We start from the raw sequence: 109,300 nt of genomic DNA on the forward strand, positions 1-109,300 counted from the left end.
GAGCGTTCGGCTTGCGCCGCCGGCGAAGCCGAACGCAAATGACCAGACGAGCGGTGGAATCTGCAGCTTCCGGTCACGCTCGACCACGCCGACGGCATCGGCGTGGTCTTCGAGCGCTTCAGATGGAAGGAAGTTAGTGAGACGACGTTCAATATCGTGTGAGGAGGTTTTGGTGTGCACAGCTAACACCTCCTCATTCCTTCCGAAAAGAATCCCCGATAAGCCGCCGCTATCGTTCGGTTTTGCGCCTAACTAAAGACGGATGCGAACGCCCTATTTATAATTGCTGATGTATGTCAACGATTTCCACAATATCAGTTTATTTTGCACAATGTGTATTTCAAATCCTATTGGAGATAGCACGCTAGTCATTCACAAGATTTGATTCTGCCCACAAACTTAAGTTATCCTCATAGCGTAGTATGTGTATGGCCGCTCACGGCCGGTCCGCACTGCGGGACCTGTTCGACGAGTCGCCCACACCGCACATCGCCCACCCCCCACGGACCCATCATCGTGACTTCTACGTCGCTACCGATGGGTCGTTTCGGGAGTCAGGCGGTGGGCTGGGCGCTGTCATTGAAACACGCGACGGCACCCGTGTCGCCCGCGTCGCGACCACGGATACGCCGCCTGACAACAACGTCGCCGAGTATCGGGCGCTGCATCTCGGACTCGACGTCCTGGCCGCTCGTGTCCCACGAGACGCCCGCGTCGGTGTGCTCATCGATCACGACGAACTCGCCAGCAACGTCAACAGCGCGATCCTCGCGACGAACCACCCCGACGGGAAGCCACCGCGTCCCGTCTCCATCCCGACTGCGACACGCTATCACTGGCGTGGTATTCAAGCACGACTCAACGGCTTCGGGGAGGTCCGAGCCGCGCGTATCGATAGCGACCAGAACCCCGCCCATCCGCTCGCGAACACACCCGACCGCTACCAGCACGTCAACCGGGAACCCAACCGCTGTGTCCTCCCGGAGAAACCGGAGCCGGCCACGGGCCAGTTCCCGCCACCATCCCGAGCCAACCGCAACGCCGGCGGCGGCCGCGCCTCGGACTAACGAACACACTGGTTCGATTTTTGCGGAACTCTCACTCGAGTCGAACCGCCACCGTTATTTTGTCGTTCCGGTGATGCACATTCGATGAGCCTTCGCGTCGCCGTCGCTGCGCCGTTCATCCAGAACGGGACCCAGCGCCTGCAGGAAAACGAGTTCGTCGTTGCACTCTCGCTCGATCGTGACTGGTTTTCGCCCGACCAGTCCAAACGTCTGCTCGACATCGCGACACAGGAGGGGCTCCTCGAGCGGGTCGACGGCGGCCTCGAGGTCACGTTCGATACCGCCGAGGTGACGGTCCCCGAGGAGTTCGTCCCCGACGAAGACATCCTGCAGGAACGCTCCGCGTTCGAACGCGTCCTCGACACGCTCGTCGCCGAGGGCGTCGAGAAACACGAAGCCGTCGGCGCGATCAACACGCTGCAACAGGAACTCGGATTGACGATCGAGGTCGCCGCCGTCGTCTACGCCCGACGCGAGGGCGTCGATGTCGCCGACCTGCTCCCCGTCGCGCGCTCGACGCTTTTCGATGACGGGCAAGCCGAAGGGCGTTAGTTTCTCGCCGCCCGACCACGCGTATGGTCGAGGAACGGATCACCGACGGCCGCCGGATCGCCGAACTGCTTGCCTCTGAACTCGACGGCCGATCGGACGGGATACTCGAATCGGTTCGCGTCACCAACGCCGACCGCGACGTCGAGCCGACGGTCGAGGGCGAGCGCGCATACGACGTCACGTTTTCCGACGAGCGAATCGCACGGGTGTTCGTCCACGACGACCGGGCCCGCCTCGAGTTCGAGGCCGGACAGGACGTCGCAGCCGAGACAGCCGACGAGTGTGACTTGCGCGTGCGACCGAAAGCAACCGAGCCACCCCGAACGCTCGTCTTCATCGAACACGGCGCGGGCGTCAAACGCGGGACGGACGTGGTACAGGCTGTCTGTCGATCGGTTCAGACGGACTCGAGCGACTCGAGCGAGTAGTCAGCGGCCTCGAACACGGAGTGAGACGCTACAGACCGTTCAGTTCAGCAACGACGTCCGGGACTGCCGTTCCGACAGTCGCCTGCTCGACGTGGGCGGTGGCCCGCGGATCGGGGTCGGGACCGTCCTCGAGGAGCACCTGGACGGCCTCGAGGCCGGCGTTCGTTGCGCCGTGGATGTCCGCCTCGACTTCGTCGCCGACGTAGACGGTCTCGTCGTGGTCGACGTCCAGTTCGCCGACGATCGCGTCGAACGCACGGTGGTCGGGTTTGCCGGCCTCGAGTTCGCCGGTCACGAGCGCGGCGTCGAACGCCCGTTCCCAGCCGAGCGTCGCGAGTTTGTCGCGCTGGGCGCGGACGGGGCCGTTGGTGAGCAGCCCGACGCGGTACTCTCCTTTGAGGTCCTCGAGCATGGCTTCGACGCCGGGTAACGGCTCGAGCGTCTCGGCGATCGTCCGACGGTAGGCGTCGGCGACGGCGGCCGGATCGACATCGGTCTCCCGCCCCTCGAGTAAGTCGGCGAAAATGGGTTCTCGCGTCTCGCGGGTGAGATTGCGCCGGTGGGCCTCGAGATACGCCTCGCGTGTCAGCGTCGGCGCACCGGCGGTGGCGGCTGCCTCCTGGAGAATCGTGGTTCGGTCCCGTGTGGGCACGGCAAGCGTGTAATCGAGGTCGAAGACGACCGCCCGTGGCATATCGTTCACGGGGGGCTCGAGACGGTTGAAGCTATCCCTTTTCGACGGCGTCAAAACCTTCCCGAAAGCCGGCTCAAAAATTGCACGGGTGACGGGTGCCCGTCGGACGGACTTCTGTCAGTCAGGGTCGGTACGACCGAGAGTCGTCTTGCAGTCGCGCCGGGAAAACGTTACAGCAGTCCGTCTCAGTCGTCGCTTGGCTGGGCCGACGGCTCGCTGTCGCGCTCGAGCAGCGGGACGACGGTGGACTCAATCGCGCTCGAGTACTGCATGAGCGTGGTCCCGAGGATGCTCATGAACAGGACGTAGCCGACGGCGAAGGCGTAAATATCGTCCGCGACGCCTTCGGCGAGCCCGATGCCGGCCCCGGCGAGTGCGATACTCGCAATAATCAGCGAGAACTCGCCGCGGGTGACCATCCCAAGTCCAACCCGGAGCGACCGGCGTTCGTCAAGGTCGTAGATCCGGCCGCCGAGATAGCCACTGATCAGTTTCGTCGGAGTCGTCAGCAGAACGGCGGCCGCGATGAGCCACACCACGTCGAGAAACAGGGCCGGATCGGTGATGAGACCAATCCAAAAGAAGAACACGGCCGCAAAGGTATCACGAAGCGGCTCGAGCAGGTTTTCCAGGTCGTGGACGTGATCCGTCGAGGAAAAAGCCATTCCCACGAAGAACGCGGCCACGGCTTCACTGACCCCAAGTGAGAGTGCGGCCCCCGAAACGAGGACTGTAATACCGAGTGCCCGCAGAACGACGAACTCGTTGGAGTCGGTTTCCAGACTGCGCTGGAACCACGCCGTCCCCAAATAGACCAACAGGAGCAACACGATAATGAAGCCGACCGCGATCCCGATCTCTCCCAGCGCCTCGCCAACGTCACCGCCGCCGAGGACGAGCGCCGACGCGATCGCCAGATAAACCGCGATAAACAAATCCTCGTAGACCAGTGTCCCAAGCATCGGATTCGACTCGTCGTTGGCGATCCAACCCAGATCGATCAACGACTTCGTGATGATCGCACTCGAGGAGATGTAGACGATCCCTGCGGTGAGAAAGGCCGGGAGGAACGAGCCGAAGAGAACGTAGCCAAAGACCAGCCCGGCTCCGAAGTTGACCACGAGGTCGATGGTCCCTGCCTTCCCGATCTGCTCTTTGGCCGCGATGAGCCGATCGAGATTGAACTCGAGGCCGAGGAAGAACAACAGGAGGACGATCCCCAGCTCGGCACCGACGTAAATAAAGTCGGTCTCGATGAGCGCGAGCTCGCTGCCGTGTGGGATGGCCGCTGTCCCAAGCAGCGCCGGGAAGTCGATCGTCCCGAGGACGTACTCACCGAGGAGCATACCGATGACGATGTAAAACGGGATCACCGACTGGTTGATTCGGTTCGCGAGCAATCCGGCAAGGGCAACAGCGGCGAAGAGGACGCCGATATCGATCAGTGCGGTCGATTCAGCTGCCACTCTCGGTCACCTCCAGCAACGCTGTCATCGATCGGTCACGCCTCGTCTCCAAGCAGCGCTTCGAACTCGATACAATCGTCGCGTTCGCCGACGACGACGAGTGTATCTCCCGATTTCATGATGGTCTCCGGCGTCGGCGGCGTGATCAGTTCGCCGTCGCGCTGGACGGCGATAATCGAGACGCCGACGCGCTCACGAATGCGTGCGTCGCCGATGCTCTGGCCGGCAATCTCTGCATCATCCGTGACGGCATACCACTCGATGAACGTATTGTCGGCGAGCATCGTCTCCACTCGATCGGTCTGTACCGGCTGGAAGTACGCCCCCTCGAGGATCGTGCCGATTTTCCGGGCGAGTCGATCGGACGCTTCGAACAGCTTCTCGCTGTCGGCGTCCGGGTCCGATTTTAAGTAGACTTCCCGTTTTCCTGTATTGTGCGTCACGATGACGAGTCGTTCCCCGTCCTCGAGTTCGACCTCGAACTTTTTCCCGACGCCGGGGAGGTCGCTCTCATAGATTGTCATAGCTAAAAGACTGGAGGCACGGCTAATAAATGGCATGACACACAGAACCGCTCTGAACTCCGTTCATCCCGGGCATTCACTGGCTGTTGTCCGACCGCTGTACCGATTTCCCGCCGATCACCAGTCGAGGTCGGTGATTGGCGGTCAGTGACGACAGCAGTCCGTATACACACTGCTCGCACTGCCGTCGTGCGATCGGATGTGCAGTGACGTTCAGAGGGATTCTCGTAGCCAGCCGGGTGTCGCTATCTAGACGTGCAGTTTCCGTGGCTCGGTTTCCGTGCCGCACATCGATGACCGTCGACGAGAATCCCTCTCAGTCGGCCAACCCCTCGATCAGAAACGTCGCGGAGGCGAGGTTTGTTGCCAGTGCCGTGTCGTGGACATCACAGATCCGCAACAGCGCGGAGATATCCGGCTCGTGAGGCTGGGCGCGTAGCGGATCCCGGAGGAAGACGATCCCGTCGAGTTTCCCCGCTGCGACCTCCGAGCCGATCATCAGGTCACCGCCGAGTGGTCCCGACTCCTTGCGTTCGATCTCGAGGTCGGTTGCCTCTATCAGGCGTTTGCCGGTCGTTCCAGTTGCGATCAGGTCGTACGCACCCAACTGCGTTTCGTGTGCCTGTGCAAACTCGATGAGGTCCGGCTTCTTTTCGTCGTGGGCGATGAGTGCAACGCGAGTCATATCGGATCGTTGATCCCCGAGACGATAACTATGTGTGATGTACCCACACCTCACTCCCGTGTAAGGGCTGAACCGGCCTCGAGCGGAGTCGAACGTTTTTCGTGGCTGCTCGCCCGACCACTCGCCATGACAGATTCCGAGCCAAGCGCCCACCACGTCGGTATCACCGTCAGCGACCTCGAGGAAACCCTCCCGTTCTATCGGGACGTCCTTGGACTCGAAGTTCTCACCCGATTCAGTGTCGGTGGCGAGGCCTTTTCGGCGGGCGTCGGCGTCGAGGACGCACGCGGCGAGTTCGCCCATCTCGACGCGGACGGCTGTCGAATCGAACTCATCGAGTACGACCCGCAAGCGCGGGGGTCGCCGGCCGCTGGTCTCAACCAGCCCGGGGCGACCCACGTCGGGCTCTCGGTGGACGACCTCGAGGCCTTCTATGACGCCTTACCCGAAGACGTTTCGACGATCAGTGAGCCCCAGACCACCGAAAGCGGCACGTCGATCCTGTTTCTGCGCGATCCGGAGTCGAACCTGATCGAGATACTCGAAACCTGACTGTCGACTGTCCGCACATCTGATCGCACACCAACAGTACAGACGCCAACAGCCTGCCAGTCGGTCGAAAACTCGGTTCAGTCGTTCCGGGAAGGACGGTTAGCGGCCGATCGAAGCGTTGCTTGTACTTTCTCGACGGGGACGTCACAGTTCGAACAGACGTGTTTCTCTGCGGCGATATAGACCGTGCCACACGTCGAGCACTGAAAGAGGTTCCCGGATGCGACCGACGCCTCGGTCGGCTCCTCCTCCTCATCGACGACCGCGTCATCCGTTGTCGTTTCGCCGCCAGTAACCAGCGCCGAACGGAGCCGCTCCCGGATTCGGTCGAACGGCGAGGGAGATTTGCCGTTAGTTCGAGTAGCCATGCAGTAGGCTTCGACTATATTCGCGAAGTAGTTACTGTCTAAAGTATTTGGAGGGGGAGTCAATCGGACCCACGACTGCTCGAGTCGAAGTCGCCGAATTCACTCGTCTTCGGTTGGCTGTGCGCCGAATTCATTTTCGAGTGCTCGAGTATGACACTTGTGTTCACGCGGCTCCCCTCTCGAAAGAGGTGAGACTCTCCACGACAGGTACGCGACCAGTGGTGGTCGGCCGACAGTATAGCAACCTTTTCGACCGTCGGGACGCCACTCGCTCGCATGAACTTCTTCGATCGGCTGCACGACCGCATTCGGACGGTCGACAGCGTCGTCAGCGTCGGCCTCGATCCCGATCCATCGCGCATTCCCGACCATCTTCAGGACCACGACCTCCCGCGGTGGGCGTTTAATCGCCGGATCATCGATGCCACCCACGAACACGCGGCCGTCTACAAACCGAACGCCGCGTTCTACGAGGACCCCGACGGCTGGCGGGCGCTCGAGGAAACGATCGCCTACGCCCACGGCAAGGACGTCCCCGTCTTACTCGACGCGAAACGAGCCGATATCGGGAACACGACCCGCCAGTACGCCGCGATGCTCGAGACCGCCGACGCGATCACCGTCAACCCCTACATGGGCCGGGACTCGCTGCAGCCGTTTCTCGAGGACGAGGAATCGGGCGTCTTCATCCTCTGTCGGACCTCGAATCCCGGCGGTGCGGACCTCCAGGATCTCGAACTCGAGACCGGCGAACCCGTCTACGAGCGGGTCGCGGCGCTGGCGGATCTCTGGAACGACAACGACAACGTCGGCCTCGTCGTCGGTGCGACGAAACCCGAAGAACTCGAGCAGCTCCGCGAGCAGGTGCCCGACTTGCCCTTCCTCGTTCCCGGCGTCGGCGCACAGGGCGGTGATGCCGAAGCCGCAGTCGAATACGGCCTCGCAGACGGTGTCGGGCTGGTCAACTCCTCGCGCGGGATCATCTTCGCGGGCGAGGATCGGAGCGACCAGTTCGCACAGGCCAGCGGCCAGGCCGCAAAGCGCCTGAAGAAACGGCTGAACCAGTACCGAATATAAACGGAATCTGTCTTGCGTCTCAGCCGAACGAGCTGAATCGAATGCTCACGATGAGTGTAAGTAGTGCCGCGCCAACCAGCATTCCGAGGACGACCTTCGTTTCCGCTCTCATATGGATGGACAGGCGTATCCGTATTAGTCGGTTTATTCGGGGCCCGCCCCAACGACGCGACCCGCGATCCGGCCGTCGACGACGCGATCGCAGAGTTCAATCTCGACGGGTTCGGTCGGCGGTCGCTCTTCAAGCAGGTCGAGACCTTCGACGACAGTGATATCCATCGGGCTTGCGTCGTTCGGATGGTCGGCGACGAGTTGGCCGTCGCGTTCCTCGAGCGTGAGCCGAAACCGCTCGCCGATAGCGAGCGACTCGCCCAGCAGATCACGAATGGACGTCACGGTCAGAGCCGATTGATATCCACGTCGTCCGACTGCCGACCCGGGTCCGCCTGCGCGACGCAGTCGGCACACAATCCCCTGTCTTCGTTGTAGTGGGTCGAACACACGAGCGCACCGCAGTTCGGACACTGCTCTTCGGCGGGCTGTAACTCACAGATCTGACAGAGACCGCTGACGCTCATGCTCGTAGTAGGGGCTCGAGTCTCTTGAAACCGGGGCCGGAACTGCGTCGTCGTGGTCTTTGCGTCCGACGGCCGTGCGGGAGGACTCGGTTCCGAAATCGTCACCGCTACTGTGTTCTACGTTCCCAACCCACGGGAAGGCTTTTGACATGTGAGCCACTACCGAGGAGTATGAGCCGTGACCGGGCTCTTCTCAAGCGAGCCCTGGACCGTGGCGAACAGGACGGTGGCAACGTCGAATTCAAGGAGCGACTCTCACGTGACGTCCACCTCGAGGGTGGACGACGGGAAAGTCTGGCCGCACAACTGCGCCACCGACTGCTTTCCGGCGATGGCGAGGCGACGTACGTTGTCGGCGTCACGGACGACGGTGGTCTCGCCGGGATCGATCCGGATACGTTCTCCGAGACGATGGACGTCCTCTCCTTGCTCGCCGAAGAGGCCGACGCCCACATCGACGACGTCCAGACGTGGGGGATCAACGGGGTTTCGGACGCTGCCGAGTCAGAAGCAGACCGGACGTCGGAGTCATCCGGGCGTGGGCTCGTCGGCATCGCGATGATTCAAGAGGGGGGCGTCCTCGAGACGGACGATGAACACGTCGTCGTCGGCACGGCGGGCCACGTCGACCACGGCAAGAGTACGCTCGTCGGCTCGCTCGTGACCGGCACGCCCGACGACGGCGACGGCGCGACGCGCAGCTTCCTCGACGTCCAGCCCCACGAGGTCGAACGCGGACTCTCGGCAGACCTTTCCTATGCCGTCTACGGCTTCGACGATGACGGTCCGATCCGGGTCCGAAACCCGAACCGTAAGGCGGATCGGGCGGCAGTCGTCGAAGAAGCCGATCGACTCGTCTCGTTTGTCGACACCGTCGGCCACGAGCCGTGGCTCCGGACGACTATCCGCGGGCTCGTCGGCCAGAAACTCGACTACGGCCTGCTCGTCGTCGCCGCCGACGACGGGCCGACACGGACGACTCGCGAACACCTCGGTGTCTTACTCGCCACCGACCTTCCGACGATCGTCGCGATCACAAAAACCGACGCAGTCTCCGACGAACGAGTCGAGGAGGTCGAACGCGAGGTCGAGCGACTCCTCCGCGAGGTCGACAAGTCGCCGTTGCGGGTCGCTCGCCACGGCGTCGACGCCGCCGTCGAGGAGGTCAGCGAGCGCGTCGTCCCGATCGTCGAAACGAGCGCGATCACGATGGACGGCCTCGAGACGCTCGATGAACTGTTCGATCGCCTGCCAAAGACTTCTCAGGACACCGGCGAGTTCCGGATGTACGTCGACCGGAGCTACTCGGTCACCGGCGTCGGCGCGGTCGCTTCGGGGACGGTGATGTCCGGCGAGGTCGAAGCTGGCGACGAACTCCTGCTCGGTCCAATGCCCGACGGCCGATTCCAAGAGGTCGAAGTTCGGTCGATCGAGATGCACTACCACCGCGTCGACAAGGCCCAGGCGGGTCGAATCGTCGGGATCGCGCTCAAGGGCGTCAAAGAAACCGCCATCGAACGCGGGATGGTCCTCTTGCCGCGTGATGCGGATCCCGATCCGGTCCGGGAGTTCGAGGCCGAAGTCATGGTGCTCAACCACCCCACCCGTATCGGCGAGGGGTACGAACCCGTCGTCCACCTCGAGACGATCGGTGAGGCTGCGTCCTTCACCCCCGAAAACGGCCGTCTTCTGCCGGGCGATACCGGCGAAACCACGGTCCGGTTCAAGTTCCGTCCGTACCTCGTCGAGGAAGGCCAGAAGTTCGTCTTCCGCGAGGGCCGCAGCAAGGGTGTCGGGACGGTGACCGACGTCCATCCGATCGAGTAGCGCTCGCGAGCCGGCCCGGTCGATTTCTTACAGGTCGAACGACTCGACGAGGAGCTGTTCGTCCGTCTCGCCGTAGACGTACGTCGGGCCGCCGATAACGTCGATCGTTACCTTTGCGGGCGCGAAGAGATCCGACGGAACCTCCGTAAAGTCCCACTCGAGGTCGTCGAAGATTTCCCCGAACGGACGGCCGTGGCCCTCGGCGGCCGTCGACGGCACCGACTCGAAGATATCTGCGTCCTCACGGACCGTCAGGTGTGCCGTGCCGCCGTAGGCGATCGCATCGTTCGTGCGGGCGATTGCAGTCTGCTCGTCGCCAGCGACGGGCGCGACCGGTGCCCGGCCCGTTGCGGACACGATATCCAGCGGATCGTAGCCAAGCTCTGAGAGACGGAACGTCGCGAGTTCGGCCGTGCGAGCCGCGTTCGTAATGGACCCAACGTGGCTCGCGGTCGGGTACGCCAGCAAAAAGACGCTGCTGGTCTCGACTTCTGCAAGTTCGGCGACCTGTTCGGCGGCGGCTTCGGTCGGCTCCTGTTCGGTTTCGACGGCCAGCGCCGTCAGATCGAACGCGTCCGTGTAGCCGACGCGGCGAAATTCCGATTCTTCGGCAACCAATGCCCGTGCAGGGCCGCTGCCGAGTCCCTCGAAATCCTCGGTCGTCAGCTCCCAGCCCGCCTTTTGCGAACAAAGCAGCGAGAGCGCCGGTTGGTCCGTCGAGAGTTCGACGTACGGGATCGGCGCACCGCCGAGTTCGCCGAGGTCGTGACTCGGCGTCGCCATCCCTGCCGTCTGAATCTCCGTCAACAACAGCCCCGCTTCGATCCCGCCGGCGAATTCGAGACCGAAGTCGAGTACTGTCGCCTCGTTTTCGAGATCGTAGCCGCCGATGTTCAACTCCTCGGCGTACTCGAGAGCTTCGTCGACCAACTCGATCGCCATCCGATTGAGACTTTCCATAGCGGAGGATTCACCCTCCGACCTAAAACAGTTTGTCAGTTCGAGTCTGCAGTCGCTGTCGTCTTCGCGTGTCGACTGCGACCGTCAGGCCGCCACGTCGTAGCCCGCGTCTTCGATCGTTCCGCTGATCGCGGTCTCATCAACCGTCGCCTCGTCGTGTTCGATGCACACCTCGCCCACCTCGTGGTCCGCCGTCACCGAGTCGACGCCGTCGAGCGCCTCGAGCGCCTCGGTCACGTTCGCCTCACAGCCGTCACATGCCATCCCGGTTACCTCGAGTGTTGTCTGTTCCATACACAACCGTGTCGACTCGAGGAAAGTGAGTGTTCTGTTCTCAGTGTCTCCCTCGACTGGAGTCTTCTACCAGTGGGATACCGCTCCCATTCTGATCGACAACCAGCTCGTCGTGCTCGTTACTCCCCGTGGCTGGTCGGTGGCCGACCGAGGTGCTCCTCGACGGCGTCGACTTTTTCCGCCGCAGTCGTCGCTTGCGATCGCTTATCATCGATCTTCAATACAGTGCTCACACGGTCGCCGTCGACCGCCTCGTGGGCCGCCTGTGCGGCCGCGAACAGTTCACCGATGTCATCGGTCTCGATCACCGTCCCCATCGGATTCGTCTCGTAGGCGACGTCGTATGCCTCGAGTGCATCGACGGCTTTTGCGACTTCGCCGGACATACTCCCCTCGATTACTGGTGCCACGCTCAGTAGTGCAACGACTGTCATGGCTCGTACTGAGGACGGGACAGCCCCTAAATCCGACCCTTGTTTCCCCGCAACGGGACACCAAACAGCGCGAACAGCGAGGCTCGCGGCGTCGTGACTCGTGGGGCTGAAAAACGAGACGATTACGCTCCCGACGACGTGGACACCCGATCAGTGCGTTCGAGGTGACTGACTCGAGTCCGTCGGTGGGTAGATGATGACGTCGCCGTTCGCGTAGACGTACACCTCGTACTCGAGGGCGGTAAAGGCGACGTGGCCGCCCGTACGTTCGGTACCGTCTGCCTTCGTTCTGAAGAGTCGATCGAGTGCATCCGGGTCGACGCTGTCGTACAGTGAGAACTCGCCCTGTGAGACGTCGGTGTCTGCGATCGACGCGAGCGCGTGGACGATCGTGGTCGTAATCGTCGCGGTACCGTCGATATCGTGGTGGAAGACGTAGCGATCGTTCGTTTGATCGTACTGAACGTCGTCTGCGTCGTCGGTGGATGAAAATTCAGTTTCCATAGGCAGTCAGCGGGGTCAATCGTCTACCGATCCGTAGTTTCCCGTAGTATAAAAGCCAATCGCAGGCGGTATTCGTAAACGAATATGACGGTAGTATCGTCGAATAGTTCAAAGACAGCGATTATCTCCGTTCGCTGAACGTTACGGGAAGGGTTTGTTGCAGCCATACATTTTGCCTGTGCTCTCGAATGAGTGCCTGTCTACTGCGCTGGCCGAGACTTGACTGTCTTGAAAACGGTCACACCTGCTTTGCTCGTGAGCGTGCTCGCTACGCTGTGTGCGACTAGTCAGATTCAAATCCAGATCGAATCCTGTCGCTCACGGACTTGTTCGCGGCAGAAATGCGCTGGCTGGGATTTGAACCCAGGTTGTGACCATGGCAAGGTCACGTGATACCACTACACTACCAGCGCGTACCCACTCGGTTACGAGTGCAATTGAACTGAGTTGCTACGCACACTTATAAATGTCGAAACGGAAACCGCACACCCTGACTCCGGTCGGCGACCGTGGCCACCGGCAATGATTTTCAGATCTCTCATGCGATGCGGTATGCATTGAGCTTCAGCGACTCCTCTCAATGCTGATTGTCAGCTTGTACCTCGTCAACACTGATCACAGCTCGTCCCACTGCGATCGTCCTCGAGGCGTGAGACTCGAGACTCAGTCGATCCTCACGGACTTGTTCGCGACAGAAATGCGCTGGCTGGGATTTGAACCGCTCCTGAGAACCTGTTCGCTGCGCTCGCAGAACCTCAGTATGCTTCAAATCCAAGTTTGCATTCCTGAATTCATCGCGTACTCGCGACACGCCATTCGCGGTCGCTCGTGGGATTGAGTTCAGAGAAGTGCGCTGGCTGGGATTTGAACTACTTCCGAGAACCTGCCCGCTTCGCTCACAGAACCTCGGCATACTTCAAATCCAGATCCGATTTCTGCCGCTCACGGACTTGTTCGCGGCAGAAGTGCGCTGGCTGGGATTTGAACCCAGGTTGTGACCATGGCAAGGTCACGTGATACCACTACACTACCAGCGCCCTGTTGCGCACTTACATCTACATCGGGAGGGATGTATAAGCGTTGCGAACCGGAAGCAGCGTGGGTGTTCACGACGTACCACGTAGCTACCGCACGAGTCTCGGCCACTCGTTCGCGCACGTGCAATACACTACCCTAGCTGGCTTACCAGTCACGGCATTGGATCGTCATTCTGGACGACCTGTATGCCCCGAATTCTCACGTGTGAGGCGTTCACAGCCGGAATCGAATCCGCTATCCTTTTACGATGGTATCGGCAACACATCGCTACAGTCTAGTGACGCGGCGCCGAAGCGTTTCGGCATGACCGTCAGCATACTCGTCCCGTCGTCGCTCACCCGTGAAGCCGAGGACAAACGCGAGGCAACTCGCAAACTCGGATACGTCGCCCGCGCGGCGACGATCTTCCGGGCTGATCGCCTGGTCGTCTACCCGGATCGGGAAGGCGAAACAGGCAGATTCGACGGCGGGTTCGTAAGCACCGTCTTGCGGTACGCCGCAACGCCACCATACCTCCGAAACGAGGCGTGGGGGATGCGGGACGAACTGGAGTATGCGGGCGTCTTGCCACCGCTCCGCGCCATGTCACAGACCGGCTCCGAATCTACCGGTTCGGGGTCGTCAAGACAAGGAATCGTGACCGAGGTCGGACCTGAAGGGCGCGTCCGGGTCAATTGCGGCTTGCAACACCCGATCTCCCTCAACGTTCCTCCGAAAATGGAGGTCGACGAGGGGGAGCGCGTGACCGTCAGGATCTCTTCGCGACGACCGGTCCGAGCGAAACTCGAGGACAGGCCCCTTCCGGGGCTGTCAGTCGAGCGGACGGACCTTTCCGCAGCTCTCGGCCGTGAGGACGCCGGCGTCTGCATCGCAGCCTCTCGATTCGGTGAGGAACTCACCGTCGGGCGGCTCGGGACGCTGGCCGGACGCATCGATCGTGACGGGCTAACCGTCGCGTTCGGTGCGCCCGAGAGAGGGCTGCCGGATATCCTCGGAATCGAGGCATCGGTTGTCAACGCGTCGTCGGGACAAGGCGACGCGGCCGAATCGTCCACCGGGGACGACACAACCGATGACGGAGTCGAACCCACAGCCGATCCGGGGTTCGACCTCTGGCTAAATACGGTTCCGAATCAGGGGAGCAAGGTCGTGCGAACGGAAGAGGCTCTGTTCGCGACCCTCGCACCCCTCTCACTGCAAGAGTGATAGAATGCCACAACCAAACGCACCACGCAAAGGCTCACTCGGGTTCGGCCCACGACAGCGTGCGACCAGCGAGGTCCCACGTTTTAACTCGTGGCCGGACGACGACGGACAGCCGACGCTCCAGGGTTTCGCGGGCTACAAGGCCGGCATGACCCACGTTGTCATGGTCGACGACAAAGCGAACTCGCCGACCGAGGGAATGGAAGAGACCGTTCCCGTGACGATCGTGGAGACGCCGCCAATGCGCGCCGTTGCTCTGCGAGCGTACGAAGACACACCGTATGGTATGAAGCCGCTAACTGAGGTCTGGACCGACGAGTTCGCTCCCGAACTCGACCGTGTGCTGGACCTTCCCGGTGACGATTACGACGTCGATGCTGCCGCGGACGAGCTCCGTGGCTACCTCGAGGAAGGACGCATCGACGACGTCCGCGTCATCACCCACACGGTACCGGGGGAGATTCCCTCGATGCCGAAAAAGAAACCGGACGTGATGGAAACGCGCGTCGGCGGCGGCTCTCTCGAAGAGCGCCTCGACTTCGCCCTCGAAACCGTCGAGGACGGTGGCGAACACGTCATGAACGACATGTTCCGCGCCGGCGAGTACGTCGACGCAAGCGGCGTCACGAAAGGGAAAGGGACGCAAGGCCCCGTCAAGCGATGGGGCGTCCAGAAGCGTAAGGGCAAACACGCCCGGCAGGGCTGGCGTCGCCGCATTGGCAACCTCGGCCCCTGGAACCCATCGCGTGTCCGCTCGACGGTCCCCCAGCAGGGACAGACCGGCTACCACCAGCGGACGGAACTGAACAAGCGCCTCGTCGACATCGGCGACGGCGCAGACGCGACGGTCGACGGTGGCTTCGTCAACTACGGCGAAGTCGATGGACCGCACGCGCTGATCAAGGGCTCGCTCCCCGGGCCGAACAAGCGTCTCGTACGCTTCCGCCCGGCGATCCGACCCGGAGACCAGCCGCGCCTCGATCCCGAGGTGCGCTACGTCTCCACCGCATCCAACCAGGGATAACACATGGAAGCAACAGTACGCGACCTGGACGGCAACGACGCGGGCTCGGTTACGCTCCCGGCGGTCTTCGAGACGACGTACCGCCCGGACCTGATCGCCCGCGCCGTTCGTGTCGCCCAGGCAAACCGAAAGCAGGACTACGGTGCCGACGAGTTCGCTGGCAAGCGCACGCCAGCCGAATCGTTCGGTAGCGGCCGCGGCATGGCCCACGTCCCACGCCAGGACGGACGCGCTCGACGCGTTCCCCAGGCTGTCAAAGGACGCAAGGCCCACCCGCCAAAGGCCGAGAAAGACCAGTCCGAATCGATCAACACGAAAGAAAAGAAACTGGCCGTCCGCAGCGCCATCGCGGCGACGACGGACGCCGAACTCGTCGCCGACCGTGGCCACGAGTTCGACGCAGACGCCGAGCTCCCAGTCGTCGTCGACGACGAGTTCGAGGACCTTCAGAAGACGAAGGAAGTCGTCTCGTTCCTCGAGGCCGCCGGTCTCGAGGCCGACATCGAACGCGCCGACGAGGGTCGAAGCGTCCGATCCGGACAGGGGAAAGCCCGTGGCCGGAAGTACAAGACGCCGACGTCGATCCTCTTCGTCACCTCGAGTGAGTCCGGCCTCTCTCGTGCGGCCCGGAACCTCGCTGGTGCCGACGTCACGACGGCTGCGGAGGTCAACGCAGAGGCACTCGCACCCGGCGCACAGCCGGGTCGACTGACCGTCTGGACCGAAAGCGCACTCGAGGAGGTGGCAGACCGATGAGCTCGATCATCGAGCACCCACTGGTCACGGAGAAGGCGATGAACGACATGGACTACGAGAACAAGCTCCAGTTCGTCGTCAACCCCGACGCCACCAAACCCGAGATTCGCGACGAAGTCGAAGCTCGCTTCGACATCTCGGTCACTAACGTCAACACGCAGGTAACGATGAAAGGCAAGAAGAAAGCGACGATCAAACTGGCCGAGGACGACGACGCTCAGGAAGTCGCCTCCCGGATCGGGGTGTTCTAAGAATGGGACGACGCATTCAAGGACAACGACGCGGACGCGGGACATCGACGTTCCGTGCCCCGTCCCATCGCTACAAGGCGAAACTCGACCACAAAAAGGAAGAAGACGACGACGTCGTTCGCGGGACGGTCGTGGATATCGAACACGACCCCGCTCGCTCGGCACCGATCGCCGCCGTCGAGTTCGAGGATGGCGACCAGCGACTCATCCTCGTGCCCGAAGGCATCGCTGTCGGTGAGGAGATTCAGGTCGGTGTCTCGGCGGAGATCAAGCCCGGCAACACGCTCCCGCTTGCGGAGATCCCCGAAGGGGTTCCGGTCTGTAACGTCGAGGCGAACCAGGGCGACGGCGGTCGATTCGCTCGCGCCTCGGGGACCAACGCTGACCTGATCACCCACGACCGCAACGCAGCGGTCATCCAGCTCCCAAGTGGCGAGGTCAAGCGCCTCGATCCGCAGTGCCGTGCAACCATCGGCGTCGTCGCTGGTGGTGGCCGAACGGAGAAACCGTTCGTCAAGGCCGGGAACAAGTATCACAAGATGAAGGCACGGGGTACAAAATACCCTCGCGTCCGTGGTGTCGCGATGAACGCCGTCGACCACCCGTTCGGTGGCGGTGGCCGCCAGCACCCCGGCAAACCCAAGTCCGTCTCGCGGGACGCCCCGCCGGGACGGAAGGTCGGTGACATCTCGTCCCGACGCACCGGTCGAGGTGGAAACAAATGAGTCAGGAGTACCGAACCGGCCGTGAAGGTGAGTTTACTTACCGCGGCCACACGCTCGACGAGCTGCAGGCAATGGAGCTCGAAGAAGTTGCAGAACTGCTCCCCGCACGCAAGCGGCGAAGTATCAAACGCGGTCTCTCCGTCGAGAAGCAGAAGCTACTCGAGAAGGCCCGCGAGAAAGGCGAGGAAGAGACGGCGAACGCGCCGATTCGAACGCACCTGCGGGATATGCCGATCCTGCCGGAGTTCGTTGACCTGACCTTCGAGGTCTACAACGGACAGTCGTTCGAGCGCGTCCGCGTCGAACCCGAGATGATCGGACACTATCTCGGCGAGTTCCAGCTGACCCGGACATCCGTCGAACACGGACAGGCCGGTATCGGTGCGACTCGATCCTCGAAGTTCGTCCCACTGAAGTGATCACCGTATGGGAATCAACTACTCAGTCGACGCGGACCCGGACGCGACCGCGAAAGCGATGCTTCGGGAGCGTCACATGAGCCACAAGCACAGCAAAGAGGTCGCCCGCGAACTGAAGGGCCGATCCGTCGAAAACGCTCAGGCGTACCTCCAGGACGTAATCGACCAGAAGCAGTCGGTCCCGTTCAAGTCCCACAACACCGGCGCGGGTCACCGCTCCGACGTTGAGGGCTGGGACGCCGGCAAATACCCCGAGAAGGTCTCGGAAGCGTTCCTCGACTTGCTCGAGAACGTCGAGTCCAACGCGGACCACCAGGGCTTCGACGGCGCATCGATGGAGATCGCCCACGTCGCCGCCCACAAAGTTGGCGAATCGGTCGGCCGCAAGCCCCGCGCAATGGGGCGTGCATCCGCCTGGAACACGCCACAAGTGGACGTCGAAATCGTGGTCGAAGAAACCGAGGACGACGAGGAAGATAACTAATGGCTGACGAACACCAGTTCATCGAAAACGGCCTCCAGCGGTCACAGATCGACGAGTTCTTCCAGGAAGAACTCGGCCGCGCAGGCTACGGTGGCATGGACGTCGCCAAAACGCCGATGGGAACCCAGATCGTCCTCAAGGCCGAAAAGCCCGGGATGGTCATCGGCAAAGGTGGCGAGAACATCCGGAAGGTAACGACGGCTCTCGAGGACAAATTCAACCTCGAGGACCCACAGATCGACGTGCAAGAGGTCGAAGAACCCGACCTGAACGCACGCATCGTCGCCGACCGACTGGCCAACGCACTCGAGCGTGGCTGGTACTTCCGGAAAGCCGGTCACACGACGATCGACCGGATCATGGAAGCCGGCGCACTCGGCGCCGAGATCGTCCTCTCCGGGAAGGTCACGGGCGCACGATCGCGCGTCGAGAAATTCAACCGTGGCTACATCAAGCACAACGGCGAACCCGCCGAAGAGGTAGTCGACCACGGCCAGGGCGTCGCGGTGATGAAACTCGGTACGATCGGGGTCGACGTCAAGATCATCCCGCCAGGTGCCGAACTGCCCGACGACTTCGCCGTCTACGAAGACATGGACCCCGAAGAAGTCGTCCCCGACGCCGTTGAGGCCAACGAGGCCGAGGGTGTCGAGGAACTCCTCGAGGGCGAACCCGAAGCGGCCGAGGCAACCGACGCCGACGCCGACGCTGAAGCTGCCGACGCCGAAACGGATGCCGAGGCTGACCTCGACGAAGACGTCGTCGAGGAGGTCATCGAAGCGGAGGTCGAGGCCGAGGACGAAGCCGTCGACGTTCCCGACGAGTCCCCCGTCGAGGAGGATCTCGACGAGCTCGAGGAAGACGTCGAAGCGGAAGCCGAAGACCTCGTCGCCGAGATGGAAGACGAGGAGGCCGAAGCTGACGCCGAAGACGCAGACGAGGGAGGTGACGCCTGATGGCGATTCTCCACGTCGAAGAGATCCGCGACATGACGGCCGCAGAACGAGCAGAGGAACTCGAGGAACTCGAGACGGAACTGCTGAACCAGAAGTCCGTTCTCGCAGCTGGTGGTGCACCGGAGAACCCAGGTCGTATCGGCGAACTGGGCACCACCGTCGCGCGGATCAAGACGATCCAGCGCGAGGAAGGCGACCTCGAAGACGAGGAGTAAGATAACAATGGCACTGACACCCGAGACCCTGCCGCGACACGAACTCAACGGGCTCCTCGTCCGAGTCGTCGAGAGTGACGACGCCGCGCGAGTGGGCCTCGAGGGCCGAGTCGTCATCGAGACGGCGAACACCCTCTCTATCGAGATTCGGAACGGTGGCGAGTCTCGGGTCGTGATGGTGCCAAAGTCGGGCTCGACGTTCGAGTTCGCGATCACAGATGACGCCGCCGACTTCCCGAAGGAGTCGGGGACCATGTCCAAACTGGCCGACACTCAACCTGCGGGCACCGAGCAATCGGACGCCGCAGACAGCGCCGGCGAGGATGTGGCCTACGTTACGGTCGATGGATCGCGATTGCTCTCACGCCCTGCCCGACGCACGGAAACTAGTGGTGATTCACCATGGCAATAGGACTAGACGTTCAAACCCCTCCGGAACCCGAAAACCCGGAGGAATACGACTACGAGACGTGTCCGTTCTATGGCGAGCTTCCCGTTCGAGGACAGATCCTCGAAGGGCAGGTCGTCTCGACGGACATGGACAAGACCGTAGTCGTCGAGCGAGAGTACGATGTGGCGGTACCCAAATACGACCGCCTCATGAAACGACGCTCGCGCATTCCGGCACACGTGCCGGGCGTGCTCGAGCCGCTCTCGGTCGGTGACTCGGTCAAGATCGCAGAGACCCGACCACTGTCGAAGACGAAATCGCACGTGGTCGTCGAAATAACCGAAGAAGCAACTGCAGCCGACGTCGCCGAACTGACCGGCGAAAGCGAGCCGGATCCACAGCTTTCAGCCGACGACCTCGGCGGCAACGACGAGGAGGGTGATGAGTGATGGAGGCAATGAAAGCCGACGTCACCCAGGGACTCAAGAAGGGGTCGCTGGTCACGTGTGCCGACAACACTGGCGCACGCGAACTCAAAGTCCTCAGCGTCGCGGGCTACCACGGCACCAAGAACCGCCAGCCGAAGGCGGGACTCGGTGACAAAGTGACCGTCTCGGTCACCAAGGGTACCCCGGAGATGCGCCGGCAGGTCCTCGAGGCCGTCATCGTCCGCCAGCGGCAATCGATCCGCCGGCCAGACGGGACGCGACTGAAGTTCGAGGACAACGCGGCCGTCATCATCGACGAGAACGAAGAGCCCCGCGGAACGGAGATCAAGGGGCCGATCGCCCGCGAAGTCGCAGAGCGCTTCGGAGCAATCGCAAGTACCGCAACGATGATCGTATAGACAATGAGCAAGCAACCACACAAACAGCGAAACCAGACGGAGCATGCGCCGCTGCACGAGCGAGGAAAGCAGCTCCACGCGACGCTGTCCGACGACCTCCGCGAGGAGTATGGGACTCGACGAACCCGCGTCAATGCGGGCGACACCGTCGAGATCATGCGCGGCGACCACGCCGGAACGGAAGGCGAGGTCCTTCGTGCGATCCTCGAGGACGGGACCATCCACGTCGAGGACGTGACGGTCGAGACGGCAGACGGCGAAGAAGTGCCACGACCGCTTGCCCCCTCGAACGTCCGTCTTACGGAACTCGATCTGGACGACGAGCGTCGCAAGGCGCGCCTCGAAGGTGATACCGAATGAGCAACCACCAGAAACGACTGTCCGTACCAAAGTCCTGGCCGGTCGAGCGGAAGACTAACGTCTTCACGGTCAAGGCCGGTGCCGGTCCACACGGCAAAGAGGGCGTCCCACTCGTCGTCTTGCTGCGGGACGTACTCGGCTACGTGGACTCGAAGAAAGAAGCACGATACGCCCTCTCCGAGGATGCGATCCTCGTCAACGGGAACCCAATCAATGACGAACAGCGCCCGATCGGCATGTTCGACATTATCGCGTTCCCCGGTCGAGAGGAGTACTACCGCGTCTTCCCCGACGAAGGCGGTCGCCTCGCGCTGACGGCGATCAGCGAGGACGCTGCCGGGAGTCGCCTCGGCAAGATCGATGGCAAACAACAGATCCCCGGCGGGGACACACAGTTGACGCTCCACGATGGCACGAACGTCATCGTCGACGACGGCAGTGAGTACAACACGACCGACTCGATCGTCGTCGACAACGACGACAAGTCGATCGTGGCTCACTTCCCGTTCGAAGAAGGTGCGCTCGTGACGGCCATCCGTGGCAACCACGGTGGCAAGATCGGCGAACTCGACGCGATCGACATCACGCCAGGCAGTGGTCCGAACACCGTCGGCGTCTCCACGGATGACGATGGCTTCGAGACGATTCAGGAGTACATCGTCGTCATCGACGAGAACTTCACTGGCGACGCAGGTGATGACGAATGAGCGAAGCTGATGCCGGCGAGTTCCACGAGATGCGCAAGCCCCGCGTCGAGAAAGTCGTCGTCCACATGGGCGTCGGCCGCGGTGGCCGCGAACTCGGCAAGGCCGAAGACATCCTCGAGGAAGTCACGGAGCAAGAAAGCGTTCGAACTCAGGCGAAAAAGACCGAACCCGACTTCGGCATTCGTCAGGGCGACCCGATCGGCGCGAAGGTCACCCTTCGCGGCGAAGAGGCCGCTGGGTTCCTCGAGACGGCACTGCCGCTTGCAGACCTCTCGGCGAAGCAGTTCGACGATACTGGCAACTTCAGCTTCGGTGTTGCAGAACACACGGAGTTCCCCAGCCAGGAGTACGACCCGAACGTCGGGATCTACGGCATGGACGTCACCGTCAACCTGGTCCGTCCGGGCTACCGCGTCGCAAAACGCGACAAGGCCAACCGTTCGATCCCCTCGAGCCACCGACTCACCCCCGAGGACGCGATTGCGTACCTCGAGGCGAACTTCGACGTGAGCGTGGAGGCAGACGATGAGTGAAACTGAAACAGACGTAGAAAACGAGCGCACGGGCGAGCACGCCGCAAAGCGCACCGGGCAGGAAGCGGCCTGCCAGCGCTGTGGCCGCAAACAGGGGCTTGTCGGCAAGTACGACATCAACCTCTGTCGGCAGTGCTTCCGCGAGATTGCTCGTGACATGGGATTCAGGAAGTATCGATAATATGACTGGAAACGATCCACTCAGCAACGCGCTCTCGGGACTCGACAACGCCGAGAGCGTGGGGCATCTGACCCACGAGGTAACACCCGCCTCCAACGAGATCGGCAGCGTACTCGAGGTCTTCTACGACCGCGGGTACATCGACGGCTTCGAGTACGTCGACGACGGCAAAGCCGGTCAGTTTGAGGTCGAACTGAAAGGAGCGATCAACCAGTGTGGCCCCGTCAAGCCCCGCTACGCCGTTGGCGCAGAAGACTTCGAGAAATGGGAGAAACGCTATCTTCCCGCTCGAGGCTTCGGTGCACTCGTCGTCACGACGAGCAGCGGCATCATGAGCCACTACGAGGCTCGTGAGCAGGGAATTGGTGGTCAGGTTATCGCATACGTCTACTAACCATGCGAGTCGAACTGGAAATCCCTGACAACGTAACCGTCGAGATCGACCATCTCGACGTGACCGTCGACGGTCCGGAAGGCAGCGTCACGCGCCGCCTCTGGTACCCCGACGTGTCCGTCGAGACGGAAGACGACAGTGTGGTAATCGAAAGCGACGCCGAGGACGCGAAAACGAACGCGACCGTCGGCACCTTCGAGAGCCACATCCGTAACGCCTTCCACGGCGTGACCGAGGGCTGGGAGTACAAGATGGAAGTCTTCTACTCTCACTTCCCGATGCAGGTCCGCGTGGACGGCGACGAGGTCGTCATCGAGAACTTCCTCGGCGAGAAGGCACCGCGACGCACGACTATCCACGGTGAGACGGACGTCTCCGTCGACGACGAACGCCTCGTTCTCTCCGGCCCGAACAAAGAGAACGTCGGCCAGACGGCGGCAGACATCGAGCAGCTGACCCGTGTCAGCGGCAAGGACACCCGAATCTTCCAGGACGGGGTCTACATCACCGAGAAACCCGCGAAAGGAGGTGCCTGATAGATGGCAGACGAAGACCAAGCAAACGACGAGCCACAGGAGCTCGAGGACATCAGCGGCGTCGGTGAGAGCAAGGCAGACGCCTTGCGCGAAGCCGGCTTCGAGTCCATCGAGGACGTCAAAGAGGCCGACCAGGACGACCTGGCCGAGGCCGACGGCGTCGGGAACGCACTTGCGGCCCGAATCAAAGCCGACGTCGGCGATCTCGAGGTCACCGAAGAGACCGACGCCGAGATCGAAGACGAAGGCGTTGAAGAAGAAGAGCCAGCCGAAGACGTCGAGACCGAACTGCAGCCCCGCGGGCTGACCGAGAAGACGCCCGAGCTTTCCGACGAGGAAGAACGGCTGCTCCAGCGCCGCCGTAGCGAGGGTAAACCGCAGTTCAATCGACAGGACTACCACAAGAAAAAGCGGACGCCCGAATCCTGGCGCCGCCCACGCGGTCAGCTGTCGAAACAGCGCCGTGGTGTCAAAGGGAAGGGGCCGAAAGTGTCGGCCGGCTACCGGACGCCCGAAAGCGTTCGGGGCAAACACCCAAGCGGCTTCGAAGAGGTCTACGTCGAGAACACCGACGACCTCGAGGGTGTCGACGGCGACCAGCAGGCGGTTCGCATCGCCTCCGCTGTCGGCGCGCGCAAGCGCGAGCGGATCGAAGAACAGGCCGAGGAACAGGGCGTTCGCGTCCTGAACCCGACCTACGAGGAAGTCGAGGTGGAATCCAATGACTGATCTCTCCGCACAGAAGCGACTCGCAGCTGACGTCTTAGACGTTGGCAAGAACCGCGTCTGGTTCGATCCCGATGCGCAGGCGGACATCGCCGAAGCGATCACCCGCGACGAGATCCGCGACCTCGTCGACGAGGGTCGCATTCAGGCTGAAGACGCCAAGGGCAACTCTCGTGGCCGCGCTCGTGAGCGCAACGCAAAACGCGCGTACGGTCACCAGAACGGCCCCGGCAAGCGCCGCGGTAAGAAAGGCGCTCGCCAGAACGAGAAAGACGAATGGCAGAACAAGATTCGCGCACAGCGACGGAAGCTGCGTGAACTCCGCGACAAGGGCGAGTTGACGCCCACGCAGTACCGCCAGCTCTACAAGAAAGCCGGCGGTGGGGAGTTCCGTAGCGTCCAGTATCTGTTGAACTACATCGACGACACCTACGGTGACCAATAATGGCGACAGGACCACGATACAAGGTACCGATGCGGCGTCGCCGTGAGGTCCGGACGGACTACCACCAGAGGTTGCGCCTGCTGAAATCGGGTAAGCCCCGTCTCGTTGCTCGAAAGAGCAACAAGCATACTACGGCGCAGCTGATCACTCCCGGACCTCAGGGAGACGAGACGCTCGCAAGCGCACACTCGAGCGATCTAGAAGCGTACGGCTGGGACGCGCCCACAGGAAACATCTCTGCGGCTTATCTGACCGGCCTGCTGGCCGGCAAACGCGCCGTCGACGCCGGCCTCGAGGAGGCAGTCCTCGATATCGGTCTCAACACGGCGACACCCGGGAACAAAGTGTTCGCGGTACAGGAAGGCGCAATCGACGCGGGGCTCGAGATCCCGCACAACGACAGCGTGCTTGCAGACTGGTCACGTACCCGCGGCGAACACATCGCCGAGTACGCCGAACAGTTGGACGAGCCGCTGTATAGTGGAGAATTCGACGCAACGGATCTCCCCGAACACTTCGACGAGGTACGAGAGGCGATTCTCGAATGAGCAACTACAACGACAGCGGATGGGAACCCGTCACCCGTCTCGGTCGGATGGTCCAAGAGGGCGAGATCGACGACATGGAGACCGCCCTCAACTCGGGACTCCCGCTAAAGGAACCCGAAATCGTCGATCAGCTCTTGCCGGGGCTCGACGACGAAGTGCTGGACATCAACATGGTCCAGCGTATGACGGACTCCGGACGCCGCGTGAAGTTCCGATGTGTCGTCGCGGTCGGTAACCGCGACGGGTACATCGGCTACGCGGAAGGTCGAGACGACCAGGTCGGGTCTGCCATCCAGAAGGCGATCGGTATCGCGAAACTGAACATCATCCAGGTGCCACGCGGCTCCGGTTCGTGGGAAGACCGCTCGGACCGACCCCACTCGCTGACTCGTCGGACCACCGGTAAAGCCGGCTCCGTCGAGGTCGAGGTCATCCCTGCCCCCGAAGGGTTGGGGCTGGCTGCAAGCGACACCGTCCGTCACGTTCTTGAACTGGCCGGCATCGAAAACGCCTGGACCAAGAGCCACGGCAACACCCGAACGACGGTCAACCTCGCGAAGGCGACGTTCAACGCACTCGAGAACGCATCGCAGTCGCGTCACCCACAGCGCCGTCCCGACCGAGAAGCAGCCGAGGTGACTGAACAATGAAGGCGATCGTTCAGGTTCGTGGTGAAGTGAACCGCCAGCAAGACGTACAGGATACGCTGTCGATGCTCAACATTCACAGCATCAACCATTGTGCACTCGTTCCCGAGACCGATACCTACCAGGGGATGATCACGAAGGTCAACGACTACGTCGCCGTCGGCGAACCCGACGCTGACGTCCTCGAGACGCTGCTCGCCAAGCGATCCGAGCCCCTCGAAGGGAAGCAGTCGGACGTTGACGAGGAGTGGCTCGCCGACAACACCGAGTACGACGACTTCGGTGCGCTCGCCGAGGCACTCCTGGCAGAGGAGACAACGCTTCGTGAGCAGGGACTGTCGCCGACGCTTCGACTCCACCCACCACGCGGTGGCCACAACGGCATCAAGAAGCCGACCGTCGAAGGCGGCCAACTCGGAAAACATACAACCGAAGAGATTAACGATCTCCTCGAGTCGATGCGATAACAATGACGAGTAAAAAACGACGCCAGCGCGGATCGCGCACGCACAGCGGCGGCACCCACAAGAACCGACGTGGTGCAGGCCACCGTGGCGGTCGCGGCCGCGCCGGGCGGAGCAAACACGAGTTCCACAACTACGAACCGAAGGGCAAACACGGCTTCAAACGACCGCACGACATCCGCGACGATGTCGCCGAGATCGACGTCCAGAAACTCGACGAGGACGCGATTCTCTACGTTGCTGACGGCCACGCCGAGGAAACCGACGACGGCTACAAACTCGACGCGCGCGACATCGTCGAGGACGGCCACGAGGTCGACATCGTCAAAGTCCTTGGCTCCGGTCAGGTCCGGAACACACTCGAGGTAACGGCAGACGCCTTCTCCGAGACCGCCGAGGAGAAACTCGAGGCCGCCGGCGGTGAGGCAGTCGTCTCGGAACGAGGACAGGAAGCCGAAGACGCTGACGCCGACGCCGAACAGAACGAGGAATAACTATGGGATGGAAGGAAGCCGCCGAACCAGTCTTGACACGGATGCCCGCAGTGCGTCGTCCGGAGGGGCACATCCCCTTCAAGCGGAAACTGGTGTGGACTGCCGGGATCCTCGTGTTGTACTTCTTCCTGACGAACATCTCGCTGCTCGGCAGTGCGGAAGGTGCAACCGACATCTTCGGCCAGTTCCGTTCGGTTCTCGCTGGTGAGCAGGGCTCGCTGATGCAGGTCGGGATCGGACCGATCGTCACCGCGAGCATCGTCTTGCAACTGCTTGGCGGTGCGAACCTGCTCGGTCTCGACACGGACGACCCACGGGACCAGGTGCTCTACCAGGGGCTGCAGAAGCTACTCGTCGTCGTCATGACGGCGCTGACTGCGCTCCCGATGGTGTTCGCCGGCGGCTTCCTGCCAGCTCAGCAGTCACTAACGCTTGGTGGCCTCGAGTTCGGTCGCACGCAGGTCCAGACGCTGATGTTCCTCCAGGTCTTCGCTGGCGGGATCCTCATCCTCTATATGGACGAGGTCGTCAGCAAGTGGGGGATCGGTAGCGGGATCGGCCTGTTCATCATCGCCAGCGTGAGCCAACGGCTTGTCGCTGGATTCCTCTCGCTCGACGACGGTGGGTTCTTTTACGACTGGTACCGGATTCTCACCGGACAGGTCGAGATCGGATCGATCGTCGCCGGCGACGGTCTGTACACGCTGTTGCTTCAAGACGGGCACATCATTGCCCTGTTGACGACGCTGCTGATCTTCGGTATCGTCGTCTACGCGGAGTCCGTGCGGGTTGAGATCCCGCTCAGCCACGCTCGCGTCAAGGGTGCTCGCGGTCGCTTCCCCGTGAAGCTCATCTACGCGAGCGTCCTGCCGATGATCCTCGTCCGAGCGCTGCAGGCAAACATCCAGTTCATGGGTCAGATCTTGAACAGTCAGTGGGCAGCGATGCCCGGCTGGCTCGGTGATTACTCACAAGGCCAGCCAACGGGTGGGTTCTTCTACTACTTCTCACCGATCTATTCACCCCAAGATTGGATGTGGTGGACGGGGACCGTGACTCAGGAGGCCTGGCAGGTACTGATCCGCATGTCCATCGACCTGACGTTCATGGTCGTTGGCGGTGCGATCTTCGCCATCTTCTGGGTCGAGACCACGGATATGGGCCCGGAAGCGACAGCAAAACAGATCCAGAACTCCGGGATGCAGATCCCCGGCTTCCGGCAGAACGTCGGCGTCATCGAGAAGGTTATGGAGCGGTACATCCCGCAAGTGACCGTCATCGGTGGCGCCTTAGTCGGCTTGCTCGCCGTCTGGGCAAACATGCTCGGTACCATTGGCGGTGTGACCGGTACCGGTCTGCTGCTGGCGGTCTCCATTACGTACAAGCTGTACGAGGAGATTGCCGAAGAGCAGATGATGGAAATGCATCCGATGATGCGCGAGATGTTCGGCGGCAAGTAACGAGCATCTCCAGCCGTCGTTTTTATATTTTTGACTCGAGAGCAGAGGCACCGCCATAGCTTACACTAACGTTGTCGTAGTCGCCCGACCGTCACTGCACCCCATCGCACCGGCTGTCGTCGACGCTATGCTGTCACAATCACTGACGATCCACACAAAGGTCATCAGTGGCTGTTCACTGCTGTTCGCTATCAATCTCGCCAATCGACGTCTGCACGGACTCAGCGCAGCGTCACTCGAGGCCGTTCGAAACGCGACGCCAAGAGCCGCGGTCGGGGACGCTACCGCTGTCGTCACTTACCGCCGATCCTTGACCCCGCCGCAGGTGATCGACAAGAAATCGCTACAGCAGACCGTATGAAACACGCGACGGCTGTGAGACCTCCCCGAAGCGAGGTGGCTGCGACACGGTTGTAAACGGATTTGTTACACGAGGATAGAATAAGCGATAGACGAGCACAGCGGTTTACGACGATGTCGACTCCGGAACGAACGCTCATCGCTCGGAGCGGCCGGCAGGCGTTACTGGATAGAGTAGCCTGCTGCGACAGTCAGCAGGAACACCATAAAGACGGCAAGTGCCATCATGTAGGTGATCGCTCGTGGCTCCTCTCGGAGGTGCTGATAGTAGCCGGCGATCAGGAGTGATTTGACGACAGCCAGGACGACCGTCCCACCGATAGCTGCCTGTTCCGGGATGTTTATTTCGAAAAAGACGAACTTGGCAGTCCCTAACGCCAGCAGTACCACGTATATGAGGGTGTATGTCCGAACGTCAGCCATTGGTATACAATGTGGATGACGGCCACTTATAACTTCCTCATACGGCCGCAGTGCTGGCTCACCACCGCTGTCGAACGAAACGACACGTAAATGGGAACGTGGGCCAACAAAATAGCAATGAGTAGATGTTCGGCCCTCGCCCGCCGGACAGGGATCGCCGGTGTAGTTGCGGTTTTGACGCTCGCTGTGACCGCAGGAGGCGTCGCCGCGAGCAACGTCGCCATCGGACTTTCGGGACAAAGTGATGGGACACCGATCCCGATATGGTTGTCTCTTGTGACGGGCGGTGGTGTCATCGCCACGTCGATGCTGCTGACCATGCTCGTCACCGACCGGACAGTTGTCGAGCGGTTTCATACCAACGCAGTCGGTTTCTCCAATGATCGACTCGAGACAGTTGGCTCACTGGTGTTTGGAACGATCGGAATCGCTACGCTCGTATTCGTCGTTGTCGTCGGTCTCGTTGGCCCGCAGATCGGTAGCTTCAGTGCGACCGTGCTCTTGACGTTCGTCGGTGGCCGTGCCCTGTTGACGATCATTGCCTACACCGTCGGTAATCCGTGGCGCGCACTCAACCCATGGCGACACATCGCGGCGTTCGTCCCGAACGGCTACGCCACCTATCCGCCATGGCTCGGTTCCTGGCCCGCAGTCGGTACGTTGCTGGTGTTGATCTGGCTCGAGGTGGTCACCCCACTGACAAGCTCGCCACGCACACTGGTGGCCGTTATCCTCGCGTACTCCGTCTTTACCATTGGCGGCGCAATCGTTTTCACCCCCCAGACATGGTTCCAGAAGGGCGACCCGATCTCGGTCTGGTTTCGACTCTATGGCGCGGTTGCACCGATCCAACGAACGGAAGCGGGGCTCGAGGTGCGGTATCCCGGTGCTCGACTCGGTGACGATGATCTCATCACCGATGGCTCTGTACTGGCGTTCGTTCTCGTGCTCATCTGGGAGCTGACTTACAGCGGGTTCATCGTGACGGGGCCAGGAGTCCGGACCGTCGAAACGCTCGTTGGAATCGGATTCCCACCTCAACTCGTCTATCTCGGGTTGTTGCTTGGTGGCTTTGCGCTCTTCTGGAAGGGGTACTGGCTCGCTGCCGCACGCACCCGAAACCGGACCGAGACACACCTCTCACGGGGATCTCTCGCGATCCGGTTTGGATCGCCACTGCTCGCGATCGCGGCCGGCTACCACTTCGCCCACTACGCCGGATTTTCCCTTTCGCTGTGGCCGTCGCTCGTCGATACGATGGTCTCTCCGTTGAACCCACCCGAGAACCCGACACAGTACCTCTTGACATCGTGGTTTAGCTACGTGGAGCTCACAGGCATCTTGGTGGGACATCTCCTTGCCGTCTGGCTCACCCACGTCGTCTCGTTCGAACTGTTCTCTGGAAAACGGCAAGCGGTCCGAAGTCAGTACCCCTTCATCATCGTCATGGTCGTCCTCGCGGTAGTGAACCTGTATCTCGTCGCAGTTCCGCCGATGGATCCCGTGTACGTTCCGAACTGACCTCGGACGGGAATTCGTGACCGGCACACGCTTGCTCAGCCCATTCGAAGAGCGCGTCTCGAATGGACATGCGAGAGCCGCGACGGATGCTCTCGTTACAGTCTACAGCGAGACCGCCACGACGACCACCGGTAAGACTGTCGGGTCGAACACGACATCCACTCGAGAGACACCCCCATTCAGTCAGATCGTCGCTGCTGTTCGCATCGTTCCCTGCTTTTCGCGCGCTCGATTGCTTGAGAGACGACGCGCTGAGTATCCCACTATCGGTGAGTCAGTATACACTCGAGTACCCGAACAGAGCTCACTTCGTCGGCATTCGTCCCTCATTGGGACTCGCGGTGGCATAGAGCTCGTGTGACTGTATTATTCACGTGCCCGAACAGTAGCTGTCCGAGAACCGTCTCTCGACCAGCGAACAGTCGATCCGGAACGCAATTCGTTGCTACTGTGTCTTTTGACGGAGCGCTATCGCTTGGGTATCAGCCCGAAAAGAACTCAAAAATCAACGGCCGTGTAGCGGGTGGCCGCTACATCAGGTAGAACAGTGGGAACAGGAAGACCCACACGATGTCGACGAAGTGCCAGTAGAGTCCGAAGAACTCGACTGGACGGTGGTCCTCGAGGTAGGCATCGACGCTGATGATCCGGTAGATCATGAACACGGCGATGAGCAGTCCGAGGATCACGTGGAGTGCGTGCAGACCGGTCGTCACGAAGTAGATGGAGTACTCGATGCCTTTCCACCAGTAATCGCCATCAGCGAACTTCACGCTGTACTCGAAGGCCTTCACGCTCATGAACGCTAATCCAAGCAGGAGCGTCGCACCCATTGCACCGAGGAGCCCCTTCTTGTTCTGGCGCTCGGCGAAGACGAGCGCGAGGATCACCGTGAAACTCGAGGTGAGCAGGATGTAGGTGTTGAGCAGGCCAGGCCAGGAGGCGAACGGAACGGTCGTCCACTCGCTCCAGCCCATGTGGAGGCGCATGAAGACGAAGGCCCCGATCGCAGCGCCGAAGACAACGACGTCCGATGCGAGGAACACCCAGACACCGAACTTGGTGTTGTCGACACCGCCAAACGGCCATCGTTCTGCGATCGCTGTCTCGGGGACGTTGAACTCTTCAACGCCGAATTTGAACAGCGTGAACGCCATGATCGCCACGCCGAGTGCCGTAATCACTGGGTAGATAATGCTCGGTTCGGCCCCAGTGCCGACGAGCGCATCCGGTGCCGTTCCGGTTCCCTCCGCGAACTGGACCATGTACGGCGTGATCCCTGACAGCCCGAGGAAGAACACGAAGACACCCAGCCCGATACCGAGCGGCCAGATACTGGCGTGATCCGCGTGTTCCTCTTGATGAGCGTTCGTCGTTGCTGTTGCTTCGCCGTGACCGGTCGCAACGCCACCGTCGGTGGCTGCTTTCGTGTCGTCGACGAACTCGAGACGACCGCTCGCGTAACTTGGACGGTCAGTCCAGTTCTCGAGTGGTGGTGGCGAGGGAATTGCCCACTCGGCAGTACGGGAGAATTCCCATGGGTTGTCGGGTGCGTCCGGCCCCGACACCCAGCTCTTTGCGAACGTGTAGAACATGATCAGGAACGAGGCGCCGAGGACGAACGCCCCGACAGTCGCGACCTGATGATAGAGCTGCGTTCCCTCGGTGTAGGTGAAGACACGGCGTGGTGTCTCCCAGGCGAGGAACATCGGGAAGTACAGCATATTGAACCCGATGAAGTAGACGGCGAAGTTGAGTTTACCGAGCGTTTCGGAGTACATCTTGCCGGTGATCTTCGGCCACCAGTAGTAGAGGCCGGCGATCAGCGCCGTCACCCCGGAGACCATCACGTAGTGGAAGTGAGCGACGACCCAGTAGGTGCCACGGAACTCGTAGTCAAGCACGACAGCACCGAGGAAGACCCCAGTAATACCGCCGAGGATGAACAGGACGAGCGCGCCGAGGCTGAACAGGAACGGTGTCGTAAACCGAACACGTCCCTTGACCATCGTGTAGATCAGCGCGAAGACCATCAAGTCAAAGGGCAACGAGATCCCGATCGTCGTCGCCATGAACAGCGTCTTGATCTCGAGGTTGATCGTGGTCAGGAACATGTGGTGCATCCAGACCAAGAAGGACTGGACAGCCACGAGGACCATCGCGATGATGACCCACTTCCGGCCGACGAGTCGTCGGCCAGTGAACGTCTGGAACGTCTCGAACATGATCCCCAGCGCGGGGAAGAAGACGATGTACACCTCCGGATGCCCGAAGAACCAGAACAGGTGGCCCCACAACAGGCCCGACCCCTGATCAGTCGCGAAGTACTGTGTCAGGAAGAGCCGATCGATCGACAGCAACAGCAATGCAGCAAGCAGTGCGGCGAATGCGAACAGCATCATCCACACCGTCAGCAGCCACGACCAGGAGAACATCGGCATGTTCCAGAGGCCGAGCCCTTCCGCACGGGACCGGTGCATAGTAACGAGGAAGTTCACTGTCCCAATCGTGATCGACATGACGAACAGTGTTAACGCGAGCACTGTTGCGTTACTCCCTGTTGTCGCTTCCAGTGCGGGCGTGTACGTTGGCACGTTCAGCGGGGCGTACATCGTCCACCCGCCAGCGAACGCACCACCCTGGAAGAACGAGAGGCCAATGAGGAGTCCCGAGAACAGGTAGAACCAGTAACTCAGGGCGTTCAGTCGTGGGAACGCGAGGTCTTTCGCACCGATCTGAAGCGGGACGAAATAGTTCGCGAACCCGGATGCGATCGGTGAGAGGAACCAGAAGACCATCAATAACCCGTGGGCTGAGACAGCCTGGTTGAACTGATTCCCGGTAAGTAGCCCTGTTCCACCGGCCTCCCACAGGTGGACGCGGAACACGAGCGCAAGGATACCACCAAACAGGAGGAAGAACAACGATGTTGCCAGATAGAGGATCCCGACGTCCTTGTGGTTCGTCGTGACGAGCCATCGCTTGATGGACGTCATTGGCGGCAGATCACTCATCAGTTCTCACCTCCATCGTTGTTTGCATCGTCTGCTTCATCGTCGGTTTCGTTATCGTTGCCATTTGCATCGTCATCGCTGTCTTCGGCAGTATCTCCAATCGTATAGGTCTCGCCTGCCGGACTGGTGATTCCGATGGTGTCTTCGATCGTCTCGAACTCGTCGTCTTCGAACGTGATCGTCAACTCGTACTCGCCACCTTGCTCGATTTCGTCAATCGTGACCGAGCCGTCTTCGAAGTCGCTGGCGTCACGAGTGTACTCGAGGTCAGCATCGTACTCGTCGTTGTTCTGGTGGACGAGTTCGACCTGGACGTCCTCATCAGTGACGTTCGTAACCGCTTCTCCCTCTTCAGTTTCGATCGTGATGTCGAGGGTCAGCTGGTCGTCGAGCCACGTCTCGAACTCGTCTTGTTCCATGACATTGACGGTGCCAACCATGTTCGAGTGGAAGTCACCACAGAGTTCATAACACTTGATTTCGTGCTCTGCACCGGCTTCTTCGGCCATGAACCACGTTTCGTCGTACTCACCGGGGATCGCGTCCGCTTTCACACGTAAGTCCGAGATCCCGAAGGTGTGCCAGACGTCACCCGAAGTCACCTCGATTGCGACCGGCTGATCGGCAGGGACGTTCAGTGTGTTCGTCGCTTCGACGCCATTCTCGTATTCGAAGTGCCAGGCGAATCCATTACCTTCGACATCAACCTCGATCGGATCCTGCTCGAATTCGTCTTGTGGATCTTCGACGTACAGGAGCATCCCGTAGGTCCAGATCACAAGCGAAATAACGACAATGGCGCTGATTCCGAACGATAAGAATAGTTTCTTGCCACCCTTTCCACCTGTCGGTAACTCCCCGAGTGTGGGCAGAGAATCGTCTTTCGGCTGATCGGTGTCGCGATACTTGTACGCGTTGTACAAGGTGTATGCGACAACGACAACGCCGACGAGCGTACCGAGTCCGAGAAACACCACGAAGATGTCTCCGAACACGTCTGCGCGTGTGTCTGCCTGCATCGGGGTCGTAAGTGCGCTGTAGATTGTATTCACCTCTTTTGAAGACCGCTTATATGACGGGGAATGGTTGCTAGGTGCACTTATCTATTTGGAAACGATTTGACCGACTGTCTCCCAGTCTGCCTATACCGTGACGCCTCGTTTCCATGCAGTGCCAGCCAACCATTGTTCACAGTCGTTCATCATTTACTTCGGCCCAGGGACCTTTTTTCTATCGCTGTCTATCGGAGATCGTACCAAAAATAAAATATATATTGCCTCGAAAGACGGCCGAAAGCGAACGTGTTCGTGTCAAAAGTAGATTCTTGACGCGCCCGATTATCGGATTGCCGTGCTACACTTCGCCTCTCCGCTCGCGCGCGGTGCACAGATTTTGTGTCTTCTCCCATTACATCTAACTCAGCGGAAGCTTCTATACGATCCACACTAACTACTAGGTATGCCAGAAGAGGTCCTTTTCAAGTTCGAACAGCAGATGGAACGCAACGAGATTGCTGACTACCTCCGGACTGTCGCTGACAGCCTCGAAAGCGGCGGTCCGATCTCCCTCGAGGCTGGCGGCGACTCAGTAACGATGACCCCACCAGCACGTCCAACCTTCGAAATCAAGGCCGAGCGCGAAACCTCGAGTTCGGCCCCCGACAAACCGGGCGAACTCGGTCTGGAGTTCGAACTCGAGTGGACGGAAGGCGATGAGGAATCCGGTTCCGGGGAACTCTCTATCGAGTAGCGATCGAGATCGAACGGACGGCCGCTATCGCAGCCACTGGGTGTCATAGGGATTCTCGTAGACATTCATAGATTTACGGCACAGAAGCCAAGCCACGGAAACTGCACGTCTGGGCAGCGACACCCAGCTGGCGACGAGAATCCCCTCTCTGTCTGCTATAGTTCGACAACCCAAATCCGAACGTCAGCAGGGAGTTCGTAGACGCGCTGAAAAATCGTATCGAGACACTGGGCGATCCGGTTGGGATCTGCTTTCGCACTGATGTGGACGTTGACGCCCTCGGCTTCCTCGGGGCGGTGTATTTCGTCGATTTTGAACGCCGGAAACTCACGGAGAACGGACTTGAGCGTCTCGAGTTCCGAATCAGTGCAGTCGAGATTGATCGTTCCGTCGCCGAACTGAATCCACGGAACGCCGAGTTCTGGCTCTGGGTCGTCATGCTCGCCGTCGGTGTCCCCTTCGGACCCATCGATCGACGGTCCGTCGTCCACTGACTCGAGTACTGCGTCGTCGACTTCCAGCGTCAGAAACCCGCTCCCGCGGTGGCGATGGGCTGTGATGGCGTCGACGTACAGTTGTTGTCGCTTGGCAGGCTCAGCTGCATCGAAGCGCGTCATACGGGAGCAGACGCGCTCGCGTCTTTAAGCTGTTATGTGACAGCGATGACGTACTCATTTCTTTAAGCCTTTATGCGATGGTGGTGAACGGTGGGATATGGCACAGCCACGAATTCTGATCCTGGGTGCACCCGGGGCAGGAAAAGGGACCCAGAGCGCAAACATTACCGACGAGTTCGATGTCGACCATATCACCACCGGTGATGCACTCCGCGCGAACAAGGACATGGACATCTCCGACATGGACACGGAGTACGACACGCCACGGGAGTACATGGACCAGGGCGAACTCGTCCCCGACGCGGTCGTCAACGCCATCGTGGACGAAGCGCTCAACCAGGCCGACGGCTTCGTGCTCGACGGCTACCCACGGAACTTAGAGCAGGCCGAGGAACTCCAGGACATGACCGACCTCGATGTCGTCCTCTACCTCGACGTCGGCGAGGAGGAACTCATCCACCGACTGACCGGCCGACGGATGGACCCCGAGACGGGCGATATCTACCACGTCGAGTACAACCCACCAGAGGACCCCGAGGTCGAGGCACGCCTCGAGCAGCGCGACGACGACACCGAGGAAACCGTCAAAGAGCGACTGCGCGTGTTCCGTGATAATACCGAGCCCGTGATCGAGTATTACGAGGATGCGGGTGTGCTCGAGCGTGTCGAGGGTGAGCAGGCACCCGACGAGGTCTGGGAAGACGTGAAGGCGACGATCGAAGACGCGGCGTAACAATTCCTAGCTGTTTTCAGTGTCTTCTGATGGAGTCTCAGTGAACTTGTTCAGTTCTTTTCAAGACTGAGATCGTGCTTGACAACGTGTAAGTACGTAATGTCCGGTGGGAGTTGGCCACTAGATCTTACTCGAGGCTCGAATTTAGAGAGTCCTTCATCATGAACAATATCAACTGTTCCACGTATATCTAAGACACCAATGACAACTGAACCGTAGATCGCCTGTGTGCCACTGTTGCTATTTATCGAAGACTCTCCTGGTGCATAAATAATCCCTTCGTAGTGCGCATTCCCCTTCATCGACATTTCGAAATCAGACTTGCCATACAGTTGTAATCTATCTGAATTGATTAGAGACTGATCTGGTTCATTACCACTTTCTCCAGGAGAGTATACACATTCTCCCACACATATTCCGTCATTTAACTCAAGATCTCCGTTTGTATATATTTGAACTTCATTTTCGGTTCCTTCCCACCCGACAACCTTAATGGGGCCACTGATATCCATGTCGCCGTCAATAACAATCGTAATATTTCCATTTGATAAATTTAATTCAGATATATCATTTTTATCTGTATCAAGTCCATCTTCAGCATAATAGTATCCAGAAGAAACTTGGTTATTATTGATATTCTCATCAATATTCTTGAATTTAGACTCGTCATAGTCTAGCATATCTTCAATTATCTCGTTAATCGAATCGATATCAGCAACTAAACTACTCCCTTCAATATCTGAATTTCCCTTAGTAACAATATCTTCATTAGCCACAACAGCGTGGTCAAATACGCCCTCAATTTCGGTATAACCTAACTTGACTTCCACATAACCGTGTGTTTTATTAATCTCCCCATGGGAACCGATTGCATTTTCTCCTGCCTGATTTTCGAAATACTGCTTCCAACCGAGGTAGTACTGACTTGTTACGTTAATTGTAACTACATCGTTTTTAATTGTGCTTGGACTACTGACCCGTTCAGTGTTCGTCTGTGTCAGAGTCACGTCACCTGAACCGAGATCACCCTGGTCGTCAATTTCTACAACTGGAAATGATAGCGTCTCGTCCTCATAATGAATAGGTGGTGCAGATTTGACCTGTGTCTGATTCATTGTCTCACGGAACACACCACCTGCCTGATAAGCTATTTTAGTACCATCCTCACCCTCATATTCGATCGCACCAATCGAAATATTGTCATCAACTTCGCCACCATGAATGTGGATATTCCCTGTGTTAGTCATTACAACTGCACCACTCTCTCCTGTGTCAAGATTCAGTGATCGAGAGGTATCGCCGTTTGTGGCTACTGCTGTCATTTGCTGGCTCAACTCGATAAATCCCTGTTCAACACGGTCGTGTTCGGATTCCTGCTCAACGTCAGTCAACATATCACTAGCAACAAAAAAAATTCCGAGACTACCGATCGCAACCATGCCGAGCAGCAGGACGATCCCGATCAGCGTCGACTGGCCCCTCCCAGACAACAGTGTCGATTCGGTCCCGCGTGGTGCGCCCATATATTCTCTTTAGATACTCATCGTAATAATACAATCGGTCAAATGAACACTTCACAGCCGCGTATGTTTTGGCTCTACTATACGTCTCTTGTTTGGTGAGTCGATAACTGGCCCGTTCGATCTTATTCGAGTGCAGGCGAATTCACGATCGATCTCATGTATGCCAACCAGCGATCTCATATACGCCATACCAGCGGGCGCTGACAGGGTTTGCGAGCAAAGCCTGCAGTAGCTCGTGGCTCTAGCGAAAGAGTGTCGGTTGTCGTATGGCAACCGAAGATAAACACTTGTATACCGAACGTGCCCTAGCCCCAAGCAGATGACTCGTACAGCGGAGAAGATCACCGACCTCGTTCGTGAGGATTCCTCGATGGGCGACGCCCTCGAGGCGATCCGCGAGGAAGCCGACAGGAACGGGGGCGAGGTCCAGTGGGCCGACGTCAACGATGACCTGTCGAGTGGACAGTGGGGTCGACTGATCGAAAAGGGCGTACTGGTCGACGGCGACGAGGGATTCGAGATCGCCGATCGCGAGGCCTATGACGCGGCCCTCGACGGTGACGGCGACGGGGAAAGCTACGACACCGACGTCGACGTCGATTCCGAAGCCTCCCAGTGGTCACAGTGGGACAAATTGGCCGGCGTGGGCGCGCTGTTGTTGATGTTCGGCTACTGGCTCGATCCCGTCCGAAATACGGTGGGTGGGACACTCAATATCGTCCTGTCCCCGCTCGATACTGCACTACCATTTTATGCCGTGATTCTGTCCGTCGCATTGTTGACCGGGCTGTACTCGACGCTGCTGCAGGCGAACCTGATGAATCCCGAGATCATGGGCAAGTATCAGGAACGGATGCAGGCGATGCAGGAGAAGCAAAAGGACGTCCGCGAGCGCAAAGAAGAAGCCGAGGAGCGCGGCGCTAGCGAGGCCGAAATCGAGCGCCTCGACGACGAACTCGAGGAGGTTCGTGAAGAGCAGATGGAGGCGATGGCGGAGAACCTCGGGATGTTCAAAGAGCAGTTCCGTCCGATGGTCTGGATCATGCTGCTTACCATCCCGTTGTTCCTCTGGATGTACTGGAAGATTCAGAGTGTCGGCATCACGGGCGAGGAAGCCACGATCATCATGCCGATTGTCGGTGAAACGAGCTGGAGTGCGGGACTGATCGGCCCGATGCAGGCCTGGATTGTCTGGTATTTCCTCTGCTCGATGGGCTTTACGCAGCTCTTGCGCAAGGCGTTGAACATCGATATGACGCCGTCAACGGCCTGAAACCCTCGCTATCGCGTCTTTATTCGCAATCACAGCCGTTCCGTGAGGGACGCGGTTTCGACCGCAGGCCCGCGCATCGAGACGGCGTTGATCCGTCGATCGATTCAAAACCCATTTTACCGGCCGTCGCGCAGTTCGAATATGTTACTCACCGTCTCCGGCCCGCCGGGAAGCGGGAAGAGCACCACTGCGGAGTTGCTCGCCGACACATTTGATCTCGATCATATCAGTGGCGGTGACATCTTTCGGGAGTTGGCCGACGAACGCGGGTATACACCACTCGAGTTCAACAAACTGGCCGAAGAAAACGACCAGATCGACCGTGACCTCGACCGGCGACTCCGGCGTATCGCCGTCGAGCAAGACGATCTTGTCCTCGAGTCTCGACTAGCCGGCTGGCTGGCCGGCGAGCAGGCTGATTTTCGCTTCTGGCTCGATTCCCCACCACGGGTTCGTGGCGAACGGATCGCCGAGCGCGAGGGGAAAGACCCCAAGCGAGCAACCGAGGAAACACAGGCCCGCGAAGCCAGTGAGGCAAAGCGGTACCAGGAGTACTACGGGATCGACATTCAGGATCTGACGATCTACGATCTCTCGGTAAACACGGCTCGCTGGGAGCCCGATGCCGTTCTTGATATGCTCGTGACTGCCGTCGGAGAGTACGATACCGACGGTGACGAAGGACAGACGATCGTCCCAATCGACTACGAGTTCTAACGCCGATGACTCAACACTCTCGTCTCCGTGGTCCACCCGACGACCGGACGCCCGCTGAACTGCTTACCTTCGGTGTCGTCAACCTCGATAAGCCACCCGGTCCCTCGTCGCACCAGGTCAGTGGCTGGCTACGAGACGCCGTTTCCGACACATTGTCCGAGCGCGGCGCTGACGTCTCGATCGATCAGGCGGCGCACGCGGGTACGCTCGATCCAAAGGTCACCGGCTGTCTCCCCGTGATGCTCGGCGAGGCAACCCGGCTTGCCCAGGTCTTTCTCGAGGGTTCCAAGGAGTACGTGTCCGTCCTCGAGTGTCACGCACCGGTCCCGGTCGATGCCGAGTCCGTTATCGCCGAGTTCGAGGGCCCGATCTACCAGAAGCCGCCGCGCAAGAGCGCGGTGTCGCGCCGCCTGCGCGTACGCGAACTGTACGATCTCGAGATCCTCGAGACTGACGACCGACAAGTCCTTCTCCGGATTCGCTGTGAGAGTGGGACCTACGTCCGCAAACTCTGTCACGACCTGGGGCTTGCACTCGGTACTGGCGGTCATATGGGTCATCTCCGCCGGACGGCGACCACGCCCTTCGACGACACCGATCTCCACAGCGCCTACGAGTTCCTCGATGCGCTCGCGTTCTGGCTCGAGGACGACGACCCCGAGCCACTCTTCGAAATCGTCGATCCGGCAGAACGGATCCTCGAGGACATCCCGAGCGTCACAATCGCCGAGAACGCCGCTCGCGAGGTCGCAAACGGTGCGCCGGTGTACGCGCCGGGTGTCCTCGAGGTCGACGACGACGTCGCCACTGGGGACTTGCTCGCCTGTTATACGCCCAACGGGGCTGCCGTCTGTCTCGGGACGCTGGTCGGCGATCCGGAGGCCGACCAGGGGACGGTGGTCTCACTCGAGCGCGTGCTGGTGTAACTCGACAACGGGTGCGTTCGATACGCGACGCCGTCACGCACTCGCTGTGAAACGACACGCTTAAACAGCAGACAGCCGTCGGATGACGTACGGGACCGTGGGGTAGTGGTATCCTCTGCGGATGGGGTCCGTAGGACCCGAGTTCAATTCTCGGCGGTCCCATATTTTGCGTCGCAAAATTGGGAGCATGAGGTGCCGCGAAGCGGTACCTTGGCGATCCCACACAATGTTATCTAGATGTTCAAATACTGGAGCTTCAACTCCCTGAGCCTGCCGAAAATCCAATTCTCGCTTTCGGTATAATTCGATCTGGCCAACAAGCTTTGCAGGGGTGGTCGGCGTGACGATCTCGCTCCGATCGTCGACCGCTGACTCGAACTGCCGTCGCTGTGGATCCCACGTTTCTGATCGGTTCAGTCGCATGTTTGGTGGCCAGCATTAACAATGTGTATCGGCTAAATGTGACCAATCAATTAATGTCGTTAGATAAATAAGTAACTGTGTACTCGAGCGGTCCATTTTGATATCGAGACTATAGTTTCAGTCGAAACAAAAGATGATAATGATTTAGCAGCGATTCTATAATATAGAACTTCGATTTAAATCCGCTATTCTCGGGTTATTTGCAATCTGCGAGGGTTTGTGTACCCCCTTCCTCGAACGTCAATTCACATTGCTCTCCGCCGTTGATATCGACAGTGACATCAAAGTCGAATTCAGCATAGCCACGAGGTTCGATTTTGTATACATCATCAGTATCTACATTTTCTGAACCAGTATGGCCTGAACTCGTACTGATATGGATGGAGTCAGCATCTTCTGCGTTCGTGACCTCCCAATCGATAACGACCTCGTCAGGGTTCTCCTGTGAATGGTGTTCGTTAACTGTAACGGATAGACTTTTGAACGCAGGAATATCAGTTTCACTCTCTTCGCTCTCTTCGCCACTCTCTTCGCTCTCTCCTGTTTCATCTGTTCCTATCACCTCATAAGAACTGAGCAGTTCCGACTGTCCATTCCCATCCATCACGACATCGAGCGAATCTACCTCCTCGAGATCGAGGTCGGTACAGCTATCTCCATACTTCGTCACCACGAGTTCATCCCCGACCTCGAGGCCACCAGAACTGTCCCAGGTATCACAGACCTCGTCACCATCAACGCGAATATCGAGGTCCTCTGCGGCGACGGTTGAAGGACCGATGAGTGAGACAACGGTCACTGTGACGTTGTCCCCGGTTTGATCGTAGACGACCTCCACGTCAGGCGTCTGCTGGACCAGCCCGCCCTGGCTCAACACGACGGAGCCAACGCGCGTCATCATGATCACTGAGATACCGACCAGTAAGACGACCCCGATAACCGGAGAGACGGCAGTATCATCGTTGAGAAATGGCAACTCCCTCATCTTGCTGGAAACACGAAACGATGACCGCTTAAACACACGCGACGGTTTACGCTCACTCGAGATTGCCGTGGGAATTCTACCCGCTCCTGTAGACCGACAAGAGCGACTTGAGCGTCTTCAAGGCCCAATCTATCCACTACAAGAGCCCCTGGATCGGCGGCTTTAGGTCCCGTCCCGCCAGACAACGGAGTAATGACGGTCGTCCTCGCCGGCGTCGGTGCCGACAGCACGAACCTCGGGGCACTCGCCCCGCTGTACGACGATGGGTGCTTCGAGTACGTGCCGATCCCCGAGAAAACTCGAGCGACGGACGAGACCGCGACCCTCGGCTCGTGGGAGCTCCGTGCAAGCGAGGAAACTGCGGCGTCGCTCACAAGCCGGATCACGCCCCAGCCGATCGGCGATACTGACAGAACTGTTTCCGGCGACGAACTCGAGTCCTGGCCACTCCATCGCGATCCGAACTTTGCGGCCCTGACCTACGGCGAACACCGCACCAGCGGCTACGTCTCGAGGCTTCGGGCGCTCGAGCCGGGAGATATCGTCGGCTTCTATGCTGGCCTGCGACGACCCAATGGCGACCGCGCCCATCGCTACCTGATCGGTTATATGACGGTCGATCGCGTCGACGTCGTCACACCCGAGATGGATCGCGACGAACGAGAGGCGATTCTCGAGGCCCACCCCGAAAACGCCCACACGAAACGTGCCAGCGATGGCGAGTGCTATCTCGGCAAACCGGTCGTTCTCGTCGATGGACGCGAGCCCGGCGGGCTGTTCGATCGCCATCCAATCCAGCTCTCTACGTACTGCGTCAAGCCGGGCAACGAACGCGCACAGTACTATCTGCGCGAGTCGGTCGCGAGCGCGTGGGACGTCCGTGCCGGCGGCGAGAACATGATGTACAAACCGGCCTATCGCTGTGCGGTCTCGAGTGATGCCTTCCGCCAGCAAGTTGGCCGCCTTCGCGAGCGGACGGCCGACGACGCGGTGGTCGAGGCGAGATAACGTCGCTCGCGTCGCGGTCTCGAGAGTGGCGTTTCTATCGGTGCCGTCTGCTCGAGTCGCCATCTCGACCGGTCGGTTTCATGTAGTGATAGGTCGTATTCCCCGACAGTGACCGACGAGACACCGTCCCGCCACGACCGCATTCGACGGCATCCGACACCGGGGCCGGGCAACTCCCTTTCTGGCTGGCCGAGCGCTCGAAGCCCCGTTCGGGTGGCGATCTCCTATCTCGTTATCTGGCTCGTCCGAATCTCGCCGAGTCTCCGGCTCAAACGCTGGCTGTTACGACGGCTCGGCGTCACCGTCGGCCCCGGGGTTTCGTGGGGCCTCGAGGCCACGCCGGACGTCTTCTGGCCCGAACTGATCACGATCGAAGCGGAGGCGCTTGTCGGCTACGACGCGACGATTCTCTGTCACGAGTTCCTCCAGGACGAGTATCGGACGGGTGAGGTTCGAATCGGCGAGCGGGCAATGATCGGTGCCGGGGCGATCGTGCTTCCGGGCGTCGAAATCGGCGCGGATGCACGCGTCGCGGCGAACTCACTCGTGACACGCGACGTCCCGCCGAACACGACGGTTGCAGGCGTCCCGGCCGAGCCGATGGGAGCGGACGAAACTGATGGGCAGTGATGAGAAACGCGACTAACGGCGACGTGCCCACGAGGTGGCCCAGCGTTAGTGACAGTAGAGATGACAGCAGCGACGCTCCTCGAGACAACACGTAAAAACCACGTTCGGCTCGAGCAATCGGCGTTTGATCGGAGCTAGTGGGGGGTTGTCGACTTACAGCGACGACCAGCACTTACGGGCTTCGTTCCAGGACGTGATGTCTGCGATCCAGCGGGCGGCGATCGCTTTTTTGAGGTTCTTCGCGGCGAAGCCGCCGAACGTATCGACGGGCAACATATCGACGTCGTGGGCAATCGCTTCGTCGCCGACGGAGATGACGGTCCCCTTGTCGTCGTGTTCCCAGGTCTTGAGCGGGCGGTTTTCGATGGCGCGGGCGATGTTCTCGCCGGCGACTTCTGCGGCCTGCCAGGCAGCCTGTGCGGTCGGCGGTGCGGGCTGGTCACCCTGGTCGATGATCGCTGAGTCGCCGATCGCGAAGACGCGTTCGTTGGTGGTCTGGAAGTTGGCTTTCGTATTGACGCGGTTGTGTTCTTTCTCAAGGTCGGCGTCGTCGAGCGCGTCACGGCCCGTGATCCCGCCGGTCCAGACGAACACGTCGTGTTCGAGCGGTTCGCCTTCGTCGAACTCGATGACGTCTTCGGTGGCTTCGGTGATCGGGTCGTCCGTATGGATCCGAACGCCGGCGTCCTCGAGCAGGTCACGCAGGGCCTGCTGGCACTCCGGATCGTTGCCGGGGAAGATTTCGTCGAGGGCTTCGACGAGGTGGATCTCGATCGGTGCGCGGTGGGTGTCGCGGAACTCCGCGACCTCGCCGGCGGTCTGGATGCCCGAAAGCCCTGCGCCGCCGATGACGACCTGTGCGGGCTCGCCGCGGGTGGCGTCCTGACTGGCCTGCTTGACCGCATCGTGGATCTCGAGTGCGTCGTCGAGACTTTTCAGCGTCAATGAATGTTCCTCGAGGCCAGGGATACCGTAGTAGGCGGTCTGGCTGCCGAGGCCGACGAGGACGTAATCGTACTCGACGTCGTCAGTGTCGGCGAGTTCGACAACTTGCTCGTCGACGTCGAGGCCGGTCACTTCGTCCTGGATGAGCCGAGTCGACGGATCCGCGATTTGATGAGTCGGGAACGTGATATCGGAACGAACGCTGGGGTCACGGATCACGCGGTGTGACTCGTGAAGAACCAGATGATAGTCGACGTCCGCGATCCACGTGAGCCGCACGTTGCCCCCGAGCTCCGACTGGAGTTTCTTGACCGTACCAGCACCAGCATAACCGGCTCCGAGTACGACGACGTTCTCAGTCATACCTAGCATGTAGAAACACTACGATACAAAGGTGTTGGAACGCGTAGCCATATGTTTTATGTTTACACCCCACATGATTCCCGCGGGTTCGTTCAGTGAGCGGGGAACGGTTCGAATCAGAGAATCCGCTTGCCGAACGTACTCGCCGCGAGTTCGGCCGCGAGTGTCGCTGTCTCGTTGCCCTCATCCAGAATCGGGTTCACCTCGACGACATCCATCGACCGGAGGATGCCATCCGTCTCGTGGCGACGGGAGACGGTCTCGAGGGCGGCGTGGGCCTCTCGGTAGGTGACGCCACCACGAACGGGCGTTCCGACACCGGGTGCAGTTCGGGGGTCGAGCCAGTCCAAGTCGAGACTGATATGAACGCCGTCGGTGGTGTTGGTTGCGACGTCCAAGGCGTCCTCGACGACTGACGTCATCCCCCGGTCGTCGATGTCGGCCATCGTGAAGGCGGTCATCTCGCTGTCCCGGAGCAGGTCGCGCTCGCGTTCGTCGATACTTCGGAGGCCGACGTACGCGATCGATTCCGCCTGGACGCGCGGTGCCGAGGCCCACTCCAACTCCTCGAACACACCGCGTCCGAGTATCGCCGCAAGGGGCATTCCGTGAACGTTTCCGCTGGGAGATGTCTCGGGCGTGTTCAGGTCGGCGTGGGCATCGAACCAGACCGCACCGAGATCCGCGTCCCGGGATGCACCCTGCATCGAGCCGATCGCGACCGAGTGGTCGCCGCCCAAGACCAGTGGGAACGCATCGTCCTCGAGGGCTGTTTCAACTCGATCGGCCAGCCGCGTACAGACGTCTTCGACTTCCCGGAGGAATTTCGCGGTGCCCCGACTCGGCTGCTCGACGTCCGGATCGCGTTCTTCTGCCCGTGGGATCGATAGATCACCCGAATCAACCGGGTCGACGCCTGCACGCGACAGGCCATCGGCCAGCCCTGCATACCGGATGGCCGACGGTCCCATGTCGACGCCGCGACGATCGGCTCCATAGTCCATCGGCGCACCGATGATGCTAACAGTTTGTCTCATACGGACGCTACAACACGAGTCGGTTTGATCGTGGTGGTCGAGTGAACGACAGATTTAGGGTTAGATGGGGCTAAATCAAGTGTACGATGATGCTGAGCGACGTGATGGAAGACTATCTCAAGGCGATCTATCAGCTTCAGCGAGAGACCGACGAGCGGATCAAAACGTCGGCGATCGCCGAGGAACTAGACGTCACGTCGCCGACGGTCACGAGCATGCTCGACAAACTCGAGGATCGTGGGCTCGTCGACCGCGAGAAGTACCGCGGTGTCACCCTGACTGGAGAGGGTGAAACCGTCGCCCTCGAGGTGATCCGCCATCACCGACTGCTCGAGGCGTACCTCACGGAACATCTCGATTACGACTGGGCAGAGGTCCACGAGGAGGCCGACCGGCTCGAACACCATATCAGCGAGAACTTCGAGGCTCGCGTGGCGGATGCACTCGACCAGCCGACGGTCGACCCCCACGGCTCGCCGATCCCCAGTGCCGACCTCGAGCCACCGGAACGACCTGATGGCGAGTCCGTCACCGAGTTCGAGGAAGGCGACGTCGTGATCGTCGAGGAAGTCGCCGACCGTGATGCGGAGGTACTTTCGTATCTCGCCGACCACGGCGTCGAACCCGGTGTCGAACTCGAGATTATCGAGGTTGCACCCTTTGGAATGGTCACCGCACGATCGAGCGACCGTGACGGTACCGTGTCGCTGCCCGAATCCGTCGCACACCACGTTCGTGTCGCTGCCCCAGCAGAGATCGAACAGTAGTAACGAGACAGTCGATTTGGGCAGGAACTCCGTTGGCGACTGAATGTTGAGTTGCTCTCGCCGTCGATCAGTGAATAAGGTATAAGTTTAGACGGCCCTAATCATTGGTCAATGACGGCTCGACTTCCCACCTCTCGGGGTGGTCGTAGTTCATGACGAGATTGTCGGTCGACGACCTCCCACGGTGGCTACTCGCTGTCGGTCCAGTGGCAGTTCTCACCGTTGTCTTTGCTCTGTTGTATGTCACGTCCCCGTTCAGTGACCTTGCATCAGTCGACAGTGCAAGCACCATCGAGATCGTCTGGATGGTGACGATCATCGGCGCGATTGCGGGACTCGTTCCGGTCGCGATCGGCATGCTCTGGTTTCCGTTCATCCGCGATCTCGATCCACGATATCTCCACGCCTTCATGGCGCTTGCCGCCGGTGTTCTCGTGTTTATCGCCTTCGAGATGGTTGGAGAGATCGTCGAGTACGGCGCTGCAGTCGACAGGACGCTCGTTTCGGCAACGGTGGCCGTCGTCGGCGTCGGTGGGACGTTCACGGTGATGTACGTCGCCAGCACGTGGCGACAGCACAAGATGGCAAGCCACGGAAAGAGTGGCCTCCATATCGCCTACCTCGTCGCGATCGCGTTGGGGCTTCACAGCATCGGCGAGGGGCTCGGGATCGGTGTCGCCTACGTGCAGGGGGATGCGACACTCGTGATGTTGCTCGTCCTGGCGTTTGTCATGCACAACGTCATGGAGGGGCCGACCATCGTCGCCGCTGTCGCCCGCGAGACGGAGACCCCGCCGCTGCGTCATTTCGCCGCGATGGGCGTCATCGCCGGTGCCCCCGTTATCCTCGGTGGCTGGGTCGGTAGCTTCGCTAACACACCGCTGCTTGCCATGTTGTTCTATGCGGTCGCCGTCGGGGCAATCGCACAGGTGCTCCTCGAGGTCGCCGAACTCATTCGCTTCGACGCCGAAGCCGTCCTGAGTCGGACGAACACGGCGACGTTCGTTAGCGGCTTCGTCCTCATGTTCTTCCTCGAGGACGTCCTCGTCGACCTCGTCCTCGAGGGCTGGCTCGTCCCAGTCTGAGACCGTCAGCTGAGGGTCATATCCGGTGCGAGCACGAACCTCGTGCGGTCGTGTCGGGACACAGTTACAGCCGACAGAATGAACAACCGATACAAACGGATACGAACTCACTGACAGGTAGCGAAGCAAAACGCCTTACTATCGCCGTCTTAAACATCAAAATCCTAGCGAAACAGCCCGGCACACCCGTCGGGTTTAAGGAAATCAACTACGAATATCATAGTATGTCATCCATCGAACTTACCCCCAGCCAGAAGAAAATCCTCCGCGCACTGACGAATCTTCACAAGGAATCTGAATCTGCAATCAAAGGTGAGGATATCGCCGAACAGGTCGACCGGAACCCCGGCACGATCCGCAACCAGATGCAGAGTCTCAAAGCCCTGCAGCTGGTCGAAGGCGTACCCGGCCCCAAAGGTGGCTACAAGCCGACTGCAGCGGCCTACGAGGCCCTCGAGATCCAGCAGATGGACGATCCGGCCTCCGTCCCACTCGAGCACGAAGGCGAGCCAGTAAACGACGTCATCGTCGAAGAAATCGATCTCTCGAGCGTTCATCATCCCGAACTCTGCCGTGCAGAGATCCATATGCAGGGGTCGATGGGAGAGATCCACGAGGACGACTCGATCGTTGTCGGCCCGACACCGCTCTCGAAGCTCGTCATCGAAGGCCGTGTCGACGGCAAAGACGACACGAACAACATCCTCATCCTGCGTATCGACGACATGGTCGCGCCTGCCGAAGAACCGGCACACTGAACGCGCGTTCGCCGCTGGCGATCCGTCCCATCTCCGCTCGTATCGACTGATATGAGCCGCGTTCTGTCTGTAGGTATCGACTCGTCTGCTGGTGTCGATACGACCCGATCAAAACGGACCGCGTGGCCGTGGTCAGTTCTCGTCGGCGTCGATTGTCGTGGCCGCCGGAATCTCGTCGACGCTTGCGACCGCGTCGCCGTCGTCGACGTCCATGACGATCACGCCCATGGTGTTGCGGCCAACCGTCGAGATTTCGTCGACACGCGTGCGGACGATCTGGCCGCGCTCGCTCATCATCACGAGTTCGTCGTCGTCGGCAACGGCTTTGACGGCCGTCACCGGCCCGTTTCGGTCGCCCGTTTTGATGTCGATCAGTCCCTTGCCGTAGCGTGACTGGGTGCGATACGCCGAGAGGCGCGTGCGCTTGCCGTACCCGTTCCGGGTCACGGTGAGCAACGCCCGCTCGTCGTCTTCGTCAGTGGCAACCAGTCCGGCAACCGCGTCGTCGCCCTCGAGTTTGATCCCGTTGACACCGCGGGCGTTGCGCCCCATCGAGCGAACTTCGCTCTCGTCGAAGCGGATCGTCATCCCGCCTTCGGTCGCGACGACCAGATCCTGTGAGCCGTCAGTGACCTCGACGTCGATGAGTTCGTCACCCGCCTCGAGATCGGCGGCGATGATCCCGGTCGAGCGGATGTTGTCGAACTCCGAGCCAGCCGTTCGTTTGACGTACCCGTTCCGGGTCGCCATCGTCACGTACTCGCCGTCGCCGAAGGCGTCGGTGTCCACGATCGCTGTGATGTCCTCGTCAGTGTCGAGATCGAGGATGTTGACCGCCGATTTGCCGCGCGCGGTCCGGCCCATCTCGGGAATCTCGTAGGTCTTGAGCTGGTAGACCTTGCCCTGGTTGGTAAAGCAAAGCAGGTAGTCGTGGGTGTTCGCCCGGAACACCGTCGTCACGCGGTCGTCGTCTTTGACGTCCGCGCCGATGATTCCTTTGCCACCCCGCCCCTGGGAATCGAACTGGTCAATCGGCATCCGCTTGACGTAGTCGTCTTCGGTCATGACGACAAACACCTCTTCTTCCGGGATGAGATCCTCGTGGGTGACCGTTCCCTGGTCCTCGATAATCGAGGTTCGACGGTCGTCCCCGTACTCGGCTTTGATTTCGCGGAGTTCGTCTTTGATGACCGCGAGCAGTTCCTGCTCGCTCTCGAGAATCGTCGTCAGACGTTCGATCTCGGCCTGGACGTCCTCGTACTCGGCTTCGATCTCGGCCGTCTCCATCGAGGTGAGACTGCCCAGTTGCATCCGGACGATGTGTTCTGCCTGGGCCTGCGAGAAGTCATATGCGCCCTGGAGAGCCGTTTTCGCGGCCGACCGATCCTCACTGTTGCGGATCAGTTCGACGACGTCGTCGGCGTTCTCGACGGCCGTCAGCCGCCCTTCGAGGATGTGAGCTCTGTCTTCTGCTTCCTCGAGGTCGTACTCGCTGCGTCGGCGGACGACCTCACGGCGGTGGGAAACGTACTCCTCGAGTGTCTCTCGCAGCGAAAGTACCCGTGGCTGGCCGTCGACCAGCGCGAGGTTGATGACGCCGAAGGTCTTCTCGAGGTGGTTCTCGAGCAGTTTGTTCTTGACGACCTCGACGTTCGCGCCACGTTTGCACTCGACGACGATGCGGACGCCGTCGCGGTCGGACTCGTCGCGTAGGTCGGAGATCCCCTCGATTTCGCCGTCGGTGACGTTTTCGGCGATCCGCTCGACCATCCGGGCCTTGTTGGCCTGGTATGGAAGTTCGGTGATAACGATGCGTTCGCGGCCGTTTTTCCACTCTTCGACCTCGAACTCGGCGCGCACGCGGATGCGCCCGCGCCCGGTCTTGTACGCCGAGTAGATGGCGTCGCGACCGACGATGTTCGCGCCCGTCGGGAAGTCGGGACCCTTAACGTGGTCCATCAGATCCTCGACGGTCGCGTCGGGGTTGTCGATGAGTTCGATCGTCGCGTCGATCACCTCACCGAGGTTGTGCGGCGGGATGTTCGTGCTCATCCCGACGGCAATCCCCGAGGAGCCGTTCACCAGCAGGTTCGGAAACGCCGCCGGCAGGACGTCGGGTTCTTGCAGGCGGTCGTCGTAGTTCGCCGAGAAGTCGACCGTGTCCTTGGCGATATCCTCGAGCAACTCCTCGGAGACGGCGGCCATCCGCGCCTCAGTGTATCGGGGCGCGGCGGCCGGGTCGCCGTCCATGGAACCGAAGTTCCCCTGCCCGTCGACGAGCGGGTAGCGCATCGAGAAATCCTGGGCCATCCGGACGAGCGTGTCGTAGATCGCGCTGTCGCCGTGTGGGTGGTAGTCACCCATCGTCTCCCCGACGATCGAGGAGGATTTGCGGTGGCTCGAGCCACTCGAGACACCCATCTCGTGCATCGCATACAGGATGCGCCGGTGGACCGGCTTGAGGCCGTCTCGGACGTCCGGGAGGGCACGCCCCGCGATGACGGACATCGCGTAGTCGATGTAGCTCTGCTCCATCTCGTCTTCGATGCGGACGTTTTCGATCGCCCGTGCCTCTACGTCGGTCGGTTCGGGTACGTCTGAACTCATATATTACCTCACCACAGTTAGATGTCGATCCACTCAGCTTCAGGCGCGTGTTCCTTGATGAACTGCTTGCGTGGCTCGACGGCGTCGCCCATCAGCACGGAGAACATCTTGTCTGCCGCGGCCGCGTCCTCGATCGTGATCTGTTTGAGAATACGGTTTTCTGGGTTCATCGTCGTCTCCCAGAGCTGTTCGGGGTTCATTTCGCCGAGCCCCTTGAATCGCTGGACGCGAGTCGGGTTCCCGTCACACTTCTCTTCGATGATCTCGTCGCGTTCGGCTTCGGTCATCGCGTCGTACGTTTCGCCACGGTAGCGAACCCGGTACAGCGGCGGCTGGGTCGCGTAGACGTACCCACCCTCGAGCAGCGGGCGCATATGCCGGTAAAAGAACGTGAGCATGAGGGTCCGGATGTGCGCGCCGTCGACGTCGGCGTCCGTCGCCATGATGATCTTCTTGTACCGGACGTCCTCAACGTTGAACTCGTCGCCGATTCCCGCACCGATCGCGGTGATCATGTTCCGAATCTCGTCGTTCTCGAGAACCCGATCGAGGCGGTGTTTCTCGACGTTCAAAATTTTCCCTTTGATCGGAAGCACGGCCTGGAACTCGGGGTTGCGGGCCTGTTTTGCACTCCCGCCTGCGGAGTCACCCTCTGCGATGAACAGTTCGGCCTTTTCGGGATCTTTGGTCTGACAGTCCGCGAGTTTGCCGGGCAGCGAGGTCGACTCGAGGGCGGACTTGCGGCGTGTCAACTCTTCGGCCTTCCGGGCTGCCTTGCGCGCTTTGGCGGCCTCAACGGCCTTGGTGACGATCGCTTCGGCGGTGTCGGGGTGTTCCTCGAAGTAGGTGCCAAGCCCCTGGTGCATCGCGCTCTCGACGATGCCCCGGACTTCCGAGTTGCCGAGTTTCGTCTTCGTCTGCCCCTCGAACTGCGGGTCGGGGTGTTTGATCGAGATGACTGCGGTGAGCCCCTCACGGATGTCCTCGCCTTTGAGGTTCTCCTCGATATCGCCCAGCAGGCCGTTCTCGTTGGCGTAGTCGTTGACACAGCGCGTGAGCGCGGTCTTGAAGCCGGTGAGGTGACTCCCACCCTCGCGCGTGTTGATGTTGTTCGCGAAGGCATGAATCGAGCCCTGTAGCTCCTCTGTGGCTTGCATCGCCACCTCGACTTCGATGTTCTGGTCGTCATCATCGAAGTAGATGATGTCCTCGTGCATCGCCGAGCGCGTCTCGTTGAGATACTCGACGAACTCGCGGATGCCGCCCTGGTACTCGTAGGTCTCCTCGGTCGGGCCGTCCTCGGCGCGTTCATCGCGCAGCGAGATCCGAACGCCCGAGTTGAGGAAGGCGAGTTCGCGAAGCCGATTCGAGAGCGTCGAGAAGGCGAAATCGTCGCCCTCGAAGATGTCGGTGTCGGGCCAGAACCGAATCGTCGTGCCCGTCCCCTCGTCCGGATCCGCATCACGGACCCGCTCCATATCGCCGACGGGTTCGCCCGCCTCGAAGGCGTGTTCGAAGACGCCGCCGTCGCGTTTGACCTCGACCTCGAGTCGACTCGAGAGGGCGTTGACGACCGAGACGCCGACGCCGTGGAGGCCACCGGAGACCTGGTAGGACTTGTTGTCGAACTTCCCGCCAGCGTGGAGAACAGTAAGAATCACCTCGAGGGCCGGGCGGTCGTATTCGTCGTGTGTATCGACGGGGATGCCACGGCCGTCGTCTGCGACACTTACCGAGCCATCCTCATGAATGGTGACGGTGATGTCGTCGCAGTGGCCAGCCAGTGCCTCGTCGATCGAGTTGTCCACCACTTCGTAGACGAGATGGTGGAGGCCTCGAGAATCGGTAGAGCCGATGTACATCGCCGGTCGCTTTCGCACAGCTTCCAGGCCTTCTAAGACCTGAATCTGTCCGGCGCCGTACTCGCTTTCCTGGGACATGTAAAACCTACTTTCGGGTAGTGGTCCACTCCTAATAAAAGTCACGTGTACGCGCTCGCGCGCGAAGCCAGACCGCCTGAGACAGCGTCTCTGGGACTGGCCGTCGAGACGTTGTACTCGGTCGTCGACACCCCACACGGCCCCGAATCGCCACCGTGTTGGATGGGTGTTCGAGTCCGTCTTACCCCTGGTGTTGGTGTTGCTCGAGTCGTTCCACGGCTCTCATACGGACTGCTGTCGTCGATTCGAGTGACACACCCAACCGAAGCAATCGATGGCGACTCCGATCGAGGGAGCGGCCTCAAAAACCCGTGTCAGTACCCGGGGTGTCGTTGACGGTCTTCGGTCCTGTAGGGGGCGGACATGCAACCCATGTATCTGGCCGTCGGGACTGTCGTACTCGTCGCCGTGGTCGTCGATATTCTCTGGACGACGCTCTGGGTCGACGGGGGCTCCGGTCCGCTCTCGGCCCGACTGACAACCTGGACTTGGCGTGGGCTCCGGGCGATGAGTGGGGATCGCTCGAAGGCACTAAGCATCGCCGGGCCGCTGATCCTCGCGCTCACGCTCGCGATGTGGATCGCGCTGCTGTGGCTCGGCTGGACGTTCCTCTTCGCCGGCAGCGAAATCGCCCTCATCAGTACGCAGACCGGCCGGCCAGCCGACTGGGCTGGCCGGTTCTACTACGTCGCCTACACGATGTTCACGAGCGGAAACGGCGACTACACCCCGACGACGAGTACCTGGGAGATCGCCAGTTCGTTCACGACCGCGACGGGGATGGCCTTCGTTACGCTGGGCGTCTCGTACGTCCTCACCGTCCTCGGTGCGGTGTCGGAAAAGCGTTCGTTCGCCAGCGGCGTCACCGGGCTGGGCGAGCGCAGCGAAGCGTTCGTCCGTGCAGGCTGGAACGGTGACGAAGAGTTTCGCGGTCTCGACCTCCCGCTCGAGTCACTGTCTACGCAACTCTCACTGCTTGCAGACCAGCACAAGGCATACCCGATTCTCCACTACTATCACAGCGAACAGGCCTCGAGAGCCTCGGCGATGGCCGTCCCGATCTTCGACGAGGCGCTAACGATCTTTCGCCACGGCGTCGCCGACGACGTGCAACCGAATCCAACACTCGTCGAAAACGCCCGCTCGAGCGTCGATAGCTATCTCGACACGCTCGAAACGGCGTTTATCGATCCTGCCGATGAGGTTCCGCCGCGGCCGGCCCTCGACCGGCTTCAGGACGATAACATTCCGACCGCTCGGGATGATGTGTTCGACGACGCAGTCGCGGATCTCTCGGCCCGTCGCCGAAAGCTGCTGGGCATCGCGCGTGCCGATGCGTGGTACTGGCCGCCGCTCGAAGAGTGAGACGCCCGCTGTGGGCCGCCGAGCCGACAGTTCACTTTCACTCCGGTAACACACACCTTTTAGCCCCGCCGCTAGTATGGGGGGACAATGACGTCGTTTCAGTCGACACTCGAGGACGAGGTGGGGATCGCCGAGGAGCTGGCCGAGAACCAGCAGGCGATCTCGATCGCCGAGTTCTTCGAGAAGAACAAGCATATGCTTGGCTTCGACAGCGGTGCTCGAGGCCTTGTCACGGCCGTCAAAGAAGCCGTCGACAACGCCTTAGACGCCGCCGAAGAAGCGGGCATTGCCCCGGACATCTACGTCGAAATCGAGGAAGCCGGCGACTACTACCGGCTGATCGTCGAGGACAACGGCCCGGGATTGACCAAAGAGTCGCTCCCGAAAGTCTTCGGGAAACTGCTGTATGGCTCGCGGTTCCATGCCCGTGAGCAAAGTCGCGGACAACAGGGAATCGGGATCTCCGCTGCCGTTCTGTATGCACAGCTGACAAGCGGGAAACCTGCCAAAATCACCAGTCGAACCCAGGGTGCAAGCGAGGCCCAGTACTTCGAACTCATCGTCGACACCGACGCGAACGAACCCGAGATCAGCGTCGAGGAGACGAGTTCGTGGGATCGTCCCCATGGGACGCGCATCGAACTCGAGATGGAGGCGAACATGCGCGCCCGCGGGCAGCTTCACGACTACATCAAACACACGGCCGTCGTCAACCCTCACGCCCGCCTCGAGTTACGCGAGCCAAAGAACCACTTCAAGTTCGAACGGGCGACGGACCAGCTTCCAGCGGAGACGGAGGAGATTCGCCCACACCCCCACGGCGTCGAACTCGGCACCGTCATGAAGATGCTGACGGCGACGGACTCCCAGACGATCTCCGGGTTCCTCCAAGAGGAGTTCACCCGCGTCGGCAAGAAGACCGCCGAGTCGATCATCGACGAGTTCCGCGACCGCTACTACGGCCGTGAGATGCGCTGGCGGCCACCCACGGCACGTGATGACGTCGACATCGGCGCTGCAGTGTCGGCGGCGACGGCAAACAAGGGTGCCGATGCGACGGCCGCCTTCGCGGAGGCCATCGCCGACGCAGTCGCCGACCACGACCGTATCGCCCACCACGAACTCGTTGCAGCTGTCGATGTGGCTGCCGAAGACGTCGAAGCCGACCACGGGACGACGTTCGGCGACACCGTCCGTGAAAACGCCGTCGAGGCCGTCTGGCTCAACGTAATCGACGCTGCGGACGACGCCGAGACGGACGCCGACGCCACTGTCGAGCACACGGCGGAATCGCGACTCGTTGCAGACCTCCAGGCCCTCGCCGACGACGCCACGAGTACGCGCAAGGACGACGAGGTGATTTACGCCTTCGCCGAGCGACTCGCGGCCACGTTCGAGGACGAACACGAAGCCGAGAACGTCCGCCATCGGCTCACCCGAACGAGACTCCGCGAGTTCGTCGATCGAGCAGCGGCGTTGACCGAAGAGTACGACGACGTCACGTTTGGAGAGACGGCCCGCGAGAACGTCACCGACGCCGTCTGGGACGTTATGGCGACGGTTCCCGACGACCCACCGCTGGTTCGCGAACTCGACAACGACCGCGACGCCACCAGTAATCTCGTCGACGGCATGCGTGCAGCCGACATCATGGCTCCGCCGACGCGATGTCTCGCGCCGATCACCGAGGAGTTGATCACGGCTGGCCTCCAGAAGGAGTTCGATGCCGACTTCTATGCGTCCGCAACGCGAGATGCTGAAGTCCACAGCGGCGATCCGTTCATCGTCGAGGCCGGGATCGCCTACGGCGGCGAGATCGCAGCCGAAGGCAGTGCCGATGTCATGCGGTTTGCAAACCGCGTGCCGCTAGTCTACCAGCGCGGTGCGTGTGCGACGACCGACGTGGTCAAATCGATCGGCTGGCGCAACTACGGCCTCGATCAACCCGGTGGCTCCGGGGTGCCCAACGGCCCGGCCGTGATCATGGTCCACGTCGCCTCGACAAACGTGCCCTTCACGAGCGAGTCCAAAGACGCCGTTGCGAACGTCCCCGAGATCGAAGACGAGATCGAACTCGCGATCCGCGAAGCCGCTCGCGAACTCAAAAGCTACCTCAACAAGCGCCGCTCGATGCAACAACGGCGCAAGAAACAGAACGTCCTCGGAAAGATCCTCCCCGAGATGGCCGAGAAAGTCGCCGAGGTAACCGGACGTGAGGAACCGGACATCGACGACGCCGTCGCACGAATCATGAACAACGTACTCGTCGAGCGCAGCGTCAAGGAAAACGGCGACGGCCAGGCCGTCTCGGTCACCGTCGAAAACAACTCGAACACGACCGAATCGCTCGAGATTACCGATATTCTGACCGCAGAGCCGACGAACCTCTCCGAGGACGCCACCGTCGTCGAGATGGACGGCGAGTGGTTCGTCAAGTGGGATATCAACGTCTCGAGCGACGACGAGGCTGCCCTCGAGTACGTGGTCGCCAACGACGCGACGTTCGATCTGGACATCAAAGGTGTCGAAAGCGAGAAACTCACGGTGTCAGCATGAGTGTACGAACGACTGCTCGGACTGACCGAAACGCAATTACGGTGAACCAATGAGCGCAGACAACGACCAGCAGGCACGAGAACAGTTGATCGACCTCGCCGCACAGTTTTACGACCAGTTCGAACTGGGCGAGATTCCCCATATGTCCGTGCCAACGCGGACGAAGAACAATATCGAGTACGACGAGGAGACAGGCGTCTGGGTGTACGGCGATCGAGAGTCGACGCGGTCGGCGAACTCCGTTCGTGGCGCACGAAAGCTCCTGAAGGCCGTCTACACCATCGAGTTCCTCGCAGACCAACTCGAGGAAGACCGATCGTCGACCCTGCGTGAGTTGTACTACCTTTCGGAGAGCTGGGACAACAACGAGGCGCAGTTTTCGGACCAAGACGAGTCCAACGGCCTGATCGAGGATCTCGAGATCGTTTCGGGCGTCACCCGCGAGGACTTCCATATGCGCCCCGAGGAGTCGGGGGCGACGATCATGGGGCCGCTGCACCTGCGCGAGCAGACCCGGCGGGGTGAACGCGAGATCCACTGCCAGAAAGACGTCGGTGAAGGGGGCTACCAGATCCCGAACAACCCCGACACGATCGAGTTCCTGAACAGCGAGGCCGACTTCGTCCTCGCCGTCGAGACCGGTGGGATGCGCGACCGACTCGTCGAGAACGGGTTCGACGAGGAGTACAACGCCCTGATCGTCCACCTCAAGGGCCAGCCCGCGCGGGCGACTCGGCGGATCATCAAACGGCTTCACGACGAACTCGACCTCCCGGTGACGGTTTTCGCCGACGGTGACCCGTGGTCGTATCGGATCTACGGCTCCGTCGCCTACGGCTCAATCAAATCCGCTCACCTCTCGGAGTATCTCGCGACGCCGGCCGCCCAGTACATCGGCATCCAGCCGGCCGATATCGTCGAGTACGATCTGCCGACCGACCCGCTCAGCGACTCCGACATCAACGCCTTGGAGAGCGAACTCGAGGACCCACGCTTCCAGACCGACTACTGGGAAGAACAGATCGAGTTGCAACTCGAGATCGGCAAGAAGTCCGAACAGCAGTCGCTTGCAGCCCGTGGATTGGATTTCGTGACGGAGACGTATCTCCCCGAACGTCTCAGCGAGATGGGCGTCATCTAGACGCACCTCGAGCCGAGGGTCGGGGAGAGTAACCGAACGTCTCAGCGAGATGGGCGTCATCTAGACGCACCTCGAGCGCGGTTCGAGCCGAGCGAGAAAGCCTGTTACAGACTGTTTTTAGCACCACCGATCGCGCAGAGCCACCGCTCGAGTCGAGAAGTGGCGGCTGTGTGTGGACGGGGAGGCGACAGAAAGCGGGTGATTCGAGGCCGTATTACCCGATGAAACCGAGTCGAAGCGCAGCCCCCATCGCCCCAAAGATGAGGACGAACACGAGGCTGACGACGTAGTAGGCGTGCCAGGCTCGAGACGGGCGGAACGGCTCGGGGAGGTTCTTCTCGACGACGTACCAGTTCGCCGGATAGAAGAAGATCTCCGTGACCGCGAGGACCGCGGCGACGTAGAGCAATAGCGTCACGGGGACGTTCCCGAGTGCAAGCACCATCGCACTGCTGACCACGACGACGCCGGCGACGACGAGCTTGCGGATACGCTCGCTGTCGATACTGTCGTCCTCGAGTGCCATCGGGAGGATGTCACCGGTCGCACGGGCGGCCCCGTCGAGAAGCGTAATGACCGTCGAGTAGAGGGCCGCGAACGCGCCGACCAGCATGGCGTAGTACGACCACTCGCCGAAGGAGTCGCTCAGGACACTACCGATGGCGAACGCGAGGTTGGCGTCCGTCGGCGGGTTCGGATAGAGGACGTTCGTGGCCAAGATCACCATCGCAGCGATCAGGACGAAACTGAACACGTAGCCGACGTTGAAGTCGCGGCGACCGGTTTTGATCCACGCACGAATGTAGTCGTGGTGGGCTGGATCGTCCGGATCGAGCCCCTTCTGGCGCAGTTCGCTAGCCCCTTCGCCTTTGGCCATACTCCAGCTGCCGATCAGGATACTCGTACTGAATCCGGTCGGGGCGAATCCGGCGGCGGCGGCGAACAGCGCGATGAACGCGGGGCCGGTAAGGTCGGGGATCGCAAACGTCGTTTCGGCGATCCGTTCGGGCGATGGCGGCCCAACGAGCGCGCCGAGCATGACGAGCACACCGACAGCGACCGTAAAGCCGATCAACGCCTTCTCGAGGACGGTGTAGCGCGACGTGATCACGAGCGCGCCGGCAGCGCCGACGAAGAGGACGTACGCCCACGCTGCGGTGAGCCAGCCGGGAGTCAACGCGGCGATGAACGCGGCCGTGCTCATCCCGACGCTGGCCGTGATGAACGTGTACATGACGGTAAAGACGAGGATCGTCAGCCAGAGCGCCCAGTTTTTCGGCCCGGGGAGATCGCCGTAGGCTTCGATCGGGTTTGCCCCGACGCCGTAGTTGTAGCGAATGCCCAGTTCCCAGGCACCGTACTTGGCGACGTAGATGAGCCCGAACATCCAGATTGCGACGAGTCCGAACGTCCCGCCGAGGGTCGGCGCGAGGACGATGTGACTCCCGCCGATACTGATCAGCGCCCAGAGCATCGACGGCCCGAAGTGGTTTTTGAAGAAGCCGGTCCAGCCGGCGGCGGGATAGGTGAGATCGGACTGGGAGGGTTCGATCTCGGTTTCGGTCTTACCAGCCACGTGTCTCACCTGTTCGTTGATCCGTGACGGCAAACGGCAGGTGGTCGCCCACCCGTGTCCATCCCGAATGTGAACGTGTGCCAACAGTATACATAGAGAGTATGGGTGTGTGTAGGGGATCCGTGACTTAGGTCCACGGATTCGTCCGCGAGTGAACAGTGGTGTCCGTTACTGTTCGTCGAGGACCACCGGAACCGCGCGGTTCGCGACATCGACGACGAACGCGTCCGCGTCGGTTTCGATCGCCTCGAACGTGTCGTAATGGATCGGCAACACGAGGCCCGGGCGAATTTGTTCCGCGAGCGCGGCAGCCTCGTGGCGATCCATGGTAAATGTGCCGCCGATCGGCGGGAGGAACAGGTCGATATCTAACTCCGCGTGGAACGGCAGGACGTCGGTGTCGCCGGGCCAGAACGCCGAGACACCGTCGACGGTAACGGCAAAGCCACAGCCCGCTCCTTCGGGATGGTAGGGGTCGCCGTGTTCGTCGACGTGTGGTCCTTCGGGATCGTTGTACGCCGGCGTGGTGTACAGATCGAGTGGCCCGAGGACGAACGACTCGTCAGCCCGGACGCGCTCGACCTCGTAGGGCAACGATTCAGGCTGTTCATCGACCCGATCAATCTCGGCGGCGTCGATCGACTCGTGGACGACGACGATTGCGTCCTCGTGGGCTACCCGGCGAATGCCGTCGGGATCGTAGTGGTGAGCGTGAGTCACCAGGACGAGATCTCCGTCACGCGCGTCGTATTCCTCGAGCACACCGTATCGGCCGGGATCCATGTAGATGACAGCACCCGTCTGGCTCTCGAGGCGAACAGTCGCGTACCCGAGCCAGTCGACGGTCACTGCACCGAAACGGACGGTCATATTCGAACTGTACGCTCGAGCGGCTGGAAAAGGTTCGGCTCGCACTGCTCACGCCCGATCCCACCCGGTTATACGCTGAACAGGCGCAACACCACGTCGTTCACGGCGTGGATACGCGCCGTCACTGATGACGCTTTCCACCGACGAGAGTATACACCGAGTTTCCAATCCATACGTTCAAGTGACAAAAACTGCTACACGATGGTAAGGTTAGGTCGGAACAGAGCGGATTCCGAACGACCTACGGAGGCGGCCTTGCCGCCAACTCAATGAGACAATATCTGAAACGCCGATGTGGTGAACGCGAATCCTCGAAAGGTTCGTCTCGTGCCTGTCGGTCGAGCAAGCCCAAAGATAACTCCAAGTCCGTTGACGCACCAGCGACTCTCTTCTGGCAAAAACAACAGATGGGAGTCAACGATGCGGAGGATAGGAGTAACGGCGGTTTGGCACCGCCAGTCAGCCACCGACCACGACAACTGAGTTAAACGGGTTCCCGTAAAGTGGCGGCGTCCATGGTTGCAAACCTGAAACTCCCACTGCTCGGGATTCCTGCGTCTTCAGGCGCAGGAGGATGTCAAGGACGACGGATCGAGTGTGCGAGCGTGCCGACGCCCTCGACCTCGATTTCGATCTCGTCGCCATCGGACAGTGGGCCGACGCCTTCCGGCGTGCCGGTCGCGATCACGTCACCCGGCTCCAGAGTCATGTACGCCGTGATCTCGGCGATCAGTTCCGGAATCGGGAAGATGAGTTGTTCTCGGGACCCGTCCTGTTTCAGTTCACCGTTGACGCGGGACTTGACCGCTGCGTCGTCGGGCACTTCGTCGGGCGTCGCAAGCAGCGGTCCAAGGGGGGCCGCGCCGTCGAACGCCTTCCCGCGGATCCAGTTTTGTTCTTGCTCTTGATCGTCACGATTCGAAACGTCGTTGACGCACGTAAAGCCCTCGACGACGTCCATCGCGTCGGCGACGGGGACGTGGCGACACTGCTCGCCGATGACGACGCCGAGTTCGGCCTCGTAGTCGATGCGTTCTTTCCCGGCAGGCGCGGTGACGGTGTCGCCGTGGCTCGCGACCGCGTTCGGCGGCTTCAAAAAGATCAGCGGCCGATCCGGAAGCTCGGACCCCATCTCGTCGGCGTGGTCGGCGTAGTTGCGCCCGATGCAGACGATCTTCGAGGGCTCACACGGTGGGAGCACGTCGATGTCGTCGGACTCGAGCGCATAGCTGTCGTTCCCAAAGTGGACGTGACCGTTCTCGAACTCGCCACGGCGGACGGCACCGGCAGGGTCGCGGAATCGAACGTATTTCATGCGAGATGGGTCGCGGCGGATGTTCAAAAACGTTGAGATGGCGGCGGCACTCGCACACTCGAGGGCGTTTCGGATCTCGTGAGTGGGGGCGAACCGATACCCGTCCGGTGTCGGCCCGCGGTCCGCGGCTACGTGACAGTGACCTAAGTACGTCAGTACATGCCACTACGGGCGCAGAACGGAACGCTTTTTACTAGGCCCCCGCAATCGACTAATGCGTTCGAGGCACGCTCCGTTGGTGTAGTCCGGCCAATCATTTCGGCCTTTCGAGCCGATGACCAGGGTTCAAATCCCTGACGGAGCATTCTTCCGACGACCTGCTTCCTGAGCCGACGCTGTATTTTATAAACCGAAGCGAAAAGCACGAGCGGCGAACCGAGTGTTTCGCTTCGTATTCGACTCGCTTGTCGTCACGACACTATTCGTACTCGACAGTCGCTCACGCGCTGTAATCCGACTCGAGGCGGATCGCTCGAGCGGCCGTCGCTTTGAACGAGACCGTAATCGACTGGCCGACCTCGAGTCCTAGTCGGCTCGAGCTGGCGTTCGTAATGAGTGCCTGGAGCTCGCTATCCGCTCCGAGCCGGACCGTCACGCCGGTGATGGCCTCGCCGGGCTCGAGGGCCATGACAGTCCCCCGAAACTGGTTGCGGAGGCTGGTTTCGTCTGCGCTGGGCGCTTCGTCCGGATCAGTCAGGACGACCGCATCCGACCGGACAGTCACTTGAACCTCGTGGGCACCGTCGGGAACGAGCGCGAGAATCGAGCCGATTGCCGTCTCGACGGTTGCGAGTTCTCCCGTTCGATCCTGGACGGTCCCCGGAAACACGGATTCGGTGACCCGTGCCACACCGTCGAGTTCGGCCTCGTGTCGACCGAACTGGTGGCACAACTCGTGGGCCGTCTGGGTGAGGGTCGTTCCACCACCACCGCTGCCACCCCGCTGGCGCTCCGTAATCGGGCCGACAGCGTCCTCGATCTCGACGACACGGTTTTGCAGTCGTGCGTACGACCGGCCCAGTTGCTCGGCTGCTTTGTGCATCGATCCGTGTCGGTCGATCGCATCGAGCATCTCGATATCGCGTCGATCGATCGTAACCTCGCCGACCGCGAGTTTCGTGCTGTATTCTTTTTCGATCGTCATACTCAGTAAATCAGCTCACCGTCGATGAATTTCCGGGCGCGGTCGTCGGTCGGGTTTTCGAACACCATTTCGGCACGGCCGACCTCGATGATATCGTTCCCGAGCAACACTGCAACCCGATCCGCGACGCGCTCTGCCTGGTGCATATCGTGCGTTGCGATGGCGACCCCGATCCCCCGATCTCGCGCCTCGAGGACGGCATCCTCGAGAACGGCCGTATTTCGCGGGTCGAGATCCGATGTGGGTTCGTCGAGCAAGAGCACGTCGGGATCGTACGCGAGTGCGCGGGCGAACGCGACCCGCTGGGCCTCGCCACCGGAGAGCGACGTCGCGTCCTGCTTGACCTTGTCCCGGAGGCCGACGCTCTCGAGGGCGTTGATCGCGTCGCCGGTCGCAGTGGATCGGCCGACGAGACTCGCAAGTTCGTGCCGAAGCCGATCGGGCCACGACTGGCGAACCCGAAGCCCGTACTCGGCGTTGCGCCGCACGCTTGCGTCGAAGAGACTCGCGTCTTGAAAGACCATGCCAATCCGTCGGCGACACTCGAGGCGGCGCTGTTCGGACGCGTCCCAGACGTCGACGCCGTCGTGCTCGATCGTCCCACGGTCGGGCGCGTCGAAGAGTGCGAGCAGTCGAAGCAGGGTCGATTTGCCGACACCCGACGGGCCGATGATCGCGACGACCTCGCCGGCCGACACCGACAGCGAGAGTCCCTCGAAAACGGGCTCGTCGCCGTAGCTGTGATGGATGTCGAGTGCCTCGAGCGTCGTCGCTGCTCCCCGGACAGCGGTCGGTTTGAGCGTCATCGGTAGCCTCCGTCGTCGCTTCCCAGTCGCACCACGATCGCGTTGACGAGCAAGACGAGGACGACGAGGATCGCGCCGAGGATCATCGCCGTCTCGTACTGCCCCTGTCGGGCCTCGAGTTGGATCGCCGTCGTGAGCGTTCGGGTCTTCGACGTGCCGTCCGAGCCGGCGATGTTGCCGCCGACGATGAGGACGGAGCCGACCTCGCTGATCGCCCGGCCGAACCCGGCAAGCACCGCCGTCGCGATTCCGTAGCGGGCCTCTTTGATCGTCACGAGTGCCACGTCGACGCGCGTTCCGCCCATCGCGTACGCCGCGTCACGAACGTTCTGTTCGACGCCACCGACGGCAGCGAGACTGACGCCAGTGATCACCGGGAACGCGAGAATGAACTGCGACATGATCATCGCCTCGGGCGTGAACACGAGCTCGAGCGAGCCGAGCGGTCCCTGATTGGACACCGCAAACAGCACGATGAGTCCGACAACGACGCTGGGAAATCCCATCCCGGTATTGATGATCGAGGTGAGTAGGCGCTTGCCCCGGAACTCCGTGAATCCGACGAGGAGTGCAACGGGGAGGCTACAGAGGGTACTCAGCGAAACCGCGACGAGACTGACGTACAGCGAGACGCGAATAATACTCCGAACGTAGGTCCATTCGAAGGGGAACTCGACCGCAAGCGCAGTGATCGTATTGAGTAGCATGAGTTATGCCGTTTCGGCCGGGTCGCTCGAGTGCTGGGGACTGTTCTGACCGACGGTTGGCTTTTCGGACCGTCCATCCGGGTGGAACACCGGTTCAGTATCGATCGTATCCACCTCGGTCCTGGGCTGGCCCCATGGTCCAGCAAAAAATCCGCGAGCATGGGCCACGACGACACCGACGTCTCTGCGTTCCCCAGCGGCGGTCGTTTCGCTCGTCTCCGCCGAAACGGCTCGAACCGTGAGCTCGAACAGCGACTCGAAGATCGAGTGCTGTTCGTCGAGTGTGGGCCCACCCCCGGCGTGTTCCCCACCCAGACAACTCGAACGGCGTCTCACTGCTGAGCCAACGCCTGTGAGGGGGACACGACGTTGTATCTTCATAGATATATCGCCGTTCGAATAGAATAAATACGTTTCGGCTCCGGGCGTTAACGCGGCCCAGAGGTGTTAGACTGCGAACGATGAGACACGAGAGAATTGACACGAACGATCCTGCTGGATGCGGTAGCGCGTAAATCGGTTCCGTCGCCCAAACTGTCCGACATGATTTCGTTTTGTGGCCAGCGGCGACGCGCTCGAGTTCGACCGACAGACCGGCGTGTTCGGCGATGATCTGGTCGAGGAGAAACTCGTAGACCCGATCGAAATTCAGCGATGACGGCCAGAGGGTGTATGCACTCCACGGGAGTGAACGGACACGGAGCAGCTGATCCGGAGTTGTTCGCTGGAGGCGTTAGGATATGTCTGTCTCGAAGTAACGATCGGCATGGGCACGACAACCGGGATTGAACGGGACATCACACGCCGGACAGCGATAGTCAGCCTCGAGGTACTCGGGAACAGTGAGTTCGGTCTCACAGACGCCACACAGCACCGATGGCTCGTCGAAGCGCTCGCGTGGCCACGGAATCGCCTCGTGATCGGTCACGGCTTCGTGACACCGATAGCAAGGGGAGTACTGCCGACAGCAGGCGAACTTGAAGGCGACGACGTCACGGTCGGTCTGGTAGTGGCGACATCGAGTCTCGGAGTCGACGCCGTGGACAGGGATTTCAGACACGGTTCGTCGATCGAACTGACGGGGAGACACGACTTCCGGGTTGTGCTTTCGAACTCGAGCGCCTCACACCGGTTGTGTGGGTCGCGCCCGGCGGTCTCCTACTCAAACGTTCCCGTGTCGCCGCGCCGGTACCGATCCAGTCGGCGATAGCCATGGACGGTCGCGTCGTCGTCGAGTTCGATCTCGTACCGTCCGATGATGTCCTGGGTGTCGGGGACTGCTCGGCGTTCGACGACCTCGACGACTGCACGCCAGCCGTCGTCGGTCGGCGCGATTTCGCTGACGGCGTCGAACTCCCGGCCGATGAGTTCGCCGGCCGTCGACTGGACTGTCTGACGAACGGTGAGGACGCCGGCGATCTCGTCGTGGTCAGTTTCGACGTCGGCGTCGACCGACTCGGGATCGGTCTTCTCTTCGGCGGTCATATCGACTCCGAGATCACGACTTTGGGACTGGCTTTCGTCGGCCTCGTCGGCCTCCTGTGTTCGCTGTTCGTCTTCGACTTGTTCCTGTTCGCCTTCGACTGTTTGACTATCACTCACAGTTGGATCACTCTCGTCATGTTGGTAGCAGAACCCGTCGTCCTGGGCTGGCCGCGAGCAGCGCTCGCCGTCCTCGGTGAGCGCCTGACACTGCGTCGCTGATTGCTGTGTCTCGACATCAGCCATTGGATTTTGAGCCTGTCGTCGTTCCGCGTTTCGCTATCGTCTGGAGATTTCTTGTCGGCCTCTTCGTCTCGATCGAGTCAGATCGATTCGGCGATCTGTGTCTGGAGCTGTCTCACGTCATCGGGTCCCTGGCCAGCGATCTTCGGCGCGAGCACGTCCACGAAGACCTCGGTTAGCAGTTCGTCGTCGAGCGTACCGTTTTCGCCGCTGTCGAAGATCGTGAGTCCCTTTGCGGCCGTGATCGCCGCCCGCGTGCCGACGACGATCTCGAGGTCATCCCGTAGCGTCCGCATCGTCTCGACGACCACCTCGATGGCCTCTTCCGGAAGGTCGACGTGGGATCGAACGATCTCGCGCTCGGTCTCACCGTCGTAGTAATCGACGTGGACGCCGACAAACCGATCGAGCAGCGCGTCCTGTTGCTCGTGGACGCCCGCGTACTCGACGTCGTTCGAGGTCAGGATTGCCCGGAACTCGGGATGGACGTCGATCGATCGATTCTCGCCGCGTTTGCCCGGTCGCTCCAGAACGCCCTCCTCAAAGACCGAGAGCAAGACGTTGTGGGCGGCGGGATCGCTGCGCGAGAACTCGTTGTAGACGAGCGTTGCTCCCTCCCGGACGGCGACCGACAGTGGATTGTCCACCCAGCGTTCGCGGATGATCTCCGTCTGTTTGCTCACGCCACTGACGAACCGGTCGTCTTCTTTGTAGCGCTCTCCGCCGGCGTGGTCGCCGACGAGTGCGGCCGTGTCGACGGCCTCGTCTCCATTGAGCCAGACGACTGGGCGGCCACGCTTGGCAGCCGCTGACAGCGCAAGTGCGGTCTTTCCACAGCCCGTCGGCCCGATCAGATGGACCGGCTGATCCGCCTCGAGCCAGCCGGTGATCCGTCCACGTAACGCGGTGACGGCATCCGTCTCGACGAAGGGGTCGGGGGTGACGTCTGCTGGATCGGTAAGCGGGCTGTCGCCGTTCTTCTTGCCCGCGTTCGACGCTTTTCGAGCGAGTTCCTTCTTGGCACGCCGCCCTGCTTTCTGTGAACGGTCGCTTCTGATCTTCCGGCCACGGACCTTTCGCTTGCGCGAAGCATCGTCTGCCATGACGTGTTATTCAGTGGCAGACTTTGGTGACGATTCTGGACGCTGTTCAACCTCGAGTTCCTCGAGTTCTTCGAGGTCGCCCTCTGCGGTGGCTTGCTCAATTTTTGCGATCTCCTCCGCGTAGTGCAGGAAGGTGTCGACGGAGGCGACGACGACACGGGCTTCGATCGTCAGCAGTTCGATCCCGACGACCGAGACCCGCGCCCAGACGTCGATGACGACGCCCTTGTCCAGAATACGGTCCAGTACCTCCGCGAGACTCGAGGAGTCAGGTCTTCGTTGTGGTTGTGCCATACTACATGCAGGATACATCTGGGATTCCTAACACGGCTGGCGCTGCGACTGCAAGCCCCTCTGACACGGTCAGTCGAGCCCGTGTCCACGTTCACGATCGCCCGAGCGAAGGCTGCGACTGCAAGCAGCATAATAACCCGGCGCGGTGGTGTACCTCTCGTGATGAGTTGCCCGAGTATCCGCGGGTGAAGCCACCGAGTCGTGCTCGCGTTTCACCCCCGGGTAGTCGACGACTAGTTCCCATGAGATCCATTCGATCGATCCCCCTCGAGGCCGACGCTGAACTGAGCCCCTGGCCGCGGGCACGAGTCGCATCGTCCACTGACCGACGACGGCAACACGCTGGTCGGGTGAGCATCCGATGACCAACCGGTACGTCTACGGCGTCATGACCGACGAACCAGTCGAGTTCGAAACCGATGCTGTCGGTGGCGCAGACCGCGTCTACACGGTCTCGCATCGCCGCCTCAGTGCCGTCGTCTCCACCATCGACACCACGGATCCCGAAGAGACCGACGCGGACGCCCAGCGCCACGATGACGTCCTCCGGGAGATCATGGACCGTGACGGCGGGCGGACGATCGTCCCGATGCAGTTCGGGATGGCCTTCGAGAGCGACCGAGCGCTGAAGAACGTCCTTCGTGGCGCGAAACCGGCGTTTCGGCGCGCAATCAACGATATCGAGGGACGGATCGAACTCGGCCTCAAACTCGTCCGCGAGGAGGACGCCGACGTCGACGTGGATGCGGTCGAGAAGGCCGTCGCAGACGAACTCAACCCCATCGCCGCCCAGTCGGTCCCAAATGACCTGTTCAGCGATCGGCTCGTACTCAATCGCTCCTATCTCGTCGATCGCGACGACCGCGAGCGCTTCGACGAGGCGATCGCCCGATTCGAGGACGAACACGACGACCTCATCGTTCGATACACGGGGCCGTTCGCACCGTACAGCTTCGTCGACGTCAAAATCGGAGCCCAGCGCTAACCATGTTCATCCTCGACGATCTCCTGTTTCGGCCGTTCGTCGGCATCGTGGATACACTGCACACGATGGCACTCAGCGAGATCTACGACATCGACGCGCTCGAGGACGAACTCAAGGAAAACCAGCTGCTGTACGAACTCGGCGAACGCCCCGAGACGGAGTACCAGCGACGCAAGGACGAACTCGAGGACGAACTCGAGATCGCCCGCGACGTGCACGAACGGCTCACGAGCGGTCGTGTGGAGGTGAAATCGTAATGCCACCAACCGATCCCGAACGGGACGATACGTCGGACGAATCGGCCGACGAGACCCACTGGCTCTCGAATCTGTTCACAGCGCTGCAGTGGCTCGACGATTCGACGTCGGGACGACGTGACGACCGAACGAGATTCGATTACGACGTGTCGATCCGCACTGGGATATCGTCCGACGACGACCCACAGTTCGAACGACGACCGTTCTCCCGCGAGGAGTCCGCCCGAGGGCGGGAGCGAGAGCATAGTCGATCACGAACGCGACGCGACCGTTCGGATGCGCCCTCGGTGACACCCTCGAGCGACCACCACCTGACGACGCGAGAGTTCGAGGACGAACTGCTTGTAATCGCCGACGTAGCCGGTGCCAATCCGGACGACGTCACCGTCGGCTTCGGCGACGACGCGACGCTCGTCGTCGCCGTCTCGGATCGGGAACTCGGCCGTCTCGAGGTCCCCTGGCGCGATTGGACGGCCGATGCGGTGATCACGAACGGCGTGCTCACCGTCCGGGTCAGGCCGGACCCGACGGCGACCGGAACCAACGAGCAGGAGGGCGACGAATGAGCTCCGATAACACAGACAAGGGTTTCGACGCACTGCTCGAGGACGCCATAGAGAGCCTCCAGCGGCTCGAATCGACGCTCGGCGACGCGGAGACGCTCGACGCACTCGACGACGAGACCATCGAGACGGCAATCGGCGACGTCGACACCCTCGCGCAGGTGGCAACCGAAGTCGGTGACCTGATCGAGGCGATGAATCTGCGCGAGTTGCCGGCGGCAGTCGACGGCGACAAACTCCTCGAGGCGATCGAACTGGGCGAGATCCCCGACGTGCTGGCAAACGAGGACGAGGGCGTCAGCGAACTCGTCGACTTCACGGCGCTGGTCGACGCGATCAACTTGCTGAACGCCTGGAACGCCACGGACCTGACCGACGTCTGGGAGGAGAAACGCGAACTGGACGGCGCGATCGACGACCTCGAGGACGGCGACGACGCCGGAGTGGTCGAAAACGCCGTGGCGGGCATCGCCGACGATGATGGCGGGCAGTTCCTCGGCGATGACGAGGACGACCTCATCGAAACGGGGATGGACTCGGCGACCGCGGCAAAGGAGGCCCTCGGTGACATCGACGTTGCGGAGGACCCCGAGGCCTACCAAGTGGCCATCCAGCAGCAGGCGATGACGGGGATCGACGCCTTCCGCTGGGCGCTGCTCGAGACCCACGAGCAGTTCGAACGACTCTACGAACAAAACCGCGAGCAGATGCGCCGGCAGGATACCAGCACGAACTCGCGGAACCCGACCGCGGCGTCGACGATCCCGACCGATCGCCGCGACCTCGGCGGTGGGGCACGGTATGCGACCGTCCCACGGGACGTCAAACTCTCGACAGCACCCAGCCGAACGCGGATCTACGGCCGCCGGTTCGAGCTCGAACGGGAAAAACGGAGATCCACCAATGACTGACCCACCCACACTGGCCCGGAGACGACGTGAGCTGACGAGTACCGTCCTCGAACCGACGGCATCGACGACTCGACCCGGAGGTGAGCGCCATGGTCGATGACTTCCAGCCGAGTCGACAGAAGACCGACCTCGCGGAGGTCGTCGAGATGCTACTGGACAAAGGCATCGTCATCAACGCCGACATCGCCGTCTCGATCGGCGACACGCAGCTACTGGGCGTTCAGATCCGGGCTGCCATCGCGTCCTTCGAGACGGCGGCAAAGTACGGCCTCGAGTTCCCCGAGGGGACCGACATGCGTCGCGTCGCCGCCGCGGTCGACGATCCCGAACTCGCCGAGATGGAGCGGCCGAAGCCCCCAATCGATCCGACGCGTGGCGTCAACGTCACCCCCGACGAACGGTACGCAGACGAGACGCGAGCGGACGACTCGAGCGAGGACGAACGCGACGACTCGAGCGCCGACGGGAACGACGAGAGCGGCGACGACAGCGCCGACACGGGCGACGGCATCGACACGGAGACCGAGGAAGACGAAGCGCAGACAGCGGACACGAAGGGTGAGAACGCATGACCCAGATCGATGTCGGTGACGGCGAGGACGCACGCCAGGGACTGGTTAGTCTCGTTGTCACTGTCATCGAGATCCTGATCGACGCCTTAGAGCGCGAAGCCGTCCGTCGCATGGAGTCGGGTAACCTCTCTGACGAGGAAATCGAGCGCCTCGGCCGCCAGCTCGCGACGATCGAAGCCGAGATCGAACAGCTCAAACGCGACGAAGAGATCGAAGACAGCGTCGACGGTCTTCGAGACGATCTGAACGGACTGGTCAACGACGCGATCGAACAGCTCCACGGCGAGCCGGAGATCGCCCACGCGCCCGGCTACTCCGTGTTCGGGGGTGACGAGCAGTGAGCTCCGACCGATCGGACCGACTCGAGGGCGTCGATGATGTCGACACAGCTGGCGACGACGCGGTCCCCGAGATCGATACCGGTCGATATCTCTACTGTCTCGTTCGGGCCGACGAGGGCGAATCACTCGAGACGACCGGCGTCGACGGCGAACCCGTCTCGGTTATTACTGAGGACGGTATCGGTGCAGTCGTCCACGCCTGCGATGGTCTCTACGACTCGGCGGATCTCACGCAGATCCGGCGCTGGCTCGTCCGTCACCAGACGGTCGTCGACGAGGCCGGCGAGGTCTTTGGCACACCGGTTCCGTTCCAGTTCGATACGATCCTCCGTGGCGACGACGATGGCGTCCGCGAGTGGCTTCGCGAGGAATCCGACACCCTCGAGCGGGCGCTATCGGGGCTGGCGGACCACTGGGAGTACCGGGTCGAGGTCGTCGAAACCGAGCCGATCAGCGACGACGCACTGTGCGAGCGCGATGATCGGCTCCGGGAACTCGAGTCGAAGATCGACGACGCCGAAGAAGGGGCGGCGTACCTGCTCGAGAAGCAGTTCGACCAGCGGCTCAAAGAGTTGCGGGCTGTCCGTCGCGAATCGCTGACGGCCGACCTGCAGACGCGACTCGACGAGCATGCACGGGAGGTCCACGCGCTCGAGCGCTCGCCAACGGCATCGCTTTCGGACGAGGTGGCTGATGCTGACGGCGACGGGAGTGACGGCGAAACACTCTGTCGGCTCACATTGCTCGCCCACGAAGACGACGAAGGGGGTCTCGGCTCGGTCTTAGATGACGTCGCAGCGAACGACGGTGTCAAAGTCAGGTTCACTGGCCCGTGGCCGCCGTACACGTTCGCGCCGGAACTGGGCGGCGATGACGAGCCGACAGACACACCCACACACGCATGAGACCGCAAAAAGACGAGGAGGCACTCGTCGACGTCCTCGACGTCCTGCTCAGGGATGGGGCGATCTTGCGTGCGGACGTGATCGTCTCGGTCGCGGAGATTCCGCTCGTCGGGATCAAGCTCACGGCCGCGATCGCTGGCATGGAGACGATGAACGAGTACGGCCTCTTCGAAGAGTGGGATATCGAGCGCCGGCGGTCGGCGGTCACACGTCGCCAACACCGACGCGAGCGAAACAGAAACACAGCCGACCACGACCGAGTCGCGGGCGGGGGGTCACAGATATCCGATCAGGCTCGAACCGAGGACGGGTCCGAGTGAACGCCTCGAGAGACAGCGATAGCCGACTCTTCGGGATCGACGGGACAGCGTCAGGCGAACTTCGGCCGTTCCGTCGTGAGGTCGACGTCACCGGTGACGGTCTCTTTGTCCCGATCCTCGTCGTAGATGTACTGGCCGGTACTTCCACAGAGCGTACACTCGTAGGTCTCGGAGATCTCGTTGATCATCTCCCCGTCCTCGAAGTAGACGCGGCTCTGGGTAATCTGCAGGAATTGGGGCGTCTCGCAGTTACTGCAGCTGATCATACTCGGTCGGTAGCCGTGACCGGTTGTAGTTATCCGGCTTGTAACCGAAAGCAATAGCAGACTATGCGTTTCTCATTCGGCCGCTGGCCGGGTCCCGAACACCTACTCGAATCGTTACCGGTTCGATTTCAGTGATAGTCTGTCGAACCGAAGTAAATACCGCATAACCGCCGGACACAGGCCGAATGTACTCGCAGAAATAAACTCGAGTTAGCAGCTGCTAACCAGTCTGATCCGTGTCGTTCGCTCGGAGTATTCGGGTACTTCTCGGGTCGAACAGTCCCGATCGGCGGCCGAAATCTCCCCCGCTCGTTTGTCGTGGTGCGTTCGTGTCTCGACGGCGGGACACCGTTGGATCGGGCTTACTCCTTGAGCGATACCCGTACTCGGTCTCCGGTCCGTGCCGCCTCGTAGGCTGCCTCCGTCAGTGCCGTCACCCGAAGCGCGTCTCGAGCCGTCGCCGGCGGCTCGGCTCCCGTTCGGACGCTCTCGAGGAAGGCATCGGCTCGTGTCTGTTCGGTGCGGAAATCGATGTAGGGGTCGTACTCGTTGGCGTCGGCATCGATCTCGCGGACGTCGCGTGGCCCCCACTGACGGCCCTCGAGGTAGACCGCACCGTCGTCGTCCCAGCAGTGGATATGTTCGCGGACCGACGGTGCATCGCCGTGAAACGAGAACGTCCCGGTCGCGCCGTTCGTAAATCGGACGTCGAGATGGGCCCGCCGATCGATCCGCGTTGCGTCGTCGTGAAAGTCCATACTCGCCGTGACGGATTCCGGCTCGAGTCCGGTCGTCCAGAGCACGCCGTCGAGGACGTGACTGCCGGTATCGTAGAGGAAGCCACCGCCGGAAAGCGAGGGGTCGAGACGCCAGGTGCCGCTCGCGTCGTCGATCCAATCCTGTGTGATCGATGCCGTCAGCCAGGTCGGTGATCGATCGCGAAAGCGCTCCCTGGCGGTCCGAAACGCCGTCTGGAGGTGGCGCTGGTAGCCGACCATGAGCATCTTCTTTCCCCCTTCGGCCCGGGCTGTCAACTCGCGGGCGTGCTTGAGGTCGGTCGCGAGGGGCTTGTCGCAGTAGACGTGCGCGCCGTGGTCAAGTGCTCCCATAATCTGCTCATAATGCAGCGTATGAGGCGTTCCGATGAGGACGGCCTCAACTGGCTCATCCGCCAGCATCGTCTGATACTCGGTGTACTGTCGGTCAGCCGGGACGTCGAATTCGGCACCGTGTGCCGTGAGTCGGTCCTGATCGAGGTCACAGAGAGTCTGGACGGTCGCGTCCGGATGGTGGTGAAACTGCTCGCCGACGGTCGTGCCGATATATCCGAGTCCGACAATGCCGATCCGAAGCGGCTGCTCGGGACGTGCCGTGTGCATAGGCCGACGAACGGGCCCCTCTCGTGTTTTTCTGTGGGTGTCGTAAGCAAGCAACCGCACTCGAGGTTGCTCGAGCAGGACGGGATTCAGTCCGCGTAGCGATCGCCTAGCGATTTGAGGGAGGTTCTAATCAGTCTCCAGCCCAGTCCTGTAACCGGGTTATTCGATGCCTGTCAATGGTTCGTCCCCGCTACTATCAGCCAAGTGCCTGCATAACAATGGTAACAAGTTGCATTGTTCCGGGTGCGGGGATGAACAACCCCGCCGGGTACACGCTCCAACAGACCACGACGCGCTGACCAGCTGATTGCGTGCGTTCGTGCCCGGATCGCTCGGAAGTGGACTCGCCCCCGCTTCGAGTTAGCTCATGTCTCTCACGCCAGGGCGGGCTCCCGCCCCCGCCCGGGTTTACTGCCCTACTTTCCCTCGAGCGGGACGGCTCTGTCACCGCTGAGTCAGGAACCTGGACAGTCGTTACGCAGCTGATCTACTACCCCACCGTCCCGGTACGATCGCCGGATTGTTCGCGGTCGCGTTGAAACTGACGGAGAGGAGTCCGTTTCGCGGTCGAGTTCGGACACCGTCTCGAGGACCACCATCTGTTAACTCACAGGGCGTTGTCTGTGAATGTCCGTAACTGATTATTCCGATATACATTTACAATGTTGTATGCATATATTTCGGTATGGAGTATCACGACTCCGAGAAAGCAAAGGCGGTCGCAGGACGCGTCGAGGACTTCATGGACGAAGTCGTCCTTCCGCGCGAGCGAGAGGCACTCGCGACTGGCGAGCAGCTCACGCAAGACGAACTCGAGGACTTCTGGAAGCAGGCCAAAGAGCGGGAGCTGTTTGCGCCACAGGTCTCCGAGGAGTACGGCGGTCAGGGGCTGGATTTCAGCGACATGCTCCCCTCGTTCGAACAGGTCGGGCGCTCACTGATCGGCGCACACGCGATCCGCGCGAACGCCCCGCAGGAAGGGAACATGCACACCTTAGAGATGGTCGGCACGGACGACCAGAAAGAAAAGTGGCTGCGCCCGCTCGTTCAGGGCGAGATCTCATCGGCCTTCGCGATGACCGAGCCCAAACAGGGCGGCGGCTCGGACCCGAAAATGCTCCAGAGCACCGCCGTCAAAGACGGTGACGAGTGGGTCATCAACGCCCACAAGTGGTGGACGACCGACGGCCTCGAGGCGGACTTCTATCTGGTGATGGCCCGGACCGATCTGGACGCCCATCCCTACGAGGGAACGTCGATCATTCTCGTCCCCGCCGACGCCGACGGCGTCGAAGTCGTCCGCAACATCCCCCATCTCGGCGGCCACGGCATCACCGAACGCGAGGGCGGCCACGCCGAGGTAAAGTTCAACGACGTTCGCGTGCCGGTCGAGAACACGATCGGCGAGGAAGGGCAGGGCTTTCAGGTCGCCCAGATGCGGCTTGGCGGCGGGCGACTCACCCACTGTATGCGCTACTCCGGAATGGCCGAGCGCTCGCTCGACATCGCGAAGGCGTATCTCAGCGAGCGCGAAGCGTTCGGGACGACCTTAGACGAAAAACAGGCGCTTCGCCACCGCATCGCCGACGCCGAAACGCAACTCCACGCCGCCCGAACGATGGTTCGCCACGCCGCGCGCGAACTCGATCGCAGCGACGCCCGCATCGAGGTCGCGATGTCGAAGGTGTTCACCGCGAACGTCACCAACGAAGCGATCGACCTCGCACTCCAGTGTTGTGGCGGCAACGGCATCGGAAAAGACCTCCCGATCGCCCACTTCTACGAGGACGTCCGCGCGTTCCGGATCGTCGACGGTGCCGACGAGGTCCACCGCCGCTCGATCGCCCGCTGGGCGTTCGATGACATCGCCGACGAAGAGATCGAGCACGCACTCCAGTTCGACGAGGATCTGCGTATCGACGCCCTCGACGAGTAACCTCGAGCGTTCGTTTCGCGGTCGTAATTCCGAGTCGTGGCCGTCTAGACGCGCTCGATAATCGTCGCGATCCCCTGTCCGAAGCCGATACACATCGTCGAGAGCGCGGTGTCCTGGCCCGTTCGCTCGAGTTCGTGCACGAGTTTCGTCAGCAACGCTGCGCCGGTCGCCCCGAGCGGGTGGCCGTGAGCGATCGCGCCGCCGTTGACGTTGACGTCCGCCCACGACGCGCCGGTTTCCTCGAGCCAGGCGGCAACGACCGACGCGAACGCCTCGTTGACCTCGAACAGGTCGATGTCGCCGATCGTCATGTCGGCTTTCTCGAGAACCTCCTCGGTTGCCGGAATCGGGCCGGTCAGCATCGTCACGGGATCGACGCCGACGACCTCGGTCTGGGTGATGCGGGCCATCGGCTCCCAGCCGTGTTCCGCGGCGGCCGCCTCGCTCGTGACCAGCAGCGCCGATGCGCCGTCGACGATCCCCGAGGAGTTGCCCGGATGGTGGACGCCCTCACCGTCTTCGCGGAACGATAGGGGCAGTTTCGAGAGCGTTTCAAGATCCGTTTCGGGTCGCGGGTGTTCGTCCTGCTCGACGGTGACGGTCTCACGGGTCGCTTCGCTCTCCGTTCGATTCTCCGAGTCGTTTCGTGACTCGCTCTCCACCTCGAGTTCGGTCTCGACGGGCACGAGCTGATCGTCGTACCGGCCGTTCTCCCAGGCCTCGCCCCAGCGGCGCTGGGAGTCGACGGCGAGTTCGTCCAGTTCCTCGCGCGTAAAGCCGTACTCCTCGGCGATCCGTTCGGCTCCTTCGCCCTGGTGGGTCAGTTCGTCGAAATGTTCGAAATAGGTGTCCGTGACGGCACCACCGCCGGAGACGCCGTCAGCGCCGTCCGACCCCAACGGCACGCGGGTCATGTGCTCGACGCCGCCGGCGACCAACACGTCGTGCTGGCCGGCCATGACGTTCGTCGCGGCGAAGTTGACCGCCTGCTGGCCGGAGCCACACATCCGATTGAGCTGGACGCCCGGGACGCCGTCACCCCAGCCGGCGACCATCGGCGCGAGCCGGCCGATGTTGAGCCCCTGCTCGTCGACCGGCGTGACACAGCCGTAGATGACGTCTTCGACTGTCTCGGGCTCGAACCCGTTGCGTTCGGCGAGCGCCTCGAGCGGTTTCGCCGCCAGATCCTGCGGGTGCGTGTCGCGAAACGAGCCGCCTCGTTTACCGAAGGGGGTCCGCACCGCATCGACGATGACTGCATTGGTCATTGTTCTCATGGAAATATCACCGCGTTCCCCATAGACGTTCCGCCCGTAATGACTGTCTCGAGGGCGATTTCCGCACGTCGCGTGCAGTACGGGATTCGCGGCTGGAGCATTGCTGCGGTTCGAGGCTCGGAGTCAGGTCGCGCTTGCTGGTCGGCTGTCGACCGCGACGCGCTGTCCTCGAGGCGTACGCTTATGCGTTTTGTTACCTAATAGCTTTAAAAATGGACCGAAACCGGACCACGGCGTCACGTCGCCCCCGATCGAGGGCCTACTCGAACGATCCACCGCAGCGGACGAGCGCTCGAGGTGACACACGTGCCGCGTAAGTCGATGGCCGACCTCGAGGCGATGGTCGGCGACTCGCGGGTCACCGTCGAGGAGTTTCGGATCGAACGGGGCAAGGTCGAAGAGTTCGCGCGGGCGATCACGGATCCGAACCCGGTGTTTCGGGATGCGACAGCCGCCCGTGAGCGCGGCTACGATCGAATTCCGGCTCCGCTGACGTATGCCCGGGTTAGCACGTTCCCGCGGTATCGGGCCGATGGCGTCGAGGATCACGGCTTCGACCTCGGCTTCGAGTCCGAATACGTCCTCCACGGCGAGCAGGCCTACGAGTACGAACGGCCGCTACAGGTCGGCGACGTCCTGACGGGGACGACGACGCTTTCGGACGTCTACCAGCGCGACGGCGGCCGGGCCGGGACGATGACTGTCGCCGTCTACGAGACGACCTATCGAGACGGCGATGACGACCTCGTCCTCACGGAACGGGCGACCGTCATCGAAACCGAGGGAGCCGTTCAGGACGATGCAGAAGGCGACGAGTCGGGTGACTCGAGCGACGCTGACGCCGAAACGGATCCGAAGACACAGACGGCCACAGCCGAGTTCGGATCGACAGTCGAGGGCGGCCCGCTCGCCACCTCCATCGACGACGTCGCCGTCGGCGACACCGGGCCAACGGTCGTCGTCGACGACCTCTCGCGCCGACAGTTCGTCGAATACGCCGGCGCGAGCGGCGACTTCAATCCGATCCACTACGACGAGCCCTACGCCCGCGCGGCCGGCAACGACCGCGTCTTCGGGCAGGGAATGTTCACGGCCGGCGTCGTCTCGCGGGTCGTCACCGACTGGTTCGGCCTCGAGGCGGTATCGGCGTTTCGTGTCCGATTTCAGTCGCAGGTCTTCCCTGGCGATACGATCGTCGCGACCGGTGAACTCGCCGACAGCCAGCCCGATGACGGGATCGTCGAGGCCGACCTCGAGGCGACAAACCAACACGACGAGACGCTACTGACGGGGACAGCGACGGCCACGTTCCCGAGCGGCGAGTGATCCGGACTGCTATCCGCGAGAGAGGAGATTCGTACCTATCAGTGGTGACAACACCGCGCGCACAATGCTGGCATTCCGCTTAAGAATATGCACACCCCAACGAGCGAGTGGGATGGATGTCGTGACTCGACTCCGACTGCTCGTCAACAGTGATGGTGAGTTGTACGAATGTCGGAACTGCGGCGAGAAACTCGACCACGACTGCGAGGAGTGTCCGACCTGTCGATCGACGGAGATCGCTCACTACGAGTTCTGAGACGGACACACGACCGCTGACAGGGGCGACCAGTCGGCCGAACACCGGACACTTGGTCCGTCCGAACGTCTGTACTGACCATCGCGTCCATCCGCTCCCACCAGCGCCCGCCTCGAGCGACTGGAGCGAAGACGCCATCTCTCCGAAGCCCGTCGATTGGGTATGGAAGAGTCAGACCCGTCCGTCACGGAGTTCTCTCTGCTAGAGCAGCAGGGGGACACTCCCTCTCCGAGCGAGACAGAAACGGCGACGTTCGGCATGGGCTGTTTCTGGGGCCCCGACGCCCGGTTCGGTGCGATGGAGGGCGTTGTTCGAACACGTGTCGGCTACGCTGGTGGGACGACTCCCAATCCACGGTACTACTCCCTCGGTGATCACACCGAAGTCGTGCAGGTCGTGTACGACCCCGGGACCGTCACCTACGACGAGTTACTCGAGGACTGCTGGGCGAACCACGACTGGACGTCGACGGCACACAAACGACAGTATCGTGGCGTCATCCTCACTCACGACGATCACCAGCACGAAGTTGCCACGCGCCAGCGGACCGCACTCGAGGAGCAAACCGGCCAGTCGGCCGAAACCGCAATCGAACGGCTCGAGCAACTGTTCCTCGCAGAAGACTACCACCAGAAGTACGAACTCCGCTCGACACCGGTTGTCGGCGACGAACTCGAGGCACAGTACGGTGACGCGTTCGTCGACTCGACAGTCGTGGCCCGACTCAATGGGTTCGTCGCTGGCCACGGAACACCAGCCCAGCGAAACGAGGTTCTGGCGCGCCTGAATCTTCCACCGAGGCTGCTCGCGGAACTTCGGCGGCGTTTCTGAGCGGCGTCTGGCGAATGCAACGTCGCAAACGACGCGATCACTGCTCGTCCTTTTTTATATGCCGGCCCCGAACTGTCGGGTATGACTGGCGGCGACCACTACAAGCTATTCGGCGTGTACGTTTCGGAGCCAGTCGCCGACGCCCTCGCTGACACACTCTACGACGAAGCAGGCGTCGTCGACCCCGAAACGTACTTCGATGCCAGCATGGATTCGGTGCCTACCGGTGACCCCGGTGGCGAGGTGACAGCCACACTCGTCGCGGACATCCGCACGTCGTTTGCCACCCTGTACGACCGAGCCGACTTCGAGTCCGCCGAAGCCGTCGCGCCTGATGCGTTCACCCTCGTCCATCTCGCCGCCACCCCACAGACCGTGACCGAGGTTCGCGAGCGCTTCCGGGCCGCCGTAACTATTCAGGAAACGGACCTGCGGACGGTCCAGACCGCGATTCTCGCCGCAGCGCTCGATGTGGAGACAGCGGTGTAGCATGCCACTGCGGTCCGTCGTTTCAGTTTATTTCGCTCGAGTCGAACAGCAACTTCCCCAACCGTAGTTCACGTGTCGGGATTCCGTCGCTTGATCATCGCGTGTGCGAGCCACGAGATGACGACGTCGCCGTCCTGATTGATGCCCTCGAGACGGGAGTCGACGTACCCCCGCTTGGGATCGCTCTCGGAGACGCGCTTGTCGACGACTTCCGTCCGAACCGACAGCGTATCGCCCGGCGTGACGGGCTGTTTCCAGCGGAGGTCGTCGACGCCACGGGCACCCATGCCGGCCTGGTCGTTGAGCGCACCGTCGACGAGCAACCGCATACAGATCGATGCGGTGTGCCACCCGGACGCGATGAGTTCACCGAACGCGGAGTCAGTGGCTGCCTCCTCGTCGACGTGAAACGGCTGTGGATCGTACTGCTCAGCGAACTCGACGAGTTCGTCTTTCGTGACGTGATACTCACCGAACTCGTCGACATCCCCGATGTCGATATCTTCGTAGTACTGCATCTACTACAACTGTGTCGCACGCAAACAAGAGTCTATGGAAAGGCGAAACCCGACGGCAGCGTGGTGGTATCTGAGTTCAGGCTTCCTGTAAATCGTAGATACTCACCCAGTGGTCGGGGTACTCCGCCTCGTGGGCACTTGCGTCTCTGTTTGCCGTTGGCCAGTCGGGGCACTCACGCTCGAGATCACAGCTATCACAGCGTAGTTGGTATGTCATACCTAGGCATACTCCGGCGGAGTGCTTAAATTTTCATCTCGATCGGAAACTCTGTGTCGGGAGTCGACCGAGCAATCGCGACTGTTTCACTCGGTGGTCTCGTGACCGTCTCCGGACTGCAAGATTGTCTCGGTGTATATCCCACCAGTACTGGATTCGCCTGCGCTTTGACAGACACAGTCACGGTAGATTTCTGAGCCGCTGCAGTTGTCGAAGCACTGGCCCGCCGACAGCATCATCGGCTCGAGCAAGGATCACCGTCCGATCGGTTCGTTTGATAACAGTCCGCGGAATCGACCCAACGAGACGGCGATGCAATGCTCCCTGACGTGTCGCACCGAACACCAGGACGTCGTGGTCGGCCACTTCGTCGACGAGCGTCCCGACAACGTCGTCGCTGTCGTGGAGCCGTATCTGCACGTCGACACTCGGCCCCGGGGTCTCCTCGAGTGCCAACTGTGCGTCGACGGTCGACTCCTGTGCGACGTCAGTGTCTACGTCGGCACCGATGACGGCCGTGACGGTCACCGTGGCGTCGTTGCGAGCCGCGATTGCCTTCGCAATGGTAGCTGCCGGGCGAACGTGGGGGCCGCCGGCCACCGGCAACAAGACCGAATCGACGCCGTTTGCCTCGCTCCCGATCCGTTCGACGTAGAGATCACACGACGCTCGCTTGAGCAGGCGATCGACGGTCGTCCCGAGTACCGCGTCGGTCCGCCCACGGCGCTCCTGCCAGCCGACCACGAGCGCCCGCGCGTCCGTTCGCTCGATCGCCGTGAGCAGGCCATCGGACACCGAGTTGCCGACCACCAACTCGCCGGTGACCGTCACGTCCTCGGGCGCAACTTTCGTCGCTCGATCCAGCGTTTCCTGTGCATCGCCCGAATACTGCTCGAGGATTGCGTCGTCGGTATACACCGAAAACGGCGACTCGTGGGACTTGACCACCACCGAGACGATCTGCACGACGCCGTCGGTCGCTCGAGCCAGATCACCCGCCGTCCGAGCCAACTGCTCGGCGTGTTCGGGGTTCGCGATCGCAACCAGTACCGGCCGGTCTTCCGATGCTGTAGCCATGAATGGTAATATGTGACATGATGATGAATACGCTCGGATACGATTGTGAGACAGTCATCTCAAGCGTACAAACGGGAGGTGGATCAAATGTGGAGAGCAAAGCGGCGGTCGATTCTTCCCTCGAATGTTCGCTTCGACGCTGGTGACTGCTATTTGAGGCTCAAACACGTTAGACCACTGTATGCCCACAGATGAGTCTACTTCCAACGGGAGTACTCGTCTCTCTACGGGCCTCAAGGCCGGCGTACAGTACTGGGCCCCAGCAATCGCCGTGAGTCTGACGACGTTCATCGTGGTCCTCAATGCATCCCTGATGAACGTGGCGATCCCCACGATGGTGGACGAGTTCGATACCACGGTCACCGTGATTCAAGGGGCGGTTGCACTCTACTCGCTGGTGACAGCTGCGCTGGTTCTCCCAGCCGGGACGCTGCCGTCTCGGCATAGTATTCGGCGTGTACTGGCAGTCGCACTGCTCGTCTATGCCGGTGGGACGCTGGTGGCGTCGATTAGCTGGAATACGACGATACTCTATCTCGGCTGGTCGCTCATCCAGGGGTCCGCGGCCGCTGTGATATTTCCTCTGACGTTCACGGTACTGATAATCAGTTACGAAGACGATGACCGGGCGAAGGCATTCGGACTGTTAGCTGGCGTGAGCGGGGTTGGCTCAACTATTGGACCGATTATCGGTGGCGCACTCACTACGTACGCGAGTTGGCGGTGGGGATTTACGTTGCAACTCGTCGGTGTGGGGGTTATTCTCTTCTTCGCGCAGTATGTGAGCCCGAACCCACTGTCAGAAACACCCAGTTCACTGGATAAAGGTGGGACAGCGCTGTCAATCGTCGGTTCGACGTCGCTCGTCACTGGGTTCCTTCTGAGCGGGAAGTACGGGTGGTTAGTGGAACGGCGGCCGTTCGTCGTCGGCGAGATGCAGTTCAATCCGTTCGGGACGTCGCCGGCGATCTGGTTTCTCGGGGTCGGACTGCTCGGATTCGCCGCGTTCGTTCAGTACGAACGTCGACTGGAACGGGCCGGGAAGTCGCCGCTCGTTCCGTTGCACGTCCTGACGAACCGCCCGTTTTTGGCCGGCGTTCTCACCTACAACATGCGCTCGATCGTCTCGGCTGGCTTCTTTTTTATCTTCCCGGTCTATCTCCAGGCAGTACTCGGATACACTGCCTTTGAAACTGGGGTCGCGCTGTTACCGTATTCACTCGCGTCGATCCTTTTTTCGACGGTTACGCCCAACTGGCGGAAGTACATCTCGCCAAGGACGCTTATCCAGATCGGTATCGTGTGTATGGGCGTTGCGCTGGTGCTGTTGTACGAGCAGACGGGCCCCAGTCAGACGATCGTCAGGATGGCACTCCCGGTGGCGCTGTATGGGGCCGGCGTCGGACTCGTACTGGCACAGATTACCAATATGACGATGTCGGCCGTCCCGACCGCATACTCCGCCGAGGCATCCGGCATCCTGAACGTAAGCTATTCGATCGGGTTCTCCCTGGGGACCGCAGTGATCGGCTCGTATTTTCTCGGCCGATTCTATGGGGGTGTCGTCGATGGCGTCCTCCGAGCGGAACACGAGACCGTTTCGGCCGAGCAGCGAACTGATCTGGTAATCGCGCTCGAGGATGCAGCAGAGACAGCGACCGACGCCACGCAGCAACAGTTCCTGACCCAACTCACTCCGGCACAACGACAGTTGCTCGAGGAGATCTTCGAGGCGGCGATGTTCGACGCGCAACGGGCAACGCTGCTGCTGCTCGTCCTGTTCGTGTTACTCTTGCTTATTGCGTCGACGTTCTTACCACGGCAGATACCGGACGCCGACGCCGGAACCGACCACCTCGAATCGTCACAGGATGCGACACGTGAGGCGTCTGAAACGGCCACAGAGGACTAACCGACATCGGATAGCTCGGATGCGAGCCGGCATCCGTTCGGTTGGCTCATATTGCCGGACAAAACGATTCACGCCTCGATCGCACGCGAACGCTCGTCGCCTTCGCCGATGAGCCATGAGACGCGATCGGGCGGTTACTGACTGTTGTCCGGCAGTATCTGTGTGACTCGAGAAACCGCTGATAGCACACTATCGATCGCCGCAGGACACTGTCGGCTGCGACTATACTGGTGTCTGCCTTGAATAGAATGATTAGTGATTAGCGTAGGTGCGAAATCCATTCAGGACTGGCCCTTTAGTCGGTTTAGTACAGGAATCGAATCCATAATCAGGCTCATACGCTCATATTTTCGATCTCGCGCGTCTTCCCATGCTTTGTCGAAATTCGCGTTGATCGTGCTAGCTACACTTGCAATTTGAAATCTTAATCGGCAGACATTCATTATCCAGAGAAGACTGCTTTCATGCGATTTCGACAAAAACGAGTGGTGATTGTGGAAATCAAAGATCAACGAGCAATAGATGCTGAGGCGTTTTGCGAATCACTCCTTAGGAACCATTACTCCACGAATATGGGTTGGGGCAGATTTGAACTGCCGGCCTCCTCCATGTCAAGGAGGTGTCATAACCAGACTAGACCACCAACCCGCCTGGTTTCGCTTCCGTGGCGTCCGTCGCCACCTCGTCTGCAATCAATCGTTGCCCGCCACGGTAATTGAAGGTTTCGAATCGGTTGCTGTTCGGGTGTCGACCCCACACACTCCGACGACACATTTAAGTCGATGTACTGATTTGGACATTACAAGACAACTACGTACATTGGTGTTCACTATGCAGGAATACGTCGAACGGGTGACTGACGGACAGGATCTGACACAAACGGAGGCTCGAGCGGCCTCGACGGCGGTGTTCGAGGATGCAACGGAGGCACAGATCGGCGCACTGCTCGCGGCATTGCGTGCGAAAGGCGAGACGGAAGCGGAGATCGCCGGCTTCGCGGAAGGGATGCGTGAGGCTGCCCGCACGATCTCGCCCGACCGGGAGCCGTTGGTCGACACCTGCGGGACGGGCGGGGACGACTACGATACGATCAACGTCTCGACGACGAGCGCGATCGTCGCCGCCGGCGCTGGCGTGCCAATCGCTAAACACGGCAACTACTCCGTCTCCTCGTCGTCTGGCAGCGCAGACGTTCTCGAGGTCGCCGGTGTCGACGTCGAGGCCGAGCCACCGGCCGTCGAAGAAGCGATCGAACGCGACGGCATCGGCTTCATGCTCGCGCCGGTGTTCCACCCTGCAATGAAAGCCGTCATCGGGCCGCGAAAGGAACTCGGCATGCGAACGGTCTTTAATATTCTCGGGCCGCTGACGAACCCCGCGGGTGCGGACGCACAGGTCGTCGGCGTCTACGACCCCGGTCTCGTCCCGACGCTGGCGGCAGCACTTGCCCGAATGCACGTCGACCGCGCGCTGGTCGTCCACGGCGCGGGCACCGACGAGATCGCCATCCACGGCGAGACCACCGTCGCGGAAGTAACGGGCTCCGACGTCGAGCAGTATTCGCTCGAGCCAACCGATCTCGGCCTCGAAGAACACGATATCACGGACATCGCGGGCGGCTCGCCCGAGGCAAACGCCGACGACATGCGCGGTATCGTTGCGGGCGACGTGACGGGCGCAAAGCGCGACGTCATCCTCGCGAACGCGGGCGCAGCGATCTACGTTGCGGGCGAAGCCGACTCGCTCGAGGCAGGTGCCGACACCGCGCTCGAGGCGATCGAGTCCGGCACGGCGGCGGCGAAGTTCGAGCGCCTCTGTGAGGGGGCCTCGGAGCAGGTACAGCGATGACACGCGTCAAGATCTGTGGACTGACGACCGAAGCCGACCTCGAGACGGTCGTCGACGCGGGTGTCGATGCGGTCGGGATCATCTGTGGCGTTTCCGTCGACACGCCACGAGAGGTCTCGATCGAGCAGGCACGGCAACTCGTCACGGCCACGCCACCGTTTGTGACGACGGTACTCGTGACGATGCCGTCTGATCCCGACCACGCACGCGAGTTGGTCGATGCGGTCGGGCCGGACGTCCTCCAGATCCACGGCGGTCTCGAGCCGGACGACCTCGACCACTTGCGATCGTCCATCAACGCGCAGCTCCTCTACGCGGTCGATGCCGACGACGCGACGAACGCAGCCGCCTACGACGACGTCGTCGACGCCCTCCTCGTCGATACGCCGGGCGAGGACGGCGGTGGCGGCACCGGAAAGACCCACGACTGGGAGCGGACCCGACAGGCTGCTACCGACCTCGAGTCGCCGTTGATTCTCGCGGGTGGGCTCACCCCGGACAACGTCGCGGATGCGGTCCGAACCGTCGAGCCGTTCGCCGTCGACGCCGCAAGCGGGGTCGAAGCCGACGACGGCAGCAAGGACCCAACCGCAGTGCAATCGTTCGTCGACCGAGCCACGACCGCCCATCGAACGGTAGAGCCGGATTCGTCCCATCTCCCATGACTGACTCAGCCACCCCATCGAACCCGACGCCGACGCTGGATATCGACCGCGAGACCTTCCGCGAGTATGCGGGCGACCGCGAGGACCGGCCGACAGTCGTCCGAACCGTCGTCACCATCGACGTCGAGACGACGCCGCTTGCAGCCTACGCCGCCCTCACTGGCCGCTCACCCTCGAGCGACCGGGAGCGAGCGCCCTATGCCTTCTTGCTCGAGAGCGCGGAGAAAACCGCCTCGAGCGATCCGGACGGCGCGTTCCGCCCGAGTTCGACGCGAGCGGACCGCCACGCGCGCTACTCCTACGTCGGCTACGATCCTGACGCCGTCGTCACAGTCGAGCCCGAGGGGACGACCGTCGAGGCGCTGACCGACGACGCGCCGCTGGATCTCGTCGAGACGGACGTCGAAGGCGACACCGTCGACGCGCTCCGAGCAGCGATGCCAGATGTCGACTTCCCGAACGCACCCAACCACGACCGCCAGCATCTGACCGGCGGGCTGGTCGGTTTTCTCGCCTACGACGCGGTCTACGACCTCTGGCTCGAGGAAGTCGGCCTCGAGCGGCCCGACTCGCGGTTCCCGGACGCCCAGTTCGTTCTGACGACGAAGACGCTCGCGTTCGACGAGCGCGACGGGACGGTCTCACTCGTGTGTACGCCGGTTCTCGAGGCCGGCGACGATCCCAACGCGGTCTACGACGACCTCCTCGCGGAGGCACGCGCGGTCGCGGAAACGCTGCGAACGGCCGCCGAACCGGAGACGGGCGGGTTCGTCCGCGACGAAGAGATCGCCGGCCCCAAAGACGAGTACGAAGAGAGCGTCCGCCGGGCGAAAGAACACGTCCTCGACGGCGACATCTATCAGGGCGTCATCTCCCGAACGCGAGAACTCTACGGCGACGTCGACCCGCTCGGCTTCTACGAGGCGATGCGTGACGTGAACCCGTCACCGTACATGTATCTGCTCGACCACGACGATCTGACCGTCGTCGGCGCGAGCCCCGAGACGCTGGTCTCCGTGCGCGGGCGCGAAGTGATGTCCAACCCCATCGCCGGGACCTGTGATCGGGGCTCGAGTCCCGTCGAGGACCGTCGACTAGCCGGCGAGATGCTGGCCGACGAGAAAGAGCGCGCCGAACACACGATGCTGGTCGATCTGGCGCGAAACGACGTCCGGCGCGTCTCGGAGGCCGGGTCGGTCCGCGTCGACGAGTTCATGAACGTCCTCAAATACAGCCACGTCCAGCATATCGAGTCGACAGTGACCGGTGAGTTAGCAACGGACGCCGATGCGTTCGACGCGACGCGTGCGTCGTTCCCCGCCGGCACACTCTCGGGCGCACCGAAGATCCGCGCGATGGAAATCATCGACACGCTCGAGGCTGAGCCACGCGGGCTCTACGGCGGCGGCGTCGGCTACTACTCCTGGACGGGCGATGCCGATTTCGCGATCGTGATCCGGACGGCAACGGTTGAAAACGAGGCAGATCGAGACCGGATTACGGTTCAGGCCGGTGCTGGATTGGTCGCCGACAGCGACCCCGAGGCCGAGTACGAGGAAACCGAGAAGAAAATGGGCGGCGTGCTCGCAGCCCTCGAGGCGATCGAGACGCCTGCCGACGGCAGCGAGGACGACTCAAGCGGAGCCATTGAGCGGACGCCGGAGGTGAGCCGATGAGCGCGACGGGCGAGCAGTCGGCTGTCGACGCGGATGCAGCGGCGCTGACAGTACTGTTTATCGACAACTACGACTCGTTTACGTACAACCTCGTCGAGTACGTCAGCCAACTGCCGGGCACCGAGACCGAGATTCTGAAAAACACCGCCTCGCTCGAGGACGTCCGTGCTGTCGATCCCGACGCGATCGTCATCAGTCCGGGGCCAGGGCATCCAAAAAACGACCGCGACGTCGGCGTTACGATGGACGTACTGGACGAACTCAGTCCCGAAGTGCCGACGCTGGGCGTCTGTCTCGGCCTCGAGGCTGCCGTCTACGCTTACGGCGGCACCGTCGGCCGCGCCCCCGACCCGATCCACGGCAAGGCCTCTGCGGTCGACCACGACGGCGAGGGCGTCTTCGAGGGACTCGAGCAGGGCTTTCGGGCTGGTCGCTATCACTCGCTGGTCGCCACCGAGGTGCCTGACTGTTTCGCGGTGTCGGCGACGGCCGAACACGGGGACGAGACGCTCGTGATGGGTGTGCGCCACCAGGAGTATCCACTCGAGTGCGTGCAGTTCCATCCGGAAAGTGTCCTGACGGCTGTTGGGCACGATGTCATCGAAAACTTCCTCGAGTCGGTCTATAGTAACAACTGAAACGATTTACACACAGATCGCATAGCTGTCATGCGATCTGGTGTGCATTGACTTTCAGTGGCTACTATAGCTCCTGTCGCGTTCGGTATCAAACGGCAGCAAAAGCAGAGATAGTCATCCGATCGTCAGGTTCAGACGCCAGGGAGCAACTCGAGGGTGCCGGTCGCCCACAGCGCGGCGAGCACGACCGCGGCGACGATACCGAGTCGGACGGCCAGTTTGATCGCGATGCGGATCGCAACGACGGCGACCGCGAAGGCAGCCAGCCCCGCCAGAATGAGCAGGATCGTCGAGGACGTTAGCGGTTCGAACATACGGAATACCCTGTACTACAGGGACGTAATCTTTCTGGATGAGATGAGAGAACAAGAATCAAGATTATCATGAAATATGAATAGTCTTCGTAGTCAGAATGTCACCACTGCGAAACTGAAAATCACCCGACAAGGTGGCGATTCATTATTGCTGTGGCTACTTTCAGTTCGGTCTGAAAATCGTTAAGACCGTTGGCGTTGTAGTTGTTGATAGCACCGAATACGGTCATCTCGAGGATCGTGATCGAACCGACACACGAAACAGTCCAGAGACATCTATACAACTGGATTTGCACTAGTCCAACAAAAGTGGGACGAAATACCCAGTTTTAAGATGCATGGCTGACTATCGAACCTTCGTTACGAATGATGGAATCCAGAACCCACTCTTCCGCCAGAATCGCCACCCGGAAACGGGATACTGACGAGGTGACCCGCGCATGAGCGACTCGGAGCTCTCCGCGGCTGACCTCACCCTCCCGATCAAGCGCACCGACGGCGACACGCTCGAGGAGCGCCTGACCGACAACGCCTACCACAACATCCTGCCCGCACGGTACCTGCGCAAGGACGCTGACGGCGAACTCATCGAGGAGCAAGAAGACCTCTTCGACCGCGTCGGCAAGAACGTCGCCCTCGCAGAAGCCGTCTACGAGGCCGAAAACTGCGACCTTGAGGTCACGGTCACGCCCGACCAGCTCAAGCCCGACCATCCACGCCGAGACGAACTCGCCGAGGAGGTCTTCGGCGAGGGGACGACCGCAGATGACGACGTCGAAACGGAACTGACCGAGCACAACGTCAACAAGTTCGCCTACGACACGGTCGTTCCCGAACTCCCCGAAGACGTACGCGAACACGTCGAAGACGTCGCCGAGACGTTCATCGAGGGGATGGAAAGCCTTTCGTTTATGCCGAACTCGCCGACCCTGATGAACGCCGGCGACGAACTCCAGCAGCTCTCGGCGTGTTTCGTCATGAGCCCCGACGACGACCTCTCGGACATCCACGAAACCGCAAAGAAGGCCGCGGAGGTCTTCCAGTCCGGCGGCGGCGTCGGCTACGGCTTCTGGCAGCTGCGCCCCTACGGCGACTCGGTCGGTTCGACCGGCGGTATCGCCTCCGGCCCGATCACGTTCATGCGCACGTACGACCAGCTCTGTGAGACGATCGCCCAGGGTGGCACCCGACGCGGTGCCCAGATGGGGATCATGCGCGTCTCCCACCCGGACGTCATCGAGTTCATCCACGCCAAAAACAAGGACGTCTCGCTTGCCCACACGCTGCGGCTCAACGACCCTGACGACTACACCTATACGACCTTCTCCGAAGCCCTCGAGGAAGCCCGCGAGCTGATCGACGAGGAAGGACGGGTTCCGAAACACCTGCGCAACGCCGTCGAGGGCCATCTCTCTAATTTCAATATCTCCGTCGGCATCACCGACGGCTTCATGGACGCCGTCAAAAACGGCGACGAGTTCACATTCACGAACCCGCGCACCGAAGAGCCACACATCGCCACCGAGGAGACCAAGGAGATGTACAGCCGCTACGATCTCGGCGAGCACGTCGAGGTCGGCGAGCCGCTGTCGATCCCCGCCGAACTCATCTTCGAGCGCATCGTCGAAGGCGCCCACGAGAACGGCGAACCGGGCGTCATCTACCTCGAGCGTGTCAACAAACAGCACTCTTTCGACATCGAGGAACAGGAGGACCACCGTATCCTCGCGACGAACCCGTGTGGCGAACAGCCACTCGAGGAGTACGAGGCCTGCAACCTCGGCCACATCAACCTCTCGACGGTCGCCGACCAGAACGCACCCGACTGGCGTGTCTGGTCCGACGAACACGAAGACGAGTACGACTCCACGGAAGCGGCCGTCGCGGCCTTCTTAGAGGAGGCAATCGACGTCGAGGAGTTCGACGAGCGCATCGAGTACGGCACGCGCTTCCTCGAGAACGTCGTCACGATGTCCGACTTCCCGGTCGACGAGATCGAGGAGAAGGTCCGTGACATGCGCAAGATCGGCCTCGGGATCATGGGGCTTGCTCAGCTCTACATCCAGCTCGGCATCAAGTACGGCAGCGAGGAGGGCAACGAGGTCGCCAGTCAGCTGCTGACCCACATCAACCACGGCGCGAAGGCGACGAGCCACGACCTCGCGACCGAGCGTGGCTCCTTTAACGACTGGGACGACTCGAAGTACGCCGAGCCGACCGAGTACCGCGAGTGGTTCGAGAAACAGACCGGCGAGGACGCCGACGACTGGGCCGATGGCTTCCCGATCCGCAACCACAACGTGACGACCATCGCCCCGACCGGGACGACCTCGATGGTCGGCAACACGACGGGTGGCTGTGAGCCGATTTACAACGTCGCCTACTACAAGAACGTCACCGACGACGTCCAGGGCGACGAGATGTTGGTCGAGTTCGACGACTACTTCCTGCGCGTCTTAGAGGACAATGACATCGACGTCGATGCCGTCAAGGAAGAAGCCCAAGAGCAGATGGCGACCAACCAGTTCGACGGCGTCGAAGGCCTCTCGACGGTGCCAGACGCCATCGGCGAACTGTTCGTCATCACCTCGGATCTCTCGGCGAAACAGCACGCTGCGGTCCAGTGTGCCGCACAGAAAGGCGTCGACTCCGCAATTTCGAAGACGGTCAACGCACCGAACGACTCCTCGCTCGAGGACGCCAAGGAGGTCTTCGAGTGGGTCTACGAGAACGGCGGGAAGGGTGTCACCTACTACCGCGACGGCACCCGCAGCAAACAGGTGCTGACGACGCGGGCCGACAACGCCGACTTCGCCGACGAGACGGAAGCCGCACAGGCGCTCGTCGAACAGATCGACGAGATCTTCGGTGGCCTCGAGGCGTTCCTCGAGAGCGAGGACGTCCGAGACGTGCTCGAGGAAGACGTCGACTCGCTGGTCGGCGAGGCACGCCAGCCTGTCGAAGTCGACTTCACCGAGAAGCGCGAGCGGCCAGACGCCCTTCAGGGTGTCAGCCAGCGTATCGACACCGGCTACGGCAAAGTCTACGTGACGATCAACGAGGATCCCGAGACCGGCCAGCCATTTGAACTGTTCGCGAACATCGGCCACTCCGGTGGCTTCACGAACTCCTTTACCGAGGCGCTGGCGAAGGTCATCTCGACCTCGCTACGCTCGGGTGTCGACCCCGACGAGATCGTCGACGAACTCTGTGGCACGCGCAGTCCGAAAGTCGCCTGGGACAAAGGCGAGCAGATCCAGTCTATCCCGGACGCCATCGGCACCGCGATGCGTCGCTATCTCGAGGGCGAGATCGACAAGCCGTACCCAACCCAGCAGACGCTCGAGGATGCGGCTGATACGGGAACGGAAGCCGAGTACGACGGCCCACAGACCGACGGCGGCGCTGCCGCCCAGAACGGCTCGAAAGTAGACGACGACGCCACTCAGGACCTCATCGACGCCGGCGAGTCGCCGGAGTGTCCCGACTGTGGCTCGCTGTCGCTGTACTTCTCGGAAGGCTGCAAGACCTGCGAGTCTTGTGGCTGGAGCGAGTGCTGAGCCGGTTTCGAGAGCGGAGATTCTGACGGCGAACGGCTCGAAACGCGTTTTCGATTTGTGGATGATCTGTCCCCGTCAGCGATGCGATAACGCTGCTAGCGACCGTCGACGTTAGTCGTCGTCATCACCGGGAATCGCATCCGTCTCCCCTGTCGAGGCCCGTTCGGGCCGCGAGCCGATGATCCAGGCGTCATCCTGCAGGAGCACGCGGCCGAACTTCGAGCTGAACTCCCGAGCGAGGCCGAGCAACGCGAAGAGACAGACAAACGCGAACGGGCCACCCGTGATGATCGCGGCCGACTGCAAGGCGTCGACGCCGCCGAGGATCATCAGGATCGCCGCCGTCATGCCGAGGACGACCCCCCAGAAGACCCGATTGATGCTCGAGGGACTGGCCTTGCCGCCGGTGGTCATCATCGACACGGCGAGGGTCGAGGAGTCCGCCGACGTGATGAAGAACGTGGTGACGAGGATCATGAAGGCGATCATGAACACGGAACCGAGCGGGAACGCCTCGAAGAGGGCGAAGCCGGCGACCGGCGCGCCGTGTTCGCCGACGGGGCCGAGGATATCCGTGACACCGTTGTGCTGGGCCCAGACCGCTGAGCCGCCGACGAACGTAAACCACGGAATCGTCGCCCCAGAGGTTGCAGCGATACCCGTAAATGCGACTTCACGAACGGTGCGTCCCTTGGAGATCCGTGCAATGAACAGGCCGGCGAACGGCGACCATGAGAGGGCCCACGCCCAGTAGAAGACGGTCCAGTCGTTTGCCCACTGGGTGCCACCCTCGACACCCGCGCCGGTAAACAGGCTCATTGAGACGAAGTTTGTCACCATACCGCCGAAAGCCTGTGTCCCGAGTAAGACGAGGAAGACGGTCGGACCGAGAATGAACGTCGCCACCATGAGGACGACGAAGAGGATCATGTTGAAATTCGAGAGCCGTCGGATCCCGCGGTCGACGCCGAGCACCATCGAGATCGTAAACAGGAGCGTCATCGTCGTCACGACGAGGAGGACCCCGGTGTTCCCCAAGTCGATCCCCCACTGGTAGTCGAGCCCGGTGACAAACTGGCTGCCGATGAAGCCAAGCGACGTCGCGACGCCACCGATCGTCGCGAAGACGGCGATGATGTCGATGAACTTCGCGGCGGCACCATCGAGGTTGTCGATACCGAGCAACGGCGTCAGCGCCGAGGAAACGCGCAGTGGGACGTTCTCGTAGTTGTACGCGAAGTAGCCGATCGCGATCCCCATGATCGTAAACACCGCCAACTGCGGGAGCGCCCAGTGGAACAGCGTCTGCTGGACGGCGACCGTCATCGCTGCAGCCGAGCCACTGGAGACATCGAACAGCGGTGACGGGTTGTCGTAGTAGAACAGCGCCTCGGTTGGCCCCCAGAAGACGACTCCAGCGGCGAAGCCAGCCGAGTACAACATTGCAAAAAACGAGAGGAAGCTGTACTCCGGTTTCTCGTCGCCGAGTCTAATCTTCCCCCACGGGCCGACGATCAGGAACAGCAAGAAGAGGACGATGAGGAAGACGATCAGCAACAGCGCCCAATTCAGATACTGGAGCATCGCCTCGTTTGCCACGCCGATGGCGTTTTCGACGGTCGCCGGACTGAGGAAGTAGAGTGCAATAATGCCAACCGAGAGGCCGGCCCCGAACAGGAACACGATCGGGTCGAGTTCCTCGCGGAAGCGACCGACAGCACCGAGATCGTCCGAATCAGCCATTGACCCGCCCCCCTTCGATAGGATCATGCCCTACCAGAGCCGCGTTCACACCCCACCGTCGCGCGACAGTCGAACCAGTCCACTTAAACACGTCGTCGCTTCCCGGGTGACTCCGTTCGTTCGAACGTCCCCGCCGTTCTGCACAAACCATGGTCATTGGTAACACCATCCGCAGGGTCCACGAACGCCGTCTTAACGCTATCCATACTCATTCTTCCGAGAAAGATTTTTGTGGATATTTCTCGAGTCGACAGGCAATCCGAGAGCCACAGGGAACTGGTGTCACTCGAGTCCGTCGCGTTCATAACGATACCAGCCGTCAGTATGACGTACCCAATGTATCGCGGCCGAGCAATCCCGTCTACCGCTGCAGACAGCCCCTCGAGTGCTGGTGATCCGTGACCGACAGCACTGAAACCCACAGAGCGGGCGGGCCGCCATGTCCGTTCTGTGAGACGGCGATGTACAAGCGCCACTGCAAGTACGTCTGTCCACAACACGGTGTCATCATCGACTGCAGTGATCCGTTCCGTTGAACGGTCTATCTACCGATCGACGGGCCATCGCTGCGTCCGCGAGCGGACGGTTCGATAGACGGGGCCTGCAAGCAGTGCCAGCGCGGCGAGCAGACAGGCGACGGTGAGCGTGAGACCGAGGTCGCCGACCCCGCCGGTCGTCACGGCTGCCGCCGAGGAGCCAACGACGACTGCAGCGACCGTCCAGGGAAGTTCGCCGATTATCGTCCCGATCACGAGTTCACGAAGCTGCACGCCGCTGATCGCCGCTGCACACGTCGAGACGTCCGACGGAATCGGTGCCAGCCGCGAGACGATGACCCCACGGATCGGTCCTGCGGCCTCGTAGTACCGTGAGACCGTCGTCCCGGTTCGCTCGAGGAGCCTTCCGAACCAGCCGACAAGCGGCCCTGAAGACGTACCCATATCAGCGCCGTCGAACCAGCGTGCAGCGACGAAGACGGGCACCACGGTCGTGACGACACCGGCCAGTGCGATCGGAACCCCAAGTGTGACGCCGTAGCCGTAGCCGACGACGAACGCAAGCGGCGTCGTCGGAAGGGCAAACAACGGCCGCAGCAGATAGAGCCCGATCACGAGCAGTCCGAACAGCGCGGGATCAGCGGCTACTGACGCGACGACCTCGAGGATTTGTGTTGGGGAGACGAGAATGCCAACCGCTCCGATCACACCGACGGCGATCGTTCCAGCGAGCAGCCGTCCCTGTCCCGGCGACACCGACATCGATCACCGTTTTCACTCGAGTGGTTGAAACGTTTGTGTCTCTGCGGGCAGCGACACAACGTTTATTCGTGCCGGCCCGACACCACACACCGATGGACCGTGACGAGACCGGGGCTGGTACGCCCGTCGACGCCAGCGACGACCGGGTCGCGCTCGGACTGGCACTGCTCGAGCGACTCGAGCACGAGTCACTCCCGCTCCCCGCGGTCGTCGACCGAATCGAGACCGTGACGACCGATCCGACGGTGACGCGAACGATCCTCGACGAGGCCGAACTCCGGGGCATTATCGACCGCGAGGACGGGATTATCCGCCCGAAGAGCCGACAGTACGTGCGCTTCGAGCAGGACGTCATTACGAAAGACGGTGATTTCTCGTGCCAGCGCTGTGGCTCGGGACTGTCGACGGGATACTTTATCAAGCTTGACGCTGGCGAACTGGGGCCGTTTGGGTCCTCGTGTATTCGGAAGGTAACGGGGCGTGAGGACTGATACGGTCTGCTGTACCGATCGCCAGAGACGGGTCGGTGATCGGCGGTCAGTGACGACAGCAGTCCGTATGAGAAGACGTCGGAGACGGTGTGGATCTCGAGGCCGTTATCGGCGCGCGCGGAGTTCCGCGATCAGCTGTTCGATCGTCTGCTGTTGGCGCTCGATCGTCTCCGTTTGCCGTTCGACGGTCGTTTCGAGCGCCTCGAGGCGCTCGACGAGTTCGGCATCGGAAATCAGGTCGGCGTCCACATCGGCGTCGTCGGTGTCACCACCGAGCAAGGGGGTCGCGTCGAGATCGGCGTCACTGGTGTCTCGGTCGGTGTCCGATTCGGGCGCAGCCGCCTCCGCTGTCTCGAGTTCCGTGGCCGACTCGGTCGGCGTCTCGGCCGTCATCTCGAACGTCGTGTCCGGCGTTGCCGTGTCGTGGCCCGGCGTCGGCTCCGTTGGCTCTTCGGTCGACTGTGCGTCCGGCTTGTGTTGGTGGGGCTCCTGTGGACGGTCCTGGTGAGCGTGTCCAGCACTCGAGTCGTGTCCGTCCGACGATGGGGCCGTACCCGCGCTCGAGTCGGCCGTCGAACTGTCTGCGAGTGGATCCGTCGATCCTGTCGGTGCTGGTTCGCTCGCGTCGTTGACGGAGTCGCTACGCGCGTCGTCGTCCAGTTCGGGTGGGTTGGCATCGAGCGGATCGACGCCGTCGCCGAAGTCGACCGTCGCAGGGTCACGTTCTTGGGCGACGTCCTCGTCGTCGCCGACCGCTTCGTTGAGTTCCGCGAGCGAGCCGACATTATGGTACTCGAACAGCGCGCGCTTGAGCCGCTCGCGGAGGTCATTTGCCTCCTCGTTGGGGGCTTTGATCCGCTGTGGGCGGCCGTCGACCGTGAGGACGATCTGGGTGGCGACGCTGCCGTCCTCGAAGGCGAGTCCGGTCACGTCGTCGAACTGGTACTCCTCGTAGTCACCGTCCCAGACCGCCGCGCCGATGTGTTTGACCAGCCGGTCGCTCGTGATGATCAGCGTCAGCTCGCTAAAGCGGTAGGTCTGGACGACCGTCTCGCCCGGCTCGGTGATCCCGTTGCCGTTCAGGACACCAGCGAGCACCGGATGGAGGACCGCGTCGGTTTTGCTCGCGGGGACGGTGAATTTCTTTTCCCCTTCGAGTGGGTACTCGAGGGTGAACGCGGTTTTGCGCCGTCCCTCAGAGAGTGTCAACCGGTCGGCATCGTGGGGGTATTCGTCGACAGATTCGTCGCTTAGCAGTCCTTCGGAGTTGTAGACGAGGGTACTCGAGGGAGTAATAAAGAGTTCGTCGTCACCACCGAGAGAGACTCGAGCCGCGATTTCGTCGCCATCGAGAGTAGAGTGGACGATTCCGGGAACGCTCATGCGCGGGTAGTTGGGAAGGCCATCTCATAAATCCGTGGGTCGGCGTTACACGCCCGGCCGGAATGAGAAGGTTAAAGAAATAGACCGCACTATCAGAAAACGAGCCCGGGTGGCTTAGCTGGACATAGCGCCGCACTCATAGGGTTCAGAGATTCGGTGCGGTTTCGCCTTGGAAGCCTCCGTGTCCCCACGAGGACTCTGCCGAGCCTCGGACCTGGGACATGCGGAGATCGAGGGTTCGGAGCCCTCCCCGGGCATTTTTCGACGAAATCACGTCTCAGAGCGGAGTGATACCGTCGCAAGCGTAAAATCAGGACTAGAGACGGCGGCTGCCAGCTCTCGTCTCGAGCCGTCGCAGTAGCACCCGATCAGGCCGTTTCGATGCTGATTTCACCGTCAGCGGTGGCGGTCACCAGACAGTCGTTGTATTCGAAACAGACCGAGCCGCCGGACCGAAGCCCGTCTGCACGCGGCTCGAATAGTCGCTCGAGCGCATCGGTGTTGATCGTGTAATGAAGCGGGTCGAGTGCGGTGATGTCTTCGTTACAGAACGTTGCAACGGCATCGACGATCGCAACGCTCAGCGGTTCGTTGTCGAGTCGGTCATACTGTACAGTGTAACACTCTTCTGTTGAGGTAGACGGTGAGCGTGAAGTCATTTCAGTCATTAATTCTGCGCACCCCCAATCGCTGGGAAGACAGAGATGGCTTCACGAGTGGAAGTAAAGAAGTTGACTGTTAACTGTATAACCGGGTGGGAGTTCTATGGTTAATCAATTAACCACCGCTCGTCGGTTCGCCGAACAGGGCGGTGAGGAGCTTCCGTTCGGTGGCTCTGACGTGCTTATGAAACGCGGGTGGAGAGATCTCGAGTGAATCTGCCAGGTCTTCGCCGGTGGTTTGACGCGGCCACTCGAAGAAGCCACCGTGGTAGGCCGTCTGGACGACCTCACGTTGGCGGTCGGTCAGTTGTTCGAGCAGCGAGTTGCGGGCAGTGATATCGATCGTCGAGCGGTCGGCCGTCGACTGTTCACGACGAGCGACCATCGATGCGGGGAACCCACGACGGCCGAGCCCCGACAGCAGGTTCCTGATTTCGATTGTATCCGGCACGTCGATGATCGCCCGGCTGTCGGCGTGGTCGGTCACGAACGACCGGAGCGTTCCACCCTGGGCCTCGACGACGGAGCCGAGGAACGGCTCCGCACACCGGAGCTGTACCAGCGTCTCCCCCTCGAGATCGGCGATCACGGAGAGATCGCGAACGCCCTCGAGATCGGCAAGGGGAGCGATATCGTCGGTCACGACGTCGACGTCGGCCATGGCGAACACCGTCGATGAGCCGTCAGTTCGGCGCGTTTCCCCTTCATACTCCATCCGCGCACCCAGCTGCTCGGCGACTCGACACAGCGGCGACTCGGCCTCGAGTTCGAGTTCGAGTTCGACCGCGGACACGCCGTCGGCACGCAGCGCGGTCTTTCGTTTGACTGCGTCGATCGCATAGCCGATGGTCTCGCCGAGGTCTGCAAGCATCGAGCGAAGCGGTGCATCGAACACATCCCGTTCGTCGCCGTAGAGTGAGACGACGCCGTACAGAAAGTCATCGTACACCAGCGGGACGGTATAGACGGACTGGATGTTCCGTGAGAGGGCTTCGACGCGCCAGGTTCCGTCACGAACCGAGTCGGCGACGTTCTCGACGTACACCGAGTCTCGTGTCCGCGCCGCGCGCCCCGTCGGTTCGGCCGCGGAGTCGTTGACAGTCGTCACCGTGACGGCCTCGAGATAGCCACGCTCGAGGCCGTCCTGTGCCCGCATCTGGAGCTGGTTGCCGCTCGGGTCGGGTTCGCCGATCCAGGCAAACGAGCAGGCCTCGAGATCGGCAAGGTGGTCACAGATGCCCCGTTCGATCTCGGACCGGGAGTCGGCCATCAGAAGCAACTGCTCGATGTTCTGGCGAACCTCGTTGGCGTCGTTTAACCGCTCGAGGTGGACGTTTTGTTGCTTGAGTTCGCGTTCGCGACGGTGGAGGCGGTGGGTGCGGCCGATCCGATCGAGTGCGGCTTCGGCCGTCGCGGCGAAGAGCTGGGCGAGTTCGAACGTCTCGTCGTCGTACTGGTCGGGTTCGGGATCGAGGGCGACGAGGACGCCGTGTTCACCGATCGGGACGTAGAGCCCGCTGCGAGCGGCCGTTACCGACTCGGACACCGGCTCCGAGTCCCGAATGTCGTCGAATCGAGACGGCGTGTCACTGGCAAACGCTTGCCACGTGATGCTGTCGGTGGGCTCGAGTCGGGGTGGCGTTCCGATCATCGACTCGAACCCGGAGGCGTAGGCTGCCGGCAACAGTTCGTTCTGTTGCTCGTCGAAGCGGTACACGACGCTCTCGATGTCGAGGACGTCGGCGGCGACGTCGACCATGTATTCACAGGCAGCCTGCTTCGATTCGACGGTGAGGAGGTGTCTCGTGGCTTCGTGTAAGGCGTTGAGCGTCTCCTGATACTGTGTCCGCTCGGTGACGTCGACGGCCGTTCCGATCACGCGCTCGACGGTCTCGTCCGTGGTGATCGGTTGCCACCAGGCTTCGAAGACGCGATCCTCGAGAAGCGTCACAGAGTGGGCGGCTTGGCCGTCCAAGGCCGTGTTCGCATCGTCGATGATGGTCGAATGAGAATCGAGCACGTCGAACAACGACTCGCCGACGAGCTGTTCAGTACAGCCGTCGATATGATCGAGCGCGCGCCCTTCGGCAAGCGTGATCGTGCCGTCAGCGTCGACGACGAAGAGGACGACGGGGACGTTCTCGACGAGCGTCTCCAGGCGTTCCGTCCGCGCCTCGAGCGCCCGTTCGCGCTCGATTCGATCGGTCACGTCCTGAAAATACACCGACGTACCCGACGGAGAGGGGTAGATCCGCACGGCATACCAGCGATCGGCCGGCTCATAGTACTGCTCGAGAGACGTGGGCTCCTGGCGTTCCATCGCCTCGAGTGCGGCCTCGTGAAACGCTGTTCCCTCGAGCCCCGGGAACCGCTCGAGGACGTTCCGTCCGAGCACTGCCGACGGATCGACGTCGAGAACGGACGCAGCTTGGTCGTTGATATAGGTGAGTCGCCACTCCGTGTCGAGCGCGTAGAAGGCGTCTGTCACCCGTTCGAACGACTCGTCTAGCTCCCGTTCGACGTGGTGGCGTTCCGTGACGTCCCTGATCGAGACGACGATGCCACCGCCTTCGTCGAGCCAGTTCGTGAGAACGGCTTCGTGGACGAACCAGCCGTCAGTTGCGTGTTGCCATCTGTATTCGACGGTCGTCGTCTCGCCGGTCGCTCGGTCACGGAGATCCTCGAAAGCCGCTCGAACTGCCGGTGTGTCTGCCGGATGGACGTGTGCCGTGAGTTCGGTGTCGAGCACCGACGCCGGCTCTGTGCCGAGTGCCTGGTCGGTCGACTGCCCGACGTCGGTGATCGTGCCGTCGCTATCGGTCACGATCAAGAGATCCGACGACTGCTCGAGCAGTGTCTGATACCACGTCTCCTGTCGCGTGACCGTCCGACGTACCCTCACGGACTGTGCGGCCTGCTGCAGCCGGTGTTCGAGCATCGCCGGCTCCTCGACCGTCGATCTGCGAACAATGTCAGTCGCGCCCGCGTTTTGAGCTCGCTCGAGCGTCTCTTTGTCTCCCGTATCGACGGCATAGACGACCGCACACGTCGCGTCGATGGCGGTGAGAGCGTCCTGCTCGTCGGTGAGCACACAGTCCGTTGCCTCGAGCGATCCCGCTTCGAGGTCGGCTGCCGACTCGAGCGGGCCGGAGATCGTCATTCCCTCGTCCTCGAGGCGTTCGGTCGCCGTCCGGAGCCACGTCGACGAGCCGACTACGAGGACCCGAAAATGGGTCGTCTCGGGTGTACCGAGACTGCGGTTCATATCTTCGATGGGAACGGCATGAATAAAAAACTCGTGTTGGTGTTGGGTGCAGGATTGTGTGTCGCTGCCCAGCTACGTCCCGATTACGGCCGCGTTCGCGACGCGCCTACGAGGGGAGCGGACAGAGACTTGCGGTGAAGACGACCGTTTCGTCGGTTTCGTTTCGTGCGCCGTGGGCGACACCGCGGTCGTGCCGGACGACGCCGGGTGCCGTGATCGCCTCGCTCTGTTCACCCTGGACGACGGTCACCGTCCCCTCGAGGACGTGGAACACGTTCGTGCTGTCGGCGTGTTCGTGGGCCGGGAGTTCCGCGCCCGGTCCGAGCGCAAACGCCTTGACCAGGACGTCGTCGGTGACGACGAGTTCGGCGGTTTCGATCTCGCCGTCGGCCGGCTCGAGTTCAGCCAGTACAGTGTCGTATTCATCGAGAGACATACCCGATGGTTCGTGGAGGCGACATAAATGTGATGCTGAAGCGGCGGCCTGCTCAATTGCCCCACTATCATGGTTATTGTCATCTATACACACAGTATTTATCTACGTTCGACGGGAAGAGAGCGATATGCGTTCCGCCGTATTCCACGGACGAGAGGACATTCAGGTCGATGAGATAGCCGAACCGGCCGTCGAGAGCGACAGTGTGCTGATCGAGGTCACTGCAGCGGGGATCTGTGGGTCCGACCTGCACGAGTACGCTGCCGGTCCGATCTTCATTCCGGGTGATGCCCCCCATCCAGTGACTGGGGAAACGGCCCCCATCTCGATGGGCCACGAGTTCGGCGGCGAAATCATCGAGATCGGCGAGGACGTCGACGATATCGCCGTCGGCGATACCGTTACCGTGAATCCGGTTCTGTACTGCGGCGAGTGTCGGTACTGTGAGGACGGTTCATACCACCTCTGTGAATCCGGCGGATTCACCGGCCTCTCCGGCGGCGGTGGCGGCTTCTCGGAGCAGATCGCCGTCTCGAGCGAGCAGGCCATTCCGGTCCCCGACGACGTCCCGGCCGAGTACGCCGCGCTGGTTGAACCGTTCAGTGTCGGCCTGCACGCGGTCCGAAACGCGGAATTTTCCGCCGGCGATTCGGTCGCCGTCTACGGGACTGGCCCGATCGGCCTGACGGTCGTCCAGGCGGCGAAAGCCGCCGGTGCGAACCCGGTGTACGCCGTCGAACCCCAGGACGCACGACGAGAACTGGCTGCTGAGGTCGGTGCAGACGAGACGCTCGACCCAATCGAAACGGATGCACCCGAAGCGATCATCGAGCAGTCGAACGGCGGCGTCGATGCCACGTTCGAAGTCGCAGGAATCGAGCAGACGGTCCGGGACGCGATCCGGTCGGCGAAAAACGGTGGCTCGGTTACCATCGTCAGTATCTTCGAGGAATCCATCGCGATCGAACCGAACGAGATTGTCCTCGGCGAGCGCACCGTTTCCGGGACGTTGGCGTACGAAGGCGGACCGAAAAGCGACGTCGAGTTCGGTGCCGTCATCGACATGTTTGCCGACGGAACACTCGATCCCGAACCGCTGATCACCAGTCGAATCGACCTCGGCGAGATCGTCGACGGCTTCGAGACGCTGCTCGGCGGCGAGCACGACGAGATCAAAATCCTCGTCGAACCATAGCCGGCACGTCGCCGCGAGTCACCGCGGGCAATGCTTACTCGAGGACCAGCGGTTCGTGGGTAGCCCGATACGCGTACTCGGCCTCGTCGTCAGTGAGTGTCTCGATCGAAGCCACCTCGCGGAGCTGAATCCCCTGTTCCATTTTCGTGACGACCGGCGTCTCGTAGTGGTCGGCCTCGTACTCGAACCCCTTCCCGTCCTCGCGACGGCGTGTGACGAACTCGTGGTGGCGCTCGAGGCGCGCCTGACTGACGGACCGCGAAAGCGACGGCACGTCGGCGAGACGGTCGTCGAAGCGCTCGAGGAACGCGGCCTCGAGCTCCGACCCCAGCGAGTGGCGGCCGGCACACATCGCCGCGAGCGTCGTCGTTCCGGTTCCCCAGAAGGGGTCGAGAACGGTGTCGCCGTAGGCCGAGTACATACAGATCAGTCGGTAGGGGATTTCGAGCGGATAGGCGGCCGACCGATCACGGAGGTCGTCGTCGTCGAGCCCGAGGGTCTGCAACTCGCCCCGTACTTCGGTCCAGACGTCCGAAAACCAGCGGTTGCGCTCCTCCCAGAAGTAGGCAGCCTCGTAACGGCGGTCGGCCCCCGGCTCGAACGAACGGCTCTCATCGCCTTTCCGAAAGACCAGCACGTACTCGTGTTCGAGCGTGACGTAGGCGTTCGGCGGGATCATCCCGCTGCCCATGAACTTGGCAGCGCTGTTTGCCGGCTTGCGCCAGAGGACGTCGGGCAGGGGATCGAACCCGCGGGACTCGAAGGCCTCGAGGACGCGAGCGTGGTTGGCATACACTCGAAAGCTGTCGTCGAGCGACCGGGTCGCGTCGCCGACGTTGAGACATGCGATACCGCCGTCGACCAGCACGCGCTCGAGTTCGTCCCAGACACGGTCGAGTTGGGCGTGCATCGCGTCGAACGCCGCGCGGCCGTCGCCGGACTCGAGTGCGTCGCCGATCGCGGGATCGAGCGCCGTAAAGAGGTCGTCCCACATCTCAATCATGGGGTACGGCGGGGACGTAACGACGAGTTCGACCGATTCGTCGTCGATCGAAGCGAGGTCCCGTGAGTCACCGACGAAGACGCGGTGGGTCGTCTCCATTGGATACACACTGTCGGCGTCGCCCCCTTAGCTCCTTCGTCAAGGCGAGCACACAATCGGCGGTTCGGGAGTGTCCGTGTCGATGGCTACCGCCTGATCGACACCGCCTGTCGGTCGAGCCGCTACTCCTCGTCGGTCTCGTCGGCATCACCCTCGGTTTCGGTAGCCTCGGGTCCAGTTTCGGTCGTGTCGACCGCCATGTCGTCGTCCATCTCAGCACTCGTCGCCGGTTCGAACTCTTCGATCGGTTCCCAGTCGTCGTCCTCGTCCGACGCGAGTCGACGGCGCAAGAGCGCGATTCCGCCGAGCACACCCACAGCGAGTAGCAGCCGACCGAGACGGCTCGAGCCCCCGTTCTCGTCGGCTTCGGTCTCGGTCTCAGTCTCAGTCTCGGTCTCGGTCGGCATCTCGTCGTCGGGTTCGGTCGCCCTCTCGGTGACCGTCTCGATGATGTCGGGCTCCTGGACGTCCTCGAGCGACGGCTCCTCGAGGTCGGTCGACTGGCGTCCCGCGAGGAAGCCGAGTGCAGCACCCACACCGAAGATCGCCCCTACGAGCGGCAGACTGCGTGACCGCCCCGATGGCGAGCCATCCGCGTCCTCAACGGCCTCGAGGATCGACTCCCGCATCGGCGAGTCCAGTCCTTTCCCAACTGCTTCTTTGACCACGATCTCGGACAGCGTCTTGTCCTGTTGTTCCGTTTCGGGCATAATGGCATCCGACCACACCCCCGTAAATAGTTCTGTCCAACGTTTCGATGCGGCTGCTTCCAGTCTCGACGAGTATCCACAGCCTACTGCCAGTGAGCACAGTTGGTAACAGACTCCTACTCGCTTGAGGCCACGAGCACAGTTGCGTTCGATGGCCGTCAGGGACGAGACGTCCTGTCCGAATCACACTGGAATAGCTCGTTCCGTTTATCGATTCGAAAAACGGACTATTGTCTCCCTATATATTCGGTGCCCTCGGATCAACTGAACGAATTTCATTACAATGTGAGTTAATGACTATCATAACCAAAGGGTATGGCCGAGATGAGCCCGTATGAGCGTCATTCGTCAGCCCGGCCTTCTCGGGCGAACGACTCGTCGGCGCGTCGTCGGGGTGACTGCGGCGCTCTCGATAGCCATGGTCGAAGCGGTCGCTGTCGGGCTCTGGTTCGGCCTCGTCGTCGGCGAGCGATCGACGTCGACGGCGCTCGCCGGGCTCGGTATTCTCTTCTGTGGCGCGTTGCTCCGGGCTGGCGTCTTCGGAGCAACGGTCAGTGACGTGCGGGATCTCTGCCAGCCACAGCGACTTGCGGCCGCGCTTGCGTTGACTGGCGGCTGGGTCGTCTGGCTGCTCGTGGCCGAACTGGTCGGCAACATCGCCGGTCTAGCCGTCGCAACCGTCGTGCTCACCGGGGTTCTCACCGGGCAGTTCGTCCTCGAGCGACACGTCTTCCCCACCCGGGTGCACTCGCCGACGGTACGGACAGCACTCGTCCCCGCGCTCCTGTTGGCCGTCGGTGCAGCGACGCTGCTTGCGTCGGCGTGGTTTACGGACCTCACGCTCGCTACGCCGCCGCTCTCACTCGAGATCACAACGATCGTCCTGTGGATCGACGTCCAACACCTGGGCTATCTTGCCTTCGGACTGTTCGCGTTTCTCGCCCACCAGCAGCGCTTCGAGCAGGTTCTCGATCCCTGACCCGCTATTTGTCTTCGGCACCGACGTTCTGGTCGCTCTCGAAGGACGCCGGATCCGGTTCGATCGTGGCGTACTGGACCGCCCGTTGCCCGAGCGTGACGACACGGTCCTCGAGTTTCGGATCGACGAACGCACCGTCCTCGAACGCCGAGTGGGAGTTCGCGATCGCGGCCTCGTGTGGGATCACCCACGCGTTCAGCGCCCGACAGACCGAGCGCATATGCTCGAGTGCCGTCACCGGGAACGCCCCGCCCGACACCGCGAGCAAGCCGACGGTCGTCTCCTCGAACTCGTCGAAGCCACAGTAATCCAGCGCGGTCTTGAGCGGTGAGGCGTAGGAGCCGTGGTACATCGGCGAGCCGAGGAGGATCGTGTCGGCGGCCCGGAGCCGAGCCGCCAGCGCCGCTGCATCGCCCGCGTCCTCCCGATCGCGATCGGCATCGAAGATCGGCAACTCGAACGCTCGCAAGTCGAGCAGTTCGGTGCTGGCTCCAGCCTGTTCGGCGGCCTCGAGGGCGACCTCGAGGGCGAGACGAGTCGTGCTTGCATCACGAAGACTGCCACAGACTGCGGCGACGCGGATGTCAGTCATGCTGACACAGAAGACTGCAAGCCCCAAATAGACTGGCGGACAACACGACGCTCGAGCGCGTTTCGCGGCCCCGACGTGTGCCGTGACCGACGGCCCTTTCGTTCAGGAATTCGAAACAGTCGATGTGCAGTCGCTGCTTTCCGTCCTGCTGACCGAAGCGCTCCCTCGAGTCCTGACGATCACGCTGTTGATCGGGTTTGGTGTCGGGCTGGCGAATCTCGCCGTCGGGTACGGCCTCGTCGACGTCATCGCCCGCGTCGGTCGTTACCTGACGGAGCCCGCCAATCTGCCCGACGAAGTTGGCGCTGCCGTGTTGACGAACATGCTTTCGGTCACCGCCGGCTACGGGATGCTCGCCGAGTTCCGCGAGTCCGGGCTCCTCGACGACCGCGCGACGTTGATCGCCATTGTTATCAACACGTTCTTTGGCTTTCTCAAGCACAGCATCACCTACTACGGCCCCGTCCTCGTTCCCATTCTTGGGGTTCAGACCGGCTTGCTGTACGTCGGTGTGCGGGCTGGGATCTCGCTTGCCATTTCGGTCATCGGCTTGCTCGCCGGGGCCATCCTGTTGCGTGGCTACGAGTACGACAGCAGTGCGGTCGAGCCCGAAACGCCCGACGACGAGAAACGAACACACCGAGAGACACTCCGTCATGCCGGTGTGAAAACGGCGGAGCAACTGCGATCGATCGTCCCGCGACTGGCGGTCGTCTACTCGCTCGTCTTCGTCGCCCTCGAGTACACCGATCAGTTGCTCGCCGGCTTCGCCGCCGTCGGCATCGAAGAGCCGGCTGCCATCGTCGACCCGGTGGCGAGTCTCGTCGGACTCCCGGCCGCAGCGGTGCCAGTGATCATCGTCTCCCTCGTCGATCCGACGATGGGTGCAGTTACCGTCGCTCCCATGATCGGTGACGTGCTCACGCCCGCCCAAGCGGTGCTGGCGTTGCTCGTCGGGAGCCTGTTTTCGCTGACCGTCGGCACAGTCAAACGATCGATCCCGTTTCAGTACGGCATCTGGGGCTCGGCGTTCGGGACCAAAGTCATCATCGTCAACACGGGGCTGAAAGCCGTCTTCATCATCGCTGCGATTCTCGTCTTCCTCGTCGTCTAACACTCGAGTGCGTTCGTGGCCCCGTCAACGCTGCAATCGTGCCACGAGGTCGCTGCCACTGCCCTCGAGAGCGACCAGCCCGTCCGACTCGAGATCATCGAGCAGTCCCTCGAGCCACTCGCGGCCGTACTCGCCGTCCGGGACGTAGTCGACGCGGATGCGGTGGCCAAGCGTATCGATCTCGAGGTCGTCGTACTCCCGGAGCGTGCCGATGACGCGACCGCGGAACTGCCGTCGACTCCCCTCGAAACTCGGCTGGGTGGGAACGTCGGGGGCGGTGAAGTCGCCACTGGCATAGGCCCCACACCACTCGCGCCACGGACAGCCGACCTCGTCACAGCGGGGGGTCTGGGTGCAGGCGACGCCGCCCAGTTCCATGATCGCGTTGTTCCAGACCCGCGACTCGGCGTCTGGCATGAGTGCGTTTGCGGCGTCCTCGAAGGCCGTCTCGTCGTCGGGCACGCCGAACGCCCGGTAACAGACCCGCTTGACGTTCGTGTCCACGACAGCGTCGCCGTTGTTGAACGCGAAACTCGCGACGGCGTTTGCGGTGTAGGGACCGACACCCATCAGCTCCTGGAGTTCTGTTGGGGTATCGGGAAACTCACCGTCGTACTCCGTTTGAACCTGTTGGGCCGCCTCGTGGAGATACTTCGCCCGGTTGTTGTAGCCCAGACTGTGACTCGTCCAGAAGCCTACCACATCCGCTCGATCCGCGGCAGCGAGATCGGCCGTCGTCGGCCAGCGCTCGAGAAAGTCCTCCCAGGCGTCGACCACGCGATCGAGTTGGGTCTGCTGGCTCATCACCTCGCTGACGAGGATCGCGTAGGGGTCGTCGGTCCGCCGCCAGGGATAGTCGCGGTGGTCGGCCTCGTACCACGCGATCAGCGCCTTGCGGACGGCCTCGCGGTCGTCGGGCAGCGTCCACGCCCCATCGCCGTCACCGTCGCTCTCACTCATCGGTCGTCCTAGCGAGTGGGCCGTCTTACTGGTGGCGGTTCGATCCTTCGGATCGATCGCCGATCGCGCTCGGTCGACCACGAAAGCCCTATCCCGCCGGCTCGAGTCCCCTCCCCTATGAGTCTCGACGACCTCACCGATGACGTACAGGATTCTTATGGGCAGTTGGACGACGACCTCACCGTCTCGCTCGATCGGGAAGCGCGAAACGAACTCGCCTTGCTCGAGGCCGCACTCGAGCCCGAAGACACCGATGAACTCGTTCGCCGGGCGATCCATCTGCTCTTTCAGACCACCGTCGACACCGGCAAACTCGACTTCCAGCTTCGGTCGGCCTACGACGTCACCTACGACGAGTATCTCTCGGGGATGACCTTCGAGGAGATGACCGGCGCGGATCAGTACCCCTCGATGGACGACGAGCGCCGCTACCAGTTCTAACGGCGCTGCGATCGCTGGCGACTCGCGAACAAAACGCCGTGCCCGACTGATGCCCCGCTTGTGAGATCCGTATGTGTTCTAGGGTCAACAAAGAATCTTATCCACA

At 61.4% G+C, this 109,300-nt stretch carries 120 protein-coding genes, 6 tRNA genes and 1 pseudogene; 74 read left to right on the top strand and 53 right to left on the bottom strand.

All coding sequences use genetic code 11. From position 1 onward, the window contains the following. Positions 1–153 (bottom strand): annotated as a pseudogene (locus tag BW940_RS05165) (IS4 family transposase); the annotation flags it as partial. A 275-nt stretch (positions 154–428) separates the two neighbouring features. Between BW940_RS05165 and BW940_RS05170 the strand changes: the two are divergent. The 3 genes from BW940_RS05170 to BW940_RS05180 all read left to right on the top strand — a co-directional run bounded on the left by BW940_RS05170 (position 429) and on the right by BW940_RS05180 (position 2,047). Then, a complete protein-coding gene (locus tag BW940_RS05170) occupies positions 429–1,067 on the top strand; it encodes a ribonuclease H family protein (RefSeq protein WP_076608141.1) in 639 nt (212 codons plus the stop codon). Between the two features lie 84 nt (positions 1,068–1,151). Further along, entirely contained in the window at positions 1,152–1,619 is a 468-nt protein-coding gene (locus BW940_RS05175; RefSeq protein WP_076608142.1) for a DUF2240 family protein, read from the top strand. 23 nt (positions 1,620–1,642) lie between these two features. Then, the gene (locus BW940_RS05180; protein WP_076608143.1) at positions 1,643–2,047 is read left to right on the top strand and encodes a hypothetical protein; all 405 of its coding nucleotides are present in this window, start codon (positions 1,643–1,645) and stop codon (positions 2,045–2,047) included. A 28-nt stretch (positions 2,048–2,075) separates the two neighbouring features. Here the strand turns inward: BW940_RS05180 and BW940_RS05185 are convergent, their stop codons facing one another. From BW940_RS05185 to BW940_RS05200, 4 genes are all read right to left on the bottom strand, one after another. Then, entirely contained in the window at positions 2,076–2,741 is a 666-nt protein-coding gene (locus BW940_RS05185) for an HAD family hydrolase (protein WP_076608144.1), read from the bottom strand. Between the two features lie 185 nt (positions 2,742–2,926). Next, on the bottom strand, positions 2,927–4,207 hold the full coding sequence (locus tag BW940_RS05190; RefSeq protein ID WP_076608145.1) for a cation:proton antiporter: 1,281 nt from the start codon (positions 4,205–4,207) through the stop codon (positions 2,927–2,929). A 35-nt stretch (positions 4,208–4,242) separates the two neighbouring features. Further along, positions 4,243–4,731, bottom strand: a complete 489-nt coding sequence (locus BW940_RS05195; RefSeq protein ID WP_076608146.1) for a cation:proton antiporter regulatory subunit — start codon at positions 4,729–4,731, stop codon at positions 4,243–4,245. Between the two features lie 316 nt (positions 4,732–5,047). Then, positions 5,048–5,416, bottom strand: coding sequence for a methylglyoxal synthase (locus tag BW940_RS05200; protein WP_076608147.1), 369 nt, complete (start codon positions 5,414–5,416; stop codon positions 5,048–5,050). Positions 5,417–5,542: 126 nt separating this feature from the next. Between BW940_RS05200 and BW940_RS05205 the strand changes: the two genes are divergently transcribed. Then, positions 5,543–5,968: a VOC family protein gene (locus BW940_RS05205; protein ID WP_076608148.1), complete on the top strand. Its 426-nt coding sequence runs from the start codon at positions 5,543–5,545 to the stop codon at positions 5,966–5,968. Between the two features lie 77 nt (positions 5,969–6,045). Here the strand turns inward: BW940_RS05205 and BW940_RS05210 are convergent, their stop codons facing one another. Further along, positions 6,046–6,336 carry a hypothetical protein gene (locus BW940_RS05210; protein WP_076608149.1) on the bottom strand — a complete coding sequence of 97 codons (291 nt, stop codon included), beginning with the start codon at positions 6,334–6,336 and terminating at the stop codon, positions 6,046–6,048. 276 nt (positions 6,337–6,612) lie between these two features. Here BW940_RS05210 and pyrF point away from each other — a divergent pair, with 276 nt between their 5' ends. Beyond that, positions 6,613–7,413: an orotidine-5'-phosphate decarboxylase gene (gene pyrF, locus BW940_RS05220; protein WP_076608151.1), complete on the top strand. Its 801-nt coding sequence runs from the start codon at positions 6,613–6,615 to the stop codon at positions 7,411–7,413. A gap of 144 nt (positions 7,414–7,557) precedes the next feature. Here the strand turns inward: pyrF and BW940_RS05225 are convergent, their stop codons facing one another. Continuing rightward, positions 7,558–7,809 carry a hypothetical protein gene (locus tag BW940_RS05225; protein WP_076608152.1) on the bottom strand — a complete coding sequence of 84 codons (252 nt, stop codon included), beginning with the start codon at positions 7,807–7,809 and terminating at the stop codon, positions 7,558–7,560. Between the two features lie 2 nt (positions 7,810–7,811). Beyond that, positions 7,812–7,991 carry a hypothetical protein gene (locus BW940_RS05230; RefSeq protein WP_076608153.1) on the bottom strand — a complete coding sequence of 60 codons (180 nt, stop codon included), beginning with the start codon at positions 7,989–7,991 and terminating at the stop codon, positions 7,812–7,814. 171 nt (positions 7,992–8,162) lie between these two features. Here BW940_RS05230 and BW940_RS05235 point away from each other — a divergent pair, with 171 nt between their 5' ends. Next, positions 8,163–9,818: a GTPBP1 family GTP-binding protein gene (locus tag BW940_RS05235; protein ID WP_076608154.1), complete on the top strand. Its 1,656-nt coding sequence runs from the start codon at positions 8,163–8,165 to the stop codon at positions 9,816–9,818. 27 nt (positions 9,819–9,845) lie between these two features. Here BW940_RS05235 and mch read toward each other — a convergent pair whose 3' ends face one another. The 6 genes from mch to BW940_RS05265 form a co-directional block, all read right to left on the bottom strand. Next, positions 9,846–10,778, bottom strand: coding sequence for a methenyltetrahydromethanopterin cyclohydrolase (mch, locus tag BW940_RS05240; RefSeq protein ID WP_076608155.1), 933 nt, complete (start codon positions 10,776–10,778; stop codon positions 9,846–9,848). A gap of 84 nt (positions 10,779–10,862) precedes the next feature. Beyond that, on the bottom strand, positions 10,863–11,072 hold the full coding sequence (locus BW940_RS05245; RefSeq protein WP_076608156.1) for a heavy-metal-associated domain-containing protein: 210 nt from the start codon (positions 11,070–11,072) through the stop codon (positions 10,863–10,865). Between the two features lie 119 nt (positions 11,073–11,191). Further along, the gene (locus BW940_RS05250; RefSeq protein ID WP_076608157.1) at positions 11,192–11,506 is read right to left on the bottom strand and encodes an MTH1187 family thiamine-binding protein; all 315 of its coding nucleotides are present in this window, start codon (positions 11,504–11,506) and stop codon (positions 11,192–11,194) included. Between the two features lie 150 nt (positions 11,507–11,656). After that, positions 11,657–12,010 (bottom strand): HalOD1 output domain-containing protein, encoded by a 354-nt coding sequence (locus tag BW940_RS05255; RefSeq protein ID WP_076608158.1) that lies wholly within the window; start codon positions 12,008–12,010, stop codon positions 11,657–11,659. 342 nt (positions 12,011–12,352) lie between these two features. After that, positions 12,353–12,423, bottom strand: a tRNA-Gly gene (locus BW940_RS05260). A gap of 553 nt (positions 12,424–12,976) precedes the next feature. After that, positions 12,977–13,047 (bottom strand) — tRNA-Gly (locus BW940_RS05265). Positions 13,048–13,351: 304 nt separating this feature from the next. Here BW940_RS05265 and BW940_RS05270 point away from each other — a divergent pair. Genes BW940_RS05270 through secY form a run of 25 tightly spaced genes read left to right on the top strand, consistent with a single transcriptional unit; the run spans position 13,352 to position 27,817 of the window. Beyond that, a complete protein-coding gene (locus BW940_RS05270) occupies positions 13,352–14,254 on the top strand; it encodes a putative RNA uridine N3 methyltransferase (protein WP_076608159.1) in 903 nt (300 codons plus the stop codon). Between the two features lie 4 nt (positions 14,255–14,258). After that, positions 14,259–15,278 carry a 50S ribosomal protein L3 gene (locus BW940_RS05275; protein WP_076608160.1) on the top strand — a complete coding sequence of 340 codons (1,020 nt, stop codon included), beginning with the start codon at positions 14,259–14,261 and terminating at the stop codon, positions 15,276–15,278. A gap of 3 nt (positions 15,279–15,281) precedes the next feature. After that, positions 15,282–16,034, top strand: a complete 753-nt coding sequence (rpl4p, locus tag BW940_RS05280; RefSeq protein WP_076608161.1) for a 50S ribosomal protein L4 — start codon at positions 15,282–15,284, stop codon at positions 16,032–16,034. Beyond that, complete coding sequence (locus tag BW940_RS05285) at positions 16,031–16,285, top strand: 50S ribosomal protein L23 (protein WP_076608162.1); 255 nt, start codon at positions 16,031–16,033, stop codon at positions 16,283–16,285. Before rpl4p ends, BW940_RS05285 begins: the two co-directional genes overlap by 4 nt. A 2-nt stretch (positions 16,286–16,287) precedes the next feature. Then, a complete protein-coding gene (locus tag BW940_RS05290; protein WP_076608163.1) occupies positions 16,288–17,010 on the top strand; it encodes a 50S ribosomal protein L2 in 723 nt (240 codons plus the stop codon). Further along, positions 17,007–17,429, top strand: coding sequence for a 30S ribosomal protein S19 (locus BW940_RS05295; RefSeq protein WP_076608164.1), 423 nt, complete (start codon positions 17,007–17,009; stop codon positions 17,427–17,429). The genes BW940_RS05290 and BW940_RS05295 overlap by 4 nt, the downstream gene beginning before the upstream one ends. Positions 17,430–17,436: 7 nt before the next feature. Further along, a complete protein-coding gene (locus BW940_RS05300; RefSeq protein WP_076608165.1) occupies positions 17,437–17,913 on the top strand; it encodes a 50S ribosomal protein L22 in 477 nt (158 codons plus the stop codon). Continuing rightward, positions 17,913–18,869, top strand: a complete 957-nt coding sequence (locus tag BW940_RS05305) for a 30S ribosomal protein S3 (protein WP_076608166.1) — start codon at positions 17,913–17,915, stop codon at positions 18,867–18,869. The genes BW940_RS05300 and BW940_RS05305 overlap by 1 nt, the downstream gene beginning before the upstream one ends. Continuing rightward, positions 18,869–19,084, top strand: coding sequence for a 50S ribosomal protein L29 (rpmC, locus tag BW940_RS05310; protein ID WP_076608167.1), 216 nt, complete (start codon positions 18,869–18,871; stop codon positions 19,082–19,084). Before BW940_RS05305 ends, rpmC begins: the two co-directional genes overlap by 1 nt. Before the next feature lie 7 nt (positions 19,085–19,091). Further along, the gene (locus BW940_RS05315; RefSeq protein ID WP_076608168.1) at positions 19,092–19,496 is read left to right on the top strand and encodes a ribonuclease P protein component 1; all 405 of its coding nucleotides are present in this window, start codon (positions 19,092–19,094) and stop codon (positions 19,494–19,496) included. Continuing rightward, a complete protein-coding gene (locus tag BW940_RS05320; RefSeq protein WP_076608169.1) occupies positions 19,487–19,924 on the top strand; it encodes a 30S ribosomal protein S17 in 438 nt (145 codons plus the stop codon). Before BW940_RS05315 ends, BW940_RS05320 begins: the two co-directional genes overlap by 10 nt. Further along, on the top strand, positions 19,924–20,322 hold the full coding sequence (locus tag BW940_RS05325; RefSeq protein ID WP_076608170.1) for a 50S ribosomal protein L14: 399 nt from the start codon (positions 19,924–19,926) through the stop codon (positions 20,320–20,322). Before BW940_RS05320 ends, BW940_RS05325 begins: the two co-directional genes overlap by 1 nt. Positions 20,323–20,325: 3 nt before the next feature. Next, positions 20,326–20,682, top strand: a complete 357-nt coding sequence (rplX, locus tag BW940_RS05330) for a 50S ribosomal protein L24 (protein WP_076608171.1) — start codon at positions 20,326–20,328, stop codon at positions 20,680–20,682. After that, a complete protein-coding gene (locus BW940_RS05335; protein ID WP_076608172.1) occupies positions 20,679–21,389 on the top strand; it encodes a 30S ribosomal protein S4e in 711 nt (236 codons plus the stop codon). The genes rplX and BW940_RS05335 overlap by 4 nt, the downstream gene beginning before the upstream one ends. Continuing rightward, positions 21,386–21,922, top strand: coding sequence for a 50S ribosomal protein L5 (locus BW940_RS05340; protein WP_076608173.1), 537 nt, complete (start codon positions 21,386–21,388; stop codon positions 21,920–21,922). Before BW940_RS05335 ends, BW940_RS05340 begins: the two co-directional genes overlap by 4 nt. Continuing rightward, on the top strand, positions 21,915–22,103 hold the full coding sequence (locus BW940_RS05345; protein WP_076608174.1) for a 30S ribosomal protein S14: 189 nt from the start codon (positions 21,915–21,917) through the stop codon (positions 22,101–22,103). The genes BW940_RS05340 and BW940_RS05345 overlap by 8 nt, the downstream gene beginning before the upstream one ends. A gap of 1 nt (position 22,104) precedes the next feature. Further along, entirely contained in the window at positions 22,105–22,497 is a 393-nt protein-coding gene (locus BW940_RS05350) for a 30S ribosomal protein S8 (RefSeq protein ID WP_076608175.1), read from the top strand. Positions 22,498–22,499: 2 nt separating this feature from the next. Further along, the gene (locus BW940_RS05355; protein ID WP_076608176.1) at positions 22,500–23,033 is read left to right on the top strand and encodes a 50S ribosomal protein L6; all 534 of its coding nucleotides are present in this window, start codon (positions 22,500–22,502) and stop codon (positions 23,031–23,033) included. A gap of 3 nt (positions 23,034–23,036) precedes the next feature. After that, positions 23,037–23,762 (top strand): 50S ribosomal protein L32e, encoded by a 726-nt coding sequence (locus BW940_RS05360; protein WP_076608177.1) that lies wholly within the window; start codon positions 23,037–23,039, stop codon positions 23,760–23,762. Beyond that, complete coding sequence (locus BW940_RS05365; protein ID WP_076608178.1) at positions 23,755–24,204, top strand: 50S ribosomal protein L19e; 450 nt, start codon at positions 23,755–23,757, stop codon at positions 24,202–24,204. The genes BW940_RS05360 and BW940_RS05365 overlap by 8 nt, the downstream gene beginning before the upstream one ends. Continuing rightward, the gene (locus BW940_RS05370; protein WP_076608179.1) at positions 24,204–24,752 is read left to right on the top strand and encodes a 50S ribosomal protein L18; all 549 of its coding nucleotides are present in this window, start codon (positions 24,204–24,206) and stop codon (positions 24,750–24,752) included. The genes BW940_RS05365 and BW940_RS05370 overlap by 1 nt, the downstream gene beginning before the upstream one ends. Beyond that, entirely contained in the window at positions 24,749–25,402 is a 654-nt protein-coding gene (locus BW940_RS05375) for a 30S ribosomal protein S5 (protein WP_076608180.1), read from the top strand. The genes BW940_RS05370 and BW940_RS05375 overlap by 4 nt, the downstream gene beginning before the upstream one ends. Further along, a complete protein-coding gene (locus BW940_RS05380) occupies positions 25,399–25,866 on the top strand; it encodes a 50S ribosomal protein L30 (protein ID WP_076608181.1) in 468 nt (155 codons plus the stop codon). The genes BW940_RS05375 and BW940_RS05380 overlap by 4 nt, the downstream gene beginning before the upstream one ends. A gap of 2 nt (positions 25,867–25,868) precedes the next feature. Then, positions 25,869–26,357, top strand: a complete 489-nt coding sequence (locus BW940_RS05385) for an uL15m family ribosomal protein (protein ID WP_076608182.1) — start codon at positions 25,869–25,871, stop codon at positions 26,355–26,357. A gap of 2 nt (positions 26,358–26,359) precedes the next feature. Beyond that, a complete protein-coding gene (secY, locus tag BW940_RS05390; protein WP_076608183.1) occupies positions 26,360–27,817 on the top strand; it encodes a preprotein translocase subunit SecY in 1,458 nt (485 codons plus the stop codon). 522 nt (positions 27,818–28,339) lie between these two features. Here secY and BW940_RS05400 read toward each other — a convergent pair. Beyond that, a complete protein-coding gene (locus BW940_RS05400; protein WP_076608185.1) occupies positions 28,340–28,600 on the bottom strand; it encodes a cytochrome C oxidase subunit IV family protein in 261 nt (86 codons plus the stop codon). 117 nt (positions 28,601–28,717) lie between these two features. Between BW940_RS05400 and BW940_RS05405 the strand changes: the two genes are divergently transcribed. Then, positions 28,718–30,121, top strand: a complete 1,404-nt coding sequence (locus BW940_RS05405) for a hypothetical protein (protein WP_076608186.1) — start codon at positions 28,718–28,720, stop codon at positions 30,119–30,121. Positions 30,122–30,651: 530 nt separating this feature from the next. Here the strand turns inward: BW940_RS05405 and BW940_RS05410 are convergent. Together BW940_RS05410 and coxB are read right to left on the bottom strand one after the other, a co-directional pair. Next, positions 30,652–33,135, bottom strand: a complete 2,484-nt coding sequence (locus tag BW940_RS05410) for a cbb3-type cytochrome c oxidase subunit I (protein ID WP_076608187.1) — start codon at positions 33,133–33,135, stop codon at positions 30,652–30,654. Next, entirely contained in the window at positions 33,135–34,154 is a 1,020-nt protein-coding gene (gene coxB / locus BW940_RS05415; protein ID WP_076608188.1) for a cytochrome c oxidase subunit II, read from the bottom strand. The genes BW940_RS05410 and coxB overlap by 1 nt, the downstream gene beginning before the upstream one ends. A gap of 439 nt (positions 34,155–34,593) precedes the next feature. Here coxB and BW940_RS05420 point away from each other — a divergent pair, with 439 nt between their 5' ends. Next, the gene (locus tag BW940_RS05420; RefSeq protein WP_076608189.1) at positions 34,594–34,884 is read left to right on the top strand and encodes an amphi-Trp domain-containing protein; all 291 of its coding nucleotides are present in this window, start codon (positions 34,594–34,596) and stop codon (positions 34,882–34,884) included. A 155-nt stretch (positions 34,885–35,039) separates the two neighbouring features. Here BW940_RS05420 and BW940_RS05425 read toward each other — a convergent pair whose 3' ends face one another. Continuing rightward, positions 35,040–35,501, bottom strand: coding sequence for a hypothetical protein (locus BW940_RS05425; protein ID WP_076608190.1), 462 nt, complete (start codon positions 35,499–35,501; stop codon positions 35,040–35,042). A gap of 97 nt (positions 35,502–35,598) precedes the next feature. Here BW940_RS05425 and BW940_RS05430 point away from each other — a divergent pair, with 97 nt between their 5' ends. After that, positions 35,599–36,234, top strand: a complete 636-nt coding sequence (locus BW940_RS05430) for an adenylate kinase (protein ID WP_076608191.1) — start codon at positions 35,599–35,601, stop codon at positions 36,232–36,234. A 50-nt stretch (positions 36,235–36,284) separates the two neighbouring features. Here BW940_RS05430 and BW940_RS05435 read toward each other — a convergent pair whose 3' ends face one another. Beyond that, positions 36,285–37,757: a DUF7289 family protein gene (locus BW940_RS05435; RefSeq protein WP_076608192.1), complete on the bottom strand. Its 1,473-nt coding sequence runs from the start codon at positions 37,755–37,757 to the stop codon at positions 36,285–36,287. A gap of 319 nt (positions 37,758–38,076) precedes the next feature. On the opposite strand from BW940_RS05435, the gene BW940_RS05440 reads away from it, so the two are divergent. The 5 genes from BW940_RS05440 (at position 38,077) to BW940_RS22655 (ending at position 41,115) form a co-directional block, all read left to right on the top strand. Then, positions 38,077–39,030 carry a DUF106 domain-containing protein gene (locus BW940_RS05440; protein ID WP_076608193.1) on the top strand — a complete coding sequence of 318 codons (954 nt, stop codon included), beginning with the start codon at positions 38,077–38,079 and terminating at the stop codon, positions 39,028–39,030. 141 nt (positions 39,031–39,171) lie between these two features. Beyond that, on the top strand, positions 39,172–39,747 hold the full coding sequence (gene cmk, locus BW940_RS05445; protein ID WP_076608194.1) for a (d)CMP kinase: 576 nt from the start codon (positions 39,172–39,174) through the stop codon (positions 39,745–39,747). 5 nt (positions 39,748–39,752) lie between these two features. Next, positions 39,753–40,673 carry an RNA-guided pseudouridylation complex pseudouridine synthase subunit Cbf5 gene (locus tag BW940_RS05450; RefSeq protein ID WP_076608195.1) on the top strand — a complete coding sequence of 307 codons (921 nt, stop codon included), beginning with the start codon at positions 39,753–39,755 and terminating at the stop codon, positions 40,671–40,673. Between the two features lie 91 nt (positions 40,674–40,764). Continuing rightward, a tRNA-Pro gene (locus BW940_RS05455) sits at positions 40,765–40,835 on the top strand. Positions 40,836–41,013: 178 nt separating this feature from the next. Continuing rightward, complete coding sequence (locus BW940_RS22655) at positions 41,014–41,115, top strand: DUF7563 family protein (RefSeq protein ID WP_449406674.1); 102 nt, start codon at positions 41,014–41,016, stop codon at positions 41,113–41,115. A 177-nt stretch (positions 41,116–41,292) separates the two neighbouring features. On the opposite strand, the gene BW940_RS05460 is transcribed toward BW940_RS22655, so the two are convergent. Continuing rightward, the gene (locus BW940_RS05460; protein ID WP_076608196.1) at positions 41,293–42,081 is read right to left on the bottom strand and encodes a type IV pilin domain-containing protein; all 789 of its coding nucleotides are present in this window, start codon (positions 42,079–42,081) and stop codon (positions 41,293–41,295) included. A gap of 192 nt (positions 42,082–42,273) precedes the next feature. On the opposite strand from BW940_RS05460, the gene BW940_RS05465 reads away from it, so the two are divergent. Further along, a complete protein-coding gene (locus BW940_RS05465) occupies positions 42,274–43,089 on the top strand; it encodes an Nmad3 family putative nucleotide modification protein (protein ID WP_076608197.1) in 816 nt (271 codons plus the stop codon). A gap of 108 nt (positions 43,090–43,197) precedes the next feature. Next, positions 43,198–43,719, top strand: a complete 522-nt coding sequence (locus BW940_RS05470) for an acyltransferase (protein ID WP_076608198.1) — start codon at positions 43,198–43,200, stop codon at positions 43,717–43,719. 153 nt (positions 43,720–43,872) lie between these two features. Here BW940_RS05470 and BW940_RS05475 read toward each other — a convergent pair whose 3' ends face one another. Both BW940_RS05475 and rocF read right to left on the bottom strand, forming a co-directional pair. Further along, positions 43,873–45,027, bottom strand: coding sequence for an NAD(P)/FAD-dependent oxidoreductase (locus BW940_RS05475; RefSeq protein ID WP_076608199.1), 1,155 nt, complete (start codon positions 45,025–45,027; stop codon positions 43,873–43,875). A 116-nt stretch (positions 45,028–45,143) separates the two neighbouring features. Further along, positions 45,144–46,064, bottom strand: a complete 921-nt coding sequence (gene rocF / locus BW940_RS05480) for an arginase (RefSeq protein ID WP_076608200.1) — start codon at positions 46,062–46,064, stop codon at positions 45,144–45,146. Positions 46,065–46,150: 86 nt separating this feature from the next. On the opposite strand from rocF, the gene BW940_RS05485 reads away from it, so the two are divergent. The 3 genes from BW940_RS05485 (at position 46,151) to BW940_RS05495 (ending at position 48,674) form a co-directional block, all read left to right on the top strand. Further along, positions 46,151–46,831, top strand: coding sequence for a metal-dependent transcriptional regulator (locus BW940_RS05485; RefSeq protein ID WP_076608201.1), 681 nt, complete (start codon positions 46,151–46,153; stop codon positions 46,829–46,831). Between the two features lie 152 nt (positions 46,832–46,983). Then, the gene (locus tag BW940_RS05490) at positions 46,984–47,916 is read left to right on the top strand and encodes a ZIP family metal transporter (RefSeq protein WP_076608202.1); all 933 of its coding nucleotides are present in this window, start codon (positions 46,984–46,986) and stop codon (positions 47,914–47,916) included. 224 nt (positions 47,917–48,140) lie between these two features. Next, the gene (locus BW940_RS05495) at positions 48,141–48,674 is read left to right on the top strand and encodes an Rrf2 family transcriptional regulator (RefSeq protein ID WP_076608203.1); all 534 of its coding nucleotides are present in this window, start codon (positions 48,141–48,143) and stop codon (positions 48,672–48,674) included. A gap of 132 nt (positions 48,675–48,806) precedes the next feature. Here the strand turns inward: BW940_RS05495 and gyrA are convergent, their stop codons facing one another. Together gyrA and gyrB are read right to left on the bottom strand one after the other, a co-directional pair. Continuing rightward, positions 48,807–51,281 carry a DNA gyrase subunit A gene (gyrA, locus tag BW940_RS05500; RefSeq protein ID WP_076608204.1) on the bottom strand — a complete coding sequence of 825 codons (2,475 nt, stop codon included), beginning with the start codon at positions 51,279–51,281 and terminating at the stop codon, positions 48,807–48,809. Between the two features lie 17 nt (positions 51,282–51,298). Next, positions 51,299–53,221: a DNA topoisomerase (ATP-hydrolyzing) subunit B gene (gene gyrB, locus BW940_RS05505; protein WP_076608205.1), complete on the bottom strand. Its 1,923-nt coding sequence runs from the start codon at positions 53,219–53,221 to the stop codon at positions 51,299–51,301. Between the two features lie 363 nt (positions 53,222–53,584). On the opposite strand from gyrB, the gene BW940_RS05510 reads away from it, so the two are divergent. The 3 genes from BW940_RS05510 (at position 53,585) to BW940_RS05520 (ending at position 58,283) form a co-directional block, all read left to right on the top strand. Further along, positions 53,585–54,586: a potassium channel family protein gene (locus tag BW940_RS05510; protein ID WP_076608206.1), complete on the top strand. Its 1,002-nt coding sequence runs from the start codon at positions 53,585–53,587 to the stop codon at positions 54,584–54,586. Between the two features lie 87 nt (positions 54,587–54,673). Then, a complete protein-coding gene (locus BW940_RS05515) occupies positions 54,674–57,142 on the top strand; it encodes a DNA topoisomerase VI subunit B (RefSeq protein WP_076608207.1) in 2,469 nt (822 codons plus the stop codon). A gap of 49 nt (positions 57,143–57,191) precedes the next feature. Beyond that, positions 57,192–58,283 carry a DNA topoisomerase IV subunit A gene (locus BW940_RS05520; protein ID WP_076608208.1) on the top strand — a complete coding sequence of 364 codons (1,092 nt, stop codon included), beginning with the start codon at positions 57,192–57,194 and terminating at the stop codon, positions 58,281–58,283. A gap of 214 nt (positions 58,284–58,497) precedes the next feature. Here the strand turns inward: BW940_RS05520 and BW940_RS05525 are convergent, their stop codons facing one another. The 3 genes from BW940_RS05525 to BW940_RS05535 form a co-directional block, all read right to left on the bottom strand. Next, on the bottom strand, positions 58,498–59,859 hold the full coding sequence (locus BW940_RS05525) for an Nramp family divalent metal transporter (protein WP_076608209.1): 1,362 nt from the start codon (positions 59,857–59,859) through the stop codon (positions 58,498–58,500). A gap of 168 nt (positions 59,860–60,027) precedes the next feature. Continuing rightward, the gene (locus BW940_RS05530; RefSeq protein WP_076608210.1) at positions 60,028–60,729 is read right to left on the bottom strand and encodes an MBL fold metallo-hydrolase; all 702 of its coding nucleotides are present in this window, start codon (positions 60,727–60,729) and stop codon (positions 60,028–60,030) included. A 577-nt stretch (positions 60,730–61,306) separates the two neighbouring features. Next, a complete protein-coding gene (locus BW940_RS05535) occupies positions 61,307–62,044 on the bottom strand; it encodes a fumarylacetoacetate hydrolase family protein (RefSeq protein WP_076608211.1) in 738 nt (245 codons plus the stop codon). 229 nt (positions 62,045–62,273) lie between these two features. On the opposite strand from BW940_RS05535, the gene BW940_RS05540 reads away from it, so the two are divergent. Next, a tRNA-Glu gene (locus BW940_RS05540) sits at positions 62,274–62,348 on the top strand. A gap of 135 nt (positions 62,349–62,483) precedes the next feature. Here the strand turns inward: BW940_RS05540 and BW940_RS05545 are convergent. From BW940_RS05545 to gvpA, 8 genes are all read right to left on the bottom strand, one after another. Further along, positions 62,484–63,188: a TOBE domain-containing protein gene (locus BW940_RS05545; RefSeq protein ID WP_076608212.1), complete on the bottom strand. Its 705-nt coding sequence runs from the start codon at positions 63,186–63,188 to the stop codon at positions 62,484–62,486. 2 nt (positions 63,189–63,190) lie between these two features. Continuing rightward, positions 63,191–63,994, bottom strand: coding sequence for an amino acid ABC transporter ATP-binding protein (locus BW940_RS05550; RefSeq protein ID WP_076608213.1), 804 nt, complete (start codon positions 63,992–63,994; stop codon positions 63,191–63,193). Next, the gene (locus BW940_RS05555) at positions 63,991–64,701 is read right to left on the bottom strand and encodes an ABC transporter permease (RefSeq protein ID WP_076608214.1); all 711 of its coding nucleotides are present in this window, start codon (positions 64,699–64,701) and stop codon (positions 63,991–63,993) included. Before BW940_RS05555 ends, BW940_RS05550 begins: the two co-directional genes overlap by 4 nt. Before the next feature lie 3 nt (positions 64,702–64,704). After that, entirely contained in the window at positions 64,705–65,082 is a 378-nt protein-coding gene (locus tag BW940_RS05560; RefSeq protein ID WP_143823869.1) for a hypothetical protein, read from the bottom strand. Positions 65,083–65,434: 352 nt separating this feature from the next. Beyond that, positions 65,435–65,761, bottom strand: coding sequence for a CHY zinc finger protein (locus BW940_RS05565; protein ID WP_076608430.1), 327 nt, complete (start codon positions 65,759–65,761; stop codon positions 65,435–65,437). 98 nt (positions 65,762–65,859) lie between these two features. Beyond that, complete coding sequence (gene gvpO / locus BW940_RS22440; protein ID WP_076608216.1) at positions 65,860–66,429, bottom strand: gas vesicle protein GvpO, halophile-type; 570 nt, start codon at positions 66,427–66,429, stop codon at positions 65,860–65,862. 77 nt (positions 66,430–66,506) lie between these two features. Then, positions 66,507–67,529, bottom strand: coding sequence for a gas vesicle protein GvpN (gene gvpN / locus BW940_RS05575; RefSeq protein ID WP_076608217.1), 1,023 nt, complete (start codon positions 67,527–67,529; stop codon positions 66,507–66,509). 6 nt (positions 67,530–67,535) lie between these two features. Next, positions 67,536–67,823, bottom strand: a complete 288-nt coding sequence (gene gvpA, locus BW940_RS05580) for a gas vesicle protein GvpA (RefSeq protein WP_049889998.1) — start codon at positions 67,821–67,823, stop codon at positions 67,536–67,538. A gap of 361 nt (positions 67,824–68,184) precedes the next feature. Here gvpA and BW940_RS05585 point away from each other — a divergent pair, with 361 nt between their 5' ends. From BW940_RS05585 to gvpM, 8 genes are all read left to right on the top strand, one after another. Further along, positions 68,185–68,808 (top strand): GvpL/GvpF family gas vesicle protein, encoded by a 624-nt coding sequence (locus BW940_RS05585; RefSeq protein ID WP_076608218.1) that lies wholly within the window; start codon positions 68,185–68,187, stop codon positions 68,806–68,808. Positions 68,809–68,810: 2 nt separating this feature from the next. After that, positions 68,811–69,065 carry a gas vesicle protein GvpF gene (gvpF, locus tag BW940_RS05590; protein ID WP_076608219.1) on the top strand — a complete coding sequence of 85 codons (255 nt, stop codon included), beginning with the start codon at positions 68,811–68,813 and terminating at the stop codon, positions 69,063–69,065. Next, entirely contained in the window at positions 69,065–69,631 is a 567-nt protein-coding gene (locus BW940_RS05595; protein WP_076608220.1) for a gas vesicle protein GvpH, read from the top strand. The genes gvpF and BW940_RS05595 overlap by 1 nt, the downstream gene beginning before the upstream one ends. Next, positions 69,628–70,539 (top strand): hypothetical protein, encoded by a 912-nt coding sequence (locus tag BW940_RS05600; protein ID WP_076608221.1) that lies wholly within the window; start codon positions 69,628–69,630, stop codon positions 70,537–70,539. Before BW940_RS05595 ends, BW940_RS05600 begins: the two co-directional genes overlap by 4 nt. Before the next feature lie 89 nt (positions 70,540–70,628). Further along, complete coding sequence (gene gvpJ, locus BW940_RS05605) at positions 70,629–71,111, top strand: gas vesicle protein GvpJ (RefSeq protein WP_076608222.1); 483 nt, start codon at positions 70,629–70,631, stop codon at positions 71,109–71,111. Next, positions 71,108–71,452: a gas vesicle protein K gene (locus tag BW940_RS05610; protein ID WP_076608223.1), complete on the top strand. Its 345-nt coding sequence runs from the start codon at positions 71,108–71,110 to the stop codon at positions 71,450–71,452. The genes gvpJ and BW940_RS05610 overlap by 4 nt, the downstream gene beginning before the upstream one ends. Next, entirely contained in the window at positions 71,449–72,357 is a 909-nt protein-coding gene (gene gvpL / locus BW940_RS05615) for a gas vesicle protein GvpL (protein ID WP_076608224.1), read from the top strand. The genes BW940_RS05610 and gvpL overlap by 4 nt, the downstream gene beginning before the upstream one ends. Continuing rightward, positions 72,354–72,677: a gas vesicle protein GvpM gene (gene gvpM / locus BW940_RS05620; protein WP_076608225.1), complete on the top strand. Its 324-nt coding sequence runs from the start codon at positions 72,354–72,356 to the stop codon at positions 72,675–72,677. The genes gvpL and gvpM overlap by 4 nt, the downstream gene beginning before the upstream one ends. 50 nt (positions 72,678–72,727) lie before the next feature. Here the strand turns inward: gvpM and BW940_RS05625 are convergent, their stop codons facing one another. Both BW940_RS05625 and BW940_RS05630 read right to left on the bottom strand, forming a co-directional pair. Next, complete coding sequence (locus BW940_RS05625) at positions 72,728–72,943, bottom strand: hypothetical protein (protein ID WP_076608226.1); 216 nt, start codon at positions 72,941–72,943, stop codon at positions 72,728–72,730. 362 nt (positions 72,944–73,305) lie between these two features. Next, positions 73,306–74,322 (bottom strand): Gfo/Idh/MocA family protein, encoded by a 1,017-nt coding sequence (locus BW940_RS05630; protein WP_076608227.1) that lies wholly within the window; start codon positions 74,320–74,322, stop codon positions 73,306–73,308. Between the two features lie 685 nt (positions 74,323–75,007). On the opposite strand from BW940_RS05630, the gene BW940_RS05635 reads away from it, so the two are divergent. Beyond that, complete coding sequence (locus tag BW940_RS05635; RefSeq protein ID WP_076608228.1) at positions 75,008–76,258, top strand: acyl-CoA dehydrogenase family protein; 1,251 nt, start codon at positions 75,008–75,010, stop codon at positions 76,256–76,258. A 44-nt stretch (positions 76,259–76,302) separates the two neighbouring features. Here BW940_RS05635 and BW940_RS05640 read toward each other — a convergent pair whose 3' ends face one another. Beyond that, positions 76,303–77,526, bottom strand: a complete 1,224-nt coding sequence (locus BW940_RS05640; protein ID WP_076608229.1) for a thiolase family protein — start codon at positions 77,524–77,526, stop codon at positions 76,303–76,305. A gap of 330 nt (positions 77,527–77,856) precedes the next feature. Between BW940_RS05640 and BW940_RS05645 the strand changes: the two genes are divergently transcribed. From BW940_RS05645 to BW940_RS05655, 4 genes are all read left to right on the top strand, one after another. Next, positions 77,857–78,861, top strand: a complete 1,005-nt coding sequence (locus tag BW940_RS05645) for an FAS1-like dehydratase domain-containing protein (RefSeq protein WP_173834855.1) — start codon at positions 77,857–77,859, stop codon at positions 78,859–78,861. A gap of 121 nt (positions 78,862–78,982) precedes the next feature. Next, entirely contained in the window at positions 78,983–79,117 is a 135-nt protein-coding gene (locus BW940_RS22335; protein WP_268875528.1) for a hypothetical protein, read from the top strand. Between the two features lie 162 nt (positions 79,118–79,279). Then, a complete protein-coding gene (gene msrA / locus BW940_RS05650) occupies positions 79,280–79,948 on the top strand; it encodes a peptide-methionine (S)-S-oxide reductase MsrA (RefSeq protein ID WP_076608230.1) in 669 nt (222 codons plus the stop codon). Positions 79,949–80,029: 81 nt separating this feature from the next. Then, on the top strand, positions 80,030–80,437 hold the full coding sequence (locus tag BW940_RS05655; protein WP_076608231.1) for a hypothetical protein: 408 nt from the start codon (positions 80,030–80,032) through the stop codon (positions 80,435–80,437). A 68-nt stretch (positions 80,438–80,505) separates the two neighbouring features. Here the strand turns inward: BW940_RS05655 and BW940_RS05660 are convergent, their stop codons facing one another. The 3 genes from BW940_RS05660 to BW940_RS05665 all read right to left on the bottom strand — a co-directional run bounded on the left by BW940_RS05660 (position 80,506) and on the right by BW940_RS05665 (position 82,249). After that, positions 80,506–80,955 carry a MaoC family dehydratase gene (locus tag BW940_RS05660; RefSeq protein WP_076608232.1) on the bottom strand — a complete coding sequence of 150 codons (450 nt, stop codon included), beginning with the start codon at positions 80,953–80,955 and terminating at the stop codon, positions 80,506–80,508. A 76-nt stretch (positions 80,956–81,031) separates the two neighbouring features. Beyond that, the gene (locus BW940_RS21710) at positions 81,032–81,172 is read right to left on the bottom strand and encodes a hypothetical protein (protein WP_173834850.1); all 141 of its coding nucleotides are present in this window, start codon (positions 81,170–81,172) and stop codon (positions 81,032–81,034) included. A 180-nt stretch (positions 81,173–81,352) separates the two neighbouring features. After that, the gene (locus tag BW940_RS05665; protein ID WP_076608233.1) at positions 81,353–82,249 is read right to left on the bottom strand and encodes a universal stress protein; all 897 of its coding nucleotides are present in this window, start codon (positions 82,247–82,249) and stop codon (positions 81,353–81,355) included. A 181-nt stretch (positions 82,250–82,430) separates the two neighbouring features. On the opposite strand from BW940_RS05665, the gene BW940_RS05670 reads away from it, so the two are divergent. Further along, positions 82,431–84,161, top strand: a complete 1,731-nt coding sequence (locus BW940_RS05670; protein WP_235847773.1) for an MFS transporter — start codon at positions 82,431–82,433, stop codon at positions 84,159–84,161. Between the two features lie 573 nt (positions 84,162–84,734). On the opposite strand, the gene BW940_RS05675 is transcribed toward BW940_RS05670, so the two are convergent. Then, positions 84,735–84,809: transfer RNA gene (locus BW940_RS05675), tRNA-Val, on the bottom strand. A 183-nt stretch (positions 84,810–84,992) separates the two neighbouring features. Between BW940_RS05675 and trpD the strand changes: the two genes are divergently transcribed. From trpD to trpG, 4 genes are read left to right on the top strand one after another with little or no spacing between them, the layout of a single operon-like run. Beyond that, positions 84,993–86,009, top strand: coding sequence for an anthranilate phosphoribosyltransferase (gene trpD / locus BW940_RS05680; protein WP_076608235.1), 1,017 nt, complete (start codon positions 84,993–84,995; stop codon positions 86,007–86,009). Next, positions 86,006–86,674 (top strand): phosphoribosylanthranilate isomerase, encoded by a 669-nt coding sequence (locus tag BW940_RS05685; RefSeq protein WP_076608236.1) that lies wholly within the window; start codon positions 86,006–86,008, stop codon positions 86,672–86,674. Before trpD ends, BW940_RS05685 begins: the two co-directional genes overlap by 4 nt. Then, on the top strand, positions 86,671–88,350 hold the full coding sequence (trpE, locus tag BW940_RS05690) for an anthranilate synthase component I (RefSeq protein ID WP_076608237.1): 1,680 nt from the start codon (positions 86,671–86,673) through the stop codon (positions 88,348–88,350). The genes BW940_RS05685 and trpE overlap by 4 nt, the downstream gene beginning before the upstream one ends. Continuing rightward, positions 88,347–88,988: an anthranilate synthase component II gene (trpG, locus tag BW940_RS05695; protein WP_076608238.1), complete on the top strand. Its 642-nt coding sequence runs from the start codon at positions 88,347–88,349 to the stop codon at positions 88,986–88,988. Before trpE ends, trpG begins: the two co-directional genes overlap by 4 nt. 131 nt (positions 88,989–89,119) lie before the next feature. Here trpG and BW940_RS05700 read toward each other — a convergent pair whose 3' ends face one another. Continuing rightward, on the bottom strand, positions 89,120–89,302 hold the full coding sequence (locus tag BW940_RS05700; RefSeq protein WP_076608239.1) for a hypothetical protein: 183 nt from the start codon (positions 89,300–89,302) through the stop codon (positions 89,120–89,122). Positions 89,303–89,742: 440 nt separating this feature from the next. Here BW940_RS05700 and BW940_RS05705 point away from each other — a divergent pair, with 440 nt between their 5' ends. Continuing rightward, positions 89,743–92,862 carry an adenosylcobalamin-dependent ribonucleoside-diphosphate reductase gene (locus tag BW940_RS05705; protein ID WP_076608240.1) on the top strand — a complete coding sequence of 1,040 codons (3,120 nt, stop codon included), beginning with the start codon at positions 89,743–89,745 and terminating at the stop codon, positions 92,860–92,862. Positions 92,863–92,973: 111 nt separating this feature from the next. On the opposite strand, the gene BW940_RS05710 is transcribed toward BW940_RS05705, so the two are convergent. Then, the gene (locus tag BW940_RS05710; RefSeq protein ID WP_076608241.1) at positions 92,974–94,605 is read right to left on the bottom strand and encodes a BCCT family transporter; all 1,632 of its coding nucleotides are present in this window, start codon (positions 94,603–94,605) and stop codon (positions 92,974–92,976) included. 398 nt (positions 94,606–95,003) lie between these two features. On the opposite strand from BW940_RS05710, the gene BW940_RS21715 reads away from it, so the two are divergent. Continuing rightward, positions 95,004–95,141 carry an HVO_2523 family zinc finger protein gene (locus BW940_RS21715; protein WP_173834851.1) on the top strand — a complete coding sequence of 46 codons (138 nt, stop codon included), beginning with the start codon at positions 95,004–95,006 and terminating at the stop codon, positions 95,139–95,141. Positions 95,142–95,150: 9 nt separating this feature from the next. Here BW940_RS21715 and BW940_RS05715 read toward each other — a convergent pair whose 3' ends face one another. After that, positions 95,151–95,864: a TVP38/TMEM64 family protein gene (locus tag BW940_RS05715; RefSeq protein ID WP_076608242.1), complete on the bottom strand. Its 714-nt coding sequence runs from the start codon at positions 95,862–95,864 to the stop codon at positions 95,151–95,153. A gap of 92 nt (positions 95,865–95,956) precedes the next feature. Here BW940_RS05715 and BW940_RS05720 point away from each other — a divergent pair, with 92 nt between their 5' ends. Further along, positions 95,957–96,355, top strand: coding sequence for a DUF5830 family protein (locus BW940_RS05720; RefSeq protein ID WP_076608243.1), 399 nt, complete (start codon positions 95,957–95,959; stop codon positions 96,353–96,355). 105 nt (positions 96,356–96,460) lie between these two features. Here BW940_RS05720 and BW940_RS05725 read toward each other — a convergent pair whose 3' ends face one another. Then, the gene (locus tag BW940_RS05725) at positions 96,461–97,738 is read right to left on the bottom strand and encodes a DUF7115 domain-containing protein (protein WP_076608244.1); all 1,278 of its coding nucleotides are present in this window, start codon (positions 97,736–97,738) and stop codon (positions 96,461–96,463) included. Between the two features lie 103 nt (positions 97,739–97,841). Here BW940_RS05725 and BW940_RS05730 point away from each other — a divergent pair. After that, positions 97,842–97,995 (top strand) — tRNA-Met (locus tag BW940_RS05730). A gap of 111 nt (positions 97,996–98,106) precedes the next feature. On the opposite strand, the gene BW940_RS05735 is transcribed toward BW940_RS05730, so the two are convergent. The 3 genes from BW940_RS05735 to BW940_RS05745 form a co-directional block, all read right to left on the bottom strand. Further along, a complete protein-coding gene (locus BW940_RS05735; RefSeq protein WP_076608245.1) occupies positions 98,107–98,406 on the bottom strand; it encodes a HalOD1 output domain-containing protein in 300 nt (99 codons plus the stop codon). A 109-nt stretch (positions 98,407–98,515) separates the two neighbouring features. Beyond that, complete coding sequence (locus tag BW940_RS05740) at positions 98,516–101,665, bottom strand: PAS domain-containing protein (protein ID WP_076608246.1); 3,150 nt, start codon at positions 101,663–101,665, stop codon at positions 98,516–98,518. 106 nt (positions 101,666–101,771) lie between these two features. Beyond that, a complete protein-coding gene (locus BW940_RS05745; protein WP_076608247.1) occupies positions 101,772–102,101 on the bottom strand; it encodes a cupin domain-containing protein in 330 nt (109 codons plus the stop codon). Positions 102,102–102,228: 127 nt separating this feature from the next. Here BW940_RS05745 and BW940_RS05750 point away from each other — a divergent pair, with 127 nt between their 5' ends. Then, entirely contained in the window at positions 102,229–103,296 is a 1,068-nt protein-coding gene (locus BW940_RS05750; RefSeq protein ID WP_076608248.1) for a 2,3-butanediol dehydrogenase, read from the top strand. 34 nt (positions 103,297–103,330) lie between these two features. On the opposite strand, the gene BW940_RS05755 is transcribed toward BW940_RS05750, so the two are convergent. Together BW940_RS05755 and BW940_RS05760 are read right to left on the bottom strand one after the other, a co-directional pair. Beyond that, positions 103,331–104,398, bottom strand: a complete 1,068-nt coding sequence (locus BW940_RS05755) for a DNA-methyltransferase (protein WP_076608249.1) — start codon at positions 104,396–104,398, stop codon at positions 103,331–103,333. A 122-nt stretch (positions 104,399–104,520) separates the two neighbouring features. Further along, a complete protein-coding gene (locus BW940_RS05760; protein WP_076608250.1) occupies positions 104,521–105,108 on the bottom strand; it encodes a hypothetical protein in 588 nt (195 codons plus the stop codon). A gap of 334 nt (positions 105,109–105,442) precedes the next feature. On the opposite strand from BW940_RS05760, the gene BW940_RS05765 reads away from it, so the two are divergent. Then, positions 105,443–106,087, top strand: coding sequence for a hypothetical protein (locus BW940_RS05765; RefSeq protein WP_076608251.1), 645 nt, complete (start codon positions 105,443–105,445; stop codon positions 106,085–106,087). A 4-nt stretch (positions 106,088–106,091) separates the two neighbouring features. Here the strand turns inward: BW940_RS05765 and BW940_RS05770 are convergent, their stop codons facing one another. Next, entirely contained in the window at positions 106,092–106,679 is a 588-nt protein-coding gene (locus tag BW940_RS05770; protein ID WP_076608252.1) for an NADPH-dependent FMN reductase, read from the bottom strand. A gap of 124 nt (positions 106,680–106,803) precedes the next feature. Here BW940_RS05770 and BW940_RS05775 point away from each other — a divergent pair, with 124 nt between their 5' ends. Continuing rightward, positions 106,804–107,793 carry a nucleoside recognition protein gene (locus tag BW940_RS05775; RefSeq protein ID WP_076608432.1) on the top strand — a complete coding sequence of 330 codons (990 nt, stop codon included), beginning with the start codon at positions 106,804–106,806 and terminating at the stop codon, positions 107,791–107,793. Between the two features lie 24 nt (positions 107,794–107,817). On the opposite strand, the gene BW940_RS05780 is transcribed toward BW940_RS05775, so the two are convergent. Continuing rightward, positions 107,818–108,753 carry an HhH-GPD family protein gene (locus BW940_RS05780; protein WP_076608433.1) on the bottom strand — a complete coding sequence of 312 codons (936 nt, stop codon included), beginning with the start codon at positions 108,751–108,753 and terminating at the stop codon, positions 107,818–107,820. 117 nt (positions 108,754–108,870) lie between these two features. Between BW940_RS05780 and BW940_RS05785 the strand changes: the two genes are divergently transcribed. Continuing rightward, complete coding sequence (locus BW940_RS05785; RefSeq protein ID WP_008164610.1) at positions 108,871–109,194, top strand: hypothetical protein; 324 nt, start codon at positions 108,871–108,873, stop codon at positions 109,192–109,194. Positions 109,195–109,300 lie beyond the last annotated feature (106 nt).

It is taken from the genome of Natronorubrum thiooxidans (assembly GCF_900156475.1).
GTDB classification, from domain to species: Archaea; Halobacteriota; Halobacteria; order Halobacteriales; family Natrialbaceae; genus Natronorubrum; species Natronorubrum thiooxidans.

What these genes read in the sequence shown, in the direction of transcription:
- BW940_RS05170 (WP_076608141.1), top strand. Translation starts at nt 429, where the DNA reads ATGGCCGCTCACGGCCGGTCCGCACTGCGGGACCTGTTCGACGAGTCG.
- BW940_RS05175 (WP_076608142.1), top strand. Translation starts at nt 1,152, where the DNA reads ATGAGCCTTCGCGTCGCCGTCGCTGCGCCGTTCATCCAGAACGGGACC.
- BW940_RS05180 (WP_076608143.1), top strand. Translation starts at nt 1,643, where the DNA reads ATGGTCGAGGAACGGATCACCGACGGCCGCCGGATCGCCGAACTGCTT.
- BW940_RS05185 (WP_076608144.1), bottom strand. Translation starts at nt 2,741, where the DNA reads ATGCCACGGGCGGTCGTCTTCGACCTCGATTACACGCTTGCCGTGCCC.
- BW940_RS05195 (WP_076608146.1), bottom strand. Translation starts at nt 4,731, where the DNA reads ATGACAATCTATGAGAGCGACCTCCCCGGCGTCGGGAAAAAGTTCGAG.
- BW940_RS05200 (WP_076608147.1), bottom strand. Translation starts at nt 5,416, where the DNA reads ATGACTCGCGTTGCACTCATCGCCCACGACGAAAAGAAGCCGGACCTC.
- BW940_RS05205 (WP_076608148.1), top strand. Translation starts at nt 5,543, where the DNA reads ATGACAGATTCCGAGCCAAGCGCCCACCACGTCGGTATCACCGTCAGC.
- BW940_RS05210 (WP_076608149.1), bottom strand. Translation starts at nt 6,336, where the DNA reads ATGGCTACTCGAACTAACGGCAAATCTCCCTCGCCGTTCGACCGAATC.
- pyrF (WP_076608151.1), top strand. Translation starts at nt 6,613, where the DNA reads ATGAACTTCTTCGATCGGCTGCACGACCGCATTCGGACGGTCGACAGC.
- BW940_RS05230 (WP_076608153.1), bottom strand. Translation starts at nt 7,991, where the DNA reads ATGAGCGTCAGCGGTCTCTGTCAGATCTGTGAGTTACAGCCCGCCGAA.
- BW940_RS05235 (WP_076608154.1), top strand. Translation starts at nt 8,163, where the DNA reads ATGAGCCGTGACCGGGCTCTTCTCAAGCGAGCCCTGGACCGTGGCGAA.
- mch (WP_076608155.1), bottom strand. Translation starts at nt 10,778, where the DNA reads ATGGAAAGTCTCAATCGGATGGCGATCGAGTTGGTCGACGAAGCTCTC.
- BW940_RS05245 (WP_076608156.1), bottom strand. Translation starts at nt 11,072, where the DNA reads ATGGAACAGACAACACTCGAGGTAACCGGGATGGCATGTGACGGCTGT.
- BW940_RS05250 (WP_076608157.1), bottom strand. Translation starts at nt 11,506, where the DNA reads ATGACAGTCGTTGCACTACTGAGCGTGGCACCAGTAATCGAGGGGAGT.
- BW940_RS05255 (WP_076608158.1), bottom strand. Translation starts at nt 12,010, where the DNA reads ATGGAAACTGAATTTTCATCCACCGACGACGCAGACGACGTTCAGTAC.
- BW940_RS05270 (WP_076608159.1), top strand. Translation starts at nt 13,352, where the DNA reads ATGACCGTCAGCATACTCGTCCCGTCGTCGCTCACCCGTGAAGCCGAG.
- BW940_RS05275 (WP_076608160.1), top strand. Translation starts at nt 14,259, where the DNA reads ATGCCACAACCAAACGCACCACGCAAAGGCTCACTCGGGTTCGGCCCA.
- rpl4p (WP_076608161.1), top strand. Translation starts at nt 15,282, where the DNA reads ATGGAAGCAACAGTACGCGACCTGGACGGCAACGACGCGGGCTCGGTT.
- BW940_RS05285 (WP_076608162.1), top strand. Translation starts at nt 16,031, where the DNA reads ATGAGCTCGATCATCGAGCACCCACTGGTCACGGAGAAGGCGATGAAC.
- BW940_RS05290 (WP_076608163.1), top strand. Translation starts at nt 16,288, where the DNA reads ATGGGACGACGCATTCAAGGACAACGACGCGGACGCGGGACATCGACG.
- BW940_RS05295 (WP_076608164.1), top strand. Translation starts at nt 17,007, where the DNA reads ATGAGTCAGGAGTACCGAACCGGCCGTGAAGGTGAGTTTACTTACCGC.
- BW940_RS05300 (WP_076608165.1), top strand. Translation starts at nt 17,437, where the DNA reads ATGGGAATCAACTACTCAGTCGACGCGGACCCGGACGCGACCGCGAAA.
- BW940_RS05305 (WP_076608166.1), top strand. Translation starts at nt 17,913, where the DNA reads ATGGCTGACGAACACCAGTTCATCGAAAACGGCCTCCAGCGGTCACAG.
- rpmC (WP_076608167.1), top strand. Translation starts at nt 18,869, where the DNA reads ATGGCGATTCTCCACGTCGAAGAGATCCGCGACATGACGGCCGCAGAA.
- BW940_RS05315 (WP_076608168.1), top strand. Translation starts at nt 19,092, where the DNA reads ATGGCACTGACACCCGAGACCCTGCCGCGACACGAACTCAACGGGCTC.
- BW940_RS05320 (WP_076608169.1), top strand. Translation starts at nt 19,487, where the DNA reads ATGGCAATAGGACTAGACGTTCAAACCCCTCCGGAACCCGAAAACCCG.
- BW940_RS05325 (WP_076608170.1), top strand. Translation starts at nt 19,924, where the DNA reads ATGGAGGCAATGAAAGCCGACGTCACCCAGGGACTCAAGAAGGGGTCG.
- rplX (WP_076608171.1), top strand. Translation starts at nt 20,326, where the DNA reads ATGAGCAAGCAACCACACAAACAGCGAAACCAGACGGAGCATGCGCCG.
- BW940_RS05335 (WP_076608172.1), top strand. Translation starts at nt 20,679, where the DNA reads ATGAGCAACCACCAGAAACGACTGTCCGTACCAAAGTCCTGGCCGGTC.
- BW940_RS05340 (WP_076608173.1), top strand. Translation starts at nt 21,386, where the DNA reads ATGAGCGAAGCTGATGCCGGCGAGTTCCACGAGATGCGCAAGCCCCGC.
- BW940_RS05345 (WP_076608174.1), top strand. Translation starts at nt 21,915, where the DNA reads ATGAGTGAAACTGAAACAGACGTAGAAAACGAGCGCACGGGCGAGCAC.
- BW940_RS05350 (WP_076608175.1), top strand. Translation starts at nt 22,105, where the DNA reads ATGACTGGAAACGATCCACTCAGCAACGCGCTCTCGGGACTCGACAAC.
- BW940_RS05355 (WP_076608176.1), top strand. Translation starts at nt 22,500, where the DNA reads ATGCGAGTCGAACTGGAAATCCCTGACAACGTAACCGTCGAGATCGAC.
- BW940_RS05360 (WP_076608177.1), top strand. Translation starts at nt 23,037, where the DNA reads ATGGCAGACGAAGACCAAGCAAACGACGAGCCACAGGAGCTCGAGGAC.
- BW940_RS05365 (WP_076608178.1), top strand. Translation starts at nt 23,755, where the DNA reads ATGACTGATCTCTCCGCACAGAAGCGACTCGCAGCTGACGTCTTAGAC.
- BW940_RS05370 (WP_076608179.1), top strand. Translation starts at nt 24,204, where the DNA reads ATGGCGACAGGACCACGATACAAGGTACCGATGCGGCGTCGCCGTGAG.
- BW940_RS05375 (WP_076608180.1), top strand. Translation starts at nt 24,749, where the DNA reads ATGAGCAACTACAACGACAGCGGATGGGAACCCGTCACCCGTCTCGGT.
- BW940_RS05380 (WP_076608181.1), top strand. Translation starts at nt 25,399, where the DNA reads ATGAAGGCGATCGTTCAGGTTCGTGGTGAAGTGAACCGCCAGCAAGAC.
- BW940_RS05385 (WP_076608182.1), top strand. Translation starts at nt 25,869, where the DNA reads ATGACGAGTAAAAAACGACGCCAGCGCGGATCGCGCACGCACAGCGGC.
- secY (WP_076608183.1), top strand. Translation starts at nt 26,360, where the DNA reads ATGGGATGGAAGGAAGCCGCCGAACCAGTCTTGACACGGATGCCCGCA.
- BW940_RS05400 (WP_076608185.1), bottom strand. Translation starts at nt 28,600, where the DNA reads ATGGCTGACGTTCGGACATACACCCTCATATACGTGGTACTGCTGGCG.
- BW940_RS05405 (WP_076608186.1), top strand. Translation starts at nt 28,718, where the DNA reads ATGAGTAGATGTTCGGCCCTCGCCCGCCGGACAGGGATCGCCGGTGTA.
- BW940_RS05410 (WP_076608187.1), bottom strand. Translation starts at nt 33,135, where the DNA reads ATGAGTGATCTGCCGCCAATGACGTCCATCAAGCGATGGCTCGTCACG.
- coxB (WP_076608188.1), bottom strand. Translation starts at nt 34,154, where the DNA reads ATGCAGGCAGACACACGCGCAGACGTGTTCGGAGACATCTTCGTGGTG.
- BW940_RS05420 (WP_076608189.1), top strand. Translation starts at nt 34,594, where the DNA reads ATGCCAGAAGAGGTCCTTTTCAAGTTCGAACAGCAGATGGAACGCAAC.
- BW940_RS05425 (WP_076608190.1), bottom strand. Translation starts at nt 35,501, where the DNA reads ATGACGCGCTTCGATGCAGCTGAGCCTGCCAAGCGACAACAACTGTAC.
- BW940_RS05430 (WP_076608191.1), top strand. Translation starts at nt 35,599, where the DNA reads ATGGCACAGCCACGAATTCTGATCCTGGGTGCACCCGGGGCAGGAAAA.
- BW940_RS05435 (WP_076608192.1), bottom strand. Translation starts at nt 37,757, where the DNA reads ATGGGCGCACCACGCGGGACCGAATCGACACTGTTGTCTGGGAGGGGC.
- BW940_RS05440 (WP_076608193.1), top strand. Translation starts at nt 38,077, where the DNA reads ATGACTCGTACAGCGGAGAAGATCACCGACCTCGTTCGTGAGGATTCC.
- cmk (WP_076608194.1), top strand. Translation starts at nt 39,172, where the DNA reads ATGTTACTCACCGTCTCCGGCCCGCCGGGAAGCGGGAAGAGCACCACT.
- BW940_RS05450 (WP_076608195.1), top strand. Translation starts at nt 39,753, where the DNA reads ATGACTCAACACTCTCGTCTCCGTGGTCCACCCGACGACCGGACGCCC.
- BW940_RS05460 (WP_076608196.1), bottom strand. Translation starts at nt 42,081, where the DNA reads ATGAGGGAGTTGCCATTTCTCAACGATGATACTGCCGTCTCTCCGGTT.
- BW940_RS05465 (WP_076608197.1), top strand. Translation starts at nt 42,274, where the DNA reads ATGACGGTCGTCCTCGCCGGCGTCGGTGCCGACAGCACGAACCTCGGG.
- BW940_RS05475 (WP_076608199.1), bottom strand. Translation starts at nt 45,027, where the DNA reads ATGACTGAGAACGTCGTCGTACTCGGAGCCGGTTATGCTGGTGCTGGT.
- rocF (WP_076608200.1), bottom strand. Translation starts at nt 46,064, where the DNA reads ATGAGACAAACTGTTAGCATCATCGGTGCGCCGATGGACTATGGAGCC.
- BW940_RS05485 (WP_076608201.1), top strand. Translation starts at nt 46,151, where the DNA reads ATGATGCTGAGCGACGTGATGGAAGACTATCTCAAGGCGATCTATCAG.
- BW940_RS05490 (WP_076608202.1), top strand. Translation starts at nt 46,984, where the DNA reads ATGACGAGATTGTCGGTCGACGACCTCCCACGGTGGCTACTCGCTGTC.
- BW940_RS05495 (WP_076608203.1), top strand. Translation starts at nt 48,141, where the DNA reads ATGTCATCCATCGAACTTACCCCCAGCCAGAAGAAAATCCTCCGCGCA.
- gyrA (WP_076608204.1), bottom strand. Translation starts at nt 51,281, where the DNA reads ATGAGTTCAGACGTACCCGAACCGACCGACGTAGAGGCACGGGCGATC.
- gyrB (WP_076608205.1), bottom strand. Translation starts at nt 53,221, where the DNA reads ATGTCCCAGGAAAGCGAGTACGGCGCCGGACAGATTCAGGTCTTAGAA.
- BW940_RS05510 (WP_076608206.1), top strand. Translation starts at nt 53,585, where the DNA reads ATGCAACCCATGTATCTGGCCGTCGGGACTGTCGTACTCGTCGCCGTG.
- BW940_RS05515 (WP_076608207.1), top strand. Translation starts at nt 54,674, where the DNA reads ATGACGTCGTTTCAGTCGACACTCGAGGACGAGGTGGGGATCGCCGAG.
- BW940_RS05520 (WP_076608208.1), top strand. Translation starts at nt 57,192, where the DNA reads ATGAGCGCAGACAACGACCAGCAGGCACGAGAACAGTTGATCGACCTC.
- BW940_RS05530 (WP_076608210.1), bottom strand. Translation starts at nt 60,729, where the DNA reads ATGACCGTCCGTTTCGGTGCAGTGACCGTCGACTGGCTCGGGTACGCG.
- BW940_RS05535 (WP_076608211.1), bottom strand. Translation starts at nt 62,044, where the DNA reads ATGAAATACGTTCGATTCCGCGACCCTGCCGGTGCCGTCCGCCGTGGC.
- BW940_RS05545 (WP_076608212.1), bottom strand. Translation starts at nt 63,188, where the DNA reads ATGACGATCGAAAAAGAATACAGCACGAAACTCGCGGTCGGCGAGGTT.
- BW940_RS05550 (WP_076608213.1), bottom strand. Translation starts at nt 63,994, where the DNA reads ATGACGCTCAAACCGACCGCTGTCCGGGGAGCAGCGACGACGCTCGAG.
- BW940_RS05555 (WP_076608214.1), bottom strand. Translation starts at nt 64,701, where the DNA reads ATGCTACTCAATACGATCACTGCGCTTGCGGTCGAGTTCCCCTTCGAA.
- BW940_RS05560 (WP_143823869.1), bottom strand. Translation starts at nt 65,082, where the DNA reads ATGAAGATACAACGTCGTGTCCCCCTCACAGGCGTTGGCTCAGCAGTG.
- gvpO (WP_076608216.1), bottom strand. Translation starts at nt 66,429, where the DNA reads ATGGCTGATGTCGAGACACAGCAATCAGCGACGCAGTGTCAGGCGCTC.
- gvpN (WP_076608217.1), bottom strand. Translation starts at nt 67,529, where the DNA reads ATGGCAGACGATGCTTCGCGCAAGCGAAAGGTCCGTGGCCGGAAGATC.
- gvpA (WP_049889998.1), bottom strand. Translation starts at nt 67,823, where the DNA reads ATGGCACAACCACAACGAAGACCTGACTCCTCGAGTCTCGCGGAGGTA.
- BW940_RS05585 (WP_076608218.1), top strand. Translation starts at nt 68,185, where the DNA reads ATGACCAACCGGTACGTCTACGGCGTCATGACCGACGAACCAGTCGAG.
- gvpF (WP_076608219.1), top strand. Translation starts at nt 68,811, where the DNA reads ATGTTCATCCTCGACGATCTCCTGTTTCGGCCGTTCGTCGGCATCGTG.
- BW940_RS05595 (WP_076608220.1), top strand. Translation starts at nt 69,065, where the DNA reads ATGCCACCAACCGATCCCGAACGGGACGATACGTCGGACGAATCGGCC.
- BW940_RS05600 (WP_076608221.1), top strand. Translation starts at nt 69,628, where the DNA reads ATGAGCTCCGATAACACAGACAAGGGTTTCGACGCACTGCTCGAGGAC.
- gvpJ (WP_076608222.1), top strand. Translation starts at nt 70,629, where the DNA reads ATGGTCGATGACTTCCAGCCGAGTCGACAGAAGACCGACCTCGCGGAG.
- BW940_RS05610 (WP_076608223.1), top strand. Translation starts at nt 71,108, where the DNA reads ATGACCCAGATCGATGTCGGTGACGGCGAGGACGCACGCCAGGGACTG.
- gvpM (WP_076608225.1), top strand. Translation starts at nt 72,354, where the DNA reads ATGAGACCGCAAAAAGACGAGGAGGCACTCGTCGACGTCCTCGACGTC.
- BW940_RS05625 (WP_076608226.1), bottom strand. Translation starts at nt 72,943, where the DNA reads ATGATCAGCTGCAGTAACTGCGAGACGCCCCAATTCCTGCAGATTACC.
- BW940_RS05630 (WP_076608227.1), bottom strand. Translation starts at nt 74,322, where the DNA reads ATGCACACGGCACGTCCCGAGCAGCCGCTTCGGATCGGCATTGTCGGA.
- BW940_RS05635 (WP_076608228.1), top strand. Translation starts at nt 75,008, where the DNA reads ATGGAGTATCACGACTCCGAGAAAGCAAAGGCGGTCGCAGGACGCGTC.
- BW940_RS05640 (WP_076608229.1), bottom strand. Translation starts at nt 77,526, where the DNA reads ATGACCAATGCAGTCATCGTCGATGCGGTGCGGACCCCCTTCGGTAAA.
- BW940_RS05645 (WP_173834855.1), top strand. Translation starts at nt 77,857, where the DNA reads ATGGCCGACCTCGAGGCGATGGTCGGCGACTCGCGGGTCACCGTCGAG.
- msrA (WP_076608230.1), top strand. Translation starts at nt 79,280, where the DNA reads ATGGAAGAGTCAGACCCGTCCGTCACGGAGTTCTCTCTGCTAGAGCAG.
- BW940_RS05655 (WP_076608231.1), top strand. Translation starts at nt 80,030, where the DNA reads ATGACTGGCGGCGACCACTACAAGCTATTCGGCGTGTACGTTTCGGAG.
- BW940_RS05660 (WP_076608232.1), bottom strand. Translation starts at nt 80,955, where the DNA reads ATGCAGTACTACGAAGATATCGACATCGGGGATGTCGACGAGTTCGGT.
- BW940_RS21710 (WP_173834850.1), bottom strand. Translation starts at nt 81,172, where the DNA reads ATGACATACCAACTACGCTGTGATAGCTGTGATCTCGAGCGTGAGTGC.
- BW940_RS05665 (WP_076608233.1), bottom strand. Translation starts at nt 82,249, where the DNA reads ATGGCTACAGCATCGGAAGACCGGCCGGTACTGGTTGCGATCGCGAAC.
- BW940_RS05670 (WP_235847773.1), top strand. Translation starts at nt 82,431, where the DNA reads ATGCCCACAGATGAGTCTACTTCCAACGGGAGTACTCGTCTCTCTACG.
- trpD (WP_076608235.1), top strand. Translation starts at nt 84,993, where the DNA reads ATGCAGGAATACGTCGAACGGGTGACTGACGGACAGGATCTGACACAA.
- BW940_RS05685 (WP_076608236.1), top strand. Translation starts at nt 86,006, where the DNA reads ATGACACGCGTCAAGATCTGTGGACTGACGACCGAAGCCGACCTCGAG.
- trpE (WP_076608237.1), top strand. Translation starts at nt 86,671, where the DNA reads ATGACTGACTCAGCCACCCCATCGAACCCGACGCCGACGCTGGATATC.
- trpG (WP_076608238.1), top strand. Translation starts at nt 88,347, where the DNA reads ATGAGCGCGACGGGCGAGCAGTCGGCTGTCGACGCGGATGCAGCGGCG.
- BW940_RS05700 (WP_076608239.1), bottom strand. Translation starts at nt 89,302, where the DNA reads ATGTTCGAACCGCTAACGTCCTCGACGATCCTGCTCATTCTGGCGGGG.
- BW940_RS05705 (WP_076608240.1), top strand. Translation starts at nt 89,743, where the DNA reads ATGAGCGACTCGGAGCTCTCCGCGGCTGACCTCACCCTCCCGATCAAG.
- BW940_RS05710 (WP_076608241.1), bottom strand. Translation starts at nt 94,605, where the DNA reads ATGGCTGATTCGGACGATCTCGGTGCTGTCGGTCGCTTCCGCGAGGAA.
- BW940_RS05715 (WP_076608242.1), bottom strand. Translation starts at nt 95,864, where the DNA reads ATGTCGGTGTCGCCGGGACAGGGACGGCTGCTCGCTGGAACGATCGCC.
- BW940_RS05720 (WP_076608243.1), top strand. Translation starts at nt 95,957, where the DNA reads ATGGACCGTGACGAGACCGGGGCTGGTACGCCCGTCGACGCCAGCGAC.
- BW940_RS05725 (WP_076608244.1), bottom strand. Translation starts at nt 97,738, where the DNA reads ATGAGCGTTCCCGGAATCGTCCACTCTACTCTCGATGGCGACGAAATC.
- BW940_RS05735 (WP_076608245.1), bottom strand. Translation starts at nt 98,406, where the DNA reads ATGACTGAAATGACTTCACGCTCACCGTCTACCTCAACAGAAGAGTGT.
- BW940_RS05740 (WP_076608246.1), bottom strand. Translation starts at nt 101,665, where the DNA reads ATGAACCGCAGTCTCGGTACACCCGAGACGACCCATTTTCGGGTCCTC.
- BW940_RS05745 (WP_076608247.1), bottom strand. Translation starts at nt 102,101, where the DNA reads ATGTCTCTCGATGAATACGACACTGTACTGGCTGAACTCGAGCCGGCC.
- BW940_RS05750 (WP_076608248.1), top strand. Translation starts at nt 102,229, where the DNA reads ATGCGTTCCGCCGTATTCCACGGACGAGAGGACATTCAGGTCGATGAG.
- BW940_RS05755 (WP_076608249.1), bottom strand. Translation starts at nt 104,398, where the DNA reads ATGGAGACGACCCACCGCGTCTTCGTCGGTGACTCACGGGACCTCGCT.
- BW940_RS05760 (WP_076608250.1), bottom strand. Translation starts at nt 105,108, where the DNA reads ATGCCCGAAACGGAACAACAGGACAAGACGCTGTCCGAGATCGTGGTC.
- BW940_RS05765 (WP_076608251.1), top strand. Translation starts at nt 105,443, where the DNA reads ATGAGCGTCATTCGTCAGCCCGGCCTTCTCGGGCGAACGACTCGTCGG.
- BW940_RS05770 (WP_076608252.1), bottom strand. Translation starts at nt 106,679, where the DNA reads ATGACTGACATCCGCGTCGCCGCAGTCTGTGGCAGTCTTCGTGATGCA.
- BW940_RS05780 (WP_076608433.1), bottom strand. Translation starts at nt 108,753, where the DNA reads ATGAGTGAGAGCGACGGTGACGGCGATGGGGCGTGGACGCTGCCCGAC.
- BW940_RS05785 (WP_008164610.1), top strand. Translation starts at nt 108,871, where the DNA reads ATGAGTCTCGACGACCTCACCGATGACGTACAGGATTCTTATGGGCAG.